An 86,477-nucleotide genomic window follows, 5' to 3' on the forward strand; every position below is an offset into this window, starting at 1 on the left:
CACCACTCCTCCCGGCCTGGCTCAACGAGCCAGACCCCCTGGAGGGGTCAACTTTCAAGCGCCGCTACTGGTCCAATTTTCAGCCGTCGCCGACATACGGGGCTGCCCGCGCGTGGGTACAGCAGAGTGGTTGCCCGCGCATACGGCACGAGTTCTGGAAATACTTCCGCGATGTCGAACGGGGCTGGCGGAACGGTAAGACCCATGATCACCTCCGGGCCGCGTATCGTAACGCGACCGAAGTCAGGCATCACCGCTCGTGCCACCTCGATGCGAACTATGGGCACGGTGGTCGCTGAGGTTTGCCGGGTACGTCAGACGCTCGCTCGGGGCCGGTGACGGGTGGCTGGGTGCGGTGGTTACTGTACTTCGCTGCTGTACAGCCACCTGCCTGCTGGCCGGCCACCGCTTTAGGAGCGTGGTGGGGCGAGTTGGGGTCTGACCTGCGGGATGCCGACTTCGGCGTCTGCTGGCTGTGGCCCCCGTCAGCAGACGCTGTTCCCCGAGAGTCCCCGTCCGTTCTGGCGCGGTTGTGGCACGGGGAACTTCTAGGGGTCACCCGTCCCTGAGGCTTCGTTCAACGTGCGGTCAGACCACCAGCGCCGAGTGGAGCGCATCGAACATCTCACGAAGTTCCCACGTGGCGATTGGATCGATCTCCATCCGCAAGTGACACACGTCGTCGTCGCCGTTCGGGGTCAAGCGCACGAAGAAGGCGAAACCGTCCCCGACGGGCTCTGCGTTCAACGTCAGCGGATTGTTGCGGCCGGGAGTCACCGCCGCCGAAAAGCGTCCACCCGACGGCGCGCGCAGGTAAGAGAGCATCCGCGCTGCGAAGTCCGCAGCCTCCGCAGCGCTGAGATCCGCGGTGAAGTCAGCTGTCAGGCAGGAGGACCAATCTGCGGTGACCTGCCAGCTGTCCTCACAGGTCCGAGTCAGTTCCAGCCACACGTTATCGCTGCCGAGACGTATCCGCGGCTGTTCCATCGTCGCCCTCCGACATCCGTGCCCGAGCTCAAGAACCTATGGGGCGGATCTCCGCCATCGGAAGTCGTCGCAGCTCATCCATGGCCAGAGCACTAGGGACACCCTTACGGGCCGGCCGCAGGATTTGAACCTGTGGCCTCATCCTTATCAGGTCAATTGCGGGGCGTTGGTGACGTTGGTCGACGGCCGGTGATCCCTGAGCGGGGGCTCATCGAGGTACGGCGCCAACCGGCGATGTTCGTGCTTGTTGGTGTCAGGTGTTGATGTCAGACGCCGAATGGGCTCTCGGAGGGCTGTTGTCCCGCTAGGGCGCGGCAGGGAACGGGTACTCGGGCACCCAGCCCGGGGCATCTTCCAACGGAAGGTGGTCGCGGTAATACTGCGACTCGAACCACTCCTCCTTCACGAAGAGCGGGCGCGTTAGGAGCGAGTCCCCGACCTGCTGCGAGCGCAAGAGCAGTCTGAGATCGGTCAGGGCGAGCGAACCGTCAGGGGTGTAGAGCACCCAGTTCCCGTGTTCGGCGGCGTGGTCCAGGAGGAATTGGTGGCCCTCCGCTGGATCGCGGCCGGCCAGCGGGAAGCCTGCCAGGAAGACCTGCGGACCGGTGGCCGCATCCAGCGCCACACATACAAGCTTGCCTGCGGCGTAGAACGCCTTCACCCCGCCCGAGAAGTCTTCCTGCTCGTAGGGCCCGCCAACCCGAGTTTCGGGCTCGGAGACCATCAGTGCCTCGGCGACCTCGGCTGGAGACATCCCGAACCAAAGCGGCCCCACGCCGCCTTCGGCCCGCATTTCCCAGCGCTCGCGCTCCACCTCTGCGCTCATCCACCCCACCCCACATTTGAACGGCCCATACCCGCGTCCGTTGATGCGCGGACGGGCCAACCGCCGGGCCCGCGGATCCTGAGATCAGGTTCCGAGGCTATCCCTCCCCCACCCACCACTCACCCCAGCTCCCATCCCGTCTGCCGTCGACCCACACACCGTGGAGCGGGCGTGGTTCAGGGCGTCAAGGTGGAGCGCCCTGCTGGACGAACGACCTTGACGCCCTGGGCCGCGACTGCTCGGCTCTGCCTGGGTCGACGGCAGGCGGGATGGGAGCACCCCACGCACGCCACACTCGGCCGGCACCCGCGAACGGAGCCCCCGCCATCTCGGAGCCCGAGCGCCCCCGCCGGAGGCACGCTCTGACCGGAGCACTCCGTGTCCGGGTCTCTACTCATGGGCCGTCGCTTGCTGCGGCCCCAGGGGCCAGCCCGCGCTCGCGCGGGCACTTGAACCAGTGGAGAAAGTTTGAATCACGTCGTGATCGTGCGGCAGACCCAATCGGCTCATGGGTGAACTGGCCGAGCAGTGGGAGGAGTCGTTGGCGGCACGGTCCGCCATGCACCCGCGGTCACCGGTGTGCGCACTCGATGCCTTGCTGAGAGCGCGCCAGGAGTGAAGCCCGGGGAGTGAAATTCCTTGATCCACTCCCCGTTCACTCCCCAGAGGCCTCGACAAACGAGTCAGGGCCGGTTTCCCGTGAAGGAAAACCGGCCCTGACCTGGTGTTTTAGCTGTCGGGGTGGCGGGATTTGAACCCACGACCTCTTCGTCCCGAACGAAGCGCGCTGCCAAGCTGCGCTACACCCCGATCGTCGCTGCTCTCGCGGCGACGTCGTTTACTTTAGCCCACCGGTGCCCGGAGACGAAATCCGGTTTTCGGGGCGTCGGCCGTGGCGTCGGACCGGGTCGGGGCGCACGTGGTCGAGGGCGACGATGAGGAGGGCCAGGGCGTAGAAGGCGACGCCGAGGACGGCCGTGTTGCCGAGGACGCCCGTGTAGCCGTGCCGGTCCACATCGGCGAAGGGGTAGAGGTAGCGCGCCGGGGTTCCGGGCGACAGCATCGCGCCGCGGGCGAGGCCGAAGGCCAGGTAGGCGAGCGGGTAGAGAAGCCAGGTCGCCGCGTTGCGGAGCGCCAGCGGGGTCGGGCGGGTCAGCAGCAGCCAGTCGAGGACCACGGCGATCGGCGTGACCGTGTGGAGGAGCTGGTTGGCGACCGCGTGCCAGCCGGAGAGTGTGTCGATGTCTCCGGTCATGGAGAACGGGGTCGACTCGTTCGCCAGGAGCAGGTGGTAGACCAGGCCTGTGATCGAGATGTAGATCAGTGTGCCGCCCGTCAGCACCCCGGGCAGGGGCCGGCGGGCGGACCAGGCCCGGCGTGCCGATGCCGCGAAGACCACGGCGACGAGCAGGTTGGTCTGGATCGTGAAGTAGCTCAGCACCCGGGCCGGGTTGCCCAGCTTCATGTCGATCGCCACGCCCGCTGCCGCCGCGAGGGCCACCAGGACGCGGTAGACCGCCGTGGCCGGGCGGCGCGCGGGAGCCACCACCGCCGTCGCGGGGACGAAGGAGCGGATCGACGGGGGGATACCCGGTATCGCGGGGAGGTCGGGTATGTCCCTGGGCATGGGGGTGATCATGGCCCCACGCTAAGCGGATCGGGCAGTTTGGGCGATATGGGTCGACTGGGTGGGTTACGCCCGCATCATTATTGGCCCGCGTCGGCGGAATCTCGTACCGTCTCCGGTCCGTACCGCCCGCTTTCAGACTTCATGCCCATGCCCATGCCCATGTCCATGCCCGTGCTTCACGCGTCACTGGGCTGCGACGCCCGTGCCTCCTGAGCCAGGGGGCAGCGCTCCGCGCCGTCCCCGGCCCGCCGGCGTGATCACGACCCCGGTCCTCGCTCAACCACCGGTTGCGCCCGCCGGGGTCCGGCGGACCTCTACTTCCGCTCCACCAGCGTCAGCAGCGACGCCTCCGGCGGGCAGGCGAATCGGACCGGGGTGTAGCGGTTCGTGCCGCAGCCCGCCGAGACGTGCAGGTACGACGTCCGGCCCTCCGTCGTATGGGTGGACAGGCCCTTGACGCGGTCCGTGTCCAGGTCGCAGTTGGTGACGAAGGCGCCGTAGTAGGGGAGGCAGATCTGGCCGCCGTGCGTGTGGCCCGCCAGGATCAGGGGGTAGCCGTCGGCCGTGAAGGCGTCCAGGGAGCGCAGGTACGGGGCGTGCACCACACCCATCGAGAAGTCGGCGGACTCGGACGGGCCACCGGCCACGCGCGCGTACCGGTCGCGCTTGATGTGAGGGTCGTCGAGGCCGGTCAGCTCGATCTCCGCGCCCTCGACCTTCAGCGTCCCCCGTGTGTTCGTCAGGTTCACCCAGCCCGCGGTGTCGAAGCCGTCGCGCAGGTCCTCCCACGGGTTGTGGACGGCGCCCACGACCGGTTTGTTGCCGTTCAGCCCGTGACGGCCCTGCGCCTTCTCGAGCAAGTAGCGGGCGGGGTTGCGGGGTGTGGGGCCGTAGTAGTCGTTCGAACCGAAGACATAGGCGCCCTGGAACTCCATCAGGGGGCCGAGCGCGTCCAGTACCTCGGGCACGCCCTCCGAGTCCGAGAGGTTGTCCCCGGTGTTGATCACGAAGTCGGGGCGCAGGCCGGCCAGGGAGCGCAGCCAGCGCTGCTTCTTGCGCTGGCCGCCCACCATGTGGATGTCCGAGACCTGCAGGACGCGCAGCGGTCGCATCCCCGGCGGCAGGACCGGGACCGTCACCCGCCGCAGGCGGAAGGAGCGGGCCTCGAACCCCGCCGAGTACAGCAGACCGGCGGCGCCCACCGCCGTGATTCCCAGGGGTACTCCGTATCGCGCGCGCATACGCCCATCGTGTCAGACCCCGATGAGCCCGCGTGCCCCCCTGTGGACAACCCCGATCGAACGAGGCGGAAGCCCCTTTCGGGCGGCTTCCGGTATCGCTGCCGTGCTGGGCGGTCGTTGTCCACGTAGATCACGTCGTGCATGACGGTGACTGCGAGCTGTTCCGTGATGTCACGGCGGATACGCTCTTGTCGGGCGACGCCCGTTTGGTCGTCATCGTTCACGTGGGAGATCCGGCAGTGGATCGCTGCCGCTTCCCCCGTCCAGTCGGTACGTCCGCGTCGGGCCTTCCGCGTTCCGTCATCCGGGCCAACGTGCGGAGTCGTGCCGAGTCGCTTGTGACCTGCGATATCTCGTTGACCGGGTCCATGACAAAAGGCTATGAAGGAACCATGACCACGCTCAAGTCGAAGTTGCAGGAAGACCTCAACGCCGCGATCAAGGGGCGCGACGAGCTGCGCTCCTCGACGCTCCGGCTGACCCTTACCGCGATCACCAAGGAGGAGGTCGCGGGCAAGACCAAGCGCGAGCTCTCCGACCACGAAGTGCAGAAGGTGATCACTCGCGAGGCGAAGAAGCGTCGCGAGGCCGCTGACGCCTTCGCGCAGGGCGGGCGCCCCGAGTCGGCCGAGCGGGAGCGGGCGGAGGGCGAGGTGCTCGCCGCGTACCTGCCCAAGCAGCTGTCCGACGAGGAGCTTCAGCAGATCGTCGCCCAGGCCGTCGAGGAGGCGAAGGCGGCGGGTGCCGAGGGACCGCGTGCCATGGGCCAGGTCATGAAGATCGTGAACCCGAAGGTGGCCGGCCTGGCCGAGGGTGGCCGCGTCGCCGCCGTCGTGAAGAAGTTGCTCGCGGGCTGACACCACCGCGAGCCCGGCCCGGGCTGACACCACCGCGAACCCAGCGCGAACCCGGGCACGAACCCGGCGCGGGCGGCCGCCGCCGCTGGACCGGCCTCGTGGAACCCCGGCCGGCCCGGGACCTCAGAACGCCCGTCAAGCCGAACGCCCGTCAAGCCGAACGCCCCGTGGGCCAGGATCGACTCCTGGCCCACGGGGCGTTCAGGCGCTCACGCGCCGACTTCCGGCGTACGGGCGTACGGGCGTACGGGTCAGTTGCGTTGCCCGCCGTTGTCGTTGCCGCTGTTGGTGTTGCCTTGGATCCAGCCCTCGGGAAGGGAGAAGGTAGGCGTCGGGGTCACCACTCCGCCGTCGCTCTGGCCGCCGATGGTGGTTCCGAGAATGGTGTTCCCGTTCCCGTTCCCTCTGCCGTGGCGGCCGTTGTTCCCGTCGTCCTGGCCGTCGCCCTTGCCCTTGTCCTTGTCCTTCTCGGGGTCGGGAATGTTGATCAGGTTGAAGGACGGGGCGTCCTTGCCCACGAGAGCGCCCGTCATCAGGTCCCGCCAGATCGGCCCGGGGACCTGACCGCCGTACACCTTGTCGTGCCAGACGCCGCCGATCTGGATGCTCCGCATCTTGACCTGCTGGGTGGCGCTGCCGACCCAGACCGCGCCGGACAGGTTCGGCGTGTAGCCGACGAACCAGGCGTTCTTGCGCTCGTCGGTGGTACCCGTCTTACCGGCGTTGGCGCGGTCGGTGAGACCGGCCTGCTGGCCCGTACCGGAGTCGATCACGCCGCTCAGCAGGCTGTTGACGGTGTCCGCGGTCTGCTCGGACATGGCCCGCGAGCAGGTCGACTTGGGCACGTCCAGGGACTTCTCGTGCCCGCCGATCTGCTGGCTGATCGACTCGATGGCGATCGGGGTGCAGTACATGCCGCGGGAGGCGAAGGAGGCGTAGGCCGTGGCCATGGTGAGCGGCGAGATGCCCTTGGCGCCCAGGGCGATGGAGGGCACCTGGGGGAGCTTGTCGCCGTTGCCCTGGACCACACCGAGCTTGTCGATCTGGTTCATCACCGGGCAGAGGCCGATGTCGGAGATCATCTGCACGAAGTAGGTGTTGACCGACTTGGCCATCGCCTCCTTCAGCTGATACGGGCCCTTCTCGTCCACGCTCTCGTTCGGGACCTGCTCGTTCGCCTGGTTCGTCCACGGCTTGCTGCCGCAGGTCTGTACGGGGCTGGGGTACGGCATCTTGTTCGGCGAGGAGTATTCCTGCGTCGCCGGACGGCCCTGCTCCAGCGCGGCCGCGGCCACGAACGGCTTGAACGTCGAACCGGTCGGGAAGCCGTAGTTCGAGCCGCCCATGTCGTAGTTGACCGAGTAGTTGTACTCGGTCTCGTTCTTTCCGGTGCCGAACGGCTTCGACTGGCCCATCCCGAGGATCTTCCCGGTGCCGGGCTCGACCAGGGTGGCCGCCGCGGCGACCTTGTCGGACTTGTAGACGTGATCCTTGATCGACGTCTGGATCGACGCCTGGGACTGCGGGTCGAGCGTCGTGCGGATCGTCAGGCCGCCCTGGTTCCAGACCTTGGCCCGGGCCTCCTTGGTCTTGCCGAAGACCGGATCGCTCAGGAAGACGTTCTCCACGTACTTGCAGAAGAAGCCGGCGCCCTTGACCGCCGTGATGCAGCCGTTCTTCGGGCGGCTGACGTGCAGCCCGAGCTTCGCCGCCTTGGCCTTGTCGGCCTGCTGCTGGGAGATGTCGTGCACCTCGGCCATGCGCTGCAGCACGGTGTTGCGGCGCTTGGTGGCCTCCTCCTCGTCGTTGACCGGGTCGTACCGGCTCGGCGACTGGACGATGCCCGCGAGCAGCGCCGACTCCTGGAGGTTCAGGTCCTTGGCGGGCTTGGAGAAGTAGCGCTGGGCGGCTGCCTCGACGCCGTACGCCTGTTCCCCGAAGAACGTGATGTTCAGGTAGTTCTCGAGGATCTTCTTCTTGCCCAGCTTCTCTTCGAGCTGGATCGCGTACTTGAGTTCGCGGATCTTGCGGCCGATGGTCTGCTGGGTGGCCTGGGCGACCTTCGTCGGGTCGTCGCCCGCCTCTTCCACGAAGTAGTTCTTCACCAGCTGCTGGGTCAGGGTGGAGGCACCCTGCATGCCGCCGTTCTGCGCGTTCTGGTTGACCGCGCGCAGGATGCCCTTCAGGTCGACCGCGCCGTGCTCGTAGAAGCGCGAGTCCTCGATCGCGACGATCGCCTTCTGCATGGAGGGCGAGATGTCCTTGAGGTCGAGCACCGTGCGGTCGCGCGAGTAGACGGTCGCGATCTGACCGCCCTTGCTGTCCAGGATCGTGGTCCGCTGACTCAGTGACGGACTCTTCAAATTGTCCGGAATGTCATCGAACCCCTGGACCGATCCCTTGGCCGCCAGACCGAGCGCGCCCGCGGCGGGCAGCGCGATTCCGGCCATGACGGCGCCCGCGAGCACGCTGACACCGAGGAACTTGGCGGCCTGCTGCGTAGGGGACAGACCACCACCCGAGCGCTTCTTTGGCATGAGGGCAGCCTACGTTCTCATTCGCCGGACACGCGTATATGCCTTGGCCTAAGCTGCTCTCAACTGTCACAGCAGTACGGCCACGTATCAATACGTCCGGCGACCCCGAATCGTTCCGGAGGTTCCGCGTTCCTGTGGAGCGCGTGTCCGAATCAGCCTTGTGTGTCACTCGGCGTCCGTTGTGACTCAACTGAACTGTCCCGGTTTGACGGGATAGTCGCGCATGTCCCCAGCTCACTCCCCCGGGTGATCTGCCGCTTACGCATAGTCCGTTCGGGCCATTCAAGATTGGGCCCGAAGGGGGTGTTGCGCTGTGCCCACCTTCCGTAACGTCCTCAACTGGCGGCGGTGAATATGCCGCTGCCGCCGTGGGGGAGCCTCGATTCGGGAGAGGACGGCGCCGGTATGGGCTGGGTAACCGACTGGAGTGCGCAGGCGGCCTGCCGCACTACCGATCCGGATGAACTGTTCGTTCAAGGAGCAGCGCAGAACAGGGCCAAGGCAGTGTGCACCGGATGTCCGGTTCGCACGGAGTGCCTCGCCGATGCGCTCGACAACCGCGTCGAATTCGGCGTGTGGGGTGGCATGACCGAGCGCGAGCGCCGTGCGTTGCTGCGCCGGCGGCCGACCGTCACCTCGTGGCGTCGCCTGCTCGAGACCGCGCGTACGGAGTACGAGCGCGGTGCGGGCCTGCTGCCCCTCGACGAGGAAGAGGTGTACGAGCGCTACGCCGCGGTGGGCTGAGGGGAGTTCGCCCTCCGGGGCAGGACGCCATGCCCAGGGCCCCTCAGGCCCGTCCGGGTCCTTCCAGGGCCCGTCCGGTGCCGCAGGGGCCGGCAGGGGCTGAGAGCGTCCCCTCAAGGCTTTCCCGGATGCTCAGCTTTCGGGCAGCTCCGGCCGGTGGGCCGCGAGCCGGTTCCCGATGTCGCGCAAGCCGGCGAGATCGTGTACGTCACCGGGCAGTGCGGCCACTTCGGCCACCGCCACCTCCGGGTGGCGCGCGGCGAAGCGGTCACGCGTGCGCTGCTCGCGGGAGAGCAACTGCATGCGCTCGGCATGGAGCCTCAACAGTCCTGCGGTGAGCTGGTCGACGGACCGCTCGGGGTCCGTGGCGGCGGTCCTGTCCGTAGCGGTGGTGCTGTCCGTGGCGGCTGTCCTGTCCGTAACGGCGGGGGAGCCTTCGTCAGGAGCTGATGTCTCGGAAGCCGGTGATTCTGAACTGCCGTACGTGTCGGGAGAGTTACGAAGTCCAGCTTTCCCGTCCCCCTGATCCACAATGCCGGCGTCGTCAAGATTTTCTGCGTCGGCGAAATCAAGATCTTCCGCACCGGTGGAATCAAGATCTTCCGCACCGGTGGAATCAAGATCTTCCGCGGCGGCGAGCGCCCGCTCGGCGGACAGCCGGGTGGCGCCGCTGCCGTGCACCCGGTTGAGCACCAGTCCGGCGAACGGCATGTCCTCCGCGGCCAGTCGCTGCACGAAGTACGCGGCCTCGCGCAGCGCGTCCCGCTCCGGCGCCGCCACCACGAGGAACGCCGTGCCGGGCGCCTGGAGCAGCTTGTACGTGGCGTCGGCCCGTGTGCGGAAACCGCCGAAGGTGGTGTCCATGGCCGCGACGAACGTCTGGACGTCCTTGAGGAGTTGGCCCCCGAGCAGCTTGCCCAGGGTGCCGGTCATCATCGACATCCCGACGTTCAGGAACTTCATGCCCGCACGGCCGCCGAGCTTCGCCGGCGCCGTCAGCAGCCGGATCAGCCGCCCGTCGAGGAAGGACCCGAGCCGCTTCGGGGCGTCCAGGAAGTCCAGGGCCGAGCGGGACGGCGGTGTGTCGACCACGATCAGGTCCCACTCGTCGCGCGCCCGCAACTGGCCCAGTTTCTCCATCGCCATGTACTCCTGCGTGCCCGCGAAGCCCGCCGAAAGCGACTGGTAGAAGGGGTTGTTGAGGATCACGGCCGCCCGCTCGCCGTCCGCGTGCGCCTCGACGATCTCGTCGAACGTGCGCTTCATGTCGAGCATCATGGCGTGCAGCTCGCCGCTCCCCTCGACGCCCTTCACCCGGCGCGGAGTGTTGTCCAGGGAGTCGATGCCCATGGACTGCGCCAGCCTGCGCGCGGGGTCGATGGTGAGCACGACCACCTTGCGGCCGCGCTCCGCGGCGCGCAGCCCGAGGGCCGCCGCCGTGGTCGTCTTGCCGACGCCGCCCGAGCCGCAGCACACCACGATGCGGGTCTTCGGGTCGTCGAGCAGCGGGTCGAGGTCGAGGACGCGGGCGGGGTCCAGACTCATGACATCCCTTGCTTACGCAGCTGTGCGGCCAGTTCGTACAGGCCCGCCAGATCCATGCCCTCGGCGAGCAGCGGGAGTTCGTGCAGGGGCAGGTCCTGCTCGGCCAGTACGCTCCGCTGCTCGGTCTCCAGGGCGTACCGCTCGGCGTACTCCTCGGCCTGCTGGAGGAGCGGCTCCACGAGCCGCTCGGCCAGTCCGCCGCGACGCGCGCCGCCGAGTCCGGCCGCGGAGAGCGACTTGGCGATCGCCGTACGGGGAGTGGACTCCGCGAGTGCCAGGTCGGTGTCGTCGAGGAGTGCCGGGCGGACCATGTTGACGATGATCCGGCCCACGGGAAGTTTCGCCGCGCGCAGCTCCGCGATCCCGTCCGCGGTCTCCTGTACCGGCATCTCCTCCAGCAGTGTCACCAGGTGGACCGCCGTCTCCGGGGACTTGAGGACCCGCATCACGGCCTGTGCCTGATTGTGTATCGGGCCGATCTTCGCGAGGCCGGCGACCTCGTCGTTGACGTTCAGGAAGCGGGTGATGCGGCCTGTCGGGGGCGCGTCCATCACCACGTAGTCGTACGTGAAGCGCCCGTTCTTCTCCTTGCGCCGCACCGCCTCGCAGGCCTTGCCGGTGAGGAGCACGTCGCGCAGTCCGGGCGCGATGGTCGTCGCGAAGTCGATCGCGCCGAGCTTCTTCAGGGCGCGGCCGGCGCCGCCCAGTTTGTAGAACATCTGGAGGTAGTCCAGCAGCGCCAGTTCGGGGTCGATGGCGAGGGCGTACACCTCCCCGCCGCCCGGAGCGACGGCGATCTTCCGCTCCTCGTAGGGCAGCGCTTCTGTCTCGAAGAGCTGCGCGATGCCCTGTCTGCCCTCGACCTCGACGACGAGGGCGCGCTTGCCCTCGGTCGCGAGGGCGAGCGCGAGGGCCGCGGCCACCGTGGTCTTGCCGGTACCGCCCTTGCCGCTGACGACCTGGAGCCTGCTCACGTATTCGAGCCTAATTCCTTGCTAAGCACTCCGGTGGTTCCGGGTGGAGTTGTCGGGGTGTTCGAGGGGTGAGTGCCGTCACGTCTGATTCGAGCCGGGCTTGCGAAGCCTCTGGTTAGAGCGCGCGGACGGTCCCTCACGCGAGATTGACGGTCGTGCTGGTGGCGAGTGGATGCCTGGTCCGGTCCTGCCCTTCGAGGCCTCTGCGCAGACCGGCGCTGCTCGCAGTCGGCTCGGCCGTCAACACTCGAAGGCCAGTCCCTCGTTGGTGTTGTGGGACGAGCCCACCGCACGGTGACCTCTCGTGAAGCCCGAGCCGTCTGAGCTCCCGCGTAGACCGAGGCCCGCGTGGTGCGCTGGTGCCACGAACACAACTAGTGAGGCGTCGGACCAGCCCGTGCGGCTGAGTCCTGGAATTAGGTCGCTGCGTGGCCCGCATGCGCTCGTGACCAGCGCAAACACCTGCACCGTGGAGAAGGAACGGCCCGTGATCTACTGCGGAATCGACTGGGCGGAACGGACACATGACGTCGCCCTGGTCGACAGCACTGGCAAGTTATTGGCGAAACGCCATATAGCCGACGATGCGGCTGGTTACCAGCTGCTGATCGACCTGCTCGCCGAACATGGCGACACCGAAGAGGATCCGATCCCCATCGCCATCGAGACCTCCCGTGGCCTGCTGGTCGCCGTGCTGCGGCAGGGCAAGCGACGGGTCTTCGCGATCAACCCCATGGCCGCCGCTCGCTACCGCGACCGGCACTCTGTCTCGCGCAAGAAGTCCGACCCCGGCGATGCCCTCGTCCTGGCCAACATCCTGCGCACCGACATGCACGCGCACCGGCCGTTGCCCAACGATTCCGAACTGGCTCGCGCTATAGCCGTCCTCGCCCGCGCCCAACAGGACGCGGTGTGGAACCGGCAGCAGATGGCCAACCAGCTCCGCTCTCTGCTGCGCGAGTACTACCCGGCCGCCTTGGATGCCTTCGCTGGCTGGGCCAACGGGCTGTGCCGCCCAGAGGCACGCGCGCTGCTCAAGCTAGCCCCCACTCCGGCTGGCGCCGCACGGCTGAGCCGTACGCAGATCAGAGCGGCCCTCAAAAGGGCGGGCCGCAAACGCGGCATCGAGATCGACACCGATCGGCTGCGCGAGGCACTCCGCACCGAGTCGGCTCACCAGCCGCAGCTGGTCGAGGAGGCGCTCGGTAAGCAGATGCTCGCCCTGCTCCTCCAACTGGAGGCCGCTTGCACGGCTGCCGATGACCTTGCCGAGGCTGTGGAGGAGGCTTTCCCTCAGCACCCGGACGCTGACGTGATTCTCAGCTTCCCCGGTCTTGGCGTGCAGCTCGGCGCCCGGGTGCTAGCCGAGATCGGGGACGACCATCTCAGGTTTGCCGACGCCCGCGGCCTGAAGGCGTATGCGGGTTCGTCGCCCATCACCAGAGCTTCTGGGAAGAAGTCGAGCATCACACGACGGCGGATCAAGAACGACCGGCTCAACCACGCCGGCTACCTGTGGACGTTCGCAGCACTGACCGGTTCGCCGGGCGCCAAAGCACACTACCGCCGACGACGCGAAGAGCACGGCGATTGGCACGCGGCCGCTCTGCGTAACCTCTTCAACCGCATGCTCGGCCAGCTCTACCACTGCCTGCAGGAAGGCGAGCTGTTCGACGAACACGTAGCGTTCCCTGTCTCGCTTGCTGCGGCAGCTTGACTCTTAGCGCCGTGAGGCGTCTAACCAGTCCGCCGCCGGAGTAAGCAGGAGGCTGTGGACAAGCTGCGCTTTCGGGTGCGGGGAGGGGGGTGGCTCGGGCGGTGGACGGCGGTCGGCAGCGGCTACAGTCGGCCACATGACCAAATGGGAATACTCCACTGTGCCACTGCTCGTCCATGCCACGAAGCAGATTCTGGACACCTGGGGCGAGGACGGCTGGGAGCTGGTCCAGGTCGTGCCCGGGCCGAACAACCCCGAGCAGCTGGTGGCCTACCTGAAGCGCGAGAAGTCCGCATGAGCGGGGCGGTCGAGGCGAAGCTGGCCGAGCTCGGGCTGACCCTTCCGGGTGTCGTTCCGCCGTTGGCCGCGTACCAGCCCGCCGTGCAGTCGGGCGTGTACGTGTACACCGCCGGGCAGCTTCCGATGGTGGACGGGAAGCTTCCGGTCACCGGGAAGGTGGGGGCCGAGGTCACGGCCGAGGAGGCCAAGGAGCTGGCCCGTACGTGCGCCCTGAACGCGCTGGCGGCCGTGAAGTCGGTCGTGGGCGACCTGGATCGCATCGCGCGTGTCGTGAAGGTCGTCGGCTTTGTGGCCTCGGCGTCGGACTTCACGGGGCAGCCGGGTGTGCTGAACGGCGCGAGTGAGCTGCTGGGTGCGGTGCTGGGTGACAAGGGTGTCCACGCCCGGAGCGCGGTCGGTGTGGCTGTGCTGCCGCTGGACGCGCCGGTCGAGGTCGAGATCCAGGTGGAGCTCACGCACGCGTAGCCCTCCGGGCGTCTTCGGGTGCCTGGTCTGTCGTGGGTCGGGGCCGTGCCGGTACATCAGGGATGTACCGGCACGGCCCCTTTCCGTGCGCGGTGAGCCGCGGGTTCGTCGTGTCGAGTCTCAGCCCCTCCGGCGTTCGAGGGGCGGGGTCTGGGCGGAGCCCGGGAACGGGAAGGGCAGGGGCGGAGGGGGCGAGGAGCGCTCGTGGGGGCGGTGGGGCCTCGAACATCCGCCCGGCTCGGGATAGCCTCCGGCCATGGGGAATGGGCAATGGTTTCCGGCGGAGTGGCCGGAGCGGATTCGGGCGCTTGCCGAGGGCACGCTGACGCCGGTCACGCCCCGGCGCGCGGCCACCGTGATGCTGGTCAAGGACGGCGAGGCCGGCCCCGTGGTCCACATGCTGCGCAGACGCACCTCCATGGCCTTCGCCGGGGGCGCGTACGCGTATCCGGGCGGCGGCGTGGACCCGCGCGACGACGAGCACCAGATCCGCTGGGCGGGGCCCACGCGCGCGTGGTGGGCCCAGAAGCTCGGCGTGGACGAGACCTCCGCCCAGGCCATCGTCTGCGCGGCCGTACGGGAGACGTACGAGGAGGCGGGCGTCCTGCTCGCCGGCCCCAGCCCGGACACCGTGGTCGGTGACACGACGGGCGAGGACTGGGAGGCGGACCGGGCGGCCCTGGTCGCCAGGGACCTGTCCTTCGCGGAGTTCCTCGACCGCAGAGGACTCGTGCTCCGCTCGGACCTGCTCGGGGCCTGGGCCCGCTGGATCACCCCGGAGTTCGAGTCCCGCCGCTACGACACATGGTTCTTCGTGGCCGTCCTCCCGGAGGGCCAGCGCACCCGGAACGCCTCCACGGAGGCCGACCGCACGGTGTGGATCCGCCCGGCCGACGCGGCGGCCGGCTACGACAAGGGCGAGCTGCTGATGATGCCGCCCACCATCGCGACCCTGCGCGGGATCGTGGAGTACGAGAGGGCCGCCGACGCCCTCGCCGCCGCACCCGCCCGTGATCTGACCCCCGTCCTCGCCAAGGCCCGCCTGGAGGACGGCGAGGTCGTCCTCGCCTGGCCCGGACACGACGAGTTCACCAAGCACATCCCGACCGGTGGAGCCTCCGCATGACCGACGCAGCAGCCCTCCCCGGCCGGCCACGAGGCACGGTCCTCTCCGGCCCGGCAACCGCGCGCGCGGTGAACGTCCTCGCCCCCAACGCCTCCGCGATGACCCTGGACGGCACGAACACGTGGATCGTGGCCGAGCCGGACTCCGAGCTCGCGGTCGTCATCGACCCGGGCCCCCTGGACGACGTACATCTGCGGAACGTGCTGGACACGGCCGAGAAGGCCGGGAAGCGCGTCGCGCTGACCCTGCTGACGCACGGGCATCCCGATCACGCGGAGGGCGCGGCGCGGTTCGCCGAGCTGACGGGGACCAAGGTGCGGGCCCTGGATCCGGCGCTGCGGCTGGGGGACGAGGGGCTGGCCGCGGGGGATGTGATCAGCCTCGGCGGGCTCGAACTGCGTGTCGTGTCGACCCCGGGGCACACCTCCGACTCCCTGTGCTTCCATCTCCCGGCCGATCGGGCCGTGCTGACCGGGGACACCGTCCTGGGGCGCGGTACGACCTTGGTGGCCCATCCTGACGGCCGCCTGGGCGACTATCTCGACTCCCTGCGCCGGCTCCGCTCCCTGACGGTCGACGACGGCGTCCACACGGTCCTGCCCGGTCACGGGCCCGTCCTCGACGACGCCCAGGGCGCGGTCGAGTTCTATCTCGCCCATCGCGCCCACCGGCTCGCCCAGGTCGAGACGGCCGTCGAGAACGGATACCGGTCGCCGCAGGAGGTCGTCGCGCGCGTGTACGCGGACGTGGACCGGTCGCTGTGGCCCGCGGCCGAGTTGTCGGTGCGGGCCCAGATGGACTACCTGCGGGAGCACGGGCTCATCTAGGACAGGTCACGCGCCGTGGCGGGGTTCGCCGGTCTCCTGGAGGGGGTCTTCACGGGCGGGGCGCCTTGATGCCGTGCACGCGCGCGTACTCCCCGGCGAGCCAAGGCCCCAGGTCGTCGACGTACGAGCGGAGCGCCGCCGGGTCGCCGGTCGGCTCGTATCCGCGGACGGCCGCCCTCCGCAGGTCGGCGGTCCGCTCCGGGTAGTACGCGGCGAAGGCCTCGGCCATCTCCCCGAGGTCGCTGGTCCAGCCGTTCCAGCGCGGCATGACGAGGGTGAAGCCGGTGCGCACGAGGTGCCGCGACATCGAGCGGACCAGCGGGCGTCGGGCCTCATCGGTGTCCGCGGCTCCGTCGATCCGCTCACGCCAGCGCGGCAGCATCAGGGCGAGGTCGCCGTTCGTCTCACGGGCGAGCAGCGTGTCGGGGCGGTAGCGGGGCAGGTACTCGGCCAGATCCTCGCCCAGGAGGGGCGTGCAGAGGCAGGCGACGAACCAGCCGAGGTCGTACGTCTCCAGGTCGCTCAGCAGCCGCGTACGGCTGAACAGCAGCGTCCCCACCCCGTCGATCTCGGCGAACTCCTTGTCGAGCGCCGCTTCGAGTGTGCGGGCGTCGGCGCGGTCCGCGTCCGTCGGTTCGGCACGCAGGCAGAGCAGCAGGTCGAGGTCGGAGCGTCCCACGCGCGCGGTGCCGCGCGGGATCGAGCCGTAGAGGTACGCGCCGTTCAGTCGGGCCCCGAAGACGTCCAGGTAGCGGTCGCGGGCCGCCGCGACGACCGGCCTGAAGGCGTACGGGACGAGCGCGAGTGATCCCTCGCGCGCGATGTATCCCTGGGCGTCGAGTCCTCTGTGGTGCCCCTGAGCGGCCATGAGCCCACTGTGGACCGGCGGGCGGCCGTGGCGCAGGTCATTTCCGCGTGTCTGGGCCGAGGGAGCCCTGAGGGCGGTCCTGTCGACGAGGCCCGCCTCGGGAGGGGGTGCCTCGACGGATCCGCTTCGGAACCGGGGGTATGTCCACGGGCGACGACGACGGGCCCCGCTTCGGAAGAAGGCGGGACCCCGTCGACGTACGGCCAAAAAGTGTCAGCGCGAGCGCTTGGCGAGCCTCTCCACGTCCAGGAGGATCACCGCGCGGGCCTCCAGGCGGAGCCAGCCGCGGCCCGCGAAGTCGGCGAGCGCCTTGTTGACGGTCTCGCGGGAGGCGCCGACCAGCTGAGCCAACTCCTCCTGGGTGAGGTCGTGCACGACGTGGATGCCCTCTTCGGACTGCACGCCGAAGCGGCGCGACAGGTCGAGCAGGGCACGCGCGACACGGCCGGGCACGTCGGAGAAGACCAGGTCGGACATCTGGTCGTTGGTCTTGCGCAGGCGCCGTGCGACGGCGCGCAGCAGGGCGGCGGCCACCTCGGGCCGCGCGTTCAGCCATGGCTGGAGGTCGCCGTGGCCGAGGCCGAGCAGCTTGACCTCGGTGAGCGCGGTGGCGGTCGCCGTGCGCGGGCCCGGGTCGAACAGCGACAGCTCGCCGATCAGCTCACCGGGGCCGAGGACGGCCAGCATGTTCTCGCGCCCGTCGGGGGAGGTGCGGTGGAGCTTCACCTTGCCCTCGGTGACCACATAGAGGCGGTCGCCGGGGTCGCCCTCATGGAAGAGAGCGTCGCCTCGCGCGAGGGTCACCTCACTCATGGAGGCGCGGAGCTCCGCGGCCTGCTCGTCATCGAGCGCCGCGAAGAGCGGGGCGCGCCGCAGAACGTCGTCCACGAGTTCTCTCCTTGTCGACCTGCTCAGGGGATCTTGCTCCCCCTTGGTACCAGGGGACCGTGTTCCCCATCTTGCCGGACGGTCCAAACAGTGTGATCAGTCACAAGTCTGCCGCACTGGCGTCCCAACGAGTGCGGCAGGGGGCCAATTGGGGGCCGATCTTCAGGGTCCGGGGCGGATGTCGGTGCCGGGCTTTAGGCTGGCCGGGTGTCCAAATCGCCGGTGAGAGCACAGGCCAAGGGGGCTGGGCAGGTGGTTGTACGTCGCGATTCCGCTGTGGGCGAACAGGCCCCCGACGGAACCAAAGAACCGACAAAAGCGACAGAGTCGACGCCGGTGAAGACGGCACCGAAGTCTGCACGGAAGTCTGCACCGAAGGCGGCTGCCGAGAAGGGCGCGAAGAACACCGCCCGTCAGACCGCCAAAAAGGGGACGCCCACGAAAGCGACCGCCAAGAAGGTGACGCCGACGAAGGCGGTCTCCAAGAAGGCGGCCCCCTCGAAGTCTGTCTCCAAGAGGGCCGTCTCCAAAAAAACCGTCTCCGCGAAGGCGGCGTCCAAGAAGGCGGCGCCCGTCGAAGCCGTCTCCGCGAAGGCGGCGTCCGGGGGGCCCGTCGTCGCGAAGCCGCCGAAGCACGAGTCGCACACCGCCCTCGTCCGCCGGGCCCGCCGCATCAACCGCGAGCTGGCCGAGGTGTACCCGTACGCCCACCCGGAGCTGGACTTCGAGAACCCCTTCCAGCTGATCGTCGCCACGGTCCTGTCCGCCCAGACCACCGACCTGCGGGTGAATCAGACGACGCCGGCGCTCTTCGCCAGATACCCGACCCCCGAGGACCTCGCCGAGGCCAACCCGGAGGAGGTCGAGGAGATCCTGCGCCCGACCGGGTTCTTCCGGGCCAAGACCAAGTCGGTCATAGGGCTCTCCAAGGCCCTGCGGGACGATTTCGGGGGCGAGGTGCCCGGCCGCCTCGAAGACCTCGTCAAGCTGCCCGGAGTGGGCCGCAAGACCGCCTTCGTCGTGCTCGGCAACGCCTTCGGGCGGCCCGGAATCACCGTGGACACCCATTTCCAGCGGCTCGTGCGGCGCTGGCAGTGGACCGCGGAGACCGACCCGGACAAGATCGAGGCGGCCGTCGGCGGGCTCTTCCCGAAGACCGAGTGGACGATGCTGTCGCACCACGTGATCTTCCACGGGCGCCGGATCTGCCATGCCCGCAAGCCCGCCTGCGGCGCCTGCCCCATCGCCCCGCTCTGCCCGGCGTACGGGGAGGGCGAGACCGACCCCGAGAAGGCGAAGAAGCTCCTGAAGTACGAGAAGGGCGGCTTCCCCGGCCAGCGGCTCAACCCCCCGCAGGCCTATCTGGACGCGGGCGGCATCCCCGCACCCCCACTGGGCGCCGGATGACGGAACGAACACGGCCCTGGCGGGCGTTGGGAAGTGCAGAACGGGGGTGTCGATGACGCGCGCAGGCAACACACAGGACGCGAGCAACACGCAGGGCGGGCCGGTGGTACTCAGCAAGGACGGGCTGCCCGACTGGCTGGGCCCGGTCGCGCATGCCGCGGAGACGGTGGAACCGCTCCAGCTGAGCCGCTTCCTGCCGCCGGCGAACGGCGCGGGCCGTCAATCCGCCGTGCTCATCCTCTTCGGCGAGGGCGGTCGCGGCCCCGAGCTGCTGCTCATGGAGCGCGCCGGCACCCTCAGATCGCACGCCGGGCAGCCGTCCTTTCCCGGAGGCGCACTCGACCCCGAGGACGGCGACCCGAAGGCCGACGGGCCGTTGCGGGCCGCCCTGCGCGAGGCCGAGGAGGAGACCGGCCTCGACCCGAGCGGCGTCCAGCTCTTCGGCGTGCTGCCCAAGCTGTACATCCCGGTGAGCGGCTTCGTGGTCAGCCCGGTCCTCGGGTGGTGGCGCCGCCCGACCCCGGTCGGCGTCGTCGACCCGGGTGAGACGGCCCGGGTCTTCACGGTGCCCGTGGCGGATCTCACGGACCCGGCCAACCGTGCGACCACCGTGCATCCCAGCGGTCACCGAGGTCCGGCATTTCTGGTCGAATCGGCCCTGGTCTGGGGTTTCACGGCCGGAGTGATCGACAAGATCCTGCATTTCGCGGGCTGGGAGCGCCCGTGGGACCGCGACAAGCAGGTCCCGCTCGACTGGCGCGCATGACAAGGTGACCTTCGTGAATGTGCTGGACATCCTGTTGCTGGTCGCCGCTGTGTGGTTCGCGATCGTGGGCTATCGCCAGGGCTTCGTCGTCGGCATCCTGTCGGTGATCGGCTTCCTGGGCGGTGGTCTCGTCGCCGTATACCTGCTCCCGGTCATCTGGGGCTGGGCGACCGACGACAGCGAGGTGAGCACGACCGCCGCCGTCGTCGCGGTGGTCGTCGTGATCGTCTGCGCCTCTGTCGGCCAGGCCCTCACCACCCACCTCGGCAACAAGCTGCGCCGGTACATCACGTGGTCCCCGGCCAGAGCCCTGGACGCGACCGGCGGCGCCCTCGTGAACGTCGTGGCGATGCTGCTCGTCGCCTGGCTGATCGGCTCGGCCCTCGCGGGCACGACGCTGCCGACGCTCGGCAAGGAGGTCCGCAACTCCAAGGTGCTGCTCGGTGTGTCCCGCGCGCTGCCCTCCCAGGCCAACACCTGGTTCGCCGACTTCTCCTCGGTTCTCGCGCAGAACGGCTTCCCGCAGGTCTTCAGCCCGTTCGCCAACGAGCCCATCACGGAGGTCCGGCCGCCCGACCCGGCGCTCGCCGCCAGCCCCGTCGCCACCCGTGCGCAGAATTCCATCGTCAAGGTCATGGGCACCGCCCAGAGCTGCGGCAAAGTCCTCGAAGGCAGCGGATTCGTCTTCAGCGACCGCCGTGTGATGACCAACGCGCACGTGGTGGGCGGAGTCGACGAGCCCACCGTCCAGATAGGCGGCGAGGGCAAGAAGTACGACGCCACGGTCGTCCTGTACGACTGGGAGCGCGACATCGCCGTACTCGACGTACCGAACCTGAAGGCGCCCGCGCTGAAGTTCAGTTCCGCGGACGCGAGCAGCGGCGACAACGCGATCGTCGCGGGCTTCCCGCAGAACGGCTCGTACAACGTCCAGCCCGCGCGCGTGCGGGGCCGCATCACGGCCAACGGCCCCGACATCTACCACCGCAAGACGGTGCGCCGCGATGTCTACTCGCTGTACGCGACGGTCCGTCAGGGCAACTCGGGCGGACCGCTGCTGACACCCGAGGGCAAGGTGTACGGCGTGGTCTTCGCGAAGTCGCTCGACGACGCCGACACCGGCTACGCGCTCACTGCGGACGAGGTCCGGGAGGACATCGTCAAGGGGCGTACGGCCAACCAGCAGGTGGACAGCGACAGCTGCGCGCTCTGAGCGGTGGGCGCGGGGCCTCAGCCGCGTGGATGGCGCAGCCGCACGGAGACCCAGCGGGCCCGGCGGCGCAGAATGTGCGGAATCCCCACGCGGGGATCCGTGCCCGTCAGCTGCGGTGTGCCCCTCTGATGGGAGCTCAGACCCGTGGCCGAGCGGCGATTGCGTGCTGCGTCACTGTAGTCGTGCGTCCAGCCCATACCCCGACGTCTGCCCCTGCCCCAAGGTCGATAACCTCGCCCCGGCCCCTCAATTGGCCTATGCGCCAGGCAATTGGCTGTTCGTAGGACAGCTGTTCACTGTCCGCATTCCGGGCGCGACACCGGGCGCGTTCGGGCGGTCACTCAAGGGTGACCGGAGGGTCACCGGTCGGGTTCCGGATCCTTCAGCCAGTTGACCAGTTCGGTGGAAAAGGCGACCGGATCCTCCTCGTGCGGGAAGTGCCCGAGCCCGTCGAACAGCCGCCAGCGGTACGGCGCTTCGACGTACTCCCCGGAGCCCGCCGCACTCCGCGTCCGCATCACCGGATCGAGCGAGCCGTGCAGATGCAGCGTCGGCACCCGCACCGGCCGCTTCATGCGCCGGTTGAACTGGATGCCGTCCGGGCGCGCCATGGACCGCACCATCCACCGGTACGGCTCGATGGCGCAGTGCGCGGTCGACGGGATGCACATGGCACGGCGGTACGCCTCCACGGCGTCCTCGTCCGGCTGCCGGGGCCCCGACCAGTCCCGTACCAGACGGCCCACCAGGGCGCCGTCGTCGGCGACGAGTTGGCGCTCCGGGATCCACGGGCGCTGGAATCCCCAGATGTAGGAGCCCGCCGCCGTCTGCTTGACGTCGGAGACCATGGCGGAACGCCAGCGCCGCGGATGCGGCATCGACGACACCGCGAGCCGGCGGACGAGCTTGGGCCGCATGACGGCCGCCGTCCACGCCAGATAGCCGCCGAGATCGTGCCCCACCAGCGCGGCGTCGGGCTCGCCGAGGGACCGTACGACCCCGGTGATGTCGAGCGCGAGGTTGGCGGGGTCGTAACCGCGCGGGGTGCGGTCGCTGCCCCCGACGCCCCGCAGGTCCATGGCCACGGCCCGGAAGCCGGCGTCGGCGAGCGCGACGAGCTGGTGCCGCCAGGTCCACCAGAACTGCGGGAAGCCGTGCAGCAGCAGGACGAGCGGCCCGTCGCCGAGCTCGGCGATGTGGAAGCGCGCGCCGTTGGCGGCCACGTCCCGGTGGATCACTTTCTGTCCGCCGGGAAGGTCGATCCGTACGGCCGAGATGGGATGAGCCGAAGGTGTGGCGGGGTCCGTCATGAGGATGAGCGTGCCACAGCCTTGACGGCGTCCTCGACCGGCTCGGGCCGGGGGTGCGGCTTGGCGTTCGGCAGAACACCCGCTGTCTCCTTCACGGAGGCGGCCACCTTCTGCGGGCCCTGGCTCTTCTTGACCTTCTTCGCGAAGATCACGCCGATCAGTGCGAGCACGGCCGCGACCAGCACGTTCGCCGCGAACGACAGCAGGAAGCAGATCGCGAGATTCCAGTCGCTCCAGGTCCGGATGCCGTAGGCGAGGGCGAAACTGAGCATCGGCAGGGAGAAGATCAGCACGGCGCCGGCCGCCCCGAACGCGCCGCCGCTGACCGCGCCGCGCTTGACGTCCTGCTTGAGCTGCGCCTTCGCCAGTGCGATTTCGTCGTGCACCAGTGCGGACATCTCGGTCGTCGCCGAGGCGACCAGTTGGCCGATGCTGCGTTCGGCGCCGACCGGGCTGCCGTCGGGTGCGCTCATCGCGATCTCCCTCTTCTGCATGTGTTTGTACGGTCCTGTCAGATCATGCCGGACCGTGGTTCCCCTCGCTTGCCCCACCCGCCACTTCGGCAAGCCTGCGATGTTCGGCGGCCTTCCGCTCGTAGATGGCGGCCATCCTCAGGTGGTAAGCCGGGTTGTCCTGCTCGTAGATGTCGGGGATGCCGTCGAGGTCCTCGTCACGCTCCTCGTCCTCGCACAGCGCCCGGTACTTGGCGTTGCGTATCTTCAGCAGCGCCGTGGCGAGCACGGCCGCGATGAACGAGCCGATCAGGACGGCGGCCTTGGTCTCGTCGGTGAGGCTCGTATTGCCCGCGAAGGCGAGTTCGCCGATGAGCAGGGAGACGGTGAAGCCGATTCCGGCGAGGGTGGCGACGGCGGCGACGTCGGCCCACTCCAGCTCGTCACTGAGCGAGGCCCGGGTGAACCGGGCCGTCAGCCAGGTGCCGCCGAAGATGCCGACCGCCTTGCCGACGACGAGTCCGAGCACCACGCCGAGTGTCTCCGGCCGGGTGAACACATCGCCGATCGCCCCGCCGGAGATCGAGACACCGGCGCTGAACAGGGCGAACAGCGGCACGGCGAGCCCCGCCGACACCGGGCGCACCAGATGCTCGATGTGCTCGCCGGGGGAGTGCTCCTCGCCCTCGTGCGGGTGGCAGCGCAGCATCAGGCCCATCGCGACACCGGCGATGGTGGCGTGGATGCCGCTGTTGTACATCAGGCCCCAGATGACCAGGGCGAGCGGGACGTACACGTACCACCCGCGTACGCCCTTGCGCAGCAGCAGCCAGAAGACGCCGAGGCCGACGACTGCCCCGACGAGCGCCGCGAAGTTGATGGAGTCGGTGAAGAAGACCGCGATGATCAGGATCGCGAACAGGTCGTCGACGACGGCGAGGGTGAGCAGGAAGGCGCGCAGGGCGGACGGCAACGACGTCCCGATGACGGCGAGTACGGCGAGCGCGAAGGCGATGTCGGTGGCGGTGGGGACGGCCCATCCTTCGAGCGAGCCTCCGCCGAACACGTTGGTCAGGACGTAGACGACCGCGGGAACGGCCATGCCGCAGACCGCGGCCACCACGGGCAGCACCGCGGCCTTCGGGTCCCGCAGATCCCCGGCCACCAGTTCGCGCTTCAGCTCGATCCCGGCGACGAAGAAGAACACGGCGAGCAGTCCGTCGGCAGCCCAGTGCTCCACGGACAGATCGAGCCCGAGCGCGGCGGGCCCGAAGTGGTAGTGCGAGACGGTCTCGTAGCTGCCCGGCAGGGTGTTCGCCCAGATCAGCGCCGCGATCGCCGCGATCAGCAGCAGCACCCCGCCCACGGTCTCGGCGCGCAGCGCGTCCGCCACGAAGTTCCGCTCGGGCAGGGACATCCGGCCGAAGAACTTACGGGTGGTGCTGGGGGGCGCGGCCACGGGGAGGACCTCCGGTCGAGCAGGCAGGACTGAGCACTCGCCGACCAGACTTCCCGGCACACCATGAACGATCTTGTCGCGCCTTTGGCGCTTTGCTTACTTTACCTAACGTGCGGCCGGGTTGGTGCGGGATCTTCACACTACGACCAAACCGGGCACGGGGGGTTGTTGGTTGGACTGAGGGGGTTGGGAGCTGAGGGGTTGGGCCGAGGGGCATCCCGGCATCCATATCGGCAGCCCTGCGGAAGGACGCTGCACGTTCGAGGGGGGAGCGGTGCGCGCCGGTCGGCCGGGTCCGCCCGTAGGCGCGGGGACTACGCGAGGGCGGGGTGACTCGCGAGGCGAGGGTGCGGGACGGGTTCGAGGGGTGTGGGAACGCGCGAGGGCTTTGGGAACGCGCGAGGGGTGTGGGAGCACCTGGTGCTCCCACACCCCTCGGGCCAGGGCGGGCGGGGTGAGTCCGCGTCAGTCCTCGCTGGGCGCGGCCGGCAGCTTCGCCTGGATCAGGTCCATCACCGTGGAGTCGGTGAGCGTCGTGACGTCACCGAGTTCGCGGTTCTCGGCCACGTCGCGCAGCAGGCGGCGCATGATTTTCCCCGACCGGGTCTTCGGCAGCTCGGCCACCGGCAGGACCCGCTTCGGCTTGGCGATCGGACCGAGCGTGGTGCCCACGTGGTTGCGCAGGTCCGCCATCAACCCGGGGTCCTCGGCGGAAGCCGTCCCGCGCAGGATGACGAAGGCGACGATCGCCTGACCGGTCGTCTCGTCCGCCGCGCCCACGACCGCCGCCTCGGCGACGGCCGGGTGGGAGACGAGGGCCGACTCGACCTCGGTCGTCGAGATGTTGTGCCCGGACACGAGCATCACGTCGTCGACGCGCCCGAGGAGCCAGATGTCGCCGTCGTCGTCCTTCTTGGCTCCGTCCCCGGCGAAGTACTTGCCCTCGAAGCGCGACCAGTACGTGTCGAGGAACCGCTGGTCGTCACCCCAGATCGTGCGGAGCATGGACGGCCACGGCTCGGTCAGCACGAGGTAGCCGCCACCGCCGTCGGGTACTTCGTTCGCCTCGTCGTCGACCACCGTCGCCGCGATGCCGGGCAGCGCCCGCTGCGCCGACCCCGGCTTCGTCTCGGTGACCCCGGGGAGCGGCGAGATCATCATCGCGCCGGTCTCGGTCTGCCACCAGGTGTCGACGATCGGCGTACGGTCCCCGCCGATGTGCTTGCGGTACCAGATCCACGCCTCGGGGTTGATCGGCTCGCCGACCGACCCGAGCACCCGCAGCGACGACAGGTCGAACTTCGCGGGGATGTCGTCGCCCCACTTCATGAACGTACGGATGGCCGTGGGCGCCGTGTACAGGATCGTCACCCCGTACTTCTGGACGATCTCCCAGAACCGGCCCTGGTGCGGCGTGTCCGGGGTCCCCTCGTACATCACCTGCGTCGCGCCGTTCGAGAGCGGGCCGTACGTGATGTACGAGTGCCCGGTGACCCAGCCGATGTCGGCCGTGCACCAGTACACGTCGGTCTCCGGCTTGAGGTCGAAGACGGCGTGGTGGGTGTACGAGGCCTGCGTGAGGTAGCCGCCCGAGGTGTGCAGGATGCCCTTCGGTTTCCCGGTGGTCCCGGACGTGTAGAGGATGAACAGCGGATGCTCGGCGTCGAACGCCTCCGGCGTGTGCTCGGCCGACTGCCGTCCGACGATGTCGTGCCACCACACATCGCGGCCCTCGGTCCAGGCGACGTCCTCGCCGGTACGGCGGACCACCAGCACCTTGTCGACCCCGTCGACCCGGCTCACCGCGTCGTCGACGGCCGGCTTGAGCGCGGACGGCTTCCCGCGCCGGTAGCCGCCGTCGGAGGTGATGACCAGCTTGGCGTCGGCGTCCTGGATGCGGGTGGCGATCGCGTCCGCGGAAAACCCGCCGAAGACCACCGAGTGCGCGGCGCCGATACGGGCGCAGGCCAGCATCGCGACGACGGCCTCGGGAATCATCGGCAGGTAGACGGCGACCCGGTCGCCCTTGCCGACGCCCAGCTCGGTGAGGGCGTTCGCGGCCTTCGACACCTCGTCCTTGAGCTCGGCGTAGGTGATGGCCCGACTGTCGCCCGGCTCACCCTCGAAGTGGATGGCGACGCGGTCACCGTTCCCGGCCTCGACGTGCCGGTCCACGCAGTTGTACGCGACGTTCAGCTTCCCGTCGGCGAACCACTTCGCGAACGGCGGGTTGGACCAGTCCAGCGTCTCGGTCGGCTCGGTGGCCCAGGTCAGCCGACGGGCCTGCTCGGCCCAGAAGCCGAGCCTGTCAGCCTTGGCCTGCTCATACGCCTCCGCGGTGACATTGGCGTTCGCCGCCAGGTCGGCGGGCGGCGCGAACCTGCGCTCTTCCTTCAGCAGGTTGGCCAGGCTTTCGTTGCTCACGACATCTCCCTTTCCCAGGGTGTCCGTTGTGTCCCAGGCCACAGCTCATCAGACCGGAGGGCTCGGTGACAAGGCCCGATCCTAAATTGGTTTAGACCTATCGGGTGTCGAGGGTCCGGACCTTCGGTCCGCGCGGCGCATCCGTGCCCCGCGGTGCGGGCCCGGCACCTCTCACGAGAACACACGACTCCGCACCCTGAGGCACGTACGCCCCGGCCATCGGGTTCACACCGATCACACCCACGGGGACGGCTCGGGCGACAGGGAGGGGCCAGTCCTCCCTGTCGCCGGGCGGCCTCCGCCGCAGGCCTTAGACCTCCCCCGCCGCCATCCTTCACCCCGTTGCGCGGCCGGGCGTGTCGAGGATCCCCGTCATCGCCGCGACGGGGGCCGGAACACCGAAAGCGGGGGCCGTACATGGTGCGCGGCCCCGCCGGCCGGGGTCGCGCACCACCGTCAGTCACGCCGGATGCCGCAGATCCTCCACAACGCCCACGTGGTCGAACAGCTCGATCCCGTCGGCGTCGGCCAACAGATACGCCTGCGCCTCACCCACATGGAAGTACATTCCGTGCAGTTCGAGCACGCCCTCCCGCAGGGCCCGCGCCACGGACTCGTGCGCCCGCAGATGCTCCAACTGCTGCACCACGTTGGTCAGACAGAGCTGCTCCACCGTGTCGGCGGGCGCCCGTCCGGCGAGCCGCGTCCACGGCCTGTCCTTGGCGGCCATCCGGTCAAGGCTCGGCTGCCCGTGCCGCAGCCACCGCTTGAGCGGCGTGAGCGCCCCGCCGGGCTCCGACGCCAGCAGAGCCTGCATGGCCCCGCACCCGGAGTGCCCGCACACCGTGATGGAGCGCACCTTCAGCACGTCCACCGCGTACTCGATGGCCGCGGCCACCGAGTCGTCCCCGCTCTCTTCTCCGGGCAACGGCACGAGGTTGCCCACATTCCGTACGACGAAGAGATCTCCCGGACCACTGGAGGTGATCATCGAGGTGACGAGCCGAGAGTCCGCACAGGTCAGGAACAGCTGGGACGGCCGCTGCCCTTCCCGTGCGAGCCGGGCCAGCTCGTCCCGCACCAGGGGTGCGGTGTTGCGCTGGAACGCGCTGATGCCGCGCGCCAGTTGGTGCCCTCTCGGCCTGGTCTCGCCGGTCTCCTCGGTCCCTTCGGTCGAAGGGGTGTCCGAGGAGGCGGACCCGTGGTCGGCGGAGGCCTCGCACTGGTGGTTCCGCCAAGGTGTCCAGGGCCGGCAGCGACAGTGTCCGGAGTCCGCGGGCTCGGCGATCCGCGTTCCGGTCCGCCCGGTGAGTTCGACCGTGCCGCCCTGGGCGGTGTGCGAGCTCTGCCAGTCCTGCAGCGACTCGTACGCGGCGTGGTCCATGAACGAGCCGTCCAACTCCACGACGGTGTCCGCCCCTTGGGGCACGAGGTGCAGGGCCCGGCTCAGTCGTGGTACCGCGAGGAACGTCAACTGCCCTCGTACGTGTACGTAGTGGACTCCTTCCTTCTCTTCGTGCGTGATGCGGGTGCGCCCGAGGCGGTGCAGGGCGACACCGACGGCCACGGAGACCCCCAGCGCCACGCCCTCGAGAACTCCGAAGAACACGACGCCGAGCGTGGTGACGGCGTACACCAGCACCTCGCGGTGGCGGGTGACCGTGCGGATGTGGTGCAGGGACACCATCTGGATGCCGACGGCCATCACCAGGGCGGCGAGCGATGCGAGGGGGATCAGCTCCAGGATCGGGACCATCAGCAGCGCGGCAACTACTACGAAAACGCCATGCAGCATCGTGGAGTTCCGGCTGATGGCACCCGCTTGCACATTCGCGGAACTGCGCACGGCGACCCCGGCGACCGGCAGCCCGCCGAGTGCGCCGGAGACGACATTGGCGGCGCCCTGCCCGAGCAGTTCCCGGTCGAGGCCGGAACGGCCCACGCGAGCCTGGAGTTCCGGACGGCCGCTCACGAGCTTGTCCACCGCGACGGCGCCGAGCAGCGACTGCACGCTGCACACCAGCGTCACGGTGAGAACGGCGGCGGCGATGCCGAGCACCGGACCCTCGGGCAGCCCGGCCAGCGCATGGCTGCTCCAGGACGGCAGGTCGACCCGGGGCAGCGTCAGCCCGGCGAGCGAGGCGGTCACGGTGGCTCCGGCGACGGCGACCAGCGCGGCGGGGACCTTGCGCAGGACCTGCCCGGCGCGCCCGGGAACGCGCGGCCAGGCGAGCAGCAGCGCCAGTGTCAGCGCGCTCATCGACAGCGCCGCGGGGTGTGTGCGGGCCACCTGGTCCGGCAGCGCGACGAGGTTGTCCAGGACGGAGCTCTGCGGGATGCCGCCCAGCACGATGTGCAGCTGGGCGACGGCGATGGTCACGCCGATTCCGGCGAGCATGCCGTGCACGATCGCGGGGCTGACGGCCAGGGCCGTGCGGGCCACGCGCAGGCAGCCGAGGCCCAGTTGGGCGATTCCGGTGAGCACGGTGATGGCGCAGGTCGTGCGCCATCCGTAGCGGTGGATGAGCTCGGCCGTGACGACCGTGAGCCCGGCGGCGGGTCCGCTCACCTGGAGCGGTGAGCCGCCGAGGCGTCCCGCGACGAGTCCGCCGACGGCGGCGGCGACGAGGCCGGCCTGGAGCGGCGCGCCGGTGGCGAGGGCGATGCCGAGGGACAGCGGGAGGGCGATCAGGAAGACCGCGATCGAGGCGGACAGATCGGCGCCCGCGACACGGAAGCGGCGGGGCGGGACCGGTGGGGGGCTGTGGGGCTGGTGGACGTGCGCGGGCCGAGTCGAGTCGGCGGCGCGGGTGGGGACGCAGGCAGACATGGTTCCCGTCTCCTCCGGGGCAGCGCGGTCGCGGAACAGGTGATCCCCCGTCCGAGGCGGCGGGGGGCGGGTCGCGGCCGTGGGTCACGGCGTGCAGCGGCGGGATTTTCAACGCTGGGTAAACGGATCGTAATGCAAGGTAAAGGGCTCATGCCGGAAATAGGAGCAAATGGGGCATCCAATCACCCTCCAGGGTGAACCGAGCTTTTGATCGGCTTGTCGTATTTATTCCTCTTCGGTCCCGTGAAACCTTGGCGGCGCTGTCCGTGCATAGCCGCACATAACCGCGATAACGCCCTGACCGGCGTTGCCGACCGAGGAAAAGGAGGGCGGAATATGGCCGCCACCCAGAGGATCGCCGCGGGTGCAGCACTCGCCGCGGCCTGCGCCACGGCACTCGCCGGTTGCGCGGGCGGTACCACCGCTTCCCAGGAAGGCGCGCACGGCGCGAAGAAGGCGGCGGGGGCCCCGGCGCCCAAGGCTGCGGTCCGTCTGATCGGCGACGGCTCCACCTCGTACACCGGGGCGCAGCCGCATCTGCCCCGGCCCGAACGGTTGAAGCCCGGTCAGAAGCCCCCGCAGTTCGTGGTCTTCTCCTGGGACGGCGCCGGCGAGGACAGCCAGAAGCTCTTCTCCCACTTCCGGAAGCTCTCCAAGGCCAACAAGGCGACGATGACGTACTTCCTGAGCGGCGTGTACATGCTGCCGGAGGACAAGCGTGATCTGTACCGGCCTCCGCAGCACTCGCCCGGCAGCTCGGAGATCGGCTTCAACGACGAGCAGGGCATCGAGGACACCGTCAAGCAGTTGCGTGGCGCGTGGCTGGAGGGCAACGAGATCGGCACGCACTTCAACGGCCACTTCTGTGGCACGGAGGCCGGGGTCGGCCAGTGGTCGGTCGCGGACTGGAAGAGCGAGATCGCCCAGGCGAAGTCGTTCGTGAAGTCATGGAGGACCAACACGGGTCTGACGAAGGCGGCGCCGCTGCCCTTCGACTACGACAAGGAACTCATCGGCGCCCGCACCCCCTGTCTGGAAGGTCGACAGAACTTCATGAAGGCGGCCCGCCAACTGGGCTTCCGCTACGACACCAGCGGCGTCAACGACCAGCTCTGGCCGAAGAAGAAGGAGGGGCTGTGGGACCTGTCGATGCAGCTCGTGCCCTTCCCCGGACACTCCTACGAGCAGCTCACCATGGACTACAACTTCATGGTCAACCAGTCGGGTACCCGGACCCAGGGCGACCCCGGCAAGCAGGTGTTCTGGGGCGACCAGATGCGTGACGGCCTGCTCAAGGGATTCGACCGTGCCTACGACGGCAATCGCGCGCCGCTGATCATCGGCAACCACTTCGAGTCCTGGAACGGCGGCACCTACATGCGTGCCGTCGACGAGGTCGTCGAGCGCGTCTGCACCAAGGCCGAAGTGCGCTGTGCCTCCTTCCGGCAGCTCGCCGACTGGCTCGACGCCCAGGACCCGGCCACCCTCGACAGGCTCCGCGGCCTCCAGGTCGGCAAGGCGCCGAAGCAGGGCTGGGCGTCCTTCCTCTCGGGCCGCCCGGCCCCGGCCCCGAAGGGCGTCCCCGGGGCGCCGGCGGTCAAGCCGTAGCGACGCCCCGGACCGGACCGTCGTTCATGCCGCGGTAGCGCGTCGGGCCGGTCGGCCGCTCACGCCGTGGCCATCGGACTCTCGCCGAGTACGAAACCGGGGTCGACCTGCGCCGTGAGGTCCGCCCCGGTCTTGGCGTTGCCCCAGCTGGTGGCGTTCTTCAGGTGGAACTGCACCATCTGGCGCGTGTACCGCTCCCAGTCGCGCAGCTCGTAGGTGGCGTCGGCGGCGGTCCGCAAGGCGTGCAGCGAGCGCCGGTTGACCTCCTCCAGGAGCTCGAACCGGGGTGGGCGGCCCTTCTCCATGGCGCGCACCCAGTCCGAGTGCCCGACCGTGACCAGGAGGTCGTCACCTGCTTCCGCGCGCAGGAAGTCGATGTCGTCCTGGCCCTGCACCTTGTTGCCGACGACCTTCAGGGCGACGCCGAAGTCGCGGGCGTACTCCTTGTACTGGCGATAGACGGAGACTCCCTTCCGGGTCGGCTCGGCGACGAGGAACGTGATGTCGAAGCGGGTGAACAAGCCGGACGCGAAGGAGTCGGAGCCCGCCGTCATGTCGACGACGACGTACTCGCTCCGGCCGTCGACGAGATGGTTCAGGCAGAGCTCCACTGCACCGGTCTTGGAGTGGTAGCAAGCCACTCCCAAATCGGCCTCGGTGAACGGGCCGGTGACCATCAAACGGGCGACGCCGCCGTCGAGTTCCACCGGTCGGGCGCACGCGTCGTACACCGGATTGGCCTCATCGACCCGCAGCAGTCGTGAGCCCTCGCCGGGCGGGGTCGTCTTGATCATCGAATCGGCGGACGTGATGCGCGGATTGGAGCCGCGCAGGTAGTCCTTGATGAGCGGCAGCCGCTCGCCCATGGCGGGCAGCGCGGCGGCTTCCCCTTCTTCCAGCCCGAGCGCGGCCCCCAGATGCTGGTTGATGTCGGCGTCGACGGCGACGACCGGCGCCCCCGAGGCGGCGAGGTGGCGGATGAACAGCGACGACAGGGTGGTCTTGCCGCTGCCGCCCTTCCCGACGAAAGCAATTTTCATGTTCACCAAGGGTAGTGCGATCATTGCTCTCAGTGCTCACGCCGCGTGAAGAAGACCACTCCTTCGTGGGGTGCGGCCCCCGGGTGCGTAGTGTCGTACTCATGAGTACGACAGGTGCGACCGCTGATCCGCTCGCGGCCCTGGGTTCGCTTCCCGGGGTGGCCGAATCCGTGGAGTCCGTCCGCAAGGCCGTGGACCGGGTCTACGGACACCGGATCATGCGGCGTCGCGGCAACGAGATCACGTCCGAGGCGGCGCTGCGCGGGGCCCGCGGTTCCGCGGCGCTGTCCGGTGCAGACTGGGCGCTCGAAGAGGTGCGCCGGCGTACCGACTTCAGCGCGGACGACGAGGCCCGCACGGTCGGAGCCGCCCTGCGGCTGACCGCCGAGGCGGGCCAGCTCCTGTCCATCTGGCGGCAGTCGCCCCTGCGCGTACTGGCCCGGCTGCACCTGGTGGCGGCGGCCGAGCAGGGCGAGGAGGTCGGCCGGCCGCGGCAGAGCGGGGAGCAGGTCGACGAACCCCTGGTGAAGCTGCCGCTGCCCGACGCGAACGAGGTCGCCGGTCGTCTCGAAGGTCTCTCGCAGCTCATCATCGCGGGCGGCGCGGCCCCTGCCCTGGTCACGGCGGCCGTCGTCCACGGTGAACTGATCGCCTTGCGCCCCTTCACCTCCCAGAACGGACTGGTAGCGCGCGCGGCCGAACGCATCGTCCTGATCGGCAGCGGTCTCGACCCGAAGTCCATCTGCCCGGCGGAGGTCGGTCACGCGGAACTCGGCCGTGCGGCCTATCTCGCGGCGCTGGACGGATACGTCTCCGGTACCCCGGACGGTATGGCCGCGTGGATCGCCCACTGCGGCAGGGCCGTCGAGCTGGGCGTCAGGGAGTCCGCTGCGGTCTGCGAGGCGCTTCAGCGCGGCGCCGCGTAAAGGGCGCGCGCGAAGGGCCGGAGAAGGGTTGCGGCGGTACGAGTTCTCGTACCGCCGCTGGCATGTTCACCGGGTTACCAAGCGTCCTCGAGATATTGCCCATCAGGTCGGGAACTTCTGCCCGTCACCTGGTGCGGCTGGCCCGTAATCGACGGGTCGACGTCGCGTGGGTGCTCGATGTTCATGCTCGGTCCGTGGGGCCTGGTTGCGTTTGAAGGTGATCCTCTCGGATGTCCTTGGTCTCGCGGGCCGCTAAACCCTTTGTACTCCAGGTCCAGAGGAAGCGGAAGCCCTGAGCCGCACTTCTTTACTTTTAGGTTCAAAAGGTCGGGAAATGGACATTGATGGGCCGCACGCGCACGCGTGACGGCTCACGCCACCGATGTGCGACGCCGACTGGCGTACCAGACGAGGCCGGCCGTGGCCGCCGCCGCTCCTATCGCGGCCGCCGCGACCAGCGCCGGACGGGGAGGTACGGACAGGGTGGGCAGCCGCTGCTTCAGCCGGACCGGACGGTGGAAGTCCAGAATCGGCCACGAGCGGGCGACGGCCTCGCGGCGCAGCGCACGGTCCGGATTCACCGCGTGCGGGTGTCCGACCGACTCCAGCATCGGCAGATCGGTCGCCGAGTCGCTGTAGGCGTAGCAGCGGGGGAGGTCGTAGCCCTCGGACGCGGCCAGTTCCTTGATCGCCTCGGCTTTCGTGGGCCCGTAGGCGTAATACGCGACCTCGCCGGTGAAGCAGCCGTCCTCGCCGACGACCATGCGGGTCGCCACCACGCGGTCCGCGCCGAGCAGCTCGCCGATCGGCTCGACCACCTCGGCGCCGGACGTGGACACGATCACGACGTCGCGACCGGCCTTGTGGTGCTGCTCGATGAGCGACGCGGCCTCGTCGTAGATGATCGGGTCGATGAGGTCGTGCAGTGCCTCGGCGACGATCTCTTTGACCTGCTGGACGTTCCAGCCGCGGCACATCGTGGACATGTGCTTGCGCATCCGCTCCATCTGGTCGTGGTCGGCGCCGCCCGCCAGGAACACGAACTGGATGTATGCGGTACGCAAGGCCGCCCTGCGGTTGATCAGCCCGCCTTGGTAGAACGACTTGCTGAAGGTGAGCGTGCTCGACTTCGCAATGACCGTCTTGTCCAGGTCAAAGAAGGCTGCTGTACGAGGCAAGGAGTGGTTTTCCACGAGGTTGAGCATAGGGCCCACCATTCGGCGTAAGGTGAGGCGCGTGGGTTTGCCTGAGAAGGCTCTCGGGTACACCATGGAAGTCACGGATCGTTCGCGACCGTGCTAACCCGGTCCGACTCCTCCCCCCCCGAGTCGGCCGTGGGGACGACCCCCGCTCTCCCCCCCGGCGGGGGTCGTCGCATGTCCGGATGGGTTTTCGCCCTCTTCTGCGCGACCCCGGAGCCTCCTCCGCACCGTTGATACCGCGTTCTTGGCGTACCCGCGATCCATCACTCTGTGTAGTCGTTGGGATGCTCTGCGGAAGTCGTTGAGCGCTCACCGGTAGGAGTGAAGGCGATATTCACAGCCGCTGCGTTGTCCACAGTTTTCGACCAAGATCCACACGATTTCCGGGATCGCCGCACCGTGATTCCCACGCGCTCCGCTTGCGGCCAGTTCATGGCCGGTTCCGTTTGGCGGACGCGTTTGGCCGGTTCGTATCGGCCGTTCATATGGAGGCCGCTTGCCGGTCCTTCATACGAGCGGGAATCGCGGGGTCCTGGAGGGCCCCGCGCCAGAAGCAGCGAAGGGGGCTGGAGATCGTGGCGGGAGCCATCACCCATGACAGGCCGCCGACCGCCGAGGGGCGGCAGGGCGGACCATTGATTGTCACCGAGGACGTCGAACTCCTCGACGACCTGCTGCGCCTGTGCGCGGCGGCAGGCGCGCGTCCCGAGGTCCACCACGGGATTCCGGATCGCAGGGGCTGCTGGGAGGCGGCGCCTCTCGTCCTCGTCGGCGACGACGCCGCACCGCGGGTGCGTGCGGCCGCGCGGAGAAGGGGAGTGGTGCTGGTCGGCCGGGATCAGGATGATCCCGGAGTCTGGCGGCGGGCCGTCGAGATCGGCGCCGACAACGTCCTGATGCTTCCGGACGGCGAGCAATGGCTGGTCGACCGCATCGCCGATGTGGCCGAAGGCGTCGGCCGGCCCGCCCTCACCGTCGGCGTGCTCGGCGGCCGAGGCGGGGCCGGTGCCTCCACGCTGGCCTGCGCGCTCGCCCTCACCTCGGCGCGTGAGGGGAAGCGCACCCTGCTCGTGGACGCGGACCCTCTCGGTGGCGGACTCGACGTACTCCTGGGTGGAGAGGCGGCCGAGGGCCTGCGCTGGCCGGCGTTCGCCGGATCCCGCGGCAGGGTCGGCGGCGGCGCCCTGGAGGAGTCCCTGCCCGAACTGCACGCGCTGCGGGTCCTCAGCTGGGATCGGAACGACGCGGTCACCATCCCCCCGCAAGCGGTACGCGCGGTCCTGGCCGCGGCCAGACGCCGCGGCGGTGTGGTGGTCGTCGATCTGCCCCGCCGCATCGACGAGGGCGTCGCCGAGATCCTCGCCCAGCTCGATGTGGGGCTGCTGGTGGTCCCCGCCGACCTGCGCTCCATCGCGGCGGCCGGGCGGGTGGCATCCGCGGTCGGCATGGTCCTGCGCGATCTGAGGGCCGTGGTGCGGGGGCCCTACGCGCCGGGCCTCGACGACCGCGAGGTCGCCCGTCTCCTCGACCTGCCCCTGGTGGGCGAAGTGCCTGCCGAGTCCTTCCCATTGGACGGCGGTCCGCCGCCAGGGAGCCTGCCGAGGGGGCCTCTGGCCCGGTTCTGCGCGGCCTTCTGGGAGCGGGTTCCGGTCGAAGGAGGGGGCGTATGAGCTGGGAAGTGACTACAGGCGCGGAGCGCGGCCCGGGACTCGACACGCGAACGGGACCGAGTCCCGAGGACACAAGCGAGGGCTATTCGCCCAGGCGTGCGGACACGCGGGACGGACCCGGGCACTCCTTGTCCGGTCGGACGGACGCGCGGGACGGACCTGGGCCGGTTCTGCCCCGGTGGACAGGTGCGCGGGAGGGGCCCAGGCACTACCTGTCCGGGCGGACGGATACATGGGGCGGTCCCGGAGGCTCCCTGCCGGCGGGTACGGAGGCGTGGGACGGACCCGGCGGCGGGTCCGACGGACGTGCGGGGCTGCTGGACGGCGTTCGCCAATGGCTGGCCGAGAGCGGCTCCGAGCCGACCCCCGCGCGCGTGGCTCAGGCGCTGCGCGAACAGGGGCGGGTGCTCGGGGACGCCGAAGTCCTCGGCGCGGCCGAGCGGTTGCGCTCCGAACTGGTCGGCAGCGGCCCGCTGGAACCGCTGCTCGCCGACTCGTCGGTGACCGATGTGCTGGTGTCGGCGCCCGACCGGGTGTGGGTGGACCGGGGCGGTGGCCTGGAGCTGACCGCCGTGTCCTTTCCGGATGCGGCAGCCGTACGACGTCTCGCGCAACGCCTCGCGGCAGTGGCCGGCAGAAGGCTCGACGACGCCCGCCCCTGGGTGGACGCCCGGCTGCCGGACGGGACACGTCTGCACGCGGTGCTGCCACCGGTCGCCGTCGGCTCCACCTGCCTCTCCCTGCGCGTCGTACGGCCGCGCGCGTTCACCCTCGACGAGCTGGTCGCGGCGGGGACGGTGCCGCCCGGCGGGGACCGGGTGCTCAGAGCGCTGCTGGACGCCCGGTTGTCCTTCCTCATCAGTGGAGGCACCGGCTCCGGCAACCCCAATCTAGCTTTGTGCCACCACTAAAAGGATCTTGCTCCTATGGGTGGGCACCAGTGCCCACCCATGCCTCTGACCTGCGGTTTCTCGGCCGATTTCGGCGACGTTCGAGATCGCCTTCGAATCCAAGGTTGGGCGCAAAAGGGCCCCGGCCGGATCGGCGTCCGGCCGGGGCCTGGTCCCGCCCGCCCCCAGATCTCACGGGGTACGGGAACGGACGGGAGTCCTAGCGCCTACCGCCGTGGCAATGGCAGTCGCAGCGCACCGTCAAGACCGGTACCTCCCAGCGCGGGGCGCCGGCGCGTCGTAGAACCGCGGGGCCACGGCACAGGTCGTGCATCTCGTGCTGGCACTCCGGGGTCTTCTCCGGCGTGCTCATGGCTGGTCGGCGAGCGGGATGAGGCCGCGCTGCTCACGGCAGGGGGCGCACGCGTACAGGGGGTAGGGCGGGGCGGAGTTCCGCTCGATCGCGTCCACGAGGACCGCGGTCTCCGACGGGCCTTTGTGCCAGTCGCACCACTGGACCGTTGGCGCCCGGTCTGTGCGGGACGCAGGCGCGTGCGTAGGCTCTGCCATGTCGACTCCATCCAGTCGGCCATCCCCCGGGGTCGGTGACACGGCCGCCGGGGTTCTCTGTGTCTCCGCAGCGTAGACCTAGGTAGCTAGGGTAGCTAGGCGTGTCAGGCAATCTCGTCTCGCCGGGTGAGCCTGTCGTGCCTAGCGTCGAGATCATGGACTGGAAGCCGGACATCCCGCGATGGCAGCAGGTGTACGAGATCATCGAGGCGCGGATCGCAGACGGAACGTATCCGCCGGGCGAGCAGCTGCCGGGCGTGCTCGCCCTCCACGCCGAGTTCGGCATCGCGCAGATGACCGCCCGCCGGGTGCTCTCCGAGCTGCGGGACGCCGGCCTCGCACAGATGCAACCGGGCATCGGAACGTTCGTGACCGAGCTGCCCAAGCCGTAAGGGTGGGAGACAGATCCCACCCCTGGACGCACGAAAGCGGCCCCGCCCTCCCGAAGGAAGGCGGGGCCGCGTCACGTATTTCGTCACGTATTTCGTTACAACTTCCGGTACCGGGCGGTCATGGCGAGTACTGCGGAGCCGAGCAGACCGTGACCCTGGGACGGCGGCGTGCTGCCGCTGCTGGTCGAGCGGCAGGTGTAGTGCGTGGACCCGTCATCGTCAGGGGTGCACTCGTAGGTGGCGCCGGTGCCGTCGGTGTACGTCCAGCCGGACGGTGCGGGGCCGGTGGCGCCGCGGTCGCCCTGCACTCCCTGCTCGCCCTGGGGGCCAGCAACTCCGGGGTCGCCTTGGTCGCCCTGGGGGCCTTGGGGTCCGGTGACGCCGTTGGAGCCATTGGCGCCGGGCGCCCCGGATGTGCCAGGCGACGGGGTGATGGTGGGCGCGGCCATGCCGGGGTCGCCCTTGTCGCCCTTCGGGCCGGGTGGTCCGGGGATGGGCACGGGAACCTCGGCACGGTCGGGCAGATCCTTGACGGCCTTGGTCGGGTCCGGGGCGACCGGTGTCCCGCCCTTGGCCTTGACCTGCTCCCTCAGGGCCCGCACGTCCCCGGCGAGGGTGGACACCGCGGTGCCGCGCAGGTCCGCCTCGTCGGCGAGCTGGTCGGCGCGCGTGGCTTCGGCCTGGACGCGCACGTAGACGAGGAGTACGGCGCCGGTGAGGAACAAGAGGAACGCGAGGAGAGCTATCGGCTTCCAGCGGTGGGCAAGTACCCGCTCGGTGCGCGTCATGGCTGCCCTCCGAGGGATTGCACCAGCAGCTTCAGGCGTGCCGTTTCTGCCCGCTCGGTGGCCAGCTCCAGGCGCAGTGCGGCCAAGTCGGCGCGCAGCTCCTTGCGTTCTTCCTGCAGCTGGTCCGTCAGACTGTTGAAGCCGTTCACTGCGTTGCCCTCCCGCTGGGTCCGCCCTGCGACCTTCGAGCCGTACATGGCTGCCGCCCCGGCCACCGCGGCGCTGCCGATCACGCCGATAGCTGTGACGAGGGCGGCGTCCATGCCACCTCCAAGACGCTCGCACGGTGCAGGTCAGACGCCCGAGGCGGTCGACGCGCTGTTCTTGTTGCCGACGACTCGCGCGAGCACGCCCTTGACGAGAGAGCCGACTGCGGCGATCCCGGCCACGCCGACGGTCTGCCAGAACGAGGCGGAGAACATGCTCGCCGGGCCAGCCGCGAGGGCGACACCTCCGGCCGCGGTGAGGAACGTCCAGAGGACGCGTTCGGCGAGGTCGATGGCGTAGGTCTTTGCGGTCTTGACGACGGTCTCGGCGTCGCCGGGCAGGGTGAACTCAGGCATGGGAGTACCTCACTTCTTCTCGAGCTCGGTGACGCGCCTCTCCAAGGCGGAGAGACGTTCCTCGGTGGTCGGCTTCGGGACCGGGCCCGGGAGCGGGGCGGGGAGGGTGACCGGCGGCAGCCACGAGGCGGGGTGCTTCAGGCGCTCGGCGACGTCCGCGCGGAACTGCTTGCCGGTGTACGAGAACTTGCCGCGGGTGCCGTACCCCTCGACCGGGCCCAAGGGGTCGACCTTCCCCTCGATCGACGTCTCCTTGTGGCAGCCGCAGGACTCGGCCGACCAGCCGTAGGCCCGGCAGAAGGCGGCGTTGATCCGCACCCACGCGTCGTACTGCGCCCGCGGGTAGACGTCCGTGCCGTTGCCGAGGTTCTCGGTCTCGATGCCGTATGAGACGTCGTTGCCGTCGACGGTGCCGGAGGCCTTGGACGGCGCGGGATGGGTGGACGACTCGGTGTTGAAGGAGTCGTATGCGTTCTTCGCCATCAGCCCGGCGTGGTTGGCCCGGCCGGCGCTGCACATCGTGGCCAGCCCGCTCTTGGCGAGGTGGATGTGGGCGAGCGGCCCGGGCAGTCCGGCGACGCCGTTCTTGGCGACGACGGCGAGCGAGTCGCGGCCTGCCGTGTGGTGGTTGAGGATCATGTGGACTGGGCCGAACGGCTTGCCCGTCTCGTCGTCCCGCTCGCGGGTACGCCAGCCCGGGTACTCGGCGGTCTTCACGCCTTCGGCCTTGAGGATCGCGAGCAGCCGGTCCGGGGTGAGCGGTGTCGCCATGGGTTCTCCAGACATGAGAAAGGCCCCGGCCATTGGCGCGGGGCGGTACAGGAGCGGGCGGATTAGCCGATGCGGGTGTAGATCATCCGAGTCTGATTTCCGCCACGCAGAATGGTCTGGTTGGCGTGTGAGACGGCCTGGGCGAACTGCATCGCAACGGAGCTGATCGTGCCGTCGGTGGTGAACGTGCCCTGGTCGTAGGCGCTGTGGAACCCACCCGGCGGGGATGTCGAGTCAGAGCCGCCCGCCAGGCGTCCCGTCGTGTTCCCTGGCCGCCGGAAGTTCACCGACTGAGGGCTGTTCACCGTTGTGCCCGCCCCCGGGTTGGAGATCGTCTGAGTGAACGAACAGAACGTTGCGCCAGCGGCGAGCCACTGCCACCGGAGACCGTTGTTCACGGTTGCTGAGTAGCTGACCCACAGCCAGTACATGTACGTCGCGTTCGGCTCGGGGGTGAACACGATCTCCGAGTTGACTGGGGTGATGGAGCTGGTGACGATCTGGTCGTTCTCCTGCTGGACCAGCTTCGGGTGCCGGGCGTTCGCGGCGTCCGCGGTCATGACCTGCCCGGCGAACCACTGGGGGATGGACACTGGCTTCCTCCTACAGGGCCACGACGGCGGGCTGGGCGAGCGATACCGCAGTGCCGGCGGTCTGCGCCTTGACGACGGTGTTGATGCTGCGCTGGACGGTGACCCGCTGCGGGGTGGTGATCTCGAAGTTGTCGTAGGACGTGGTCACCGGGAGCGTGTTGGTGGTCGCTGAGGACAGCACCGTGCGCACTCCGGCCGATCCGGCTGCCGTCAGCGCCGTGTCCGTGACGGTCGCGTGCCAGCGTCCGGGCTCGGCGACGCTCCGCGGCCAGGCCTTGGCCCGCAGGGACGAGCCGTCGAGCTGGAATCGGACCGTGTAGAACGTCGCTGCGACATGGACGCCGGGCACGGTCACGGTGACCAGGTCCGTCTGCGTGCCGCCCACGCGCTTCTGGATGACCAGCTCCAAGGTCTGGGTCGCCGTGAACCCGAGGCGTGCCGTGTAGTTGTTGTTCGCGTCAGTCCAGCGGGCGGTCAGGTGGAGGTAGTGGGGTCCGCCGGTGGCCAGGACGCCGGTGGAGACGTCGGCCCGCATGTCGAGGTCCGGGCCCGGTGCGGTGACGGTGCTGTAGCGGGACACGTTGACCGAGGTCATCGAGTGGGCGGCGACACTGCCGTTGGTGGAGTAGTCCGCTGTCGCCCCGCCCGTCGAGGTCCAGGCCTGGCCGGAGTTGGCGCTGCCCCACCCGTTGGACGTGGTGCGGGTGAAGGTGTCCCAGGCGCCCGGCTCGATGGCCGTGACGCGCACGGTCTCCCCTCCGAGCCGCAGGTCGAAGGGGAAGTGCGTGGGGAACAGGGTCCGTAGCCCGGTCGAGTTGATCCACGGCGACCGGTCGAAGACGTTGTTCGGTGGGGTGTGCACGATCAGCTGGGTGGCACTGCTCGTGACGGCGGTCACCAGCTGGCTGCCGGAGGTGTCCCATCGGTTGGGCTTGTTGGGGCCGGCCGAGTAGCCGGTGGCGCGGGTCTCCCAGATGGCGACCTCGTCGGCGTGCCAGACGGCGCTCGCAGCGGGGGTGCCGCCGTGGCGTGCGCGGGCCTTGGCCCGGGTGGCGTTCGCCGGGGCGGTCACCACCGAGGTCATGAGCGTCCACACGCCCGCGGGGAGGGCGGGCTGCGCGGCGCCGTCCGACGACAGGAGCGTTCCGGCCTGGTCGTACCAGTGGACGCCGGGGCGGACGTCGGCCATGCCGGTCGCCGAGTAGGCCCACATGGTGAGGAGATACTGCTCGCCGGGGATGACCGTGCTCGTCGCGGTGAGGGTGCCGACGGCGCCGCCGGTGGCGGTGACGCCGTCCGGGGTGATGCGCACCGACCATGAGGTGTCGAACGGGGGCAGGCCTGGCGCGGCCACCCGGGCGACGGCGGCGCCTCCCTCACCGGTGAAACCGCCCAGGTCGGTCTCGAAGGTGCCGTGGACGATGGCCTGCGGGCGGGGCAGTTGGGCGACGGTCCACGGTGAGCCGGGCGAGGCGTTGAACTCCGCATCCCAGTCGATGGGGTGCCCGACCGTCTCCGTACCGCCCTCGGCGATCAGGTCGATGACGTCGGGCGCCATCCACGCCGGCGGGTTGGCGATCGTGACGCGGTCGCCCACGTACAGGCCGGTGACCTCGTCGGCCAGGCCGGGATTCTTGGCCAGGTCGATGCGCACGCGCGGGTAGCGGTCTTCGTCGACCGTGCCGAGGTGGACGCGCCATGACGCCTGGTCGGGCAGCTGGTCGTCGTCGGAAACGTTGACGGAGACGGCCTCTTCGTACAGGCCCACGGCGTCCGCGCTCTCGGCGGGGTCACCGGTGTTGTTCGGGCCGGTGGTCTGGGCGTAGGTGTACTCGCCGCCGTCGTCACGCTGCGCGGTGATCTCGTTGCGCAGGCCCTGGTCGTCATCGGTGGGCGACAGGGGCTCCGAGACATGCCCGGCCGCGTAGTCCAGGGCGAAGACCGGGGTGCCGACGTGCACGTAGGCGGTGTGGCTCGTCAGCACCGTGCCGTCGTGGTAGCCGGTTCCGGTCAGGGCGATGGTGTGCCCGTTGTCCTGTACGCGCATGGTGCCGTACTGGCGGCGCCCGGCGATCGACCCGAGGTCGTACTCGGTTCCGGTGGCCCAGGCGCCGGCGTCCATGCCCGCGAACATGAACATGGGGAAGCGGCCGTAGGGGTTGTTCGGTCCGGTGGAGATCGACACCGAGTGCATGTCGGCGGTCATGAACAGCATGCGGTCCAGCCATCCGGTGTCCCCGAACATCTGGACCATCTCGGCGCGCTCGTATGGGAAGTCCTGCCAGGTGTCGGTGCCGCCCACCCAGCGGGATGAGGACTGCCACACCAGGGCCTCGGCGCTGCTGGTGGTGAGGAGGTTCTCCAGCCACGTCTTCTGGGCGGTCCCGAGCATCGTCTTCGTCGGGGTCACCGGGTTGCTGTTGGGATCCCGGAAGCTGCGCGAGTCGGTCGCCACGTACAGGACGCGGCCCACCTGCCACGACTGGTAGATCCCGGCGGCGTCGGCGAGCGGGTAGGAGGGCACGCACTCGCGGTAGACCTGCTGGGCGGCCGGCCGTGAGGCGACGGTGCGGTCGGAGTTGTTGCCGCCGAAGTCGTGGTCGTCCCAGATGTACGTGATGGCCTGCCCGCGCAGGAACGTCCCCTGGCGGGCGCCCGGGTTGAAGCCCAGGTTGTAGTTGAAATTGTCGTCGTAGGCCGCGCGGAACAGCGTCACATCGTTGGTCGTGATGTTGCGGTAGTGCAGGTCCCCGAGGTGAGAGAACCACGCCCAGTCCTCGGCGCGGGACTGTGCGGTCATCGTGTCGAAGACCGGGCTGTTCGAGACGGCGCTGGTGATGTAGCCGTCGTAGCCGTCACCGGTGAGCCCGGCATCGCCGGCCGCGCCGAACAGGTACGAGGCGGGTTCGCCGATCAGCCCGGGGTGCGTCTTAAAGGTGCCCTTGTAGGAGACGTTCAGGCCGCCGGCGTCGACGACGTACCAGTAGCGGGTGTTCGGCGTCAGGCCGGTGACGGTGAAGGCGAGGATGCCCTCAGTGGTGGGCGAGATCGGTCCGAGGGTGACCGGGCCGGTCATGGCCTCGTTGTCGGCGACGAGCAGGGATCCGGCGGTGGCCGGGGCGGTGTCGGCGATGACCCGTACCGAGGTGGATGTCAGGGCGCCCGCCCACACCGACTTGACGTCGAAAGCCACAGCTCACACCCCTTGGTTGTATTTGGATCTACAGGTCCGGTAGGCGAGCCCCACGGTGTCGCGTGCCTCGTACAGGACGCCGCCGTCGACATCTGCGGCGGACTGCAACAGGTCAAGGAATGCGCCCGCCTTCTGCGGGCCCATGGCGACGCTCTGGTCGAGGTTGCCGTTCACGGTGAGCGGCACGCCCTGCTCGGTGCACAGCCGCTCGATACGGCGGCCGGACAGCTCCCGGTCGTAGCCCTGGGCGGCCCGCCATGTGGAGGCCGCGGACGGGGGCGAGTCTCCCCAGTAGGCGATGTGCCCCAGCGCCATGGGATCGGCCATGGAGGAGAAGGCGCCCCACCGGAAGCGGAACCGGGTGACGGGCCGGTGCAATACGGCATACGTGCCACTGGCGACGGTGGCCCCGTCGATGACGAGCGTCCAGTCTGTCGAGCCGCCGTTCGCCGTGGTCGTCAGGCGGATCATGTGCAGTGAGGTGTCGAAGATTCCCGGGCTGGCGACTGTGGTCAGGTTGGCGATGGAGGAGATGGTCTCCCCCGACGACAACACCCGCAGTTCGACGTCGTTGGTGACCCGGTCGGTGTCCACGATCCATGCCAGGACCGGATCGGCGTCCGTGCCCTGGCCGGTGTCGAAGACGGTGAAGTCGTCGTCCTGCCCGCCCGCCCCGGCCCGGTAGTAGTCGGCCGTCCACGAGGTCGAGACGATGGGCGTGACCTTGACGGTGAGGTTGCCCTCGGTGCTGGAGGGCAGCTGCACCACCGGGTCCAGCCACGCCGACAGCGATCCCTTCCCCCAGTCCGGCTGCCCCTGGTAGAAGCTGCCCGCGGTGCCGATGGCCCGGATCGGCTGCGAGCCGACGGCGACCTCGGAGCCTTCCCGGGCCCGCTCGCCGTCGGTCAGCGGCCAGTACCGCAGGGGCTGGGAGGCGGCGATGTGGCGGCGCAGCGCGTCCTTGAGCGGCTTGGTGCCCTGCGTGAGGCGGCGGCGGATGCCGTTGGCCTGCACGGTGGTGTAGACGTCCTTGCCGGAGAGGTCCCAGCGGGTGGGCCAGCTGGAGATGTGGCCCTCGAACCGGCTGGCCACCACCCCGGCAGGGGTGGTGAGGTCCAATCGCACGGGGGTGTTGCGCCCGAGCAGCCCGTACAGGTCGCTGCCCGGGTTCTTGCGCGAGTACCTGCCGACGACGCCAGGGCTCGCCTTGCTGGTGCCGTTGTTGAAGGTCAGCGGGCACTTCGTGGTGTCCGCGGTCGACGCCCAGTCCTGCCGCCCCCAGGTGACCGCGATGCGGTCGCGGGCGTAGACGTCGAGGGTGACGTCCACCCAGGAGCCGCCCAGGAACAGCTTGATGGCGACGATCAGCGGCGTCTGGGGGAAGACCACGCCGAGCCTCCTTACCCGTTGCCGAAGGTGGCCTGGACGTTGCCGCCGCCGTCGATCGCGACGATTTCGCGGATGAGCCGCTTGACCGACTCCGGCCCCTCCACCTTGATCAGCACAGTGACTTGGGCCGGTGCTCCGCCCCGGGACAGCGGCGTGACGCCGGCGCCCCTGGGCAGCGAGAGCACCTCGGGGCCGCGCTCACCGACCATGGCCATACCGGCCCGGTTGATGAGACCGCCCTTGGCCAGGTAGGGGATGTTCGGGGTGCCGATCGATACCTTCGGGATGTCGACGCCCATGAAGCTGCCGCCGCCGATGCTGAATCCGAAGTTGTTCCACTTCCCGATCACCCAGTTGATCGCCGACTTGAACGCGGTCTTCACGCCGTTGAACATGCCGCCGGTGATCTTCCCGATCCGGCCGGGGAGCTTGGAGAAGAAGCTGATGAAGTCGTTCCACTTGCCGCGCACCCAGCCGACCAGGTCGCCGACCGTGGTCTGCACTTTCGTCTTCGTGGCCGACCAGGCACCGACGATCTTGTCCCGGACCATGCCCGCCCAGCGGGGGATGGTCTGAGTGAAGAACCGGCCGATCGGCGCGAACACGCTGTCGCGCATGAACGTCCAAGCAGCGCTCACCCTGGACGTGATCGCGCCCCACACGTTCCGCCACAGCGTCTGGAACCACGTCGTCTTGGTGGCGATCACGACGATCGCGGCAACCAGGGCGACGATGGCGATGATGACGAACACCATGGGGTTCGCGTCCATGGCGGCGTTCCACAGCCACTGGGCACCCGTCGCAATCGTGGTTGCAGCGGTCCACACGGCTTGGGCAGCAGACCAGGCCATCATGCCGCCCTTGACCGCCAGGATCACCAGAGCCAGCCCGCCGAGCGTGTAGGCCAGGGGCTCGACGATGCCCTTGTTGGCCATGCCGAACGTGACGAAGACGCCCGCGATCTCGGCGAGCTTCACGATGGCCTGCCGCTTGAACGACTCCAGCGCGGCCTTCGGGTTGTCGCCCACGGTCTTCGCCATCTTGTCCGCGGCCCCGCCGACCTTGCCGATCGTGGCCGTGGCCTTGGACGGGTCGAGGGAATAGAGCGCGTCCCCCAAGTCCTCTGCCTGTGTACCGAACAGCTCCACCGCGGCCGCGGCCCGCTTGTTCTTGTCGGGCATCGCGCGCAGCTTGTCGAGCGTCAGATCCAGCGCACCGGACGCCGACGTGCCGCCCTTGGCGATCTGCGCAGCCATGGTGCCCGCGTCCAGACCGATCGCCTTGAAGCCGGCCGCTGTAGTTGTCGAGCCGTCGATCGCGCGGATCGAGAACTCCTTGATGCTGTCGGCGACGAGATCAGCATCCCGGGCGCCGCCCTTGAGCCCCTGCGAGAGCAGACCCATCGCGGTCTTGCCGTCGAGGCCGAACTTCTTCCACTGGACGCCGTACTCGTTCACGGTGTCCAGCAGATCGTCCGCCTTGTTGGCGCCGGTCTGGAAGCCGCGCGTGAGGATGTCGAACGCCTCGTCGGCATTCTTCGCCAGGCCGGTCTTGAGCATCTGACCGACGGCCGCGGTGGTCGGCCCGACCTCCTGGTCGAACGTCTCCGACAGGGCGAGCGCCTTGGTGGTGACGCCCTCCAGGCCGCCCTTGGCCTTCGCGGTGTCGCCGATGTTCTGGTAGACGCCCTTTACGGCCTCGTTGACGGTCTCGGTCGAGTCGCCCCACGCCTGCGCGTAGACGTGCGACGAGACCTTCGACAACTCGGCGGCCTTGGCCGGTCCGATGCCCAGCTGTGCGGCGAGCTTGTCGCCCGCAGCCTCCATGTCCAGGTTCGCGGCGACGCCGACGCCGAGCGCTGCCGCGACCCCGGCGCCGATACCGGTCGCCGCGGTGGACACGTTCTCCTTGAACTTGTCCACCGTGGCCGACGCCCGGTCTCGTGCCACGAGGTTGAACACCAGGGAGGTGTCGCTCATGGCTCACCTCCCCTATTTGAGTTTCTTGTTCGCCTCGTCCTGCGCCTTCTCGTAGGCGTCCAGCCAGTCGAGGACGTGATCGGTCTGCTCCACCGTCATCAGGTCCCACTCCCAGGGGCGGATGCCCAGCAGGTTGGCCGCGTCGCCCAGCCGCCTCAGTCGGCGACGGGCAGACGCGCTTTTCCCTCTTCGTCAGGGTCCTCGAACGCCTCGGCGATCTGGCCGTCGATGTTCTCCAGGACGGCCGCCAGCTGGTCTGGCGGGACGCTGTCGACGATCTGCTCACGCACCAGCAGCAACTCGCCCTTGGACATCTCCAGGGTGAGTTCGTCCCACGCGAAGTCGACGTCGTCGTACTTCACGCCCGGGTGCTCCCGCTTGAGGAACATGAACAGCAGCGCGCGACGGCACTGGCTGTTGCCCTTCTGGACGTCGACGGTGAACTCCGTGAAGTTCTTGCCGGTGCGCCGCTCGAGCATCTCCCGCTCGGGGGACATGAGCTTGTTCGGGTTGTACCTCCACCGCTTCGGCTCCGTGTCGCCCTCACGCTGATAGACCAGGTACATCGGGGCTCCCCCTCTTATCGGACCCGGGACGCGATGCGCTGGGCCATGTCGTTCATGGCGGCCTCGACCGCCTCCTTGTAGAGGCCTTCACGGCCCTGGAATGAGCGGTCGAACCAGCCGATCTTGCCGCGCTGCTGCGCCCACACTTCGCGGTTGCCGAACACGGGGTGACGCCAGCCGCTCGCCCTGTTGGTGCGCTTGGGGGCGTTGGGGAATCCCCGGATGTTCTTGGTTTTGAAGGCCTTCACTCGGGCACCGGACCAGCGGCCGCCCAGCTTCACCTCGGGCCGGATCTTGCGGGCAATGGCCGTCCGCAGGGCCGGGCTGGTCGGCAGGCCGCCAGTGGAGATCATGCCCATGACGGCCGACTTGGCGTGTTCCGCCCCGGGCCGGAGCGCGTCGCGCATGTTCTTCGCGAGGTCCTTGCGCAGCTGCTTGCCGTCCTCCTCCTCGCGTAGTGCACGCACCAGGGAGTCGAGGCCCTCGTGCGTGCATTGCAGGTCGAACGGCGGCTCGCCGGAGGCCATTACGCGGTCGCCCTTGTGACGACACCCGACGTGGGGTAGCCGACCGACACGGACGCCTCGTCGCCGACGGAGCCCTCGATGGGGTTCCAGCCGTTGATCAGGATGTTGCCTGTCCACTTCGGGTTGGAGGTGCCGACGGCGGCTTGCGACAGCCGGACCTCGAACGGCACGACCAGGCCGAGCAGCGGCCACATGATCGAGTCGATCTGTGTGGCCGCGACGTCCTGGAGGAACTCCAGCCCCAGCTCACCGGACTTGAGCCCGCCCAGCAATTCCTTCCAGCCGAGCGACGCGTAGGTCGTGACCTCCTTGTCCTCGACCTCCGTCGACAACTCCGCCTTGCGGCAGAACGAGGACAGGTCGGTGCCGTTGAGGCTGACGAACTCCGCCAGCAGAACCATCTTGGCCATGGGTGATCACCAGATCCCGATAGAGGAGACGAACAGGAACGAAGGGGAGGTGCCGGAGATCGTCCACGCCACCCGCCACCAGGTGTCCGTGATGGCCGTGCCATCCGTGCGGAGGATCTGACCGCCCACCGCAGTTGCCGCGGAGAACGTCAGACGCGTTGTGGGCGACGCGAATCCGGTTGCGTCGTCCGATTCGATACGACCCGTGATGGTCGGCGTGGAGGTGCCGGCCACCGACAGGACGTGCAGGGAGGCGTACAGCCGCTTGCCCGCCGCCACGGCGCCGAGGTTCATCGACGTGCCGGTGCCGGTCGCGGTGCGGGCCGTGCCCGGCGGGTGGGCGAACTGGCCGCGCACGAGCGGCCACGAGGACTTCGCGGTGCCCGTCCAGGGGGCGACCTCGCCGACCGCGTCGCCGAGCTTGTAGTCCGCACGCAGGGCGCTGGTGAAGTACGACAGGCCACCGACCGCGGCACCCTGCGGGCCGACCGACCATGGGCCGACGCCGCCCAGGGACGACCAGGAGTGGTCGTCGACCTTGCCGGGGTCGCCGGCCTCCCACTGGCCCTCGCCGGAGATCTCAGACGAGGCGAGCCCGCCCAGGACTTCCTTCCAGCCCTGCGAGGCGTAGTTGGTGGTGTCCTTGTCCTCGACCTCGGCGGAGATCTCCACCTTGTTGGACTGGCCCGTCAGGTCGGCGCCGCCGGTGAACAGCCGCACGTCGGTCAGCACGAACTTGCTCATCAGCTGCTCCCGTCCCCAATGACTTTGATCATCAACTCGGCACCGACGTAGGTGGTGCCTTCGTGCTCGTACCAGCGGTAGCCCTGCACGCGCATGACGTGCAGGTCGTCGGCCAGGCCGCCCAGGGCCAGCTCGCCGGGGGCGCCGCGGGCCGCTTCGATCGCGGCCTTCAGTGAGGACGGGCCGGAGCCGGACAGCAGCCCGTCGAGGATCCGCTGAGCGGAGCGGTCGTCGGCGCGACCAACCAGCACGCGGGTGGTGAACTCCAGCTCATCGGTGCCGCGGCCGAACGTCTTGTCGTAGGTGACCTCAACCTCGGCCACGAAGAAGTGCGGGGCGACCACCGAGTCCGGCACGTAGCCAGTCGAAGTCAGTTTCGCGATGCCCGAGGGCAGGACCACGGCGCGGGCCGCGTCCGCGACGGCGTCCCGGATCAGGGAGATCTGCATGCCGCCCCCTATCCGAAGCCGGTCAGGAGGAACGGCTCGATCAGCGCCCACACGTCCGGGTCGCGGCGGGACAGGTTGCGCACGCCCCACTCGGCCGAGCCGATGATGCCCTCGGGGGAGTCCTTGCGCTTGAACAGCCGGGACGCCTGGATGTACGTGGCTTCGACGATGTCGTCCGGAAAGGCTGGCCATCCGAACTTCGTGGCGATCCGGACGCGGGCGGTGCCCCAGGTTCCGTTCACGCGGCGCAGGCCGGTGATGGCCACGCCGTCCGCGAACGCGTTGTCGGGGCTCGTCTCGTAGTCGGTGACTACGGTGAACGACGATCCGGATCCGGCCTCCACGACCATGCCCTCGATGGAGCCGATGTCGTCGACCAGCAGCAGCTCGCCGTCGTTGTCGCACACGATCCTGCCCTGCGTGCGATACGTGCGCTGGACCGGGGCAGCGTCCAGCCAGAACCTGCGGCCGCACGTCTTGTCGATGCTGCGCGACGCGGCGGCCAGCGCCCGATCCAGCTGTCCGTCCCGGCTGTCGTCGTCGGCCTCGATGCCGAGGTTCAACTTGAGCGTGGCCCTGTCGCCGTACTCGTGGGCCACGTCAGGTCTTTTCCGGGCTCCGCTGCTGGCGGCCCTTCGGCGGTGTCGACCGGGTCGGCGTCTGCGTGTCCTTGCCTGTCGGCTTGTGGCCGCGCAGGGCGAGCTGTTCGTCGACCTGCGCCACGCGGTCGTCCATCCCGCGTCCGGCGTAGCCCGCGCGCTCGCGCAGCAGGGCGGCGACCATCGGGTCCTCGGTCTGCGGTTCCTCGGTCATTGCTTCGCTCCTGGTGAGAGGGCGCACGTAGGGCCCGCCGCCCCGTGGGGATGAAGCGGGCCCTACGTGCGAGGGATCAGACGCCGGTGAACGCCGGCGCGATGAGGCCGGTGCCCGCGATCTTCCGGGCCTGGGCGTACCGGGCGTGGGTGTACGCGAAGTAGCCGTACACGACCATCAGCACACCGAGGCTGGCCAGGGCGGGCTGCTCCGCCCTGATGTACATCGGGGCGGACGGGTCTTCCCACAGGTGGCATTCCTGGCGGTCCACCAGGTAGATCTCGTCCTCGGTGCCCGCGCCGAGGGTCGTGCCGACGTTGTTGTCGACGATGACCGGCGTGCCGTTGGGCAGGACACCGCGCACGCCGCTGCCGTAGACCGTGGCGTAGTTGGCGCCGAGGGTCTGCGCCACGATGCCCGGCTGCGTGATCATGGGCCAGGTGGACGCCATGGCGTTCTGCATCCAGTACCAGCGCCGCGAGTGCATGACCGCGATGTTGTCGCCGGTCGCCATGTCCATCAGCGCCGCCTCGACACCCGACAGACCCTCGATGACCTTCGGGTACAGCTCCGCCACGGTCGGCGTCGCGTCGGTGTACGCGACCGAGGTGGCCACGTTGGTCAGGCCGTTGGTGGCCTGGTTGAGGAGCGTCGAGTCCAGCGTCGTCGCGTACCGGCGGAACAGGTCGTCCAGGACCACCGGCTCCACGCCGGCGCCCCGCTCGATGGCCTGCCGCGACAGGGTCTGCTGGCCCGCGTTGGTCTGCACCGAGATGGGCAGCAGCGTGTCGTCGATGTTCGTCTCGGACACGGCCGTGTTCTCGGAGGCCTGGAGTGCCGTCGACGTCGCCGTGGTGATGCGAGAGATGTTGACGGTCATGCCCTGCGGGGGCAGGTCGTGCGGGCGGCACGAGTCCGCGAAGGGACGGCGGGCTGCTGCGGCCGGGGCGTACAGGTCGGTCAGGTACTGAGGCACCACCAGGCCGGCGAACGCGCCCGTACCCGCGGCGCGCTGCTGCTGGCCGTCGGCACGCACCAGCTGGTCGCCGCGCTCGACGTGCTCTTCCTGCATGTGGCGGGCCAGGCGGCCCTGCGCCTCGTAGTCGCCGAAGAACGCGGCGGCGACATCGCGCTCGAAGTTCTTGCCGCGCCGGTCCTGGTCGGGCCGGTAGGTGCGCTCCTCCTGGCCGACGCGGGCGACCTGGTCGTAGCCGGGCGCCCGGTTGGCGGCCGGAGTCGTGCGGGCCTGGAGCGTGGCGAGTTCGGCCTCGCGGGTCTGCTCGGTCTCCAGTTCGTCGAGGGCCGCCTGGCGGCGGGTGATCTCGGCGTCCGCGGCGTCGCGAGTGGCGACCCGTGCGGCGACAGCCTCCTCGGTCAGGTTCTCGTCGGAGCGCAGCGCCACGAGGGCTTCCTGCTCCTGCTGGCGGGTGGTGATCGCAGTTCCCAGCGCGGTGCGCGCCTGGGCGATCAGTTCGGCGAGCGTCACGGCTCGTCCTCCTTGGTCGATGGAATCCAGACGCCCCGGTCCAGGTCAGACGGCCACCCGAGGCATGGCGCCGGGCGGTCTCGTGCGCGTGAGCGCAGGGCAGTAACTCCCGCCGGACGGCGGGAAGATCAGGGGTCAGCGGGCGAGCGCGATCTCCAGCAGCGCCCGGGCCCGGCTCGACGGTGCCGCCGACGGCTGGCGCATGCTCGCCCCGGTGTACGGGTTGGCGCCGTAGCCGACGATCGCGACGTCGCCGCGGTGGATGTCGTACCGGGTGATGCGGTACTCGCTGTAGTCCGGGGACCACTGCCCCGACTCGATGCGGAACGCGAACGACATCTCGTCGACCAGGCCCGACCGCAGCTTCGGCGCGATGTACGCCACGTCGTAGTCGCTCGGGTCCAGGGCGGGCGCGCGCACGTCGAGGCCGTTGGCGCTCTCGGTCAGCAGCAACGTGCCGGTGGTCGTGCGGGCCATGCGGCGCAGCTGGTCGTGCCCCAGGACGAGGGGCACGTCGAGGTCGGCGCGGGCCAGCGAGTCGGCGCCCGCGCCCTCGGTGACGATCTCCGTGTACGGGCCGAACATGTCCCACATCTCGTAGGCCTGCTCGTACACGGACGCCCGTCCGACGAAGTCCAGGGCTGTGCCGTCGCCGGCCTCGCGGACCTCGACGCCGGACAGGGCAGCGCGCACCGTGGCACGGGATCCCGCCTGCTCGGCGCAACGGCGCTGAGAGGGCCGGTCGGCGCGCTGCCGGGTGTGCTGGGCTCGTTCCGCCGCAGCCGCGGCGAGCGTGATGACGGTCATGACGATGCTCCCGGTACGGCGGTCGTGGGTTGTGCGGGGACGGAGCGCGAGCCGAAGAGGCGGTCGAACTCGGCGAGCTGGTCCTCGGTGAAGGGCGGGCGCTCGTCGAGGGCACGGGCCTCGGACGGGGCGAGCGTGCGCGAGGTGATCTGCGCGCCGATGACGCGGGCGCGGGTCTCGGGGTCCATGCGCAGCATCGCGTCCGTGTTGAGCTTCACGTAGCGCGGGTTGGAGACGAGCTTCCGACTGAACGTGTCCTCGCGGCGGCCCACGGCCGGCCCCAGGTTCATGATGAGGAACTGGAGGTTGCGCTGGCTGATGTTGGCGTAGGTGACGCTGCTGCCCGACACCGCGGCGTCGATCAGGTCGCCGGGGCAGCCGAAGAACCGGGCGATGTCCCCGTTGCTGTACTGCTGGGCCTCGATGAACTGGGACTGCTGGGTCACGGCCTGGACGGGCTTGTACTCCCAGTCGACGCCGTGGACAAACACGTCACCGTTGGAGACGGCCGCCCGGAAGCCGTCCTTGACGGCGCGGGCGTCCTTCTTGTCGATCGTCTTGTTGACGTTCTTCAGCGTGCCCGAGGGGACGATGCCGGCGGCGAACCAGTCCCGTGCGAACTGCTGCGCGTTCAGGGACGCTTCGATCGACCACGCCGCATACGCCACCGGGGACAGGCCGAGCGGGAACCCGGCGACGGTGTACTGCTTCTCGTGCCACACGTCCCACGGGTCGTACTCCTTGCCCCCGATCTTGAACTTCGTGATCTGCGACCCGTTCGCACGGACGGTGACCTGGCCGAGCTCCGCCAGGTCGATGCGTCCGGGCAGGCCCCGTCCGTCGGGTCCGATGACGCCCGAGCGTTCGGTGATGATCCCGAAGCAGTTGCCCGCCCGGTCCAGGTCGAACTCCGTGGAGTACATCCACTCTTTGATGCCGACCTCACTGCCGCCCGGGGTGACCAGGACGGGCGGCGTGGGCACCTCCACCTGGAGGCCCTGCACCCGGCGGTACACGTCGATCGGGAACGAGGACACCAGGTCCGCCCGCAGCCGCAAGCACGCCCACACCGCGGACTGCCGCAGCGCGGAGTCGTTGGTGACGTGCACGCTCTTGCCGCCGGTCCGTCCCTCGCGGGCCAGATTCAGCAGATCCTCGGCGGTGACGATGTTCGCGTCGCGGGTGAACACCTGCTTCAGCCTTGACCCGACACCCACGGCCGCCCCCTCTCACGCGAACGAGTCCGCGATGTCGTAGTCGTCGATCACGTGAGGGCCGCGGACCAGCAGCGCCCAGCGCGCGAACGTCGCCGCGCAGAACGGGCTGATCTCGGTCAGGGAGCTGGTGCGGTCGAGCGTCCAGGCGTCGCCGTTACGGCGCGTCCTGGCCCCGTTCACGGCCGCGGTGAGCGGCACCTGGTCGAGGTGGACAACCGTGCCCTGGTTCATGGCGTCGGCCATCTGCCCGCACGCCTCGATGATGTCTCCGGAGCGCATCACGGCCAGGTCGCCCCGGTCCGGATGCTCCTTGTCCTTGGGCACGTCGATACCCGCCGCGATCAGGTCGTCGATGAGGGAACTCGCCGGCGCCCCGTGCGCGGCGACCGCCACGGCCACCGGCTTCCACAGCCTGTGCAGCCGCGCCACCGCGGGCACCACCCAGTCCGTGCCGGGCCGGTACGCCACGACCTCCATGTGCACCTTGCCGTCCGGCCGCAGCGAGGCCGCGCTGATCGCGGCGCGCTTCCTGTCCTGCGACACGTCGATCGCGAGCGCCACGCTGTCCGGTACCGGCTTGCTGTCCTTGTCGACCAGGCCCGGCCACTTGCCCTTCGGCACGTTCGGGTCCGTCGGCGGAGTGGGCTTCCGGGTGCGGTTCAGGTACGCCCGGTCGAACTCGGCCGGGTCCATCTTCTCCAGCTCGGCCGCGATGACCGCCTCGGTCACCGTGTACCCCAGTGCGGGCAGCGTGGCCCGCCACGTCGCCGGGTCCGACCGGTCCATGTCCTCCGGGGCGAACCACTCGAAGTACGCCACCCGCGGTCGCGCCGCGGCGGCCTCCTCGGCGAGCGCGTCGTGGAGCGCCTCGACCAGCGCGCGGCCGGTCTCACGCTTTTTGTTCAGCCACACGCTCTTCGTCGTGCCGCCGGCCGACGCCCACCACAGCTGGGCCATGGGCCGGGTCAGCATGGCCGGGCTGAACGCGCCTTCCAGGCGGTCATCCTCGTGCGCGAACGCTTCGTCGATGAACCCCAGGTCGAGCGTCAGTCCATGCGCCGCCTTCTCCGTGTTCGCGGTGATGCCCATCTTGGAACGCGTGCGGCCCCACAGGATCGCCTCGTTGCCGTTGGACTTCCGGATGCGCGCCATCCTGGCCAGGTCCGAGCCGGAGATCTTCTCCCAGAACTCGTCTTCCCAGCGCTGCCGCGCCATGCCCCGGGTCTGCGCCGCGTACACGATGGTCTGCCGCTGCCACGCCAGCGACCGGTGCACCTGGGCACCGAGGCACAGCTCGGTCTTGCCCTGCTGCCGGGGGACGCTGATGCCCACCTCGCGGTGCGCGAACAGGCCGGTCTCGGGGTCGAGTTCGAGGGCGACGTCGGACACGTACTTCTGCCACGGCATCGGCGGAGCGCCGAGCTTGGCCATGACCTTCCACAGCTTCGGCCCCAGCGACTCGCGGTCCGGGTGGCGAGGCGTACCCCACAGAGGCGGGCACTCCAGCCCGTACCGCTCCCGGAGGTCCTCGGCGAACTCAGTCGGGGGACGCCAGATCTCCGAGGTCGTCGTCATCGTCAGCGGCCCGCCCCTCCAGCAACTGGGCGAGCGTCTGCCGCAACTCGCGGGTCAACTGGGGGAGCAACCGGTCCTCCTGGGACACCGGCTCTCCGCACGTCTCGCACTGGGCGGTCGCCGCGGCGTCGATCCGGCCGGCCAGCGTGTACGCCAGCTCGGACAGCGACGGCTCGACTCCGACCAGGTCGCCGAGCTGCTCGACGTCGCTGCGCACGGCGTCCTCGACCGAGCCCATGGCGCCCCCCTTCCATGATCATCTGTGCGTCATTGGCCCGGAGGGAGAAAAATAAAAGCTGGGCGCGGGGTTGCGATATGTCCGATTTCTAAAAAATCTTGGAAGATCTCAGATCATTTTGGATTTGATCAATCCGATTCGATGAGATCGAGTCCCTTTGACCTGCGGTTTCATTCGGAGCTGCCTGCCTCACGGCCCTGCGAACCAGTCGACCGAGGTGACCAGCTGCACCACGTCAGCCAGTGGCCGGCTGCCCTTCTCGCTGTTGCACTTGCGGAGGCAGACGGGGCAGCCCTTCACGCCGTGGATGGGCGCGAGGTTGTCCGGGTCGCGCTTGGCTCCACCCTTGCTCGCGGGGTGGATGTGGTCGACGGCGTCTGATGCGCCGTGGCCGCAGACGATGCAGACGTCGGATGCGGCGAGGATGCGGGCGCGCATCTGCCGGTAGGCGTAGCTGGTGAGCTCGGTGCGGTCGGTGGCCACGTCCACCCCCTGGCATGCCGAGGCCCGGCCTGCGTGGTGCGGGCCGGGCCGGGCGGTGGTGGTTGTTCAGCGGCGACGGAACAGGCAGATCACGGCGGCGCGTTCGCCGCCGAGGGTCTTGCTCTCTGCTGCCGCCATGTTGGCGAGCGTCCAGCCTTCGGCCTCGACGGCTTCGATCTGCTCGCCGACTCCAGTCATCGGCGCGGTGGTCATGCTGGTCTTGTTCGCCTCGATGAACTTGTACACGAGGACGCTGCGCCCCTCGGTGTACGCCTTGCGTGCTTCGTCTGTAGCGCCCTTGGCCTTGGCGTTGTTGATGAACCCCATGGTCCCCCCTTGGAGTGTGGTGATGAGGGGCCCAGTGTGGCGCCGGAAGGGTTGTCCAACGAGCGCTGCGACAGGGTTGTGACACGACGAAGCCCCAGCCGGGGGGATTGGCTGGGGCTTCACCGTGCGTCTGCGGTGCCGTCTGAGGGCACAGTTGTACACCCGGATCGTGACACGCGCCTGACCTGCGGTCAAGCGGCCTCGCGCGTCTGGCGTTTGGCCTGGAGGGCGCTCACGTCGTGGACGGCGTACCAGGGCTGTCGGGGGCTGCCGCCGGACCGGGTGAGCTGGCCGCGCCGGACGAGTTGGCGGACGCCGTCGAGGGTGATGCCGAGCTGCCTGGCGGTCTGGTGGGCGGTGAGGTGGCCGGGTCGGACGATGAGCGACTCCATGCCTCCATGATGCGGCAGGGAGGGAGGGTGTTGCGGGCGAAGAGAGGCCGTTTGAGAGGGACGGGCTGTCCTTCTCAAACGGCCTCCCTGCCTCCCTGATCCACCCGTTTCCGCTGGTGATCGCGGGATTGGGTGGTCAGGGAGGCGGTGAGGGAGAACTCCCTCCGCCCTCGCGGCTCCCTCTATGCCGCGGCGCGGCTGGCGATGGCGTCGATGACCTTCTGACGGTCGACGACCATGACGCCGTCGCTCTTGTGCGGGGCGGCGTCGAAGCCCTCCAGGAACTCCTTGAGGTCCCCGTGCTTCCACTCGCGGTAGTACGCCTCGTTGCGGAGGCGGAGCCCGTGGAGGACGTCCTGCGTGCGCATGCGGGGCGTGGTGCCGAGGGCGGCGAGGATGTCGGCGAGCGGGTCGACGTCCTGGACGACCTCCAGGTGGTGGACGGTGGCGACGCCGTTGCGCAGCTGCTTGGCACGCTCGGCGACTTCGGCGGCCGGGTCGGTGTCGATGAAGTGGGTGCGAACGGTGATGGAGGCCTCGCCGGCGGGGATGGTGATGCCGTCCGAGGCGACGACGACGGTGCCCTTGTCGAGGCCCTGGCGCAGCAGGTGAGGGGCGGCGCCGCCGTCGACGGCCTTGTCGCCGAGCGCCATCTTGGCCTGGGACTCGGTGCCGACGACGAGGGAGGCGCGGGTGTGGGCGCCCTCGCGGACCAGCTTGGGCAGGTTCTCGTCGGTGGGGTCCTGGGTGCCCTGCCACAGGGTGACGTTCACGGCGCGGCCCTGGTTGTGGAGGCGGCGGCAGGCCATGAAGTACCTGCTGGTGGCCTTCTTGCCGCCGTAGGGCAGCTTGTTGTCGTCCTTGAGCGGGTTCATGAACGCGACCTGCGCCTCGTCGACGATGACGACGAGCGGGTCGTGCCGGGTACCCGCCGGGGCCATGAGGCGCCGTTCCATCTCCTTGACGGCGGCCTCGACCATCTCGGTGACGGCGCAGGCGTGTTCGTCGGTCGGGCCCTCGATCAGCACGGCGGCGAGGCCGTTGAACATCCGCCAGTCGCCGATGCCCTTGAGGTCCCCGATCCAGAACTCGACCGTGGTGTCGAAGGCGAGCCAGAGGGCGAGGGCGCGCAGCGAGGCGGTCTTGCCCTGGTTGGACAGGCCGGTGATGAGGAGCATGCGCTGGTAGAGGCTGAGGGCGACGGCGTCGCCGCGCAGGGACTGGCCCCAGGGGGCTCGTCCGGTCTTGTAGTCGGCGCGGACGTCGGGGTCGATGACCAGCGGGGACGGGCCGATGGGCTCGTCGAGGGCGCCGGAGTCGGCGATCCACAGGCGGACGGTACGGGCGGCTTCGGGGATGGTGATGAACACCTCGTGCTCGTGCCGGTCGAGGTTCTCGGCGAGCTTGCGTCGCCGGCCCTGGATCTCTTCGGTGGAGACGCCGGTGGGCAGGGTGACGTCCAGCTCGACGCCGCAGCCTGCGATGGCGATGGGGGAGAGCATGGCGGCGCCGACGTCGCCCATGGCCTCGATGGACTTGCGGAGGGCGGCGATGCCGAGGTCTCGGAAGGCGGTGACGACGACGGAGGGGGTGATGGGGCCGCCTGCGTCGCGCTGCTGCGGCGGGAGGGCCCACTGGGGGGCGGTGTGGCGCTGCTGGCCGACGGCCCAGACTGCGGCGAGGCCGATCCAGGGGGCGAGGGCGAGGGCGGGGCCCCAGACGATGCCGACGATGAAGGACACCCAGCGGACCAGGTCGACGACGGCCTCGGCGGGCGCGAGGACCTGGCGGGCGTCGTGTTCGGCCCAGGCGAGCATCAGGCCGAGGATGAGCAGCAGGCCGGCCCCGGCCCCGGCGGCGGAGGCGAGGGCCTTGGGGGCGCTGAGCATGGCGGTGATGAGTTCCATGCGCCGCTTGTGACGGGCCTTGCGGAAGGCGTAGCCGCGGGCCTCCCACTCCTTCACCTCGTCGATGAGGCCGGCGGCTTCGGCGGCGCGGATCATCCGCTCGTACCGGGACGCCGTCCTGCCTTCCCAGGCGCGGCGGGCGACGACGCGCGTCCCGCCGAGGACGTAGGAGCCGTGCCGGACGGCGAGGCGTCCTGTGGTGCGGACGCGGTCGTCGACGAGGGCGGCGCGGGCGATGCGGAGGTAACGGGCTCGGCGACGCTCAGGACGCGTCGAGGACGTGGGCGCGTCCTTGGCGTCCGGGGCGTCCTGGGTGGCGCCTCGTAGCGTCTTGATCAGGGTGTCGGTCATGCTGGGCTCTCCGGTCGTTCTGTAGGGCGGTCCGGGGCCCGGGGACGGCGACTGCTTGGCGGTAGGACGCCGTCCCCGGGGTGCAGCTACTTCTTCTTGTTGCGGCTGTCCTCGCGCTTCTGGGCGTCCTCGCGGATCCGCTCGACGCGGTTCTCCAGCCGCTTGACGGGCTTGCCGCGGGCCTGGCGGTGCTGGATGCGGACGCCGAGCGCCACCACCTTCAGCAGCTCGCCGACGCTGTGCGGGTCTTTACTGGTGGCGGCCATCAGCGGTCCCCCTGCTTGCGCTGGTGGTCGCGGCCGGCCGCCTCGGCGGCACCCTTGCTGAGCAAGCCGTACACGTAGGCGCCGCAACTGCAGCGGGAGTTGTACGTGTAGCGGCCGTTCCCGCGGTGCTCGGGCTCGACGCTGATCTGGTGCTTCATGGTCATCGTCCCTTCTGGAAGTCGCGCCACATCGAGCGCAGGATCAGCAGGCATCCGGTGGCGCAGCACGCTCCGATGGCGATCGCGATCGAGGCCAGGGCGAAGGCGAGCGAGCAGACGCACGCCACCCCGCCGATGACCAGCCACTTCTTGGCGTCGAACTGCGAGGCGGGTACGGCCTGGTGCTGGCAGGCCGGCGCCTGCTGCTGGGAGTTCGCCAGCTTGGCCAGCTCCACGGCGGCGAGGGCGACCTGTACGGCGGCTGTGTTCACTGCGGCCTCGGATGCGGCTGCCTCCGCCTTGGCGAGAGCGTCGCTCACGTGGCCCACCTCCGCAGGGTGCGGGCGAGGCGCGGCCAGGCGAGGACGCCGACCAGGACGGCGAGGACGACCGGGTGCAGGACAGCCGTGGCGACCAGGCCGAGGAGCGGCGGGAAGGCGGCGAGGAGGCCGAGGAGGGCTCCGAAGATGAGGCGCATCATGCGAGCACTCCTTGTCGCTCGGGGAGGGCGTCCGGGTGGAAGAGGTTGCGTCCTCGGGCGTCCTTGGAGTGGACGACGAGGCGTCCCACGTGCACCCAGTTGCGGACGGTGGAGGGGTCGATGTCGAACCACTTGGCGACCTGAGCGGACGTCATGAGGGGCGGCTCGGGCGGCGGTCCGTCCTCGGCGTCCTCGGTGTCCTGGCCCGTCCCGGGCGGGAGTTCGGGCGTCCTGTCGGCGTCCGACTGCTCGTCTCGTTCGAGGGTGACGATGGGCGGCTCGATGGGCTCGGGCGTGTCAACAATTGTTGTCACGGGGACGCCCGGGACGGGCTCGGACACGGACGCGTCCTCGGTGTCCTGTGCGTCCTGGTGGGCGTCCGGCGGGCTGGCCGCGAGGTGCAGCAGGTGTCCGACGACGGCGGGCGGGACGAGGCTGGTGACCGCGATCAGTAGCGGCTGGTCGGCGATGACGTGCCCGGTGGTGATGAGGTGGCTGACCACCTGGGCTGCCATGGCGAGGCCGAGGGCGAGGCAGGCGCCGATGATGGCGGACCAGCGTCCGCGGTCTCCGGGGCGGCGGGTGGAGGCGACGGCGGCCGCGATGCCCGCGTAGGCGGACAGGACGACCGGCATGCCGTAGGTGAAGGGGTCGTTCCATCCGGCGGTCTCGGCGAGGTGGTACTCGCCGGGCGCGCACATGAGGAGGGCGACGCCGAGGACGACGGGCCGTCCGCCGGCGGTGAGGCCGCGGACCCAGAACGGGGCGGCCGGGCGGCTGCCGGTGTGCGGGGCGGTCCGCTTGAACGGGCGGGCCAGCCGGGCGACGGCGCGGCGGGTGCGGCTCACTGGCCACCCCCGAGCGCGTCGAGTTCGTCGGCGAGGTCGCGGAGCCGGTCGGCGTGCATGTCGAGTTCGGCGGCGAGGTCGTACAGTCCGGCCGGGTCGAATCCGTCGGCGCTCTCGTAGGAGAGGACGACGTATCCGCGGATGTCGCGGGTGCTGCGCTCGGCGCAGGGAGCCTGTGCGATGACGGCGAAGCCGATGGTCCGGCCGCGGTGGCGGAGGTCGACCTGCGGGGCGTAGTGCGTGATATCCGCCCGATACGTGTCGGGCCGGTGGTCGGCGTGGCCGCGGCACCAGCCCGGCTCCGGGAGGATGACGTCCCCGTGGTCGCGGGTGGCGAGGGTGACGGTGCGGGACTCGGTCACTGGTTCTCCCCTGCGGGGAGCGCGACGGCCTCGGCCCAGGTCTTGCCCTCACTGAGGGCGGCGTCCGCCTGGTCGACGGTCACGTAGCCGGTGACGGGCCGGTTGGCGAGGCGCTCGCGCAGATAGCGGGCGTCCCAGGCGGGACCCATGGCGGGCCCGAGCTCGGCGTCCCCGAGCGCGCTGCGCAGCGCGAGGCGGGCGTACATGACGCGGTCGTTGAGGAGCCGGTCGTGGGCGTCCTGGCCGCCGATGGTGGCGGGGTGCGGGATGTCGATGGCTTCGAGGACGGCGGCGAGCAGGTCGCGGACGGGCTCGGGGATTTCGATGTTGGTCATCGGGAGCCGCCCGTCTGGCGGGCTCGGCGAAGGGCCTCGTCCATGTCCGGGTCGCTGTCGCCCGGACGTGTGGGCATGGAAAGATCGGCCATAGCCGGATCTCCTCCTGGTCTTGTCAGGAAGCGGGCTTCGGTCAGGCCCTTGGCTGGGACGGCAATCCCGGCCTTGGGCCGTCTTCAGTTGTGGGTGCTACTCGGTCTTCTTCTGGTAGGCGCGGATGGCCTGGTTGACGCTCGGGGTTTTGACGCCGAGCTCTCGGGCTACGGCGGTCTGGCTGCCGAGCTCTTCAACTCCGGCGAGCAGGGCCTGGGCTCGTTCGTCGGTGGCTTCTCGGTAGGCCTGTTGTGCGGCCTCTTGCTTGCGGACGGCCTCGTCGTGCCGTGCTCTCCACGTAGTCACGTCCCTCCTAGTACCGGAGGTGACTGCCTGACCACAAATATAAGCAGGGGTGCTTATCTGGGTCAAGGTGTTCACGCCGAGCCGCCCGACTTCTTCGCCCGCTGGAACGCCTCATGGATGAGGCGCTGCGCCTCCGCCAAGTGCCGGGCGCAGATCTTCAGTTCGGCCGACGGGTCGACCGCCTCGCCCGTGCACTGGTTGCCGCGACCGGTCAGCACACGGCACGTCACGTAGGACGCCATCAGGACGCCTCCATCTCCTCGGCCTCGCGCGGCTGCAGCTGGTACAGCGTCATGAAGTCCCGCTCCTCGTAGGTGTAGCTACACCACGAGCAGACGAGGACCTTGTCGCCGTTGCGGTACCGGATCGGCGCCCCGCACACCACGCCCGACGCGTCGACAGCGACGCACTGGCCGAGGAGCCGGCCGCGGTCCGGCTTCGCGCCGACGATGGAGAGCGCGTTGCCCTCCAAGTCGCGGACCTCGCGGGCCAGATCGCCGGCGCCCGGGTAGCTGACCGCGATCCACTCCAGCTGCATGCCGATCCAACGGCAGGCGTGCATGACCCGGTAGTCAAGGCCGCCCGTGATGGCGGGCTTACTCCAGCCGCGCACGGAGTGGATGTCCGAGCGCCAGGACTCCAGCACCAGGGCGATGCCGCCGTGGCGGAGGTCGAGGACGGTGTCGTTCAGGGGGAGCCGGGACCCGGCCGGGCCGGAGCTGATGCGCTCTCCGGCCGACCGAGCTCCGGGTGCCAGGTACAGGCCGAGCTCGACGAACAGCTTCGGCAGCCGCTCGAGCCGCTCCGCCAGGGCGAGGGCGTCACCCGGGCAGAGGTAGCCGTGCTCGAGGTCGCGCTCGCAGGCGCCACAGCTGGCGGTCACACGCGGCTCCGGTTCTGCAGCCGGTACAGGCGGAAGCTGCTGAAGAACATGTCGCCGGACGCCTGCTTGCGGGCGACCCGTGAGGCGGCCGCGCTGCGGCGGGCGGCCTGCGCGTCCCACCGCATGTGCAGCAGGTTCATCAGCTGCGCGCCGAGGGCCGCGCCGACGATGGTCATCTGGATCTCGTTGGGGGTCACGTCGACTCCTAGAACGGGGGCTCGTCGGAGTAGCCCGCGGGCTGCGAGGCGGGCTGCTGCTGGGCGGGCGGGGTGGCTTGCCACCCGCCGCCCTGCGCCTGGCCGTTGGCGGGCTGCGCCCCGGCCCACGGGTCGTCTGTCGGATTTCCGCCAGTCGCCGGACGCCCGCCGCCGGACGGGTTCTTGGTGACCTTGGCGGTAGCGCGGGCGAGGGTCGGGCCGACCTCGTCGACGTCGATTTCGTAGACGGTCCGCTTCACCTGCTCCTTGTCCTCGTAGGACCGCTGCTTGAGGCGGCCCTGGACGATGACGCGGGCGCCGCGGGTGAGGGACTCGGCGACGTTCTCGGCGGCCTGCCGCCACACGGAGCAGGTGAGGAACAGGGCGTCGCCGTCCTCCCACTCGTTGGTCGTCTTGTTGAACCGGCGCGGGGTGGACGCGATCCGGAACTTGGCGACGGCGGCCCCGGCCGGGGTGAAGCGCAGCTCGGGGTCGTCGACCAGGTTCCCGACGATGGTGATCACGGTCTCGCCAGACATGGCGGGCTCCTTCTCGGTGGGCGCTTCCCGCAGATCTGCGGGAAGCGAGGGATGCTGGGTGGGTGGCCGGGCCCGATATCCGCGGGCCCGGCCGGTGTCGTGCGGGTCAGGCGGTGATCAATGCCGCCGCGCGGGCAGCCTCGATGTCCGCCAGCTCTGCGGCGAGCCGGTAGACGTTGCCGGCGTGCTTGTTGCCGGTGGCCATCGGGAGGCGCTTGATGGCGGACAACGCGCCCCAGGTGTCGAACATCCCGGGACTGCGGGTGCACCCGCGGTAGGTGCCGCGGTCCAGCTGGCCGAGCGCGAGGCGCGTTTCTTCATGACGCTTGATCTCTGCGCGGACAGAGCTGTCGGGGTGTTCGTTCAGGTAGCTGCGCTGCCCGTCGATGACGGTGGTGAGCATCTCGCGCATGCCCGGGTAGGCGGCGTTCCACAGAGCCGCGATACGTTCGGCGCTCGCCTCGTCGATGAGAGGGTTCGAGCGGATCGCTTCGATGGTGGTCACTGGTTCTCCTCCAGTAGTTCGGTGGTGACGGTGCCGCCGATGGACACCCACAGGACTTGGGCCTGTGCGCTGGTGAAGTCGCGGCGGCGGGCCTGGTCTTCGAGCTCGGCGTAGGTCAGGCCGAGCCGGGCGAGTGAGGTACGGACCGCGTCGTGGAACTCCTCGGTGGTGACCTCGATGACGACGTCGTCGTCCACCGGCCCCTCCTGTGCGGGCTGGGAAGCTTCCCGGTGCCGGGAGGCTTCGAGGTTGCGCAGCTTCTGTGCGTGGCGGTGGGCGAGGCCGCGCTGCCGGGCGGCGGCGAGGGCTGCACGCCGGCGCTTGGCGGCTTCGGCTCGTGCGCGGGCGGCGGCGATCTTCTCGGCCACGACGTCATCGACGTTCATGTGGAGCCGCCTCGGGGGATGCCTGGGTTTCTGTCATTTCTGTCAGGCACTCCTTAGGTGTGTATCAGAGACTTCTTCTTCTTCTTTTCGCCATGACATGTCCCAAATGAGCGGGTGCGGCAGGAACTTGGGAGACGGCTTACGACCTCGCCCCTCCCGAACCTCCTCGGGCATCGGCATTGCCCACCCGCGGTCGATGAGCACGCGGATCGCGTCCTGCACGGACTCGGAGGTCACCCCGTCCGGGCCCCAGGCGTTCCCGTCGACGCCTCGCTGCGCGTCCCGCACGCTGAACGGCAGACGGATCTGGTCGGCCTTGCGGCGGCGCAACCACTCCAGGACGTCCCGGGCCGGAGTGAGCTGCCCTTCCCGGTTCGCGCCCATGAGGTCCAGGCAGAGCCGGGCGTGCCGGATGAAGTACGGCGCCAGGTCGGCTGCGGCCCGGAACTGCTCGGCAGTGACCTCCTTGGCATCGACATCCTCGTAGAGGGCGAGCAGGCCGGCGACTCGGGCAACCTTCCCGGGCAGCTTGCTCGCCCAGGACGCCATCTGGTGGAGGTCGCCGCCGCGGCGGAGGCGCTCCTGCAGGCTTTCCTGGAAGACGTACATGTCTTCGCTGGCCTGGGCGGTGAAGGTGATAACGCGGACCAGGGCGCTTTTCCACAGGGTGTTCACGAGGTTGTGGAGACGGCCTTCCAGGTCCTCGATCAGCTTGTCGGGGATGGCGACCGAGCCGCGCGGGTCCTGGTAGCCGAGCCGGGAGGCCGGAAAGCTGTACAGGAAGCGCTGCACGAACCCGTTGTGCAGCATCTCGTCGTCCTTCTTACGGCCGAGCTGCTCCAGGATCACGGGCTGGATGAGCAGGCCCACGGCAAGGTGGGCACTCTCCATCTCGATGGAGTCCCGGCCGATGCGGTCCACGGGCATGGCCTTGCCGTCGTAAGCGTCGAGAGCGAACCCGGTGTCCGAGGCCCCGCTGTTGTACAGGCCGCCCATCTGCTTGAGGAGCGTGCCCTCGGAGTGGATGACGGCCATCCGGCCGCCCTGCTGCGACGCCTTCTGTGGCATGGCGGCCGGGGTGATGTCGCCGAACAGGAGGCGGGGCGGTGCGGGGACAGGTCCGAGTTCCGCCAGCTGGCGTCGAGCCAGCTTCGCCTCGTCCATCCTCAGCTTGAAAGCGTCCGGCTTCGCCTTGATCGCGGCCTTCTCCGCGTCTTCCAGACGGGCTTGTGCCACCTTCAGCGTCTGCTCGGCTTCCTCGATCTCTGGCAGTGCTTCCTCGCGGAGCTTGCGTTCGATGTGCCGGAGCGCGTCACTGAACGGGCCTTCGGCAGCGCTCTTACGCTCGCCCGCACCGGCCACCGTTGCGGTCCAGAGGGATGACGCTTCGGACCAGCCGGGGCGAATACGGATCTGTGCGCGCCCGCCCACGGCCGTCGAGATTGCCGCGAGGGAGATCATGGCCGGGATGTCCGGAGCGACCTGCACCTGCTCGGTGACGGCGTTCACGACGGCCGCGAGGCTGGTCCCCAGGAGTTGGGTGGGGAACGGGGTGAGCGTGGGGCGGTCGATGGAGACGGGCTCATCCCATCCCCCTGGGAAGTGCCTGACAGAATTGACGGAATCCCCGTCGGCAGACACGTCCTCCGCCCAGTTCGGTGCCGCCGTCAAGACGTCACCGCCGGGTCCATGGGGTCCGGGAACGGGGCCCAGACCTGCAGAAACTCGCTGTCGGTGTGCCCGGCCGCGAAGTGGTCAGCAGCATCCTTGCCAGCCCTGGCCTGCACGACATAGACCGTGCGGGCCACACCCTGCAGCGTGCTCACCACCTGCTCGGCGTGGGCGCGTCCGGGCTCGTCGCGGTCGGCGACGATGGTGACGTCCACGCCTTCCAGATGCCGGGCGTGTTCGGCCGTCCACTTCCCGGCGCCGCCCGCGTTGCAGGTGGCTACCAGGCCGTGGTCGACGAGCGCATGGGCGTCCTTCTCGCCCTCGCAGATGAAGACGACCCGGTCCGCTTCCTTCGCGGCAAGGAGTTCTGGCAGCCGGTACGGGACGAGCCGGACCAGTCGGTTGCCGTCCGAGTCGTTCAGCGACCAGCGCCGGCCGGACTTGGTGCTCGGTTCGGGGCGCCACTGGGCGAAGCACTTCGCATCGCAGCGGGTGACGCCGTGGATGATGGCGCCGTTCTCGTCGCGGTACACGTACTGGGCGATGCGCTTGTGGCCGCGATCCCGGCATGGGATCCAGAGGTCGTCGGCGGGCCTGTCCCGGGTTCGCTCCAGCGGCTCGTCGAACAGGTCGGCCTCGGTCCAGCCGATCGCGTCGAGGAAGGCGCGGTTGTCGTTGCATTTGTGGCAGTGGATGACGACGCCGCCGTTGTTGCCGCGCCTGATCGCGACGGTGCCGGGGGCGTCACCGTCGTGGCAGATGCCTCGGGTGCGGAGGGCGCCACCCTGGTAGCGCGCGGGCTCGCCCATCTCGCGGAGGAGATCCGCGAGCCTGTTGAAGGCGATGGTGTCGGTCACGAACGTGCTCTCTTCTACGAGCTGGATCAGATAGTTCGTGTGGCGGGCGGGCGCCGGAGGGGGAGGTCGGCGCCCGCCCGCGGGTTAGGCCGCTCGGCGCTTCGCGTCGGCGACGTCGTCGGCGATCGCGAGGACGTGAGCGCACCAGATGCGGGCCTTGGCCTGGGCGGAGGATCCGCTGGGCTGCTGCTCCAGGTCGTGCCGGATGGAGTCGAGGACCATCACGTGCAGGGCCTTCTCCGCCGCGCGCTTCACGTACAGGCGCTCCGGGTCCTCGCTCACGACCGGTCTCCGTCCAGGAGGTTCCCGAGGGGTCCGCGCCGGATCTGCTCTCGGACGACTTCGGCGGACGGAAGCGGGCCGTCGGCGAGGATGGCGTCCGTCATGGACTCACCGGTCTCGTGCGCGGTGCCGTCCTCGGCGAGGCGCACGACCTGGATCTGATCGGCGATGCCTGACTCGACGGCGGCTCGTCGGAACGCCGGCGTGATGTTCGCCATCAGCTCTTTGCCCCAGGGGCCGTCGAGGGCGAGCATCAGCGCCATCTGCCAGTTGCAGACAGGGACTTGGTGACTGCCTCCGTCGGCGCGGTGCTGGGTGTACTCGTCGACGCGGGGGAGGACGGGCGGCTCTTCGGCGGCCTCGGCGATTTCCTCGTCGTACAGCTGGTGCCACTGCTCGGGCGTCGCGCCGGTGATCTCCAGGACTTCGTGGACGAAGAACCAGTCACCGTCTCCGTCACTCGGGTCGATCAGGGCGGGTCGCAGTTCGCCGAGGCCCATGAATGAGGTGCGGTGGCCGACTGCAGGGACGTGCCGGCCGTGCCGCTCGGCGAGGTTGCAGACTGCCAGGATGGTGCGGGCCTGGTAGCGGGCAACCTTTTTGGCCGCCCGGTCGCGCCGGGCAACGGCGCGAAGCGTCTTCGGGTCCATGCTCATGCCGTCGCCTCCGTGCGGAAGATGGGCCAACCGGGCCCGGGCTGGGGTTCGGCCTTGCCCTGCAGGGCGGCCGGGGTGTGGAGCGGGCAGCGGGGTCCGCCGATGTACGGGCGGACGCCGCCGGCTTCCTTGCAGTGGCGCTGCTCGGCGCCGATCCAGTGGCCGCAGTCGGGGCGCGTCGTCTCCTTCACGCCGCCTCCCGCGCCGCGGGCTGGTGGAAGGCGGTGCGGATCACGGCTCGCTGGTAGTCGGTGAGCGGCGGGGCCTGGTCGACGATGGCGTCAATGCGCGCCCAGTAGGCGGCATTGCGGACCGGGTCCTCGAACCGGACGGGCCGGGCCGGGCGGCCGAGGGTGTCCTCGGCCGCTGCGGTCTCGGCGCTCACGCCTGCGCCTGGAGGTGCTTGAGCAGGTGGGCCACGAAGTTGACGCGCTCGATGGGGTCCTGGCCCGCGGGGACGATGATCAGCGTGCTGCCGTCTTCGCCCGTCATCCGCCAGCACATGAGGCGGTCGCGGAGAAAGGGGTCGAGGGTGGTGGTGTCCCACTCCTCGATCGTCAGGTGGTGCTCGGCGACGATCGCGCGGAGCGTGGCGGCGGCCTCGTACTCGTCGGCGAGTCGCTCGATCTGGTCGAGCTGGGCGTGGGCTGCGTTGACCATGTCGCGGAGCCGGGCCGGGGAGGTTTCGCGGATGTCGCCGAGGTTGGACTCGGTGGCGGCGACGAGGGTGGGGCGCCCGTCATCGAGGTCGACCAGCACCTCGGCGGAAAGGGTGACGCTGATGCTCTGCTCGGCCGGGGTCGACGCAGTCGGCATAGAACTGGCAAGATGCTGCATGAGCACGTTCCGTTCTCTTGCTTAGCGGTGGAGATGGATTTGCTCTTCGAGGAGGCCGGGTACCAGCCGGCCTCTTCGCTTTTCCGGCGAACTCCCCCAGGTACCAGCTGGGAGAGGTGCCATTCGAGGTGTCACGCGAGCGCCGTTTCCGGCGGCCCGGGCTCCGTCCTCTTTCGAAGGTCTTCGATGAGCTGCCCGTAGAGGAGAGCGGCTTCACCGCGGGGCTTTCGCGTTCCCCGCTCCCACCGCCAGACGGTCGACTGGTCGACTCCGCAAGCGTGGGCAATCTCGCTGATGGAAAGGGCTGCGGCTTCGCGTAGGCGCCGCGCTTCTCCATTACTGAGAGCAGCGCGAACATCGGCGAGGCGCAACAGCTGTGCTGTTTGAGCCATGGCAGAAACCTAGCCGACACCTTGCCGTTAGGCAACCCCTGTAACTAGGTTCTCACTATGCCGATGTGGCTAGGACTTACTAGGCGTGGTTGCAACCATGGGGTACGACGGGGTTGCCTCGGCGTGCCTCGGGGTTACTCGGGATTGCTCGGGGTCCGAGTGGCGGGCGACGCTATGCCGTGTGAGGCGCATGCCGCCCTGCCAGGGGAAACCAGGGCAGAGGTGGTGCGTTGTGGGTGTGGCATCTGGGGTAGCCGGAGCGTGCGGGGCGCCTTGCCGGTGCTAGGTACCTGACGAACCGTCATGCAACCCTAGGGAACCCAAGGGCACTGACGGGTACGACTGGGTACCAGCCGGGTCTAGCGGGTACTAGCAGGAATTTGCGGATACTTGCGCGCGAGCTCGGCTATGCATCGCAGTGATCGACTAACGAGACAGGCCAACCTGTGTACTTCCTAGGCATTGAGGGGGGTCCCCTCTTGCCGATTGCTTGCCGATCGTGCATCTTGGGAACGTGATTGATGAATCCCCCCTCCCCGCCGACTGGCGCGTCCTGGCCATCCCCACAGACTGGGACTTCGACAGCGAGCTGCGCATCCGCCACGTCACGATCGACTACGTGACGTACCCGGATGACTTCTTCATGGTCATTCAGACGTCAGAGATGATGGCGACGTCGGAGCCGACGGCCATCTTCGTCAATTTCAAGGCGTCAACGGCTGACGGTGTCAGGCTTGTCAAGGTCCACGGGATGGGTGAGTGGGTGCCCTACCTCGGTGAGATCGTTCAGCACTTTCCGCCACTCGCTTGGACCGAGCGAGCCAAGGCCGAGATCGTGAAGTTCCTGCAGCTCCCCGGGATGCGGGAGCAACTCGCCACGGCAGCGGTCCCCCGCCCCGAGGGCGAAAGGTCTGCAGACCAGACCGCTGAAGTCGGTGTTCAGCGACGCAGAAAGATCACGCCCGAGCACCTCGAAGAGGTCGCCAAGATCTACAACCATGCCCAGTCCGAAGACGAGCCGCCGACCCGGGCCGTACAGAATCACTTCGGGGTATCCCACTCGACAGCGGCGAAGTGGGTCGGGTCCGCGCGACGCATCGGACTACTGCCGCCCGTCGAGTGACGGGCTGCCCTCTCCCCTCGACTTCCGCTTCCACTCGAACACCACGGCGTCATAGTCGAAGTACCCGCCGTCCGGCATCCGCCCGGACCGCGGCTTGACCAGCGTGACGACGAGCGCCGCCCGCAGCACGTTCCGCTTCTGCTCCAGCAGCAACGCCTTCCAAACCTTCCGTACATCCGGCGCGCCGACCAGGCCGACGAGCGGGTCCACCATCGCCGCGCGCGCCAACTGGTGCGTCACGCCGTCGAGCTGCGCACGGGCCGTCTCCATACCCTCGGTGAACGGCGACAGTTCCAACTGCCCCGCACCGAACAGGCCCGCCAGGTCGGTCATCCGCCGGCGGATCCGCTCGCTCTCCGCCTGCAGCCCGGCGACGTCCACATCGTCCGGACCGGGCAGCAGCAGATCCTCCGCGTCGTCCCGTGACAGTCGCTCGACGATCGTGTCCTCGACGTACTGGTCGACGAGCTCGGCCCGCCGCCCGCCCCCGTGGCCGGTCGCGCACTTGTAGCTCGGGTACTGCCGGCCGCCGGACTGCGTCACCGTCAGACCCCGCCCGCACCCGTCGCGGCCGCACAGGTACAACAGCGACCCCAGCCACTTCGGTTGGGCGCCTGGCGTCGTCCGACGTGAGGGATCCGACAGGATCGCCACGACCGCCCTGAACTTCGCCTCGTCGACGACCGGCTCCCACTGCCCGCGCCCGACCTCCTCGCCCCTGTACACGGCGATACCGGCATTCCTGGGGCGTAGCAGCATGTCCCGCATCTCGACGTGCCCGATCGGATTCCCGCGGGTGGTCGTCACACCCTTGTCGGTGCACCACTTCACGCACGACCGGATCGACCCCCCCGACAGGATCATGTCCGTCCACACCCGCAAGGCCTCGGCCTCCTCGGGCACGACCTTGCTCGTGTCGAGGACGGGCTCGTCGTTCTCCTCGCCGGTCTTCCGGGCGACCCGCTTCTGTGTCTCACCGGTGGGCACGCCCCACCCGAACGGGCGGATGCCGCCCGCCCACTCGCCGGCCATGGCCTTCTGCTGGCGCGCGCGGGCAACACGCGCCCCCTTGTGTTCCGACTCGTGCCGGGCGACGGCGCCGAGGATGCGCGCCGTCATCCGCCCGGACGGCGTGGACAGGTCGATCGGTCCGGCCTGGCAGGTGTGGGTGTTCACGCCGCGGCGCTCGGACAGATCGATGTACTCCTCCAGCTCAGTGGGGGAGCGGTGGAGCCTGTCGGTATGCCAGGCGACGACGACGGTGGCCGTGCCGTGGTCGAGGTCGGCGAGCATCTGCCGGTACCCGGGGCGCTTCTTGCCGCTGTACGCAGACAGGTCGTTGTCGATGTAGGTCTCGACGACATCCCAGCCATTCCGTTCGGCGAGAGCGTGGCAGTCCTCGCGCTGCCGGTCGACACCGAGGTGCGCGCCGGTGCGGTCCTGGCTGATGCGCAGGTAGACGACCGCGCGCGTCCGGCTGACCGTCGTTGGAGTGGGCTTCATCCTCTGAGTGTGGCTCAGCAGTGGTGTCACTGTCTCGGGTTCGGGAAGACGACCTTGCTGAGCGCGCTGCTGGGGCTGGTGGGTCCCGGGGAGCGGATCGTGCTCGCCGAGGACTCGGCGGAGCTGCGGCCCGACCATCCGCATGTGGTCCGTCTGGAGGGCCGGCCGGCCAACCAGGAGGGCGTAGGCCTCGTCACGCTCCAGGATCTCGTCCGGCAGGCCCTGCGGATGAGACCGGACCGGCTGGTGGTCGGCGAGGTGCGCGGTCCCGAGGTGGTCTCGCTGCTGGCCGCTCTGAACACGGGCCATGAGGGCGGCTCGGGCACGGTCCATGCGAACGCGGCGGCGCAGGTCCCGGCCCGGCTGGAGGCATTAGGCACCGCGGCGGGGCTCGACCGGGCCGCCCTGCACAGCCAGTTGGCGGCAGCGTTGTCGATCAACCCATCAAACACATCTGTTATACCCGGAGCAGCGAAAAGCCCCGACCACGCGTCACGGGCGCATGGCCGGGGCCGGTTCCGATCCGCTGAAGTGTCGGCGTCAGCGAACCGGGGTCTGATGCCGCTTGTCGTCTGGGTGGCCGTAGATCATGTGCTCATACATCGAGAGCACGACGTTTCGGGCCATGGGCGCGCTGCCTACTGTCAGGGCTGCGGTCAGAGCGGTGCGCAGGTTGCGGCAGACGGGGCAGTGGTCTGAATCGACTGGCCCTGTCCTGGGTGTGAGCAGGTCAACGAACATCGCCACCCCCGCAGAGGGCGCACGGGCGCTGGCACTCGGGAAGCTGGGCAGCGCGCGGGAAGTAGATCACTCCAGAGGCTGCGTCCAGGGCTCCGCCGTGCTCGGTCCACCAGCCCTCGGGAGAGTCCGCGTACGGGCCATCTGTGAGGCTGACAAGTTCCGGGTCCGGTAAGGCGCTCAGGCGCGTCATCAGGGGCACTCGGCATGCTCGTACCGGTCAGCGCTGGGGGAGGCAGATGCGCGCTCGATGGTCACTCGCCGGCAGGTCTCCAGAGTCTTGAACGGTCTGTGGCACCTCCGGCACTTCTCACCCGGCGGGGCGTACGTCGTGTATTCGCTCTGTCGTGCGTCCGTCTGGCTGCCCATGTCCGCCGTCCCCTCGCTGTCCGATGGGATCCACGCTAGGAACGGGACAGCGACAGCCTCAATGAACTTGCACGGACTTGCACGGAGTCACCCGAGAGAGTCAATGGCAGAGGTGATCAGCGAGCGGGCAGGGGCTCCGTAGACCGCAAGCTCAGCCAAGTCAGCGAAGGTGTGCGCGTACATGCTGACCTCATGGGGCTGAGTGACCGTCAGGAAGGCGGAGACCAGCTCCACGTTGACCAGCGCGTCATCAAAGATCCAGAAGTCTTCCACGGGCCACAGCGCAGTGCGGTCAGCGCTCAGAGGGATCACACCCAGGCTGACGTTCGGCAGGGTCGCCAGGGACAGCAGATGGCCAAGCTGCCCAGCCATCGTGTCTGCCTCTCCGATCCTGTGCCGTAGCGCGCTCTCTTCAAGCAGCACAGCGAACCTGCGACCGCCTTCGTGCAAGACGCGCTGCTTATCGACGCGTACCTGTACTGCCTCTTCCAGGTCGTCAGGCAGCGCACGCCGGTCCCGAATGGCCTTGAGCAACGCTTCGATGTACGCGCGCGTCTGAAGGGGCCCGGGGATCAGCCAGGACGAGTACGCCCGGAAGTGCCGCGTGCGCTCCCACAGGGGAATGACGGACTCCTGGGCACGGCGCAAGCCTGAGCGTTCCATGCGGCGCCACTCGACATAGGCACCGTCGATGTTCCGTGCTGTGGCGATCAGGTCGTCTGTCTGGTCCGTAGCCCCGCAGTGCAGCGTGTACGTGCGCAGATCATCGTCTGAGGGTGCCGTGCGCCCGTTCTCTATGCGGCTGCACTTGCTCTCATGCCAGTCAGCCCGAGAAGCCAGCTCACGCGCGGTCAGGCCCGAATCTCTCCGGATCTCACGCAGGCGCTTGCCTAGAGCCTCTCGGGCTTGCTGGACGCTGGACGATGCAGTCACTGTCAGGCCGGCCGGTACTCCTCGTGCGGGGTCGCAAGCTCCCAGACGGCAGCGAACGCGGACGCGCACAGGTCCACAACGGCGGGATCCGTGACCAGCTCCTCACCAGTCATGGCGCCATCACCAGCGAAGTGGTTGAACAGGACCGACGTACCGTCGAACAGCCAGAAGTCATTGCCGGGCAGGGCCAATGCGGAAGCCTGCCGACGGGGCAGCCAACGTACGATCTCGCCGGCCTTGACGTTATGTCCGCTGGTCAGGTCGTACTCATAGCGCGTGTACGCAGAGATGGGCTCGGAGACGATGCGCGCGCGATGCACGGCCACCCCACGGGCGACGGAGTCAGCGACAAGGTCAATCCACCAGGGCCAGCGTTCGGCAGGATCGAAGCGATTGCCGGAAGCCCACTCCTGGTAGTCGTCATCCAGGCCGTACGCATCCCGCATTTCCAGGTGATACGCGCTGTGTTGGGCGGACCGGAACAGCTCCTCAAACGTCGCCACCAGCCACCTCCGGAAAAAAGGCCAGCATGCGCCTGGGAAACTCGATCACGGTCTCATGCTCGGGGATGTTCAGCTCAGCCAGCCGCTCAGGATCCGTGATCTTCCAGCCTTGCAGGATGTAGTGCCCTGTCTCATCGTCCAAGTACACAGTTGGTGAGCCGTTGTTGGGGCTCTCAGGGTCCTTGCCAAGTCGGTGCAACGCCATGGTGACCTCCGGGGCGATTGGTGACGATCGGCGTGTCCGAGCTTGCGCCGAATCACCCCTGGGCGCCACTAACTTGCACGAACTTGCACGCCTCTCAGACGACAAAAGCCCCGCGTCCACAGCCAGCGAGGCAGCAGAGGCGGGGCTCAGGGGGTTACAGCGGGTCCGGGTCGGTCTCGGCGAAGTCGGTCACGCGGTCATCGGTGCCGGACAGCAGGGCGGATTCCCAACCAAGCACGCGTCGGCGAGCCTGGATGACCAACGGCGCGTCGCCGGGCGGGAAGGTCCACAGGGGCTCGCTCAGTGCTTCGGCGGACAGCGCCAGATAGGCCTTCAGTCGGGGGTCGGTCATGACGCGTCACTGGCCATGGCCATGTATCGCCGGCCGGTCCGCTCGGACACGCTGTAGTGATCCGCGATCATGCGTCCGGTCACGGGTCGACCGTGCTTCGAAGCCAGCACATCCATGGCCGCGCGTATGTCCGCAGGTGTAGGGGGAGTGGTCACCGGGGCTTCGTCGCTGTCCGGGGCGCTCTGATCGAAGTCTTGCCACAGGTCATCGGCAGGCCACTGACTGGCCGCTGACGGGGCATCAGGTAGGGCCGTGTCCGGCTTGCTGACCTGCGGAGATCGCTCCATCCGCCACAGAACAGTTGGGAATGACGCGTGCAGAGCGGCGCCAACCCACGTACTGACAGCGCCCAGCGGCTCAGCGGACAGGACGCCGGACACGTTCGCGGCCACGGACAGAGACACGGCCAGCGCGATGTCACGGCCTGACCGGACACTCCACAGTAGATAGCAATCCAGGGCGATCGGCACGGCGTAGGCCGGCCACCCGAGGACGCCATGGGACAGCGCAAGGTGCCGCTGCGTCTCGAACGATATGGACATGGCCGCAGTGAGAGCGGCATAGCGGACGAGAGCGGTCACGGATGGCAAGGCGTCTCCTGGGCATGAAAATGGCGCCCCGGTCAGGTGGACCAGAGGCGCCTATGGGTGGGTACTGCGGGGGCAGGGGCTAGTCAGCGAAGTAATCGCCCAGATCTACGGCTCTGCCGGACTGCTCAGCGTCCAGAACGAGGGCTAGCCGGCGCTCAAAGGCAGCGGACTGGGCCGCTTCCAGGGACTCCGCGCGGTCTGCCTGAGCTGATCTGGCTGCCAGACGCTCCTTTTGGGCTCGCTGGCGGGCTGTCAGCTCAGGCATCGTCCGACTCCCTGATGCGGATATTCAGGCGGATGCGCGAGGCCGGCGTAAGGGCGAGCTGTTCGGCTATCTGCCGGAACTCCCCGAGGACACCAGCGGCTATGCGACCATTCAGGAACTGGGTCTCCAGCGCGACGTAGACAGCGACGATGCCGATCACGTCCTCTGACCACGTGTTCGCAGCGGGACCAGTCCACAGCTCATGCCAGCGCTGCTGCTCAACGTCGGTCCAGGTGCGGCCGGCCGGCAGATCAGGGACGGGCAGGGAGCAGACGGGATCGATCATGATTGGGGCAATGCGCTCTGGTCGCGGAGCGTAGTTACCGCGCTGAGTGCCCGGTTTACCAGGCATTATGACTCCTAGTCAGGTAAATATGACTCTCTGTGTACGCTGGGTGAACTTTTAGAATTGGGCGCGCCGGCTAGAGCCCTCCCCCGCGTTCAGGGCCCCCACCCCCCAAAGGGGTACTCCCCCACCCCTATCGTTCAATTCGGGCATCTAGGTACACGTTGCCCTGTTTTGACGCTGCGTGATGATCAGCGGACTTGACTCTGCTTCCGTCGGGCCCACTCGTACGCATGGACCAGGCAGCGAGCAGGCCCACCGGTGGCAACATCGCAGCGAGGGTGACGGCAGGTAGCTGGTGCAGGTATGGCGCTGTCCTCTCAGGCAGACAGGCTGGTCAGCGCGTGTGAACTGACCAGCCACCTACGAACTTTCGTACCTACAGAGCGTTGCGCTGGTACCCGCGAGCGGCGATGACTGCCTTGCGCAGGTTCACCAGGGCCAGGGCCGTACGTCCAGTGGCCACACGCTTGGGATCGTCGGACTCTGCGGCAGCCTGAAGCATCTCGTTACGGACGATGACCTTGATGGCGTCCGCAGTCCTGGGGTCGACCTTGCGGGACTGCATGTAAAGGCTGAGCCATCCCTGATCCGCGACCAGAGCGCCAACCGCGTCGCTCCGCTTGGCCAGTTCCTTGGCGCTGTCAGCCATGTCCAGGCCGTTGGCTGCATCCAGCACCATCTTCACGTCTGAGCGGGCCGCTACGTCGGCGCCAGCGGGCATGGCCGGCCGGGCAGCCTGGTAGAGAAGCGCGTCCGCGACGTCGATCTTCGTGTCTGCGCCATCCAGGATCTCGGTCACCTTGGCCATGGCATCGCCGATCTCCTGCTTGGCCAGGCGCTCACGGCCAGCGGGATACAGCATGTCGTTGGCCAGGTGCTTGTCCGCCGCTGCCTTGGCCCGGAAAGCCGTGTCCGGGGCGTTCTTGATGTCGCTGGACGCGCTCCGAAGTAGCTCGCGGATGTCGGCAGGCATGTTCGCGCTCATGTCCGCAGCGTTGCTGAAGGCGTCCACCAGCTTTACGGCTGCCTTGGCCACCCCCTGGACCGCTTCAGCGGCGATGTCTCGGTCACCCATGCTCTGGTACGTGGCGGTGCCGTCAGGGTTGGTGGTCTTGATCGGGTCGGACATGTGAATTCCCTTAGTGGTCAGCGTCGATGAGACGCACTTGGTGGATGAACGGGACTGCGTCACCTGCAGAGTCGCGGCGAGTCACCATCAGCCCAATGGCCTTGCACAGCCTGCGGAACGTGCCCAGCGGCATCGTTGGCCGTGCGTCTGCGCGAAGTCGGGACTGGGCGGCGCGGTAGACCTCCGTGAGTGGCAGCACGTTTCCGCTGGCCGGCTCTACGACGCGTTCCATGGCGTGCACGAAGCTGGGGATGTACTTCCTGTCGTCTGGTCTCACGCGGGCTTCCTAAGTCGGGCGTAGGCGAGATCAAGGGCGCTATGACAGGGGCGGCATAGCGATTGGTAGTCCATGGGGTCCGGCGAGTACCTGTACGGCCCGTCTTTGAGGCACGGAACCAGCGGAAGCAGCGCCCAACTCTGGGCCTGTGCACCGCAGTAGCACTTGTGGTCGGCAGCCTTTCCGCGCGCCTCTTCAGTGCGTCGATGAGCGGCCCTGTAGCGGCTGTGTGGCTCCTTGTTGGGGCCCGACTGCCTCCGTTGCCAGACAGCGCGTCCCGGGGTCGTCTGTGCGTACTCACGGCCGTGTCTGCGGGAACAGCCCAGGCATAGGTACTGGCGCCCGGACCATGTATGTGCATCTCGCTTCAGGTTGGATGCGTCGGCCAACTCACCGCATTCACGGCAGGTGGCAGCCAGCAGGGATCGATAAGTCATGTTCGCGGTCCTTAACGCAGAAAGCCCCCGAACGCAGGGAGGACCCAGCAAGAGGGACCGCGAAGCCCTTGCTGAATCTCAACCTGCGCCCGGGGGCGACTGCTGGCCGGTTATTAGAGTCCTGGCCAGGTGGACTTGTCTGTGTACGCAGCACTCGGATTCGCGGTCCGTGCTGCTGAACTAGGGCGCTGTGATTGCGCCTCTACCTTGGTTCTGTCGAGTCGGTTACCCCTGGATGCCCAAGCCGGACATGTTGGACAGTCAGCGGAGCGGGGCAACTGTGCCTCCACTAGAGGCCTGTCCCGTCGGTGACCTCTCCGAGCGCGAAGCGGACATAGTCAGGCAAGAGGGTGCCGTGTCGAAATGCAGAAATGAAGGCGAGTCTGGTTTAGAGCTAGACACGTTAGAGGTTATCTGGGGGACCTACATTTCTACATCTCTACATTCTTGCAGGTCAGGGCCCTGTAATTGATCTTGTGAGTGCAGGTGCCCCCTTCCCGCTGTAAGGCCGCTGATCGCCCACCACCAGCAACCACGCTTAATGAGGGCACGTCAGCCCGAAGCTCTGTACGGCTGTCTGAGTGCACAGCGAAGCCCCGCCCAGCCACAGGGACCGAACGGGGCAGGGAAGCTCTTAGGCGGTCAGCCAGCCAGCGCAGCGGGGCTACCCAAGAGGCACTGCTGAAGGCGCTCGAACCTGTCTATTCGCTGCGCGGTCAGTATGGTCTTGTCGCCTGCGTAGCGCGCTCGGTAGAGGCCGGCCAGGGTCTTCTCAATCCTCTTCCACTCCAGCAGGCGGAGCATCTCTGCTTCCCGCTCGTTGTACTCCGCTTCCTGCTGTGCGCACTCTGCTTCGAACTGGGCCAAACGCTCTTCGCGAGTCATCTAGACTTAGCCTTTCCCTTTGATGGGACGCTGGCCGGGTCTCTTCCGCCAAGTCGTGGCCTGGCCGGCGCCATTCGTGCTGATTTGCCGTGCTGTTGCTGTTAGGAGCCCATCTCGGGCCAGCTCCTCACAGTCGGTCCGCTACTAGTTCGTCAGGCGGACTCCACTCAAGCCGTAGGCGCGCGGGGTCAAAAATTCGGCTTCCTGGTTTACCGGGGCTGACTTCCAGCAGCCCGAAAGCCTCAGCGAGTGCGTCTCTCTGGTCATCAAGGTGCGCATCCGTCCACCACTGGGCGACAGTCAGACCCGTGTCTACAATTTCGATGTGCTGTACGGGTGGCTTGTCTTCCAGCTCCTCCCGCTGAGCCTGCAACGCTGCCAGGCGCTCGAACAGCGAGGCGGTAGCACGGGTGGCGACCTGCGCCATTACATCGGCGATCTCCGCGTCTACCGCTGGCAGTTCGTCTATGCCCTCAGTGACCACGTGCTCTCGCGTCATTCGCATGGACCCAACGGCACGCAGATACCGGTCTGTCACGTGGTCTTCAATGACCTTGGCGCCAACGCTGACAGCCGCAGTACATGCCTTGCCCATTCCACGGGACATGCACCGGTAGGCGGCAGTTCGGCCGTTGCGGCGGACCACGGTCAGCACCGCGTGGCAGGAGAAGCACGTCAGAAGCCCTGACAGCAGCCGGGATGGCTGGCGCCCCATGGGTGTGCGCCGTTCCCCTTGGGGGTTACAGGCTGCTTTGAGTGCGGAGTGCTCCGCCTCGCCGATGATCGCGGGGAAGGGGGTCAAGATCGCGCCCTCAGCGTCACGTACAGGCTTACCGCCGCGTGATACCCGTCCGAGGATGGCGTCACCGGTCAGAACGTGGAGCAGCCCTCGCCTGGACCACTCGTCCGTACGTCTAGGCGAATAGCCCTGGTCATTCAGCCAGCGGGCCACGCGTCCGAGGGTGTGTCCGCTGAGTACGCGGTCAACGCTCTCGCGGATGGCCTGCGCCTCTCGGGGCTCGATGGCCAATGACTGGCCCTTACCGTCCGCAGCGGGAACAGCCTTGTACCCATAGGGGGTGAAACCGCCCCTGTACCGTCCAGCCTGGGCGATGCGCCTGTGCGCTGCCTTGCTGCGTTCCCGCATGCGCTCTCGTTCTGCGCGGGCAATCTCTGCCTGGAGTACGAAGCGCATGCGGAACGTCTCGCCGTGATCGCTGTCGAGACCCTTGACGTCCAGCAGGCGTACGGGCCGGCTGATCTGGCGACCTGTGGCGGGGTCCTTTCCTTCAACCACATCGAGAAGCTGAGCCGCTACGTTCAGCCCCTCACGGGTCAGCCGGTCCACGTGCCACGTAAGAAGCACCTGCGCCCGTCCGCTGCGCGCGTCAGCGATCCACGCAGTGAACGCAGGCCGGTCCCGGTATCCGCCCGAAAGTCCGTCATCTACGTGTAGGGCTACCTCCGTCATCCCTTCCTGTCGGCAGAGTTCCCGCAGGTCATCGGTCATGCCGTCTAGCGACAGGTTGGTATCTGAGGCTTGCCTGCTGAGCCTCACATACAGACTTGCTCGGGTGGTCATGAGGTGAGTTTTAGCAGACGTTGGCGTTGTCCGTGGTTCTGCATCTCGTGCGGGACCGGGCCGGACAGCGACGGATCGCCGAGGTGCATGTGCTGGAACGCGACGCGTCGGGGCTGGTGGTGACGGTGCCGGCGCTGCGGTGGGGCGAGGACGCCTTCGTGTGCGAGCGGGGGTGGGAGCGGCTGCGGGGGCTGCTTCGGGACGGGAGCGAGGGACAGCCAGGGCCGATTCGGCTCGGGACGGAGGGAGTTCCACAGAGGGAGTCCCACGGGACTGGCGGAGCGCGAGGAGCCCTTCGGACGGAAAGGACGGCGGGGCCGTGACAGGGGTCGGACGTCGAGACGTGAACGGGGAGCGGGATGAGGATCGGTGAGATGGCGGACGCGTCCGCGGGGGCGGCCGTGGCGTGCGCCGGGATCGCGGCCTGGCTGATCGGCGGGCGCGGCTCGGGGGTACGCAGAGCGAGGTTGCTGCTCGCGGGTGGTGGGGTGGCGACCGGACCACCCCGGTGGGAACGGGTCCTTGTCGACTGGCGGCGGCTACGCGCGCGACTGCGACCCGAACTCTGGTCGCTGGCAGCGGGATTGGTGATCGCGGCACTGGGCGCCTCGGTAGTGCCGCTTCTCCTCGGGGCCGCCGGAGTGCCCCTGCTGCGAACGGTGCGGCGGGCGGGAGAGGCACGGCGCGATCGGGAGCGGCGCGGTGACGCGGTGATCGCCCTGTGCGCCGCGATGGCGGGCGAGGTGCGGGCCGGACGGCAGCCCGGCGAGGCGCTGCTCGGAGCCGCACGCGACTCGGACGGACTTGGTGACGCGCAGCCGGTGGTCCTGGCGGCGGCGAGGTTCGGCGGGGACGTGCCGGGTGCGCTCACCGAGGCGGCACGGCAACCCGGCGCCGACGGTCTGGTGGGGCTCGCCGCGTGCTGGCGTGTGGCCGTGGACCGGGGCGCGGGACTCGCGGCGGGCCTGGACCGGCTGGAGGGCGCGCTACGCGCCGAGCGCGATCAAATTGCGGACATGCGTGCCCAGTTGGCCGGGTCGCGCTCGACGGCCTCGATGCTCGCGGGCCTGCCGGTTCTCGGCCTCCTGCTCGGCACAGCGCTCGGTGCGGACCCGCTGCACGTGCTGTTGCACACCGGTCCCGGACTGGGCTGTCTGCTGGTCGGCGGGGCGCTGGAGGGCGTGGGGCTGTGGTGGGCGCTGAGGATTGTGCGAGGGGCGGAGACGGCATGAACGCGGAAGTTGTCCACAGGCTGGGGGTACTTGTGTGCGGGGTGCTCCTGGTCGGCTCGTCGGCCCGCTGGTTCGGGGCGTTGCGGCGCCAGCGGAGAGCGCGCCGGCGGCTGGCCGAGCTGCTGCTCCTGGAGAAGGCGCCGTCGTCGCGGCGCCGCGACGTACGTGACTACGGCCGACGGTGGCTGCCGGTGCTGGGCGTGGTGTGCGCCGGCTGGGTCCTGATCGGCGGTCTCGCCGGGGTTCTGGTGGGGCTGGCGGCCGGGTTCGGGGTCCGGCGGTGGCGGCAGCGGCGGAATCCGGCGCCGCTGGAGGAGTACGACGTGACGCGGGCGGCCCGCCAACTACCGCTCGCTGCCGACTTGGTGGCGGCGTGCATCGCGGCGGGGGCGAGCCCTGTCACGGCGGCCCAGGCCGTGGGCGAGGCACTGGGCGGACCGGTGGGCGAGCGGCTGGAGCGGGGCGCGGCGGAGGTGCGGCTCGGGGGCGAACCTGCCGATGCGTGGCGCCGGTTGGCGTCGATACCGGGCGCCCGGGGGTTGGCTCGACTGCTGGAGCGGGCGGGTGAGTCGGGCGTACCGGCGGCTGTGCCGGTCGGTCGGCTCGCTGCGGAGGCCCGAGCCGAGTGGGGGCGCACCGCGACGGCACGGGCACGGCGGGCGGCCGTCATGGTCACGGCGCCCGTGGGGCTGTGTTTCCTGCCCGCCTTTCTCGCGATCGGTGTGCTGCCCGTGGTGATCGGGCTGGCCGGCGGGTTGCTGCGAGGGGGTGGTGGGTGAGAGGCGACAGCAGCGACGAGCGGTGAAGGACGAGTGGGCGACATGACCGACGGGGTCGGACCTTACGGGGGTTGAAATGAGCAGGACGGTACGAGTTTTCGGACGAGGACTGGAACGAGGCCGAGGGCCAGGGCCAGGGCCAGGGCCAGGGCAAGAACAAGGGCAAGAACAAGGGCGGGTACACACGCGGGTCCGGATGCTCGCTTCGGCGGCGCGGAGGGACGCGGGAATGGTCACCTCCGAGTACGCGGTGGGTGTCATCGCCGCGGTGGCCTTCGCGGCCGCGCTCTACAAGGTGGTGACGAGCGGGCAGGTCGGCGAGGAGCTGCAGGGCATCGTGGGGCGGGCGCTCAATGTCCAGATGTGAACGGGGCCCGCGGACGGCCCTGTTGAGGACCGCTCAGGTCCGTCGGCGTCGGGACGGTGGATTCGTCACCGCTGAGGCCGCTGTGGTGCTGCCCTCGCTGGTGCTCGTCGGCATGGCGCTGGTCTGGGCCCTGCTCGCCGCGTCCACGCAGATCCAGTGCGTGGACGCGGCGAGGGCGGGGGCCCGGGCGGCGGCGCGCCAGGACTCGCCGGAAGCGGTCCTGGCGACGACCCGCCGGGCGGCCCCTCCCGGCGCGAGGGTCACGGTGAGAAGGGAGGCCGACCTGGTTCGGGTGACGGTAGGCGCGAGTACGCCGGGGCCCGCCGCGATGTCCCTGGAACTGAGTGACGAGGCGGTGGCCCTGGCGGAGGAGACGGTGGGGGTGCCGGAGGAGACGGTGGGGGTGGACGGGAGATGAGGAGCTGGAGTCGCCGACGGAGCAGGCGATGTGCGTGGTCGTCCGTTGCGGGCCGGCGGTGTGCGTGGTGGTGCGTGCCCTCCGACAGAGGATCGGCGACCGTCTGGACGGTGGGTGCGATCGCTGTGCTGTGCGCCGTCTTCGGAGTGGTGCTGGCGATGGGGCAGGCCGTCCTGGTGCGGCACCGGGCGGCGGGGGCGGCGGATCTGTCGGCTCTCGCTGCGGCGGACCACTGGAGCGACGGCGGCACGGCGGCGTGCGCCCGCGCGGACCGAGTGGCGCGGGCGCAGGGCGCGCGGCTCGTCCGGTGCGCGGTCGTGGGGGAGATCTCGGACGTGACGGCTGCATCCGGACAGGGACCGTTCACCGCGGAGGTCAGATCGAGGGCGGGCCCCGCGGGGCCGGCAGGGCCTGTGGGGTCCACCGGACCTGCGGCGCCCTCACCCCTCGCGCGCCGGGCCTTCACCCTCCGGCCCTGATTCCTCCGGCCTTGATTGCTCCGGCGCTGATTCCTCCGGCCCTGATTGCTCCGGCTCTCACTCCTCCGGTCTCACTCCTTCGGCTCTCACTCCTTCGGCTCTTGCTCCTCTGGCTCCTGCTCCTGCGGTGCCGCGCGCAGCAACTCCGTGAGCAGGCGTACGGCGCCTCGCTTGTGCAGCGGATCGTTCCCGTTGCCGCACTTGGGGGACTGGATGCAGGAGGGGCAGCCGGCGTCGCACTCGCAGGAGGCGATGGCCTGGCGGGTGGCGGTGAGCCAGGAGCGGGCCGTGTGGAAGGCGCGCTCGGCGAATCCGGCGCCGCCCGGGTGGCCGTCGTACACGAAGACGGTGGGCAGGAGCGTGTCCGGGTGGAGGGGGACGGAGACACCGCCGATGTCCCAGCGGTCGCAGGTGGCGAAGAGCGGCAGCATGCCGATCGACGCGTGCTCGGCGGCGTGCAGGGCGCCGCCGAGTATCTCCGGGTTGATCCGGGCCGCGTCGAGCTGGTCCTCGGTGACCGTCCACCAGACGGCGCGTGTGCGGAGCGTACGAGGAGGGAGGTCGAGTTTCGTCTCGCCGAGAACCTCACCGGTGATGACACGACGACGCAGGAAGGAGACGACTTGGTTGGTGACTTCGACGGAGCCGTAGCACAACCGGCCTTCGCCCCAGGGGACTTCGACGTCGGTTTCGAGGACGGCGATGGACGTGGTGTCGCGGGCGACCGTCGAATACGGCGGGCTGGCCTCCTCGACGAGGGCGACGGAGTCCTCCAGGTCCAGTTTGCGCACCAGGTACGTACGGCCCTGGTGCAGATGGACCGCGCCCTCGTGGACCGCCGTGTGCGCGGCGCCCTCGTCGACCGTGCCGAGGAGGCGTCCGGTCCCGGACTCGACGACCTGCACGGGGCTGCCGCCGCCCCCGCGGATGTCGGTCAGGTCGGCGGCCCGCTCCCGGCGGGTCCAGTGCCAGGCCGTCGCCCGGCGACGCAGCAGCTTCGCGGCCTCCAGTTGTGGCAGCAGACCGGCGGCGGCGGGGCCGAAGAGTTCCAGGTCGTCGTCCGTGAGAGGGATCTCGGCGGCGGCGGCGCACAGGTGCGGGGCCAGGACGTACGGGTTGTCGGGGTCGAGGACCGTGGATTCCACCGGTTGGTCGAACAGGGCCTCGGGGTGGTGGACGAGGAAGGTGTCCAGTGGGTCGTCGCGGGCGACCAGGATCGCCAGGGCGCCCTGCCCGGAGCGTCCCGCGCGGCCCGCCTGCTGCCAGAGGGAGGCGCGGGTGCCCGGGTAGCCGGCGATGACGACGGCGTCGAGGCCGGAGACGTCGACGCCGAGTTCGAGGGCGGTCGTGGCGGCGAGGCCGAGGAGTTCACCGGAGTGCAGTGCGCGCTCCAGGGCACGGCGTTCCTCGGGGAGGTAGCCGCCGCGGTAGGCCGCGACGCGCCGGGCCAGTGAGCGGTCGATCTCGGTGAGGCGTTCCTGTGCGATCAGCGCGATCAGTTCGGCGCCACGCCGGGAGCGGACGAAGGCGATCGAGCGCATGCCCTGGACGGTGAGGTCGGTCAGCAGATCGGCCGTTTCGGCGGTCGCGGTACGCCGGACGGGTGCACCTTTCTCGCCGTGCAGTTCGGTGAGCGGGGGCTCCCACAGGGCGAACACCAGTTCCCCTCGGGGGGAGGCGTCGTCGGACACCTCGACCACCGGGAGGCCGGTCAGGCGGCGCGCCGCGACCGAGGGCTCGGCGGCGGTGGCGGAGGCCAGCAGGAAGACGGGAGAGGCGCCGTAGCGGGCGCACAGGCGGCGCAGGCGGCGCAGTACCTGGGCGACGTGGGAGCCGAAGACGCCGCGGTAGGTGTGGCACTCGTCGATGACGACATAGCGCAGGGCGCGCAGGAAGGAGGACCAGCGGGGGTGGGAGGGCAATATCCCGCGGTGCAGCATGTCGGGGTTGGTCAGGACGTAGTTGGCGTACTGACGTACCCATTCGCGTTCCTCGAAGGGCGTGTCGCCGTCGTACACGGCTGGGCGTACGGCATTGCCCAGCGGTTGTGAAAGTTCCTTCACCGAACGGCGCTGGTCGGCCGCCAGGGCCTTGGTGGGGGCCAGGTAGAGGGCGGTGGCGCCCCGGCCGTTCGGGGCCTCGGAGCCGTCCAGGAGGGCTGTCAGGACCGGGGCCAGGTAGGCCAGGGACTTGCCGGAGGCGGTGCCGGTGGCGACGATCACCGACTCGCCGTCCAGGGCGTGCTCGGCAGCGCGTGCCTGGTGGGCCCAGGGGTGTTCGATGCCCGCGGCCTGCACGGCGGCGATGACCTCCGAGCGGATCCGGTCGGGCCAGACGGCATGGCGACCCGCTCGCGGGGGCAAGTGCTCCGTATGAGTGATGCGCGAAGCCCGGCTCGGCCCCGAGGCGAGCCGGTCCAGGACGGTGCTCGGCGAGGGGCGGGACGCGGTGTCCGTCGAGGATCGATCGGATCGGTGATTCTTGGCCATCGGCATCGAGTGTGTCACTGGCGTGACGGACAATGGGCTCAAGGCGTCGTGCACGCCTGCCGGTAAGTGATTGAATGCCATCGCGGCTGGCGAACCGTCCCGGGGGCTCTGCCGAGGTGTCCCATGGGGCGACCGCTCGATAGCAAGGTGCTGGAGGATC

The 86,477-nt window shown here is 69.2% G+C and carries 95 protein-coding genes, 1 tRNA gene and 3 pseudogenes; 23 read left to right on the forward strand and 76 right to left on the reverse strand.

Going from position 1 to position 86,477, the window contains the following annotated elements; genetic code table 11:
* Window positions 1-588: 588 nt before the first annotated feature.
* The 5 genes from ABZX90_RS36625 to ABZX90_RS36645 form a co-directional block, all read right to left on the reverse strand.
* Complete coding sequence (locus ABZX90_RS36625; protein WP_355212330.1) at window positions 589-987, reverse strand: hypothetical protein; 399 nt, start codon at window positions 985-987, stop codon at window positions 589-591.
* A gap of 304 nt (window positions 988-1,291) precedes the next feature.
* Window positions 1,292-1,813: a hypothetical protein gene (locus tag ABZX90_RS36630; protein WP_355212333.1), complete on the reverse strand. Its 522-nt coding sequence runs from the start codon at window positions 1,811-1,813 to the stop codon at window positions 1,292-1,294.
* A 736-nt stretch (window positions 1,814-2,549) separates the two neighbouring features.
* Window positions 2,550-2,623 (reverse strand) — tRNA-Pro (locus ABZX90_RS36635).
* Window positions 2,624-2,651: 28 nt separating this feature from the next.
* Window positions 2,652-3,440, reverse strand: coding sequence for a Pr6Pr family membrane protein (locus tag ABZX90_RS36640; protein ID WP_351129119.1), 789 nt, complete (start codon window positions 3,438-3,440; stop codon window positions 2,652-2,654).
* Window positions 3,441-3,757: 317 nt separating this feature from the next.
* A complete protein-coding gene (locus ABZX90_RS36645; RefSeq protein ID WP_355212336.1) occupies window positions 3,758-4,684 on the reverse strand; it encodes a metallophosphoesterase in 927 nt (308 codons plus the stop codon).
* 392 nt (window positions 4,685-5,076) lie between these two features.
* Between ABZX90_RS36645 and ABZX90_RS36650 the strand changes: the two genes are divergently transcribed.
* Complete coding sequence (locus tag ABZX90_RS36650; protein WP_355212339.1) at window positions 5,077-5,541, forward strand: GatB/YqeY domain-containing protein; 465 nt, start codon at window positions 5,077-5,079, stop codon at window positions 5,539-5,541.
* 251 nt (window positions 5,542-5,792) lie between these two features.
* Here ABZX90_RS36650 and ABZX90_RS36655 read toward each other — a convergent pair whose 3' ends face one another.
* Window positions 5,793-8,078 carry a transglycosylase domain-containing protein gene (locus ABZX90_RS36655; RefSeq protein ID WP_355212342.1) on the reverse strand — a complete coding sequence of 762 codons (2,286 nt, stop codon included), beginning with the start codon at window positions 8,076-8,078 and terminating at the stop codon, window positions 5,793-5,795.
* Window positions 8,079-8,483: 405 nt separating this feature from the next.
* On the opposite strand from ABZX90_RS36655, the gene wblA reads away from it, so the two are divergent.
* A complete protein-coding gene (wblA, locus tag ABZX90_RS36660) occupies window positions 8,484-8,822 on the forward strand; it encodes a transcriptional regulator WblA (RefSeq protein ID WP_028799159.1) in 339 nt (112 codons plus the stop codon).
* Window positions 8,823-8,954: 132 nt separating this feature from the next.
* On the opposite strand, the gene ABZX90_RS36665 is transcribed toward wblA, so the two are convergent.
* Window positions 8,955-10,367: an ArsA family ATPase gene (locus ABZX90_RS36665; protein WP_355212345.1), complete on the reverse strand. Its 1,413-nt coding sequence runs from the start codon at window positions 10,365-10,367 to the stop codon at window positions 8,955-8,957.
* Complete coding sequence (locus ABZX90_RS36670) at window positions 10,364-11,341, reverse strand: ArsA-related P-loop ATPase (RefSeq protein ID WP_351129134.1); 978 nt, start codon at window positions 11,339-11,341, stop codon at window positions 10,364-10,366. The genes ABZX90_RS36665 and ABZX90_RS36670 overlap by 4 nt, the downstream gene beginning before the upstream one ends.
* Window positions 11,342-11,828: 487 nt before the next feature.
* Between ABZX90_RS36670 and ABZX90_RS36675 the strand changes: the two genes are divergently transcribed.
* The 5 genes from ABZX90_RS36675 to ABZX90_RS36695 all read left to right on the forward strand — a co-directional run bounded on the left by ABZX90_RS36675 (window position 11,829) and on the right by ABZX90_RS36695 (window position 15,776).
* Entirely contained in the window at window positions 11,829-13,058 is a 1,230-nt protein-coding gene (locus tag ABZX90_RS36675) for an IS110 family transposase (RefSeq protein WP_355212565.1), read from the forward strand.
* 136 nt (window positions 13,059-13,194) lie between these two features.
* Entirely contained in the window at window positions 13,195-13,356 is a 162-nt protein-coding gene (locus ABZX90_RS36680) for a DUF4177 domain-containing protein (protein ID WP_261704751.1), read from the forward strand.
* Entirely contained in the window at window positions 13,353-13,823 is a 471-nt protein-coding gene (locus ABZX90_RS36685) for a RidA family protein (protein WP_261704750.1), read from the forward strand. The genes ABZX90_RS36680 and ABZX90_RS36685 overlap by 4 nt, the downstream gene beginning before the upstream one ends.
* 256 nt (window positions 13,824-14,079) lie before the next feature.
* Window positions 14,080-14,949 (forward strand): NUDIX hydrolase, encoded by an 870-nt coding sequence (locus ABZX90_RS36690; RefSeq protein ID WP_355212350.1) that lies wholly within the window; start codon window positions 14,080-14,082, stop codon window positions 14,947-14,949.
* Entirely contained in the window at window positions 14,946-15,776 is an 831-nt protein-coding gene (locus ABZX90_RS36695; RefSeq protein ID WP_351126421.1) for an MBL fold metallo-hydrolase, read from the forward strand. Before ABZX90_RS36690 ends, ABZX90_RS36695 begins: the two co-directional genes overlap by 4 nt.
* Before the next feature lie 49 nt (window positions 15,777-15,825).
* On the opposite strand, the gene ABZX90_RS36700 is transcribed toward ABZX90_RS36695, so the two are convergent.
* Window positions 15,826-16,644: a nucleotidyltransferase domain-containing protein gene (locus ABZX90_RS36700; protein WP_355212353.1), complete on the reverse strand. Its 819-nt coding sequence runs from the start codon at window positions 16,642-16,644 to the stop codon at window positions 15,826-15,828.
* A gap of 213 nt (window positions 16,645-16,857) precedes the next feature.
* On the reverse strand, window positions 16,858-17,532 hold the full coding sequence (locus tag ABZX90_RS36705; RefSeq protein WP_006382668.1) for a Crp/Fnr family transcriptional regulator: 675 nt from the start codon (window positions 17,530-17,532) through the stop codon (window positions 16,858-16,860).
* Between the two features lie 336 nt (window positions 17,533-17,868).
* Between ABZX90_RS36705 and nth the strand changes: the two genes are divergently transcribed.
* The 3 genes from nth to ABZX90_RS36720 are packed head-to-tail and all read left to right on the forward strand — an operon-like array spanning window position 17,869 to window position 20,918.
* On the forward strand, window positions 17,869-18,939 hold the full coding sequence (nth, locus tag ABZX90_RS36710; RefSeq protein ID WP_351126417.1) for an endonuclease III: 1,071 nt from the start codon (window positions 17,869-17,871) through the stop codon (window positions 18,937-18,939).
* A gap of 52 nt (window positions 18,940-18,991) precedes the next feature.
* Window positions 18,992-19,705 carry a CoA pyrophosphatase gene (locus ABZX90_RS36715; RefSeq protein WP_351126415.1) on the forward strand — a complete coding sequence of 238 codons (714 nt, stop codon included), beginning with the start codon at window positions 18,992-18,994 and terminating at the stop codon, window positions 19,703-19,705.
* 13 nt (window positions 19,706-19,718) lie between these two features.
* On the forward strand, window positions 19,719-20,918 hold the full coding sequence (locus ABZX90_RS36720; RefSeq protein WP_351126413.1) for a MarP family serine protease: 1,200 nt from the start codon (window positions 19,719-19,721) through the stop codon (window positions 20,916-20,918).
* A gap of 17 nt (window positions 20,919-20,935) precedes the next feature.
* Here ABZX90_RS36720 and ABZX90_RS36725 read toward each other — a convergent pair whose 3' ends face one another.
* The 6 genes from ABZX90_RS36725 to ABZX90_RS36750 all read right to left on the reverse strand — a co-directional run bounded on the left by ABZX90_RS36725 (window position 20,936) and on the right by ABZX90_RS36750 (window position 29,393).
* Window positions 20,936-21,115 (reverse strand): hypothetical protein, encoded by a 180-nt coding sequence (locus tag ABZX90_RS36725; protein WP_261704743.1) that lies wholly within the window; start codon window positions 21,113-21,115, stop codon window positions 20,936-20,938.
* Between the two features lie 162 nt (window positions 21,116-21,277).
* Window positions 21,278-22,228, reverse strand: coding sequence for an alpha/beta hydrolase (locus ABZX90_RS36730; RefSeq protein ID WP_351126411.1), 951 nt, complete (start codon window positions 22,226-22,228; stop codon window positions 21,278-21,280).
* Window positions 22,225-22,701, reverse strand: a complete 477-nt coding sequence (locus ABZX90_RS36735; protein WP_351126409.1) for a phage holin family protein — start codon at window positions 22,699-22,701, stop codon at window positions 22,225-22,227. Before ABZX90_RS36735 ends, ABZX90_RS36730 begins: the two co-directional genes overlap by 4 nt.
* A 43-nt stretch (window positions 22,702-22,744) precedes the next feature.
* Complete coding sequence (gene nhaA / locus ABZX90_RS36740) at window positions 22,745-24,139, reverse strand: Na+/H+ antiporter NhaA (RefSeq protein ID WP_355212360.1); 1,395 nt, start codon at window positions 24,137-24,139, stop codon at window positions 22,745-22,747.
* Window positions 24,140-24,604: 465 nt separating this feature from the next.
* Window positions 24,605-26,605 carry an acetate--CoA ligase gene (gene acs / locus ABZX90_RS36745; RefSeq protein WP_351126405.1) on the reverse strand — a complete coding sequence of 667 codons (2,001 nt, stop codon included), beginning with the start codon at window positions 26,603-26,605 and terminating at the stop codon, window positions 24,605-24,607.
* 418 nt (window positions 26,606-27,023) lie between these two features.
* Window positions 27,024-29,393, reverse strand: coding sequence for a SulP family inorganic anion transporter (locus tag ABZX90_RS36750; RefSeq protein ID WP_355212363.1), 2,370 nt, complete (start codon window positions 29,391-29,393; stop codon window positions 27,024-27,026).
* A 336-nt stretch (window positions 29,394-29,729) separates the two neighbouring features.
* Here ABZX90_RS36750 and ABZX90_RS36755 point away from each other — a divergent pair, with 336 nt between their 5' ends.
* A complete protein-coding gene (locus tag ABZX90_RS36755) occupies window positions 29,730-31,001 on the forward strand; it encodes a hypothetical protein (RefSeq protein ID WP_355212366.1) in 1,272 nt (423 codons plus the stop codon).
* 59 nt (window positions 31,002-31,060) lie between these two features.
* Here ABZX90_RS36755 and ABZX90_RS36760 read toward each other — a convergent pair whose 3' ends face one another.
* Window positions 31,061-32,041 (reverse strand): ATP-binding protein, encoded by a 981-nt coding sequence (locus tag ABZX90_RS36760; protein ID WP_355212369.1) that lies wholly within the window; start codon window positions 32,039-32,041, stop codon window positions 31,061-31,063.
* A gap of 101 nt (window positions 32,042-32,142) precedes the next feature.
* Between ABZX90_RS36760 and ABZX90_RS36765 the strand changes: the two genes are divergently transcribed.
* A complete protein-coding gene (locus ABZX90_RS36765) occupies window positions 32,143-32,967 on the forward strand; it encodes an oxidoreductase (RefSeq protein ID WP_355212372.1) in 825 nt (274 codons plus the stop codon).
* Window positions 32,968-33,338: 371 nt separating this feature from the next.
* On the opposite strand, the gene ABZX90_RS36770 is transcribed toward ABZX90_RS36765, so the two are convergent.
* Entirely contained in the window at window positions 33,339-34,172 is an 834-nt protein-coding gene (locus ABZX90_RS36770; RefSeq protein WP_355212375.1) for an HAD family hydrolase, read from the reverse strand.
* A 572-nt stretch (window positions 34,173-34,744) separates the two neighbouring features.
* Between ABZX90_RS36770 and ssd the strand changes: the two genes are divergently transcribed.
* Together ssd and ABZX90_RS36780 are read left to right on the forward strand one after the other, a co-directional pair.
* Window positions 34,745-35,839 carry a septum site-determining protein Ssd gene (gene ssd, locus ABZX90_RS36775; protein WP_355212378.1) on the forward strand — a complete coding sequence of 365 codons (1,095 nt, stop codon included), beginning with the start codon at window positions 34,745-34,747 and terminating at the stop codon, window positions 35,837-35,839.
* Between the two features lie 254 nt (window positions 35,840-36,093).
* Window positions 36,094-36,720: pseudogene (locus tag ABZX90_RS36780) on the forward strand (ATPase, T2SS/T4P/T4SS family); the annotation flags it as partial.
* Window positions 36,721-37,098: 378 nt separating this feature from the next.
* Here ABZX90_RS36780 and ABZX90_RS36785 read toward each other — a convergent pair.
* The gene (locus ABZX90_RS36785; protein WP_355212381.1) at window positions 37,099-37,299 is read right to left on the reverse strand and encodes a hypothetical protein; all 201 of its coding nucleotides are present in this window, start codon (window positions 37,297-37,299) and stop codon (window positions 37,099-37,101) included.
* A 155-nt stretch (window positions 37,300-37,454) separates the two neighbouring features.
* Between ABZX90_RS36785 and ABZX90_RS36790 the strand changes: the two genes are divergently transcribed.
* Window positions 37,455-37,691 carry a winged helix-turn-helix domain-containing protein gene (locus ABZX90_RS36790; protein WP_355212384.1) on the forward strand — a complete coding sequence of 79 codons (237 nt, stop codon included), beginning with the start codon at window positions 37,455-37,457 and terminating at the stop codon, window positions 37,689-37,691.
* Window positions 37,692-37,786: 95 nt separating this feature from the next.
* On the opposite strand, the gene ABZX90_RS36795 is transcribed toward ABZX90_RS36790, so the two are convergent.
* The 46 genes from ABZX90_RS36795 to ABZX90_RS37020 all read right to left on the reverse strand — a co-directional run bounded on the left by ABZX90_RS36795 (window position 37,787) and on the right by ABZX90_RS37020 (window position 69,313).
* Entirely contained in the window at window positions 37,787-38,479 is a 693-nt protein-coding gene (locus ABZX90_RS36795) for a collagen-like protein (protein WP_355212387.1), read from the reverse strand.
* On the reverse strand, window positions 38,476-38,742 hold the full coding sequence (locus ABZX90_RS36800; protein ID WP_355212390.1) for a hypothetical protein: 267 nt from the start codon (window positions 38,740-38,742) through the stop codon (window positions 38,476-38,478). Before ABZX90_RS36800 ends, ABZX90_RS36795 begins: the two co-directional genes overlap by 4 nt.
* 30 nt (window positions 38,743-38,772) lie before the next feature.
* Window positions 38,773-39,042, reverse strand: a complete 270-nt coding sequence (locus ABZX90_RS36805) for a hypothetical protein (protein WP_355212393.1) — start codon at window positions 39,040-39,042, stop codon at window positions 38,773-38,775.
* A gap of 9 nt (window positions 39,043-39,051) precedes the next feature.
* Window positions 39,052-39,813 carry an N-acetylmuramoyl-L-alanine amidase gene (locus tag ABZX90_RS36810; protein WP_355212396.1) on the reverse strand — a complete coding sequence of 254 codons (762 nt, stop codon included), beginning with the start codon at window positions 39,811-39,813 and terminating at the stop codon, window positions 39,052-39,054.
* A 62-nt stretch (window positions 39,814-39,875) separates the two neighbouring features.
* On the reverse strand, window positions 39,876-40,406 hold the full coding sequence (locus ABZX90_RS36815; RefSeq protein WP_355212399.1) for a hypothetical protein: 531 nt from the start codon (window positions 40,404-40,406) through the stop codon (window positions 39,876-39,878).
* A gap of 10 nt (window positions 40,407-40,416) precedes the next feature.
* Window positions 40,417-43,599: an alkaline phosphatase D family protein gene (locus tag ABZX90_RS36820; RefSeq protein ID WP_355212402.1), complete on the reverse strand. Its 3,183-nt coding sequence runs from the start codon at window positions 43,597-43,599 to the stop codon at window positions 40,417-40,419.
* 3 nt (window positions 43,600-43,602) lie between these two features.
* A complete protein-coding gene (locus ABZX90_RS36825) occupies window positions 43,603-44,988 on the reverse strand; it encodes a hypothetical protein (protein WP_355212405.1) in 1,386 nt (461 codons plus the stop codon).
* An 11-nt stretch (window positions 44,989-44,999) separates the two neighbouring features.
* A complete protein-coding gene (locus ABZX90_RS36830; RefSeq protein ID WP_355212408.1) occupies window positions 45,000-46,967 on the reverse strand; it encodes a phage tail tape measure protein in 1,968 nt (655 codons plus the stop codon).
* 155 nt (window positions 46,968-47,122) lie between these two features.
* Entirely contained in the window at window positions 47,123-47,533 is a 411-nt protein-coding gene (locus ABZX90_RS36835) for a hypothetical protein (RefSeq protein ID WP_355212410.1), read from the reverse strand.
* A 14-nt stretch (window positions 47,534-47,547) separates the two neighbouring features.
* Window positions 47,548-48,060 carry a hypothetical protein gene (locus ABZX90_RS36840; protein ID WP_355212413.1) on the reverse strand — a complete coding sequence of 171 codons (513 nt, stop codon included), beginning with the start codon at window positions 48,058-48,060 and terminating at the stop codon, window positions 47,548-47,550.
* The gene (locus ABZX90_RS36845) at window positions 48,060-48,470 is read right to left on the reverse strand and encodes a hypothetical protein (RefSeq protein ID WP_355212416.1); all 411 of its coding nucleotides are present in this window, start codon (window positions 48,468-48,470) and stop codon (window positions 48,060-48,062) included. Before ABZX90_RS36845 ends, ABZX90_RS36840 begins: the two co-directional genes overlap by 1 nt.
* A 6-nt stretch (window positions 48,471-48,476) precedes the next feature.
* Window positions 48,477-49,214, reverse strand: coding sequence for a hypothetical protein (locus tag ABZX90_RS36850; RefSeq protein ID WP_355212418.1), 738 nt, complete (start codon window positions 49,212-49,214; stop codon window positions 48,477-48,479).
* Window positions 49,214-49,663, reverse strand: a complete 450-nt coding sequence (locus ABZX90_RS36855) for a hypothetical protein (protein WP_355212421.1) — start codon at window positions 49,661-49,663, stop codon at window positions 49,214-49,216. The genes ABZX90_RS36850 and ABZX90_RS36855 overlap by 1 nt, the downstream gene beginning before the upstream one ends.
* An 8-nt stretch (window positions 49,664-49,671) precedes the next feature.
* Window positions 49,672-50,262 (reverse strand): phage gp6-like head-tail connector protein, encoded by a 591-nt coding sequence (locus ABZX90_RS36860; protein ID WP_355212424.1) that lies wholly within the window; start codon window positions 50,260-50,262, stop codon window positions 49,672-49,674.
* A 1-nt stretch (window position 50,263) separates the two neighbouring features.
* Complete coding sequence (locus ABZX90_RS36865) at window positions 50,264-50,476, reverse strand: hypothetical protein (RefSeq protein WP_355212427.1); 213 nt, start codon at window positions 50,474-50,476, stop codon at window positions 50,264-50,266.
* A gap of 76 nt (window positions 50,477-50,552) precedes the next feature.
* Complete coding sequence (locus ABZX90_RS36870) at window positions 50,553-51,962, reverse strand: hypothetical protein (RefSeq protein WP_355212430.1); 1,410 nt, start codon at window positions 51,960-51,962, stop codon at window positions 50,553-50,555.
* 135 nt (window positions 51,963-52,097) lie between these two features.
* Window positions 52,098-52,769, reverse strand: a complete 672-nt coding sequence (locus tag ABZX90_RS36875) for an HK97 family phage prohead protease (protein ID WP_355212433.1) — start codon at window positions 52,767-52,769, stop codon at window positions 52,098-52,100.
* Window positions 52,766-53,986: a phage portal protein gene (locus ABZX90_RS36880; protein ID WP_355212436.1), complete on the reverse strand. Its 1,221-nt coding sequence runs from the start codon at window positions 53,984-53,986 to the stop codon at window positions 52,766-52,768. Before ABZX90_RS36880 ends, ABZX90_RS36875 begins: the two co-directional genes overlap by 4 nt.
* Before the next feature lie 12 nt (window positions 53,987-53,998).
* Window positions 53,999-55,561 (reverse strand): terminase, encoded by a 1,563-nt coding sequence (locus ABZX90_RS36885; protein ID WP_355212439.1) that lies wholly within the window; start codon window positions 55,559-55,561, stop codon window positions 53,999-54,001.
* Complete coding sequence (locus tag ABZX90_RS36890; protein ID WP_355212442.1) at window positions 55,524-55,799, reverse strand: hypothetical protein; 276 nt, start codon at window positions 55,797-55,799, stop codon at window positions 55,524-55,526. The genes ABZX90_RS36885 and ABZX90_RS36890 overlap by 38 nt, the downstream gene beginning before the upstream one ends.
* 189 nt (window positions 55,800-55,988) lie before the next feature.
* Window positions 55,989-56,282 carry an HNH endonuclease gene (locus ABZX90_RS36895; RefSeq protein WP_355212445.1) on the reverse strand — a complete coding sequence of 98 codons (294 nt, stop codon included), beginning with the start codon at window positions 56,280-56,282 and terminating at the stop codon, window positions 55,989-55,991.
* 66 nt (window positions 56,283-56,348) lie between these two features.
* Window positions 56,349-56,609, reverse strand: coding sequence for a hypothetical protein (locus ABZX90_RS36900; protein WP_355212448.1), 261 nt, complete (start codon window positions 56,607-56,609; stop codon window positions 56,349-56,351).
* Between the two features lie 191 nt (window positions 56,610-56,800).
* Complete coding sequence (locus ABZX90_RS36905; RefSeq protein ID WP_355212451.1) at window positions 56,801-57,001, reverse strand: hypothetical protein; 201 nt, start codon at window positions 56,999-57,001, stop codon at window positions 56,801-56,803.
* A 182-nt stretch (window positions 57,002-57,183) separates the two neighbouring features.
* Window positions 57,184-59,259 carry an ATP-binding protein gene (locus ABZX90_RS36910; RefSeq protein ID WP_355212454.1) on the reverse strand — a complete coding sequence of 692 codons (2,076 nt, stop codon included), beginning with the start codon at window positions 59,257-59,259 and terminating at the stop codon, window positions 57,184-57,186.
* 86 nt (window positions 59,260-59,345) lie between these two features.
* Complete coding sequence (locus ABZX90_RS36915; protein WP_355212457.1) at window positions 59,346-59,525, reverse strand: hypothetical protein; 180 nt, start codon at window positions 59,523-59,525, stop codon at window positions 59,346-59,348.
* A complete protein-coding gene (locus ABZX90_RS36920) occupies window positions 59,525-59,689 on the reverse strand; it encodes a hypothetical protein (protein ID WP_355212460.1) in 165 nt (54 codons plus the stop codon). The genes ABZX90_RS36915 and ABZX90_RS36920 overlap by 1 nt, the downstream gene beginning before the upstream one ends.
* Window positions 59,686-60,003 carry a hypothetical protein gene (locus ABZX90_RS36925; protein WP_355212463.1) on the reverse strand — a complete coding sequence of 106 codons (318 nt, stop codon included), beginning with the start codon at window positions 60,001-60,003 and terminating at the stop codon, window positions 59,686-59,688. The genes ABZX90_RS36920 and ABZX90_RS36925 overlap by 4 nt, the downstream gene beginning before the upstream one ends.
* Window positions 60,000-60,164, reverse strand: a complete 165-nt coding sequence (locus ABZX90_RS36930) for a hypothetical protein (RefSeq protein WP_355212466.1) — start codon at window positions 60,162-60,164, stop codon at window positions 60,000-60,002. Before ABZX90_RS36930 ends, ABZX90_RS36925 begins: the two co-directional genes overlap by 4 nt.
* Window positions 60,161-61,012: a hypothetical protein gene (locus tag ABZX90_RS36935; protein WP_355212469.1), complete on the reverse strand. Its 852-nt coding sequence runs from the start codon at window positions 61,010-61,012 to the stop codon at window positions 60,161-60,163. The genes ABZX90_RS36930 and ABZX90_RS36935 overlap by 4 nt, the downstream gene beginning before the upstream one ends.
* The gene (locus ABZX90_RS36940) at window positions 61,009-61,374 is read right to left on the reverse strand and encodes a hypothetical protein (protein WP_355212472.1); all 366 of its coding nucleotides are present in this window, start codon (window positions 61,372-61,374) and stop codon (window positions 61,009-61,011) included. Before ABZX90_RS36940 ends, ABZX90_RS36935 begins: the two co-directional genes overlap by 4 nt.
* Window positions 61,371-61,709, reverse strand: a complete 339-nt coding sequence (locus ABZX90_RS36945) for a hypothetical protein (protein ID WP_355212475.1) — start codon at window positions 61,707-61,709, stop codon at window positions 61,371-61,373. The genes ABZX90_RS36940 and ABZX90_RS36945 overlap by 4 nt, the downstream gene beginning before the upstream one ends.
* Before the next feature lie 189 nt (window positions 61,710-61,898).
* Window positions 61,899-62,108: a hypothetical protein gene (locus ABZX90_RS36950; RefSeq protein ID WP_355212478.1), complete on the reverse strand. Its 210-nt coding sequence runs from the start codon at window positions 62,106-62,108 to the stop codon at window positions 61,899-61,901.
* 71 nt (window positions 62,109-62,179) lie between these two features.
* On the reverse strand, window positions 62,180-62,350 hold the full coding sequence (locus ABZX90_RS36955) for a hypothetical protein (RefSeq protein ID WP_355212481.1): 171 nt from the start codon (window positions 62,348-62,350) through the stop codon (window positions 62,180-62,182).
* The gene (locus tag ABZX90_RS36960) at window positions 62,350-62,991 is read right to left on the reverse strand and encodes a hypothetical protein (protein WP_355212484.1); all 642 of its coding nucleotides are present in this window, start codon (window positions 62,989-62,991) and stop codon (window positions 62,350-62,352) included. Before ABZX90_RS36960 ends, ABZX90_RS36955 begins: the two co-directional genes overlap by 1 nt.
* On the reverse strand, window positions 62,988-63,188 hold the full coding sequence (locus ABZX90_RS36965) for a hypothetical protein (protein ID WP_355212487.1): 201 nt from the start codon (window positions 63,186-63,188) through the stop codon (window positions 62,988-62,990). The genes ABZX90_RS36960 and ABZX90_RS36965 overlap by 4 nt, the downstream gene beginning before the upstream one ends.
* 8 nt (window positions 63,189-63,196) lie before the next feature.
* The gene (locus ABZX90_RS36970) at window positions 63,197-63,727 is read right to left on the reverse strand and encodes a single-stranded DNA-binding protein (RefSeq protein ID WP_355212489.1); all 531 of its coding nucleotides are present in this window, start codon (window positions 63,725-63,727) and stop codon (window positions 63,197-63,199) included.
* Between the two features lie 106 nt (window positions 63,728-63,833).
* Complete coding sequence (locus ABZX90_RS36975; RefSeq protein ID WP_355212492.1) at window positions 63,834-64,232, reverse strand: hypothetical protein; 399 nt, start codon at window positions 64,230-64,232, stop codon at window positions 63,834-63,836.
* Window positions 64,229-64,618 (reverse strand): hypothetical protein, encoded by a 390-nt coding sequence (locus ABZX90_RS36980; protein ID WP_355212495.1) that lies wholly within the window; start codon window positions 64,616-64,618, stop codon window positions 64,229-64,231. Before ABZX90_RS36980 ends, ABZX90_RS36975 begins: the two co-directional genes overlap by 4 nt.
* 42 nt (window positions 64,619-64,660) lie before the next feature.
* Window positions 64,661-66,289, reverse strand: coding sequence for a YfjI family protein (locus ABZX90_RS36985; protein ID WP_355212498.1), 1,629 nt, complete (start codon window positions 66,287-66,289; stop codon window positions 64,661-64,663).
* The gene (locus ABZX90_RS36990; protein ID WP_355212501.1) at window positions 66,286-67,146 is read right to left on the reverse strand and encodes a toprim domain-containing protein; all 861 of its coding nucleotides are present in this window, start codon (window positions 67,144-67,146) and stop codon (window positions 66,286-66,288) included. The genes ABZX90_RS36985 and ABZX90_RS36990 overlap by 4 nt, the downstream gene beginning before the upstream one ends.
* An 84-nt stretch (window positions 67,147-67,230) precedes the next feature.
* Window positions 67,231-67,428: a hypothetical protein gene (locus ABZX90_RS36995; RefSeq protein ID WP_355212503.1), complete on the reverse strand. Its 198-nt coding sequence runs from the start codon at window positions 67,426-67,428 to the stop codon at window positions 67,231-67,233.
* A complete protein-coding gene (locus ABZX90_RS37000; RefSeq protein ID WP_355212505.1) occupies window positions 67,425-68,084 on the reverse strand; it encodes a hypothetical protein in 660 nt (219 codons plus the stop codon). The genes ABZX90_RS36995 and ABZX90_RS37000 overlap by 4 nt, the downstream gene beginning before the upstream one ends.
* Window positions 68,081-68,275: a hypothetical protein gene (locus ABZX90_RS37005; protein WP_355212508.1), complete on the reverse strand. Its 195-nt coding sequence runs from the start codon at window positions 68,273-68,275 to the stop codon at window positions 68,081-68,083. The genes ABZX90_RS37000 and ABZX90_RS37005 overlap by 4 nt, the downstream gene beginning before the upstream one ends.
* Window positions 68,272-68,469 carry a hypothetical protein gene (locus tag ABZX90_RS37010; RefSeq protein WP_355212511.1) on the reverse strand — a complete coding sequence of 66 codons (198 nt, stop codon included), beginning with the start codon at window positions 68,467-68,469 and terminating at the stop codon, window positions 68,272-68,274. The genes ABZX90_RS37005 and ABZX90_RS37010 overlap by 4 nt, the downstream gene beginning before the upstream one ends.
* Complete coding sequence (locus tag ABZX90_RS37015; protein WP_355212514.1) at window positions 68,466-68,900, reverse strand: hypothetical protein; 435 nt, start codon at window positions 68,898-68,900, stop codon at window positions 68,466-68,468. Before ABZX90_RS37015 ends, ABZX90_RS37010 begins: the two co-directional genes overlap by 4 nt.
* 152 nt (window positions 68,901-69,052) lie before the next feature.
* Window positions 69,053-69,313 (reverse strand): helix-turn-helix transcriptional regulator, encoded by a 261-nt coding sequence (locus tag ABZX90_RS37020; RefSeq protein ID WP_355212517.1) that lies wholly within the window; start codon window positions 69,311-69,313, stop codon window positions 69,053-69,055.
* Between the two features lie 514 nt (window positions 69,314-69,827).
* Here ABZX90_RS37020 and ABZX90_RS37025 point away from each other — a divergent pair.
* On the forward strand, window positions 69,828-70,436 hold the full coding sequence (locus ABZX90_RS37025; RefSeq protein WP_355212520.1) for a hypothetical protein: 609 nt from the start codon (window positions 69,828-69,830) through the stop codon (window positions 70,434-70,436).
* On the opposite strand, the gene ABZX90_RS37030 is transcribed toward ABZX90_RS37025, so the two are convergent.
* Complete coding sequence (locus ABZX90_RS37030; RefSeq protein ID WP_355212523.1) at window positions 70,416-71,939, reverse strand: recombinase family protein; 1,524 nt, start codon at window positions 71,937-71,939, stop codon at window positions 70,416-70,418. The genes ABZX90_RS37025 and ABZX90_RS37030 overlap by 21 nt on opposite strands.
* A gap of 42 nt (window positions 71,940-71,981) precedes the next feature.
* Between ABZX90_RS37030 and ABZX90_RS37035 the strand changes: the two are divergent.
* Window positions 71,982-72,377: pseudogene (locus ABZX90_RS37035) on the forward strand (ATPase, T2SS/T4P/T4SS family); the annotation flags it as partial.
* Window positions 72,378-73,133: 756 nt separating this feature from the next.
* On the opposite strand, the gene ABZX90_RS37040 reads toward ABZX90_RS37035, so the two are convergent.
* The 9 genes from ABZX90_RS37040 to ABZX90_RS37080 all read right to left on the reverse strand — a co-directional run bounded on the left by ABZX90_RS37040 (window position 73,134) and on the right by ABZX90_RS37080 (window position 80,553).
* A complete protein-coding gene (locus tag ABZX90_RS37040) occupies window positions 73,134-73,979 on the reverse strand; it encodes a helix-turn-helix transcriptional regulator (RefSeq protein ID WP_355212526.1) in 846 nt (281 codons plus the stop codon).
* A gap of 2 nt (window positions 73,980-73,981) precedes the next feature.
* Complete coding sequence (locus ABZX90_RS37045; RefSeq protein WP_355212568.1) at window positions 73,982-74,425, reverse strand: DUF6879 family protein; 444 nt, start codon at window positions 74,423-74,425, stop codon at window positions 73,982-73,984.
* Window positions 74,426-74,468: 43 nt separating this feature from the next.
* Window positions 74,469-74,687 (reverse strand): hypothetical protein, encoded by a 219-nt coding sequence (locus ABZX90_RS37050; RefSeq protein ID WP_355212529.1) that lies wholly within the window; start codon window positions 74,685-74,687, stop codon window positions 74,469-74,471.
* A gap of 154 nt (window positions 74,688-74,841) precedes the next feature.
* Window positions 74,842-75,039, reverse strand: coding sequence for a hypothetical protein (locus tag ABZX90_RS37055; protein WP_355212532.1), 198 nt, complete (start codon window positions 75,037-75,039; stop codon window positions 74,842-74,844).
* Window positions 75,036-75,620, reverse strand: coding sequence for a transfer protein spdA (locus ABZX90_RS37060; RefSeq protein WP_355212535.1), 585 nt, complete (start codon window positions 75,618-75,620; stop codon window positions 75,036-75,038). Before ABZX90_RS37060 ends, ABZX90_RS37055 begins: the two co-directional genes overlap by 4 nt.
* Window positions 75,621-75,886: 266 nt before the next feature.
* Entirely contained in the window at window positions 75,887-76,180 is a 294-nt protein-coding gene (locus ABZX90_RS37065) for a hypothetical protein (protein WP_355212538.1), read from the reverse strand.
* 439 nt (window positions 76,181-76,619) lie between these two features.
* On the reverse strand, window positions 76,620-77,372 hold the full coding sequence (locus ABZX90_RS37070; protein ID WP_355212541.1) for a hypothetical protein: 753 nt from the start codon (window positions 77,370-77,372) through the stop codon (window positions 76,620-76,622).
* 1,356 nt (window positions 77,373-78,728) lie between these two features.
* Entirely contained in the window at window positions 78,729-78,971 is a 243-nt protein-coding gene (locus tag ABZX90_RS37075) for a hypothetical protein (protein WP_355212544.1), read from the reverse strand.
* 127 nt (window positions 78,972-79,098) lie between these two features.
* Window positions 79,099-80,553, reverse strand: coding sequence for a recombinase family protein (locus ABZX90_RS37080; RefSeq protein ID WP_355212547.1), 1,455 nt, complete (start codon window positions 80,551-80,553; stop codon window positions 79,099-79,101).
* 23 nt (window positions 80,554-80,576) lie between these two features.
* On the opposite strand from ABZX90_RS37080, the pseudogene ABZX90_RS37085 reads away from it, so the two are divergent.
* From ABZX90_RS37085 to ABZX90_RS37110, 6 genes and pseudogenes are all read left to right on the forward strand, one after another.
* Window positions 80,577-80,876: pseudogene (locus ABZX90_RS37085) on the forward strand (secretion protein); the annotation flags it as partial.
* A 51-nt stretch (window positions 80,877-80,927) separates the two neighbouring features.
* On the forward strand, window positions 80,928-81,785 hold the full coding sequence (locus ABZX90_RS37090; protein ID WP_355212550.1) for a hypothetical protein: 858 nt from the start codon (window positions 80,928-80,930) through the stop codon (window positions 81,783-81,785).
* Complete coding sequence (locus tag ABZX90_RS37095; RefSeq protein ID WP_355212553.1) at window positions 81,782-82,564, forward strand: type II secretion system F family protein; 783 nt, start codon at window positions 81,782-81,784, stop codon at window positions 82,562-82,564. Before ABZX90_RS37090 ends, ABZX90_RS37095 begins: the two co-directional genes overlap by 4 nt.
* 196 nt (window positions 82,565-82,760) lie before the next feature.
* Window positions 82,761-82,931, forward strand: a complete 171-nt coding sequence (locus ABZX90_RS37100; protein WP_351126442.1) for a DUF4244 domain-containing protein — start codon at window positions 82,761-82,763, stop codon at window positions 82,929-82,931.
* 22 nt (window positions 82,932-82,953) lie between these two features.
* The gene (locus ABZX90_RS37105) at window positions 82,954-83,349 is read left to right on the forward strand and encodes a TadE family type IV pilus minor pilin (protein WP_355212556.1); all 396 of its coding nucleotides are present in this window, start codon (window positions 82,954-82,956) and stop codon (window positions 83,347-83,349) included.
* Window positions 83,350-83,423: 74 nt separating this feature from the next.
* A complete protein-coding gene (locus tag ABZX90_RS37110; protein ID WP_355212559.1) occupies window positions 83,424-83,828 on the forward strand; it encodes an Rv3654c family TadE-like protein in 405 nt (134 codons plus the stop codon).
* Window positions 83,829-83,914: 86 nt separating this feature from the next.
* On the opposite strand, the gene ABZX90_RS37115 is transcribed toward ABZX90_RS37110, so the two are convergent.
* Entirely contained in the window at window positions 83,915-86,398 is a 2,484-nt protein-coding gene (locus ABZX90_RS37115) for a DEAD/DEAH box helicase (protein WP_355212562.1), read from the reverse strand.
* Between the last annotated feature and the right edge of the window lie 79 nt (window positions 86,399-86,477).

The organism is Streptomyces sp. NPDC002935, from assembly GCF_040611295.1.
In the GTDB taxonomy this organism is placed as follows: Bacteria; Actinomycetota; Actinomycetes; order Streptomycetales; family Streptomycetaceae; genus Streptomyces.

What these genes read in the sequence shown, in the direction of transcription:
- ABZX90_RS36625 (WP_355212330.1), bottom strand. Translation starts at nt 987, where the DNA reads ATGGAACAGCCGCGGATACGTCTCGGCAGCGATAACGTGTGGCTGGAA.
- ABZX90_RS36630 (WP_355212333.1), bottom strand. Translation starts at nt 1,813, where the DNA reads ATGAGCGCAGAGGTGGAGCGCGAGCGCTGGGAAATGCGGGCCGAAGGC.
- ABZX90_RS36640 (WP_351129119.1), bottom strand. Translation starts at nt 3,440, where the DNA reads ATGCCCAGGGACATACCCGACCTCCCCGCGATACCGGGTATCCCCCCG.
- ABZX90_RS36645 (WP_355212336.1), bottom strand. Translation starts at nt 4,684, where the DNA reads ATGCGCGCGCGATACGGAGTACCCCTGGGAATCACGGCGGTGGGCGCC.
- ABZX90_RS36650 (WP_355212339.1), top strand. Translation starts at nt 5,077, where the DNA reads ATGACCACGCTCAAGTCGAAGTTGCAGGAAGACCTCAACGCCGCGATC.
- ABZX90_RS36655 (WP_355212342.1), bottom strand. Translation starts at nt 8,078, where the DNA reads ATGCCAAAGAAGCGCTCGGGTGGTGGTCTGTCCCCTACGCAGCAGGCC.
- wblA (WP_028799159.1), top strand. Translation starts at nt 8,484, where the DNA reads ATGGGCTGGGTAACCGACTGGAGTGCGCAGGCGGCCTGCCGCACTACC.
- ABZX90_RS36665 (WP_355212345.1), bottom strand. Translation starts at nt 10,367, where the DNA reads ATGAGTCTGGACCCCGCCCGCGTCCTCGACCTCGACCCGCTGCTCGAC.
- ABZX90_RS36680 (WP_261704751.1), top strand. Translation starts at nt 13,195, where the DNA reads ATGACCAAATGGGAATACTCCACTGTGCCACTGCTCGTCCATGCCACG.
- ABZX90_RS36685 (WP_261704750.1), top strand. Translation starts at nt 13,353, where the DNA reads ATGAGCGGGGCGGTCGAGGCGAAGCTGGCCGAGCTCGGGCTGACCCTT.
- ABZX90_RS36690 (WP_355212350.1), top strand. Translation starts at nt 14,080, where the DNA reads ATGGGGAATGGGCAATGGTTTCCGGCGGAGTGGCCGGAGCGGATTCGG.
- ABZX90_RS36695 (WP_351126421.1), top strand. Translation starts at nt 14,946, where the DNA reads ATGACCGACGCAGCAGCCCTCCCCGGCCGGCCACGAGGCACGGTCCTC.
- ABZX90_RS36700 (WP_355212353.1), bottom strand. Translation starts at nt 16,644, where the DNA reads ATGGCCGCTCAGGGGCACCACAGAGGACTCGACGCCCAGGGATACATC.
- ABZX90_RS36715 (WP_351126415.1), top strand. Translation starts at nt 18,992, where the DNA reads ATGACGCGCGCAGGCAACACACAGGACGCGAGCAACACGCAGGGCGGG.
- ABZX90_RS36725 (WP_261704743.1), bottom strand. Translation starts at nt 21,115, where the DNA reads ATGGGCTGGACGCACGACTACAGTGACGCAGCACGCAATCGCCGCTCG.
- ABZX90_RS36730 (WP_351126411.1), bottom strand. Translation starts at nt 22,228, where the DNA reads ATGACGGACCCCGCCACACCTTCGGCTCATCCCATCTCGGCCGTACGG.
- ABZX90_RS36735 (WP_351126409.1), bottom strand. Translation starts at nt 22,701, where the DNA reads ATGAGCGCACCCGACGGCAGCCCGGTCGGCGCCGAACGCAGCATCGGC.
- ABZX90_RS36750 (WP_355212363.1), bottom strand. Translation starts at nt 29,393, where the DNA reads ATGTCTGCCTGCGTCCCCACCCGCGCCGCCGACTCGACTCGGCCCGCG.
- ABZX90_RS36755 (WP_355212366.1), top strand. Translation starts at nt 29,730, where the DNA reads ATGGCCGCCACCCAGAGGATCGCCGCGGGTGCAGCACTCGCCGCGGCC.
- ABZX90_RS36760 (WP_355212369.1), bottom strand. Translation starts at nt 32,041, where the DNA reads ATGAAAATTGCTTTCGTCGGGAAGGGCGGCAGCGGCAAGACCACCCTG.
- ABZX90_RS36765 (WP_355212372.1), top strand. Translation starts at nt 32,143, where the DNA reads ATGAGTACGACAGGTGCGACCGCTGATCCGCTCGCGGCCCTGGGTTCG.
- ABZX90_RS36770 (WP_355212375.1), bottom strand. Translation starts at nt 34,172, where the DNA reads ATGCTCAACCTCGTGGAAAACCACTCCTTGCCTCGTACAGCAGCCTTC.
- ABZX90_RS36785 (WP_355212381.1), bottom strand. Translation starts at nt 37,299, where the DNA reads ATGGCAGAGCCTACGCACGCGCCTGCGTCCCGCACAGACCGGGCGCCA.
- ABZX90_RS36790 (WP_355212384.1), top strand. Translation starts at nt 37,455, where the DNA reads ATGGACTGGAAGCCGGACATCCCGCGATGGCAGCAGGTGTACGAGATC.
- ABZX90_RS36795 (WP_355212387.1), bottom strand. Translation starts at nt 38,479, where the DNA reads ATGACGCGCACCGAGCGGGTACTTGCCCACCGCTGGAAGCCGATAGCT.
- ABZX90_RS36800 (WP_355212390.1), bottom strand. Translation starts at nt 38,742, where the DNA reads ATGGACGCCGCCCTCGTCACAGCTATCGGCGTGATCGGCAGCGCCGCG.
- ABZX90_RS36805 (WP_355212393.1), bottom strand. Translation starts at nt 39,042, where the DNA reads ATGCCTGAGTTCACCCTGCCCGGCGACGCCGAGACCGTCGTCAAGACC.
- ABZX90_RS36810 (WP_355212396.1), bottom strand. Translation starts at nt 39,813, where the DNA reads ATGGCGACACCGCTCACCCCGGACCGGCTGCTCGCGATCCTCAAGGCC.
- ABZX90_RS36830 (WP_355212408.1), bottom strand. Translation starts at nt 46,967, where the DNA reads ATGAGCGACACCTCCCTGGTGTTCAACCTCGTGGCACGAGACCGGGCG.
- ABZX90_RS36835 (WP_355212410.1), bottom strand. Translation starts at nt 47,533, where the DNA reads ATGTACCTGGTCTATCAGCGTGAGGGCGACACGGAGCCGAAGCGGTGG.
- ABZX90_RS36840 (WP_355212413.1), bottom strand. Translation starts at nt 48,060, where the DNA reads ATGGCCTCCGGCGAGCCGCCGTTCGACCTGCAATGCACGCACGAGGGC.
- ABZX90_RS36845 (WP_355212416.1), bottom strand. Translation starts at nt 48,470, where the DNA reads ATGGCCAAGATGGTTCTGCTGGCGGAGTTCGTCAGCCTCAACGGCACC.
- ABZX90_RS36850 (WP_355212418.1), bottom strand. Translation starts at nt 49,214, where the DNA reads ATGAGCAAGTTCGTGCTGACCGACGTGCGGCTGTTCACCGGCGGCGCC.
- ABZX90_RS36855 (WP_355212421.1), bottom strand. Translation starts at nt 49,663, where the DNA reads ATGCAGATCTCCCTGATCCGGGACGCCGTCGCGGACGCGGCCCGCGCC.
- ABZX90_RS36865 (WP_355212427.1), bottom strand. Translation starts at nt 50,476, where the DNA reads ATGACCGAGGAACCGCAGACCGAGGACCCGATGGTCGCCGCCCTGCTG.
- ABZX90_RS36875 (WP_355212433.1), bottom strand. Translation starts at nt 52,769, where the DNA reads ATGACCGTCATCACGCTCGCCGCGGCTGCGGCGGAACGAGCCCAGCAC.
- ABZX90_RS36885 (WP_355212439.1), bottom strand. Translation starts at nt 55,561, where the DNA reads ATGACGACGACCTCGGAGATCTGGCGTCCCCCGACTGAGTTCGCCGAG.
- ABZX90_RS36890 (WP_355212442.1), bottom strand. Translation starts at nt 55,799, where the DNA reads ATGGGCTCGGTCGAGGACGCCGTGCGCAGCGACGTCGAGCAGCTCGGC.
- ABZX90_RS36900 (WP_355212448.1), bottom strand. Translation starts at nt 56,609, where the DNA reads ATGGGGTTCATCAACAACGCCAAGGCCAAGGGCGCTACAGACGAAGCA.
- ABZX90_RS36905 (WP_355212451.1), bottom strand. Translation starts at nt 57,001, where the DNA reads ATGGAGTCGCTCATCGTCCGACCCGGCCACCTCACCGCCCACCAGACC.
- ABZX90_RS36910 (WP_355212454.1), bottom strand. Translation starts at nt 59,259, where the DNA reads ATGACCGACACCCTGATCAAGACGCTACGAGGCGCCACCCAGGACGCC.
- ABZX90_RS36915 (WP_355212457.1), bottom strand. Translation starts at nt 59,525, where the DNA reads ATGGCCGCCACCAGTAAAGACCCGCACAGCGTCGGCGAGCTGCTGAAG.
- ABZX90_RS36920 (WP_355212460.1), bottom strand. Translation starts at nt 59,689, where the DNA reads ATGACCATGAAGCACCAGATCAGCGTCGAGCCCGAGCACCGCGGGAAC.
- ABZX90_RS36930 (WP_355212466.1), bottom strand. Translation starts at nt 60,164, where the DNA reads ATGATGCGCCTCATCTTCGGAGCCCTCCTCGGCCTCCTCGCCGCCTTC.
- ABZX90_RS36945 (WP_355212475.1), bottom strand. Translation starts at nt 61,709, where the DNA reads ATGACCAACATCGAAATCCCCGAGCCCGTCCGCGACCTGCTCGCCGCC.
- ABZX90_RS36955 (WP_355212481.1), bottom strand. Translation starts at nt 62,350, where the DNA reads ATGGCGTCCTACGTGACGTGCCGTGTGCTGACCGGTCGCGGCAACCAG.
- ABZX90_RS36970 (WP_355212489.1), bottom strand. Translation starts at nt 63,727, where the DNA reads ATGTCTGGCGAGACCGTGATCACCATCGTCGGGAACCTGGTCGACGAC.
- ABZX90_RS36980 (WP_355212495.1), bottom strand. Translation starts at nt 64,618, where the DNA reads ATGAACGTCGATGACGTCGTGGCCGAGAAGATCGCCGCCGCCCGCGCA.
- ABZX90_RS37000 (WP_355212505.1), bottom strand. Translation starts at nt 68,084, where the DNA reads ATGAGCATGGACCCGAAGACGCTTCGCGCCGTTGCCCGGCGCGACCGG.
- ABZX90_RS37015 (WP_355212514.1), bottom strand. Translation starts at nt 68,900, where the DNA reads ATGCCGACTGCGTCGACCCCGGCCGAGCAGAGCATCAGCGTCACCCTT.
- ABZX90_RS37020 (WP_355212517.1), bottom strand. Translation starts at nt 69,313, where the DNA reads ATGGCTCAAACAGCACAGCTGTTGCGCCTCGCCGATGTTCGCGCTGCT.
- ABZX90_RS37030 (WP_355212523.1), bottom strand. Translation starts at nt 71,939, where the DNA reads ATGAAGCCCACTCCAACGACGGTCAGCCGGACGCGCGCGGTCGTCTAC.
- ABZX90_RS37045 (WP_355212568.1), bottom strand. Translation starts at nt 74,425, where the DNA reads ATGCGGGATGCGTACGGCCTGGATGACGACTACCAGGAGTGGGCTTCC.
- ABZX90_RS37050 (WP_355212529.1), bottom strand. Translation starts at nt 74,687, where the DNA reads ATGGCGTTGCACCGACTTGGCAAGGACCCTGAGAGCCCCAACAACGGC.
- ABZX90_RS37055 (WP_355212532.1), bottom strand. Translation starts at nt 75,039, where the DNA reads ATGACCGACCCCCGACTGAAGGCCTATCTGGCGCTGTCCGCCGAAGCA.
- ABZX90_RS37065 (WP_355212538.1), bottom strand. Translation starts at nt 76,180, where the DNA reads ATGATCGATCCCGTCTGCTCCCTGCCCGTCCCTGATCTGCCGGCCGGC.
- ABZX90_RS37070 (WP_355212541.1), bottom strand. Translation starts at nt 77,372, where the DNA reads ATGTCCGACCCGATCAAGACCACCAACCCTGACGGCACCGCCACGTAC.
- ABZX90_RS37075 (WP_355212544.1), bottom strand. Translation starts at nt 78,971, where the DNA reads ATGACTCGCGAAGAGCGTTTGGCCCAGTTCGAAGCAGAGTGCGCACAG.
- ABZX90_RS37080 (WP_355212547.1), bottom strand. Translation starts at nt 80,553, where the DNA reads ATGACCACCCGAGCAAGTCTGTATGTGAGGCTCAGCAGGCAAGCCTCA.
- ABZX90_RS37090 (WP_355212550.1), top strand. Translation starts at nt 80,928, where the DNA reads ATGGCGGACGCGTCCGCGGGGGCGGCCGTGGCGTGCGCCGGGATCGCG.
- ABZX90_RS37095 (WP_355212553.1), top strand. Translation starts at nt 81,782, where the DNA reads ATGAACGCGGAAGTTGTCCACAGGCTGGGGGTACTTGTGTGCGGGGTG.
- ABZX90_RS37100 (WP_351126442.1), top strand. Translation starts at nt 82,761, where the DNA reads ATGCTCGCTTCGGCGGCGCGGAGGGACGCGGGAATGGTCACCTCCGAG.
- ABZX90_RS37115 (WP_355212562.1), bottom strand. Translation starts at nt 86,398, where the DNA reads ATGGCATTCAATCACTTACCGGCAGGCGTGCACGACGCCTTGAGCCCA.